The sequence below is a fragment of the Vibrio tapetis subsp. quintayensis genome (assembly GCF_030409945.1).
GTDB lineage: Bacteria > Pseudomonadota > Gammaproteobacteria > Enterobacterales > Vibrionaceae > Vibrio > Vibrio quintayensis.
In genome coordinates this window covers 1-115,343 of the sequence record NZ_JAUFQV010000024.1, presented here as the reverse complement: position 1 = coordinate 115,343, position 115,343 = coordinate 1, and the positions used below count along the sequence as shown (strand labels likewise).

Below are 115,343 nucleotides of genomic sequence, written 5' to 3'. Positions count from 1 at the left end.
CATGACTTTAATGATTCGATTCGTGGGAACAGTGGCGGAAGTATAGAAGAAAGGAAGATACAAAAATAGGCGCAATTGCGCCTATTTTATTTTGCAGTGAGGAGTGGGTCACTCAACCTGACAATTTAGACAAAATGCATACTGACCACGTGGATCGTTGAAGCTGGTCAGTAAGTTACTATCTTGTACTAGTTGCTTCGAGACTGGCTGCAACGCGGCAGGAATTAAGCTTTCAAAGTCCATACCGAGCGATACGCTAACGTTTTTAATCAGCTCTTGGATAATTTGCTCCGTTGAGGATAACGGTTCTTCAATCCAGTAGATGTTGTAGTCTTCCAGCTTTGCGAGTTCAGCGGCAACGTTAATTGCGTCGTCAAAGTCGCCGATTTGGTCAATGAGCCCAAACTCGAGAGCATCTTTACCTGTCCAGACTCGACCTTGAGCAACCTTATCTACCGACTCAAGGGACATAGCACGGCTGTCGCTAACTAATCCGATGAAGCGCTGATAGCCATGTTCAATACCAAGCTGAATGGCTTCTGATGCGCTCGCGGTTAGACCTCGAGTTATTCCGCTATCCGAGAATGGTGATGTACCAACGCCATCATTATGCACGCCATATTTGTTTAAGCCTTTTTCAAACGTCGTAATGACGCTGAAAATGCCGATGGAGCCGGTTAATGTCGTCGGTTGTGCGATGATTTTGTCTGCACTCATGGAGATCCAGTAACCACCAGACGCCGCTAAGCTAGACATCGAGATGACCACGGGTTTACCCGCTTCGCGTAACGCGACAATTTCATTACGGATGACTTCGGACGCAAAGGCACTGCCACCCGGGCTATCGACTCGTAGAACCACCGACTTCACTTTATCGTCAATACGAGCATCACGCATTAAAGAAGCGACAGTGTCTCCACCTACGGTGCCACGTGGTTGGAAGCCGTCCATTATGGCACCACTGGCCACAATCACAGCGATGTCATTAGCGGCATCGTTTGATTTAGCTTGCATGGTGGCCAAGTAGTCGTAGTAGCTAATGTGTTTAAAACTATCGTTGCTGTTGTCACCAAAGACTTCCACTAAGGCCTTACGTACTTGTTGCCGAGTAGCCAGTTCATCCACAAGGTTGAGATCCAAGGCCAGTTGAGCGACGTTACCTTTGACGCTACGTATCTGAGCAAGTAATTCATCTTCTGATGGTGTTAAGGTTTGCATTTCAACATTACGATTTATCGATACGTCATGGACGTATGCATCCCAAAGTTGGGTTAGCCAATTAGATGCGGACTCTTTTGAAGCATCAGACATGCTGTTGCGGGTGAAAGGTTCAATGGCCGATTTATAAGTACCAACACGGAACACATGGGTGTTGATGTCCAGCTTATCGAGCATTTCTTTGTAGTAAAGGGTATAGGCGCCATATCCTTTCAACAAAACACCGCCATCGGGAGACAGGAAGACTTTGTCGGCATAACTGGCCAAATAGTATTGGCTTTGGTTATAGAAGTCGCCAATGGCGTAAATAGGCTTACCAGATGCTTTGAATTCATTGATGGCTTTCGCCATGTAACGCAGCTTAGTGAGGTTCGTTTCTGGCATATCGCGCAGGGCTAAAACAAGGCCAGAAATAGCGTCATCTTCTGCGGCATGGCGAATGGAATCCACCACATCAAATAGCACGTTCTCTTTAGGCAGATCTTTGCCAAATAAAGAGCCCGTAACCGAATCCATCGGATTCATGTAGCTGCGTTGTTCTACAATGGGGCCTGATAAATTCAGAACCAGAGCGGATTCTTCTTTTACTGTCGGTTGAGGTGAGTCTGTTTGAGTGAATGCAAAGTACACTCCGCCAAGAATAACAAGGAAAAACACATTAAAAATAGCCACACGGATAAAGTTAATCACTTTCCATATGCCTTTAAAAATCATGCCGATAAATTTGAATAGCTTCTTCATTTTCTACCAGTTTAGGCCGTATTAAAGATGAAGTAATCCTACGTCATATTTGTGGGGTTGAACATAGAAGATTGATCTATGTTGTAGAAATGTAAACAGGTGTTTGATGTTTTGTGTCGATGTGGATACTCTGGTCAGACCATAACTATAAACGTGAATAAGTGATGTCGCCTATGTATCCGAACCTACTAGAACCGCTTGATCTGGGATTTACTCAACTACGTAACCGTGTCCTGATGGGCTCAATGCATACCGGTCTTGAAGAAGACAAAAAAGGCATGCACCGATTGGCGGCGTTTTATGAGGAGCGGGCTAAAGGTGGCGTTGGCCTTATTGTAACCGGTGGTTTCTCTCCCAATTTACGTGGTCGATTACACCCGTTAAGTGCTGAATTTAGTAAGCCGAAACACGCTAAGGCGCATCAAGTTGTGACTGAGGCAGTGCATAAGCACGGCGGTAAAATAGCGCTACAAATACTGCATGCTGGTCGTTATGCAATGCATCCATTCGCGCAAAGCGCATCAGGGATTAAAGCACCTATCGCCAAGTTCGCACCGAGTGAAATGAGCGAAAAACAAATAAAGAAAACCATTGAAGCCTTTACGAACAGTGCGTCACTAGCACAGCTAGCTGGATATGATGGCGTCGAAGTGATGGGTTCAGAGGGCTACTTACTCAATCAGTTTATTTGTGCAAGAACCAACATGCGATACGATTCCTGGGGCGGAGAATACAAAAATAGAATCCGCTTCCCATTAGAGATTGTGAGATCAATCCGTAAAGCCGTAGGCGAAGAGTTCATGATCATCTTCCGTTTGTCTATGCTGGATTTAGTCGAGCAGGGCAGTACGTTTGAAGAGGTGTTGTTGCTTGCGAAAGAACTCGAAAAAGCAGGTGTTACTCTTATCAATACGGGTATTGGTTGGCATGAAGCTCGAATCCCGACCATTGCGACTCAAGTACCACGCGCTGCATTTTCTTGGGTGACGGAAAAAATTAAACCACATCTGACTGTACCTGTTATTACGTGTAACCGAATTAATACACCAGAAGAAGCAGAAAAAGCATTGGCGTCCGGTCATGCAGATATGGTGTCAATGGCGAGACCTTTCCTAGCGGACCCAGAATTTGTTGTAAAAGCGGAGCGCGAGCAAGCACAAACGATCAATACCTGTATCGGCTGTAATCAAGCCTGCCTGGACAACATTTTTAAAGGCAAGCGTGCCACGTGCTTGGTGAATCCAAGAGCATGTTATGAAACAGAAATTGTCGTACAACCTGCGACGGTTAAAAAGCGTATTGCCGTTATCGGTGCTGGCCCTGCTGGTTTGTCGTGTGCAACTACGGCCGCAGAACGTGGTCATGATGTAGACCTATTTGAGAAAAATGACCGCATTGGTGGTCAATTCAGGTTGGCGATGCAGATCCCGGGTAAAGAGGAATTCAGAGAAACCATCCGTTATTTCGCTAACCGAATTGATGACACTGGTGTGAACTTGAAACTCGAAACGGAAGCGACTTACGATATCTTGGATCAGTACGATGAAATCGTTATGGCATCGGGTGTGGCACCACGTAAAGTGAAGATCGAAGGGATCGACAACCCAGATAAAGTCATTGATTACCAAACGCTGATTAAAGAAAAGTCTCTAGTGGGTGATAAAATTGCCATTGTTGGTGCCGGCGGTATCGGGGTGGATGTCGCTTCTATGCTGACAGAGCCTCACGGCCATGATCTTGATGATTGGTTACATGATTGGGGCATTGATAAAGAGATTGCCCATCCTGGCGGTTTGTATCCATACCCTCATGAGTCATCAGAAAAAACAGTGTGGGTATTGCAACGTCGTAAAGGTCGTGTGGGTAAAGGGCCGGGTAAAACAACTGGCTGGATTCATAAGCGCACGCTAGAAAAGCGAGGCGTCAATCTAATGGGTGGCGTGAGCTACGAAAAAATTGACGATCAAGGTCTGCATATTCAACATAACGGCGAAGCGAAGTTGCTTGAAGCCGATACGGTTGTGATATGTGCAGGTCAAGAATCCGTTCGTCCATTCCATGAAATGTGGGAAGAGATGGGCGATAAACTGCATGTGATTGGCGGGGCAGATAAAGCGGGTGAACTTGATGCGGTTCGAGCTATTCGCCAAGGTGTAAAGCTGGCGATTAGCTTGTAATATCAAATCACAGACACATTCTTGCTTGTGTCCGTCTGATATAAAAGGGTATTGAACTTAAAAAGGTTCAGTACCCTTATTTTTTGCACGTCAATAAATAATGAATGTTATGCTAAAGTTAAGAAAAACAATGGAGTACTTATAATGGATGCGTTAGAACTGCTACTTAATCGTCGTTCGATTGCTCGCCTTGCGGAGCCTGCCCCTGAGGGGAGCGCGTTGGAAAACATCATTCAAGCGGGGCTACGAGCACCGGATCACGGTGGCCTTACCCCTTGGCGTTTCGTGATTGCTCAAGGAGAGGGGCTCACCAAGTTAGGCACACTATTGCACGACGCTGTAGTGACAGATGGTGGCGATGAAATCGCTCAAGGCAAAGCTCAGAATGCGCCGCACCGAGCACCCATGGTTATTACTGTTGTGGCAAAAGTATCGGAACACCCTAAAGTCCCTGCATTTGAACAACATTTGTCAGCGGGCTGTGCAGTGCAAGCGATGCAAATGGCAGCGGTAGCGCAAGGTTTTCAGGGTATTTGGCGTTCAGGGCCGTTAATGTTTCATCCTCATGTTGAACAAGGGTTGGGTTTAACAGACGAAGACAAAATTGTCGGATTCCTGTACTTGGGAACTCCTGGCTGTGAACCGATGGGAGCGCAAAAACGCGATCTTGGTAAATTTGTTGAGTACCTATAGCACTTATAGATATTGTTAGCTGTATATACAGCCAGTTTTTCTTGCATTCCCAGAGCCAGATTGGATAATGTGGCTCTAATTCCTATAAAAGAACATCCTGCATGTCACGCCTGTTTATTGCCGAAAAACCCAGCCTTGGTCGTGCTATCGCTTCAGCGTTACCTAAACCTCATAAAAATGATCAGGGTTTTATCCGCTGTGGTAATGGCGATATCGTTACGTGGTGCATTGGTCACTTGTTAGAGCAAGTAGAGCCAGACGCGTATGATGATAGATACAAAAAATGGAATTTGGGCGATTTACCTATTGTGCCAGATCAATGGCAACTGCGTCCTCGCAAAAGCTCGAGCAAGCAACTTACGGTGATAAGAAAGCTGCTAAAAAGTGCCAGTGACATAGTGCATGCAGGGGATCCTGATAGAGAAGGTCAACTGCTAGTCGATGAGGTCATCGATTATTGCAAAGTGTCTAAAATAAAAAAAAGCGCGATGCAACGCCTGTTGATTAGCGACTTGAACTTACCTGCAGTGAAAAGAGCGTTGACGACGATGCGTTCTAATCGCGATTACATTCCTCTTTCTGTTTCTGCTCTGGCTCGTTCTCGTGCTGATTGGCTTTATGGTATGAATATGACTCGCGCCTATACCTTGCTTGGTCAAAAGGCAGGGTATCAAGGTGTGCTGTCTGTTGGTCGTGTACAAACCCCTATTTTAGGCCTAGTGGTTCGTCGAGATGAAGAGATAGAGAACTTTGTTCCGCGAGATTTCTTCACACTTCATGCTCTTATTCCTTACCAATCGACCAGCGTTGCTTTTGATATTCGTGCTCGATGGAAACCAAGTGAAGCCTGTGCGCCTTGGCAAGATGAAGAAGGACGAATTCTCAATCGAAAGTTGGTCGAGAACGTCGCTAATCGAATTAAAGGGCAACCCGCAACCGTGGTTGAATCTGAGCAAAAGCAAACCAAACAAAATGCGCCGTTGCCTTACTCACTCTCTTCTTTGCAAATTGATGCCGCAAGAAGGTTTGGTATGAGCGCTCAAGATGTGCTGAATACTTGCCAGTCGTTGTATGAAAAGCATAAGTTAATTACTTACCCGCGATCGGACTGCCGATACTTGCCCAGTGAACATTATGCTCAGACGGCATCGGTCACAAGTGCGATTACAAACAATACAAGCGAGTTGGCACAAGCGGTCAACGGGGCTGATCTGTCGATTAAATCTAAAGCTTGGAATGATAAAAAGGTGGACGCACACCACGCCATTATCCCAACCCCCAAAAAGGCGTCGGCCAACGCTTTATCTGGCCATGAAATGAAAATCTATCAGCAGATAGCGCGTCAGTACTTGATGCAGTTCTATCCTGCGGCGGTATATGCCGAAGCTAAGCTGGTGTTCGATATCGCTGGTGGTCAGTTTGTTGCGAAAGGCAAGCAGATGCTATCGCCTGGATGGAAAGCGTTACTCGGTAAAGCTGCAGCCGAAGAAGATGACGGTGTTGATACGGTTCCACCTCTAAACAAGGGAGAGGTATTAACTTGTCGTGAAGGTGAAATTAAAGACAGGAAGACCGAACCCCCGAAACACTTTACTGAGGCGACACTTCTGCAAGCGATGACTGGCATAGCGCGTTTTGTTGAAGATAAGAATTTGAAAAAGATTCTGAAAGATACCGATGGCCTTGGAACAGAAGCGACAAGAGCGGGAATTCTGGATACCTTGTTCAAGCGTCAGCTCTTAATGAGACAAGGTAAAGCGATTCACAGTTCTCCTGCTGGGAGAGGTTTGGTTCATGCACTGCCTAATGATTCAACCTTTCCTGATATGACGGCACATTGGGAACATCAACTACAGGGCATGGCAGAAAAGAACCAGGCCTATCAACCTTTTATGCAAGCGTTGGAAGATAAAATCGGCGGATTAATGACTCAAGTAAAAACAGAGCCTGTGCCTGAATCTTTGCGTCATTTACCCAAGGTAGAACGCCCAGCGTATAAGAAGCGTAGAGCAACAAATGGCGGTAAAGGATCGGCTAAAACTCGGCGCTCAACGAAGAAGTAAGTCAAGAGCGCGCATCCGTGCGCATCTTTTTATCGGTATAGCGTTGTATCGGTATAGCTTTAGAAAAGGACTGGTTACCAAGGCAGTTCGCTGCCGTCATAATTGAAGAAGCGACCACTTTGTTCGGCAGTGAGTTCTGAAATTCGCACAAATAGCGCTTGCGCACTTTCAGTTGTCGAGATCAGTGCATTTTCACCCCCCATTTCCGTTTGCACCCAGCCAGGGTGTAGGGCTGCAACCTTGTATCCGTGTTCGGATAAGTCGTTGTGAAGGCTCTTAACAACAGAGTTTAACGCCGCCTTGGATGAGCGATAGATGTAACCGCCACCAGACGTATTTTCGGTCATGCTGCCCACTTTGGAAGAGATGCACACAATGGTTTTTCCTGAGGCGAGTTCTAGTTTTTCATGCAGTAACTCGACCAGTTTCAACGGTGCAATAGTGTTGATTTCAAGCGCTTTACGCCATTCATTGACGTCGGTATTGCCGAACCCACGACCTTTAGGGCCATAATACCCTGCGTTATTGATCAACACATCGATAGGGCCAATTTCACATACTGATCCGGCAATTTCGTCATAGTCGGTGATATCCATACAGTAAAGTGTCAGGCTTGGATACTGTTCTGTTAATTCGATCAAGTCTTGTGCACCTGATGCCAACCGATACGTCGCTGAGACCTGCCAACCATTTGTTAAATATTGCTGCACGAGAGCGAGTCCTATGCCTCGGTTAGCCCCGGTGATTAATACATGACTCATCGAGCCTCCAGTGAATTTAAATATTGGAGGTCACTTTAACGGATTCTTTTTCTAGCGGAAAGTGGATTGGCAAATCTCCGAGTGGTGTTGGCTTCGCAAGGAAAAATCCTTGAGCCAAATCACAGTCTAGGTTTCGCAATAAATCCATCTGTTCCTGGGTTTCTACGCCCTCGGCGGTAATAATGTAGCCATAGGCATGACACATGGTGATGATGGAGTGCACTAAGGTTTGGCTTGCATGCTGCTGAGTGAGTTCTTGCATAAAAGAGCGGTCGATTTTTACCTCACTTAAAGGTAACTGTCTGAGTAGCGATAAAGAAGAGTAACCTGTACCAAAATCATCTAACGCAATCTGAATGCCAGCTTGATGGAGTTTATCCAAACTAGCCAGTGCATGTTCGAAGTTCTCAATGACACAAGTTTCGGTTATTTCGATGCAAAACTGTGTCATCAGTAAGTCGTGCGCGAGTATGGTTTGTATCACTTCGTCGGCAAAATGTTTCTGGCTCAGTTGATATGGGCTCACATTGATAGAAACTTTGTTGTATTGACTTAATAGTGGGTTACTGACCAAATCTTGGCAGACTTGGGTCAATACCAACTGACCAATTAGGCCAATTAGGCCACTTTCTTCGGCAATTGGGATAAATTCAGCAGGAGAAATCATGCCTTGATGCCGAGACGGCCAACGTATGAGAGCTTCAGCTCCTTTGGCTTTGTTAGACGTGAAGTCGAACTGGGGTTGATACCAGACTTCAAACTCCTGTTTATCTATCGCTTTGATTAGCAGCTGTTCAATTGAAATTCGCATTTTACTTTCACCTTCCATGTCTCTGCTATAGAAGGTGAGCTGCTTCGATTTAAATTGTTTTGCTCGATACATCGCAATATCTGCCTTTTTTATCAAATCATCGAACCGAGTGGCGTCTTGTGGAAACAACGCAATTCCAAGGCTTCCCTGACTTTGTAGATTCAAGCCCTGGTAGGTTAGAGGCGTTTCGATTTGCGTTAGAATGCGCTTTGCAATTTCACGAGCCTGTTGAGGGTGAGCGATGGGGCATACGAAAAGAAATTCATCGCCTCCTAAACGAGCGCAGATATCCCCTTTACGCATGACGCTTTTGACTTTGTTAGCAACGTGGCAGAGTACGGCGTCACCCACATCGTGTCCGAACGTATCGTTAACCAGTTTAAATCGATTCAAATCCATTAACATGACAGCCAAGGATTGAGATGAATTAGACTCGGTATAGTGTTGCAGTTTTTCAGTAATCATACGCCGGTTTGGAACGCCGGTGAGCGAATCATAGTAAGCCATATGGTGTATTTTCTCGGCACTGACTTTTTGTTGAGTAATGTCTGTCATTGAGCCTATTAGACGAATAGGTCGCCCGTTTGAACCATAAATGGCCGAGCCATTAATCTGAAGCCAAAGGTAGTCGCCATTTTTTTTCTTGGCACGGAAACTACCTCTAAAAGGTGCGCCATCGAGTAGGTGATCTGAAATGCCTTTCTCTAGCTTCTCAATATCATCAGCATGGATGCAGTCAAATAATGTATCGCAATTAATAGAGTTTTGAAGGCCATTAGGGTTCAGTTCTAACATGTCGACTAACCGACTATTCCAGTGCAACATATTAGAGTTGATGTCCCAGTCCCAGATCCCATCGTTAGAGGTATTCGATACAACTTGTAATTGACTTAATAGGTCTTGAGAGCGCTGTTGTCTAAGTTGCGTGGTATTGAGCAAGGCGTCTCGCTCTAAAAACAGTGACAACATATCAAGGTAGTTATTAAACATCGCATAGTCGTTAATGCTGCAGCCACTTTGTAGGTCATCAACCACGGCGAGCAATTCCCACTGTTTATCCTCACCACTGGCAATGGGCATCAGCGTACGAATGGAGTGCTCCGGAATTGAAAGGTTGGTCATGTGGGACGGGGGGAAGCTTTCTACATTACCTGAAATAGGTGAATTTAGGGTCTCGCTATGGCTAACGTTTTTTCTCGAAATTTTAGTGATTTGGAACTTAGAGTCTGTACTAGACGCATAACATGCCCATTGCATACTGCTGTTATAAAGGCCTTGTAGGTTAAATAGTGAATCAAATCCTGACTGCGCTTGAGAGTATAACGTCTCGAAGACTTCTGCGGGAGAGCGGTCAGAATTTTGCAGTAAATCTTTACGAATGGAGCTTAGTTGTACGTCCGTGGTTCTTAATGCTTTTGGTGAACCACATGATGAGCGTACGATCAGTTTTTGATCTACCGTATGAGTGCAGTGGTTGTAAGGGGAGCCATTTAGTCGCTCGAGTAGACGCTTGATCGCCAGTTTGGTCAGTAATTCAAGTTGTTGATCGATACTCGTAAGTTGCTGGTTTCCGTGAGCGCCAAGAAATACATTGTCTACCCCAACAACGGCGAGATCCTGAGGTATGCGTTTGCCACTTTGCTTGAGTTTATCGATGAGCCCGATGGCGTTGTAATCGGTCGCGCATATGATGGCCGAGCATGGTGCTTGGCGTTGTTCGTATAAAGCGGCAGCTTCTCTTCCTCCAGATAATGACGCGTCGGTCACGTTGAATAGATTTAAGGTATTTAATGTGTGTTGATGGGCTTCTAACTGGCTTTGATATGCTTTAAATCTCATTCGAATATCATTGATATTCAAGTCACCACAAAATCCAATGCTCTCGTGCTCTTGTGAGACGAGCCATTGATAAAGAAGCTCAATTCCGTGGCTCTGATTACTTGTGATCTGTTCTACTTTAAGCGGTAAGTAACTGGCACCGATAGAGATTACGGGGATATTTTTGTCTATCACCATTTTAATCAGTGCATCTGAAGTACAGTGGAGAACTACGAGTAAAGCGTCGATTTGGGATACAGCTACTGGGAGTTCGAAGTCTCGGGAATGGCCTACTCGTATGACAATCAGATTGAAATGATGTTTGATGGCGAGCTCGCGTAAGGCTGCTGTAATCTCTCCCATGTAGAAACCACTCAGCATAGGCAGAACAACACCGATTGTTCGTTTTTTGGAAGCTTGTGACATTTCAATCCTTGAGTTTTACAAATTTAGAGGTTCGATATTAAGATAATGATTCGCTAGAGTAAGTCGCTTCCATTTTCGTTGTTCTGTTATGTGCATCTCGTTCGGTATGAATGAATTATATCAGCGTGTAAATGGGATCAAATAATGCGTTATACGTTGTGGTGCCTCGGAGTGTTGGTACACTAGGTTATGTTTTTGATTGGGCAAAAATCATGCTATCGATTATTTATCATCCTGTTTACTCCGCTTTACCTTTACCGGATAAGCATCGTTATCCAATCGATAAATATTGCCTGCTATATGAAGCATCAACGAAGTGGTTGGAATCAAATCAGTCATCATATTCAATCATTACACCTAAGCCTTTGACGACAAAAGAACTGCATCGAGTCCATCAAGGTGATTATATTTCTTCTTTAGTATCTGGCTCAATAGCTGTGGCAAAAATGAGACGAATTGGCTTTCCATGGAGTGAAGCATTGGTCGAGCGTTCGCTTATCTCTGCTGGTGGTACCGTTCTCGCGGCCCAAATGGCGCTTAAAAATGGCGTAGCATTACACCTTAGCGGCGGGTATCACCATGCTCATTATGATTATGGCAGCGGCTTTTGTTTGTTTAACGATTTGGTATTAGCTTCTCATTTTGCACTAGAACAAGACGGTGTTGATAAGGTGCTTATCATTGATTCTGATGTACATCAGGGGGATGGCACGGCAACACTTTGCGCAGACAGGGAAGACATCGTTACCTTATCTTTTCACTGCGCTAAAAACTTTCCGGCGAGGAAACCCAGTTCAGACTACGATGTTGCGTTGGAGAGAGAATGTGCCGATGACGTTTTTTTATCGTATTTTGAGTCAGTTGTGACCATGGCGATTGCCCACCACCAACCTGATTTAATTGTTTATGATGCAGGTGTCGATATTCATATTGATGACGAGTTGGGATATATGAACGTGACAACGGCAGGTTTGTATCAGCGAGACTGTTTCATGTTCAACCTAGCCAAGCAGCGTGACATACCGATAGCTGCAGTGGTAGGGGGAGGTTATCGAACGAATCACGCAGATCTCGTGCCTTTGCATATGCAGTTGTTACGAGCGGCAAACCGTGTATTCGAAGAGTGAGTGAAAAGGTGCTGAAACAACAGCACCTTTCTGAATATCAGTCACTTGCCGTTAAAGGCTGGGCTGAAAACTGATTTTTAGTGAGAAATGCTTTTTAATGAGTAAACAATAGAAGACATTTTCCCATGAGTCTCCCAACCACCAAGTTGGTGTTGATCGTACTCATCGCTTTGAAATAGTTTTTTCAGAGCAAGGTTTTTTTCATCGTAGCTCCAACTGGTAAGGGCGATGGTTTCTTTCACATTCATCGCATTGTCATTAGTCGGATCTTTGGCTTCGAAAATGACGATATCTCCATTTTCATATTTCCACTTAGCTTTCGCGACTAGTTGTTCAGTGACGGTATCACCATTCTGACCTGAACCATTCAGTTCATTGATGTGAACCGAACGCTCTCCAAGGTTATTTTCATAGAACACGTAGTTATCTTGGGAACTACGTAAAGAAAATGACTTAGAGGCCAAGGTTCGAACAAAGTTGGTGAGTACCGACTCGACGTTTGTAATTGTAGCACTGTTGATTTTACAGTCAGAGATAGCTTGCTGGTACTGTTCTGGTGTCGTTAATGAAGTCGGAGTATCATTTTGACCGACAGCATCATCTGAAGTGTTACATGCCTTGGTCGCAATGTACTTAACACGCATGGCTAATGGAGCCATTTTATCTTGATATTCAGATGTAAGATCCGAAGTTATCGTATAGTGTTTACCATCAATTAAGTTGTCGTCTCCGGTACCATTTAAATCGTTAAACTTAATGACAGGTTGGCCATTGCTTGTGTCTTCACATAGGGTAGAGATAGCCGTTGAGCGATTTTCGTTAGAGAGATAGAAACTACCATAAATTGTCCCTAGATCTGCACATGTTAGAGCAGAGCTGAAACTAACAGCGGCGATAGGTTGTTCATTTAGGTTGGATCGGCCATTTAGTGTTATGCCTACGTCACCGTTGATGTAGTGATCATTTTTCCAAACAAAGTAACGATACAAGAAATAGCCACTTTCCATATTTAGCGTCAAATTTGCGTGTTTTGTATTACCAAAGAAGTTTGTTAACCAGACACTTGGTCCTCCGGTATTTTGTCCTGCGACTGAGGTTGCTTTGACGAAGTAGCCGTTATAAGTGAAAGCATCTATTGGCTTTAGAATAGTGAAGTCATCTATGACGGTTTTGTTCTCTTCAGTAATTGTGGTTCGTAGAGTATCTCCATTAACTTGATATGTTCCTACTTGCTCCGTCGGCTCAATACAAGCATAGGTGTGCTCGCTTTGTTTTGGCGAGAAATAGACAAGGCCGTTTTTAAATTCGACACCGTTACAAGTAAGTTGAGGGTGCTCAGAAATACTCTGATTATCAATATTATAAAATGTGTGATTCTCTAATGGGTGAGTAACCACAACATCAGATGGCTTGATCGTAAAGAAAATGGTGGTGCTTGCTTGATCTTGGTTGACTCCATCTTTGGCCGAAATAACAATGTTAACTTCACCTTCGACGGTAGGAGTGCCTGCGATAACCAATTGCCCATCTACAATAGACGAAGAAAGCCCAAATCCGTCAAGGTGGGTTTTGATAGTTAAAGAAGAAACATCTTCATCAAGGAATAACCCATCTAAACTGAATGTTTGGCTCGGAAAATCGACGCCTTTTGTGAAGTCTAAATTTTTAAGTGTTTGTTCTAATGCGGCTTGAACCGTTGAATCGATAGTAGGCGCTGCATTTTCTGAAGTTAAGGTAAGAGTGAACTCTACAGGGTTGGATTTTGCGCCGTGATTATCGACCGCTGAAATGTAGAAGCTATAAACACCGGCTTTATCCATTTTCACACCAGAAAGAACACCTTCGTTGCTGATAGCTACGCCATTTTGGTGTCCGCTATTGACGGCAACTTTGTAGGTGAAAGTATCGCCTGTGTCGCTGTCATTAAATCTCAAATCATGATCGGCCACTAAGTTAAAATTGGCAGTACCACTAGATGCTTCTGCTGTCTTTGTAAGTTTTTTTTCACCAGTACTTACTGGTCGGTGGTTAACCGTGATTGGCGCGACACTTCCATCTTCCGCTATGTCACCAATAATTGGGTTGAAACCCTCTAAGTCTTTCGCTGTTGCTTTGTCTTTGACTTCAGTTGCAACTTGCTTAACGATGGCGAGTTTTGCTTCTGGTGTGATATTAGCTTTAGTGTGGTTATCAACCAGTACTTCACCAATGACTTCCAGTTGTTTGCTTTTTAGTGTGTCTTCTGGCGAGTTAGATGGTGCGAGGTAATCTCCAAAAGCATCGGTTTCATCAATCTGAATGCCACTTTCCACGATGGCATCAACAACGGCTTTTTGGGCTAGGGCAAGCGTCAAGGTGTCGTCTTTTGCTAACTTCTCTACCACTAAGCTAGATAGAGGGTTAACAACTTCTGATCCAGCAGGGGCTTTAAGGGTGAAGTTTTCAACTATCAAGCCACGGGTCATGTCAATGGTTGTGCCTGCTGTGGCAGAAACACACACTGCTTTGCCTTTGTGTGCGCCACTGATCTTAAGTTGGCCTTTGTCATCGGTTAAACCGACAGATGTTTCACATATGCCATCCCCGTCCCCATCAATGCTGACGCTAGATTTATGTAAGTATCCGTCCAGTGCGGTTACAGTGAAGCTTGTCGATGGTGCAGGATCTTTTGTATCGGTACTATCCCCTCCGCCGCCACAGCCAGAGACTAATGCCGCAGTAATTGCCGTCGCGAGGATGGTTTTGTTGTTATACAACCAACGTGTGTTCATTCTGTATTTTCCCTAATAACTATATCAATAAAATTGCTTAGTGCGGTGTTTCTTATATTAGATTTTTCGTATGCAATCATAAGCTAACAAACAAAGTGAAGTTATTGATATTTTATATATTAGTGATCGCTATCACTCATTTTATAGATAGCTAGCGCTGGTTATAGCGTGGTTATGATTTGGCTGTTCAACGAGATAAAACGTTGGTTTTTCAATAGTATCGGAAAAGTGGGCTGATTATGGCTTGGAATTCGAAGGTGCTGCTTTGAGTTTTATTCTCAAAATCAAGACGAAGAATCCGCGACTAAATAATTTGCGGCTTCTTCGAATTGGTGGAGCCAGACAAGGAATAGGGGGATTTGCTTCAAATCTTACCGCCCAAACTCGAGACGAAAAAAAACCGCTAAATGATTAGCGGTTTCTTCGAAATGGTGGAGCCAGACAAGGAATAGGGGGATTTGCTTCAAATCTTGCCGCCCAAACTCGAGACGAAAAAAAACCGCTAAATGATTAGCGGTTTCTTCGAATTGGTGGAGAGATAGGGATTTGAACCCTAGAGCCGCTACAAACGACTGCCGGTTTTCAAGACCGGTGCTTTCGACCACTCAGCCATCTCTCCGTTGTTGAAGCGAATAATATAGGGGACTGGAAATCTTGTAAACCCCCAAATGAATCGTTTGCTGGATTTATGCGCAAATTCTAGTAAAAAATAGGGTTTTATTATTTTATGGTGGATTGTTAGTCAGTTAAAGACGAATCGGCCATTAGCTTAGAGCCAGACTGAAGGCTTTACCGTCAACTAATGCAAAACGCCGCAGACTGAGTCTGCGGCGTTTGAAGTATGGCTAAAGCATGTCGAACAGGTTGTTACTGTTCGTTAAAGAATCTTTTCTGTTCAGATAGGCCTTGCATCAGAATAGACAGCTTTGGCTTTGCATCCGAAAGACGCTGATAATTCTGGTTATAGACTTTGTAATTACCAAATTTATCTACCACGGTTGTGGATTTATCGGTAATTAGGGCCACTTCGCGTCGATCTCCCGCAATTATCCAGCTGCGATCTTCTTTATCAAACAAGTTTTTACCGCTACTGAAATCTGTTGGGTTTGAAGACACACCAATCAATTCGTGCAAAATCGTTGCCGAGAAATCGAGGTGGCTTGTTTTATGTTCATAAATGGTCGGCTCCATATGCGGCCAATGAATGATCATCGGCACTTGAAGCTGAAACTTACTGTAGTTGGTATTTGAACCCCAAGAATTTGTTTTGGTGTCATTGAATTCAGTACCATGGTTAGAGGTGAAGACAACCACGGTATTTTCCATGACTCCCGCTTCTTCCAGAGATTTAATGACGATTCCAATTAAGTCGTCAGCGTCTGACGTAGCAGACAAATACGCTTCTTTTAAGGGAACAGAGGCATTGCTGTCTGACAGTTGTTGTTCCATGCTGATGTGCTGAGAATTTGCCAGTGTATTGAGCTCAATGTAACTAAACCAGGGCTCAGAGGACGACTCGGTTAACCAGGTTTTCCAGTCTTCAATAGCATGAGCGTCATTTTGTTCTTCAGTTGGTCGGTCACTATTTTTGGAAGCCTGATTTCTGAAAATAGTCTCGTTATAAATGTCATCATCAAAATTGTCGCCACTGAATAGGGCAAACTGGTAATTTTTTTCTTGGAGTAGCGACAGCATTAACGGGTTATCACCTTGCGCCTTAATACTATCAGCATAGCTGCTTGGTAAACCATAAAACAACCCGAAAACACCGTACATGTCATTACTGGCACTGTAGTGGTTTTGGAAGTATTGGCCATTTTGTGCAAATTGATAAAGGTTCGGGGTGTCTTGCTCCGATACGGTGTCGGCACGCATGTTATCAAGCATGACAACGAGCACGTTGTATTTGTCGCCTCGGCTGTTGTATTGCAACGGTTCAAGTGGGTATTTTACCAGTTTCACATCACCGCTGTATTCATCTAATCGCTGCAGATAATCAGTGCGCTCCAAAAGCCCATGACGTTCCATGAAGCTTTTTGCTGTCATTGGATAAGAAAGAGGGAAGTTCGCTCGTTGGCTTGTTATTGGTCCATAAAAATAGGCATCAGCCCACGCAAACATAACGTGGCTAGCCATGAAACAGACAAAAAATACACCAGCGAGTGGCCTACCAATGTGCTTATGGGCGAGTTTTCTTTGTTTTCGCCATACCCACTCCGATAACGCTAACTGAAGTAGGAATATGACAGGAATAAGGATGAATAGCTGTTGCCACTTAGGTGCGAGGTTACCTTCTTTACTGACCAATAACTCCCAGATTAAGGGGCTAAGGTGCAAGTGCATTTCTTGATAAACTTGAGTATCAAGTAGCAACGCAGTGAGGCCAACCGTCGCAAAACAAACCGCAACGAAGCGGAACAGTTTACGCGAGGGTAAAACAAAGGTGGTTGGGAACAGAACTAAAATGTAGATAGCAAAAATCAGAAAGCTAAAATGACCAACCCAAGAAATGGATAAGTACACTTGCCCTAACGTGGTTTCTGGCCATGGTGACTGAGTGATATAACGTGTGCCTATCAACATCGCAGCAATGATGTTGAAGAAAGCAAACCAGTGTCCCCAGCTTACTAATTTTGAAACACGTTCACTGTATGAATTTCCGCTATCTACCATTTAATTATCGTTCTTAATATTTTTTATTAGTGAGAAGCATGGCTATCGACAGAAGAAGTCAGTGCTTGAGCAAACTTTTCTGCAATGGCTTTACGTTGTGAAGCCGCAACGTTTTGGTTTAATACATTGGTCGCAATATTCCCTGCAATCATCAATGTTAGTTCCGTACCAGCTCCATGCTTGTCTAACACGGCAGCAATTTCTGCCAGAATGGTTTCAACTTGTTCGTCACTGTATTTCGATGTAATAGGCATATAGACTCTAATAATGATAGTAAAAGCGGCTTATGATAACCTACTCTTACTTACAACTGAAACCAGAACATAAAAAAATCCCTATGAGCCTTTATCTTTCTAACGTAATTCTTCATCAATTAGAGAAAAATGACCAAGACGAGCTAGTGGTCAACTTTCGCCAAGCCGCTTTGGAAAACGACGCATCATCAGAAACCCTTGTTGCTGAACTGCACCGCGTATTTAATAGCAAAGCGGGTAAAGGCTTTGGATCTTTTAGTTCCGACAGCGATTTTAAATCATGGTTGCAAGAATTTCGCCAAGGTGAGCGAGATTTTTACGATTTCTCACAAATTAGTGCAAATCGCTTGAAAGATGAGCTTTCTAAATACCCTTTTGCAGATGAAGGTATTTTAGTTCTAGCTGAATATCAGTCGCTTGCAACGGACTTTTTGTTTATTGGTCTACTGCCTTCAAATCAAAGCTTAAAAGTAACTGAAGGCTTGGATATCAGCGCGACGGATTATTTAGACATTACCAAGATGGACATAGCGGCAAGGATTGACCTGTCCACTTATCAAAGTGATCCTGAATCGAACCGTTACTTAACCTTTATTAAAGGTCGTGTTGGACGCAAAGTTTCTGATTTTTTCTTAGACTTCCTTCAAGCAGAAGTGGGTTTGGATTCTAAGCAGCAAAACTTAGTGTTAATGCAGGCTGTTGAAGATTTTTGTAGTGATGAAAAGTTAGAAAAAGAAGATGCCTCTAACTACCGTAAACAAGTCGCGGATTACTGCAACGAGCAAATCAAATCCGGTGATGAAGTTGCGATAAAAGAGTTGTCCGGTGAACTGCCTGCTAGCAGTGATGGCACCAGCTTTTTGGACTACACTCAAGAGCAGGGCTATGATTTAGAAGAAAGTTTTCCCGGTGACAGAACAACCGTAAGAAAGCTGACTAAATTTGTTGGCGCAGGTGGTGGGGTATCCATCAATTTTGATAGTCTACTGCTAGGTGAGCGCATTTTCTATGACCCAGAAACCGATACGCTAACCATTAAAGGCACGCCGCCTAATCTACGTGATCAGCTTACGCGTAGAAGTTCGTAGGATAAGCGATAAAATCGTGAAAAATATAAGGGTAGGCTTAGGTCTACCCATTGTCTGACTTGTAGCAAAGGATGGCTATATCGATGAATAAGCAACATTTGAAGTGGTACCTACTGGTTGGTTTTTTACTCTGGGGGTTGAGTGCTTCTTTGGTGTTGTTCCAGCATCAATCAGCCCGGCTGCAATCGGCTTCTTTGGCTATGTTGGCGGATGAATTTGATCACTTTAAGCGTACGTTGATCGCGTCTCAAAATAGCCGAATGGAACACCTGGCTGAGTTAGAGCGCGGTGTTGTTAGAGTTTCATCTGCTCTTCATCAGGTTAAAGACAATAGCAAGACCGGATTTATTTCCAACGACCTCACTCAGTTGATCTACCTTACCGATCGTTTCAAAAATAAAGCCAGTGACTATATTGGTTTGCAGTTGAATCGCAGAGAGCTTTCTGTCCAAATAGAGCACGAAACTCACCATGAAGCGCTTTCGGTCGCTTTGCCACTTTATCATGAACTGGGTTCTTTTTTATTCAGTGCCTTCTATGCCAATGAGCATTCAGATGATGTCGACTATTTGGTGTTAGAGTCTCTATTGGTTCGTTCACACAGTTTAGCTTCCCCAAACAAACAAAAACTGCAGAGCCTATTGTCCCAAACGTCTACTGTATTATCTGAGCAAGCGCAAATTAAATTGCTTTCTACCAGCTTGCTAGATAGCTCAATTAAGAGTGAAATCAGTCGAATCAATTCAGGATACGTGAAGCAAGAAAATGCGCTGCTTTATTTTTCTATGTTGTCTGGCTTTGCGGCTTTGCTGATCGTTTTAGCGTCAACCTTGGTGGGACGTTCTTCATCTGAAGCGCAAAATAATGATGGCATTACCACTATGCCCAAAGACAACTCCCATTCTTTGAGTAAGTCAGTATTGGTTAGCAATTCAAAGGTTGATGAGGTTTTTGATGGCGAAACGCGTCAGCGTACTGAACACATCACCAATACCAACCAGCAGGCACCAATTAAGTCTCATGTTGAAAGCTCACCAATCACAAATCCTGCCATTGAAGCCGTGAAAACTGAAGATATACCCGTGCCGGGAGCCACAAACCACAAAATTGATATTAGTTATATGCTCGATACCTTTGAGCAAGACACAGAGTCTGTGATTATGGTGTTGGAAGTTTTTCTTGCTGACCACCAAAATGACGGCGAGAAAATCAGCCAGCACTTTGAACAGGATCGAGCCTTGGCCCTACGAACGGCTCATAGCCTTAAAGGAGTGGCGGGAAATTTGGGCGCAGTTGACCTTAAAAACACCGCAATTAGGTTAGAAAAAACATTGGAAGAGTGCAGTGTGCTCCCTGTGGACCTCGTCACGGAGCTGAACAACGATCTGGCATGTGTTGTTGAAGATGTCTTGGATTATCTTGAAACCGCGAAATAGCTGGACTTATTCTTTAAGCTGCGCTTTTGCTGTATACCTTTATAACGGCTGAGATTAGAATGCTCGCGATAATTTTTCAGATAGGTTTCATATAATGCGTTTTGTTAACAAGCATTGGTTCGTGCTTATAGCGGTTCTGATGATCGGTGGTTGTTCTGTGTTTGAGTTAAAGCTTGAATCCGACTCAGTGCCACTAACGAAGCAAGAACTCAATATGAGAATTTTGACTCGTGAATACGCAAAGTCATTCTTTACTCAAGTAGAAGGTGCCGCTGAGCAACTTTCGAGACAAGTAGATCAAAGTGATACCCAATATCAGTCGAACCTATTATTGTGGCAAATTTACGCGCTCGAGGGGATGCAAAACTCGGCTTATCAAGTTTCGCCAATGGCTGGCTTGATTGATTCATGGGTATTCACCTTGCAGATGGATGCGTTCTTTTCAACGGAAGTGGGCCAAAACCTGTTCCCTTCGGGGGAAGCAAAGTCAGCATCGCATGCGTTAGCGCTCCAATTTGACTCATTAGCCAGTAAACTTCTTAGCAAGCAATCGTATCAATCAAGCAGAACATTCAGTCATAACTTTGCAAAGCAGCACCCTTTTACGGATATTTGGTTTCGTCGTTCTCCCGCCTTTAATGATTGGTTAACATCACAAGGTATCGATGAAAGTGAAGCGGTCTCTACGCTGGGTTCTATGCCTGAAGCTCTGGGAGATGTTTCTGACCGACTGAGTCTTGTTTCTGAACAAACACCGAAAATTATGGCGTGGAAAGCTGAGCTGATCGCTAGAAACAGCTCCCTAAGTGGTGAAAAACTGAATCAAACCTTAGACAGCATCACTCAGTCGTCGTATAAATTCCAAGACTTTGTCACCAATAATCCAGAGTATATGAGGTACTTAGCTCAAGAGATGAGTAAGGAGTTGCAACCACTAATTGCTGACATCGATCTGATGACCGACCAGAAACTTGAAAAGCTAACTCAAGAGAGGGAAGCCTTTGGCAGCATGGTATCGAGAGAACGAGTAGAAATAGCGGCGGTGGTGGCTGAGCAAAGATCGATGCTCACCCAAGACATGGATAAATTGTCTAAAGATGTCGTGATTTTGGCAATTCAAGAGCTTACCGAGCTTATAAAAAGTGTACTCATCTATTTTATATTATTCATTTTAGTTATTTTCTTTGCGCCTTTCGCATTGGGGTATTTTGTGGGTAAAAAAACCAAAGAAAGTGCGTTGAAAAAGTAGAAAAATAGCCCTCCGAACGTTTTTTTTACATTTTTCATCTAAAAAGGGTTGTTTTCCATAACAGAAACTTTTATAGATGGGGAAAGCATATTTTAAAGAACACAGGGAGCGTAGAGATGATGAAAGTAGGTTTAGTTGGCTGGCGAGGAATGGTTGGCTCAGTATTAATGCAGAGAATGGTTGAAGAGAAGGATTTTGACCTGATTGAACCTGTATTTTACAGCACATCACAAATCGGTATTCCAGCACCAGCATTAGGTAAAGATGCGGGAATGCTGCAAGACGCATTTGATATCGACAGCCTAAAACAATTGGATGCGGTGATTACTTGTCAGGGTGGCGGATACACTGAAAAAGTATACCCAGCGCTTCGTCAAGCGGGCTGGAAAGGGTACTGGATTGATGCCGCTTCTACGTTACGCATGGCAAATGACTCAATCATTACTCTAGACCCAGTAAACTTGAGCCAAATCCAACAAGGCATTCATTCTGGAATGAATACTTTCGTCGGCGGTAACTGCACTGTAAGCCTGATGTTGATGGCGCTAGGCGGCCTATACGAAAAAGGCCATGTTGAGTGGATGAGCGCAATGACGTATCAAGCTGCTTCTGGTGCGGGTGCTAAAAACATGCGCGAATTGATTTCGCAAATGGGCGTTATCAATGACAGCGTTGGTAGCGAACTGGCTAACCCTGCAAGTTCAATTTTAGACATCGATCGTCAAGTTGCAGAAACACTTCGTTCTTCTTCTTTCCCAACAGACCAATTTGGCGTGCCTCTAGCCGGTTCATTGATCCCTTGGATTGATGTAAAGCGTGAAAACGGACAAAGCAAAGAAGAATGGAAAGCCGAAGTGGAAGCCAACAAAATTTTAGGGCTTCAAGATTCTCCAGTACCAATTGATGGCACGTGTGTGCGTATCGGTGCCATGCGCTGTCATGCTCAAGCACTTACGATTAAACTAAAGCAGAACATCCCGATGGATGAAATCGAAGAAATGATCTCAACGCACAATGACTGGGTTAAAGTGGTTCCTAACGATCGTGACATCACGGCGCAAGAACTGACTCCAGCTAAAGTAACAGGCACCTTGTCTGTCCCGGTTGGTCGTTTACGCAAAATGTCGATGGGTGATGATTTCTTAAATGCGTTTACGGTAGGTGACCAATTATTATGGGGTGCTGCTGAGCCACTTCGCCGTACGTTGAGAATCATACTTGCTGAAAAATAAGCTCTGATTGTCTATTGACACTCAATAGGTAGAAAAACGCTTCTAGCTTCTATATATAGGAACTAGAAGCGTTTTTGTATTTGGCGGGTATTGAATTGCGTTAACCCTTATTTCCCTAACGCTTGTTGGTTTCTATCGGGACAACTCGATCTTCAGGTGTAGCCAATTCGCTTCCGCAGTGTTTGCAATGCAGTGCGTCTGTTTCGTGCCCACTACGAGAGCAGTTAGGACATTTGACTAAACTGCGGTGTGCGTTCATTTCTTGGTTTAATTCGGCGGTGATAATCCCGGTGGGTACAGCGAGAATGGAATAGCCCAATAACATGGTAAAGGCCGCAAGCGCCTTACCCAGCGGAGTATGAGGAACTATGTCGCCATAACCAACCGTCGTAATGGTGACAATTGCCCAATAGATACTTTGCGGAATACTGGTGAATCCGTTTTCTGGCCCTTCTACAACGTAAATCATGGCTCCCAATATAGTGACCAAGATAGCGACGGTACTGAAGAATATGATGATCTTCCTGCGTGACATGATAAGCGAACGCAATAGTAGGTTGGAATCTTGCAGGTATCGCATCAATTTCAATATTCGGAAGATTCGCATGATTCTTAATAGGCGGATCACCGCCATGAAAGAGGCGCCGGGGAAGAAGAGTGCTAGGTAGGTCGGAAGAATAGCCAGCAAGTCGATAATGCCATAAAAGCTCTTTGCGTAGGCACTCGGCTTAGGCGAGCAATAAAGTCGGCATAGATACTCTATCGTAAATAGCATCGTGAACCCGTATTCAGCATATAAGAATAGGTGTGCTATTTCGGAATCGCTCGCGAGGACGGAATCTCCGATCAAGACGCAAAGCGATACTAAAATAGCCGCGATCAGGGCAATGTCGAACCAACGGCCACCTTTAGTATGCGTACCAAAGATGATGACGTACAAATGATGTTTTAACGAATGTTTGGCCATGTGCTGTAAACAGAAATTTGGGCGGATGACTCTATATTAACTGATTACGAGAAAAAAGCAGAATAGCAAGCCAGACAGCAGGGGCTGTCTGGCTGAATAGGATTATTATTGCATGAAGCTAGGGTTACGCGAGACCTGGGAAGAGATTTCGCACACCATTAGCGATAAACTCAATACCGAGTGCTGCTAAAATTAAGCCCATAATACGGGTGATAACGTTGATCCCGGTTTGGCCAAGAAAGCGGACAATCAAAGGCGCGGAACGGAACAACAGCCAACTGCAAAAAGAAAATGCGATAACGGTGATCGCAATGGCGAACGTATCGAACCAAGTTGGGTAACGAGAACCAAATACGATCACGGAGCTGATAGCACCTGGCCCCGCCATTAAAGGCATAGCTAATGGCACAATCCCTATTTGTTCACGGCTTATGTGCGCCGTGCGCTCCTGCTTGTTTTGCTTATCTTCACCAATCTTTCCGCTCATCATAGAAAAAGCAATGCTCATGAGCAGTAAACCGCCAGCGACTCTAAATGAATCCAGTGAGATACTGAACATATCGAGCAACGCTTGACCTGCAATGAGTGAGACAATCAATATCACTGCGACACCAATATTGGCCGTGGTTGCGGTTTTAATTTTTTCTTCAGGTGTCATGTGGCTCGTCAGTGAGACGAAAACCGGCATGATGCCAACGGGGTTAACGGCGGCAACTAGGCCTAAAAAAAACTGTAAGTAGATAGCGAATTCGATAGTTTGCATGATGAGGCGTTCTCAATAAAACACAGGATAAAATAGAGGTGAAATAGCCTCTAATTCAGGTCGGTAAAATCGAGTTCGATTTTAGTCAAGTTTAAGTGAAATACGAGAAAAATCGTGCGGATTTGAGAATAAACTTCGATGTGTTGAACATCCCTTATAGAGAGCGGGTATCACTGCCTATAGTTTTATCAAAAACATTCACAAAAAGCATTTTTATGTAAAATTGTTAACACGCGCACAGTTTCAATAAAAGAGCGTGACATGTGTGGTGATGTATATCACATCCTATATACTGGCCTGTAGCACGCGGACATTGATGTCCACGGTTGTATTTTGGTTAAAAATGAAACTTTTTTACAAGGTAGTAGGTTAAAGTTAAATTAGCTGTTACTAATGGTCTATTTTTTACACTGCTAGAATTAAATGGATTTATTGTTTTAAATTAGTAGATTAGGTTGTTATTGATTGATCTATTAAATAACTAATCGTAATTAATTTGGCATAACTGATCTGAGTCAATTTTTTTACAACATTGAAAGATTATACTCAGTTTTGAAAGCAATTTACTAAGTATGTCAGTTTAAATAATCTTTGTGTTTTCAAGATTTAACGATAAAGCTTGCTGCCTTACTAAATAGTTTTTAAATAATTTTTATTCTTTAGGAGATTCATTATGCCTGTAACAAATTTGGCTGAACTAGATGCTCTAGTCGCTCGCGTAAAAGCAGCACAAGAAGAGTTTGCAACATTCTCACAAGAGAAAGTTGACGCTATCTTCCGAGCAGCTTCTCTAGCAGCTAACCAAGCTCGTATTCCTCTAGCGCAACAAGCGGTAGCAGAATCTGGCATGGGTATTGTTGAAGACAAAGTAATCAAAAACCACTTCGCGTCTGAGTTCATCTACAACAAATACAAAGATGAAAAAACGTGTGGCGTTCTAGAAGAGAACGAAGAGTTCGGCACAATGACTATCGCTGAACCAGTAGGCATCATCTGTGGTATCGTTCCAACGACGAACCCAACGTCTACAGCAATCTTCAAATCTCTAATCTCTCTTAAAACTCGTAACGGCATCATCTTCTCGCCACACCCACGTGCTAAAAACTCTACTAATGATGCAGCTAAGCTAGTACTTGATGCAGCAGTAGAAGCGGGTGCACCAAAAGACATCATTGGTTGGATTGACCAACCATCTGTAGAGCTTTCAAATGCTCTTATGAAGCACGATGGCATCGCTCTTATCCTTGCAACTGGTGGTCCAGGCATGGTTAAAGCGGCTTACTCTTCAGGTAAACCTGCAATCGGTGTTGGTGCTGGTAACGTTCCAGTTGTTATCGATGAAACAGCAGACATCAAACGTGCTGTAGCATCGGTTCTTATGTCTAAAACATTCGATAACGGTGTTGTATGTGCTTCTGAGCAAGCAGTTATCGTTATGGACGAAGTATATGACGAAGTGAAAGAGCGTTTCGCTACTCACAAAGCTCACGTACTAAGCAAAGCAGACGCTGATAAAGTACGTAAAGTACTTCTAATCGACGGCAACCTAAACGCAAAAATCGTTGGTCAACCTGCTACTGCAATCGCTGAAATGGCGGGTGTTAAAGTTCCTGCTGATACTAAGATTCTTGTTGGTGAAGGCATCGGCGAAGTATCTTACGACGACGAGTTCGCTCATGAGAAACTGTCTCCAACTCTTGGTATGTTCCGTGCTTCTTCTTTCGAGAACGCAGTAGCACAAGCTGTAACAATGGTTGAAATCGGTGGTATCGGCCACACATCTGGTCTTTACACTAACCAAGATACAAACGCAGATCGTATTCGTTACTTCGGTGACAAGATGAAGACTGCACGTATCCTTGTAAACATCCCTACTACTCATGGTGGTATCGGTGACCTTTACAACTTTAACGTAGCGCCTTCTCTAACTCTTGGTTGTGGTTCATGGGGTGGTAACTCTATCTCTGAAAACGTAGGTCCTAAGCACCTAATCAACAAGAAAACTGTTGCGAAGCGAGCTGAAAATATGTTGTGGCACAAACTACCTAAGTCTATCTACTTCCGTCGTGGCAGCCTTCCAATCGCAATGAGCGATCTTGAAGGTAAGAAGCGTGCATTCCTAGTAACGGACCGTTTCCTATTCAACAACGGTTACGCTGACGAAATCGTTAAATTGCTTAAAGCTCAAGGTATCGAAGTTCAAACTTTCTTTGATGTTGAAGCGGATCCAACACTTTCTGTAGTTCAGAAAGGTGCTGAAGCAATGAAGAGCTTCCAACCGGACGTTATCCTTGCTCTAGGTGGCGGTTCTCCAATGGATGCGGCTAAGATCATGTGGGTAATGTACGAGCACCCAGAAACTCACTTTGAAGAACTAGCAATGCGCTTTATGGATATCCGTAAACGTATCTACAAGTTCCCTAAAATGGGTGAAAAAGCAGAACTAGTATGTGTTACAACTACTTCTGGTACAGGTTCTGAAGTAACGCCATTTGCTGTTGTAACAGACGACAAAACTGGTGCTAAGTACCCACTAGCAGATTATGAACTAACTCCTAACATGGCTATCGTTGATGCGAACCTTGTTATGAACATGCCTAAGTCTCTAACAGCGTTTGGTGGTTATGATGCAGTAACTCACGCACTAGAAGCTTACGTTTCAGTTCTTGCTAACGAATACTCAGATGGTCAAGCTCTTCAAGCGCTTAAGATGCTTAAAGAATACCTACCATCAAGCTACGCTAATGGCGCTGCTGACCCAATCGCTCGTGAGAAAGTTCACAATGCGGCAACTATCGCTGGTATTGCGTTTGCGAATGCTTTCCTTGGTGTATGTCACTCAATGGCTCACAAAGTGGGTGCAGAGTTCCACGTACCACACGGCCTAGCTAACGCATTGTTGATTTCTAACACGGTTCGTTACAACGCGAATGATAACCCAACGAAGCAAACGGCATTCTCTCAGTACGCAAGCCCACAAGCTCGTCGTCGTTACGCTGAAGTTGCTGACCACCTAGGCCTAAGCCAAGCTGGTGACCGTACTGCTCAGAAGATTGAACGTCTACTAGCATGGTTAGAAGAACTGAAAATTGCTCTTGATATCCCGCTATCAATCCAAGCAGCTGGTGTTCCAGAAGCTGATTTCCTAGCGAAACTTGATCAACTATCAGTTGAAGCATTCGATGACCAATGTACTGGTGCTAACCCACGTTACCCACTAATCAGTGAGTTGAAAGAAGTACTAACAGCTTCTTACTACGGTAAAGCATTTGTTGAAGGCGAAACGTTTGAAGGCACTACAGTAATTAAAAAAACTGAAGAACCAAAAGCGAAAAAAGCTAAGAAATAAGCGAACACTTAATTGAGATAAGTTTTCGCTAGCACGAAACGTATCTAAGTAAGATAGTGAAGGCCTCGCCAAATTTGGTGGGGCCTTTTTTTTGTAAAGCAGAAAGAGCAAGGTTAACAGGGTAACAGGTCAGACTTCGTCCTACAGGTGATAGGAAGATCGTAGATTTCATGAATCAAACGTAAAAATATCTCGTAACCCGTAACCCGTAACCCGTAATCCCTACGCCTCCGCGGCCATTACTCGGCCGTTAAAGTAATCATTAGCCACGATGTACTCTGTGTTTCGAATTAACTCATCTTGTACTCGGGCCCATTTCCCATGTTCGCATCTAGATATTCGCTGATGTGACGGTACAACAGCGCCCACTCGGATATTAAATTGATCTAACTCTTTAGCCCAACTTTGCGTGAGGCCTGTCAGCATGGCAGACATATTGTTCATGCTGTCATCCATGTTTTGAGTTTGGTTAGACGTTAGGTTAACAATGACGCCTTTCGTATTGTGTTGACGCATACGACGTGCGGTTACCTGACCATAACCGTACAAAGATGATACAACTACGGTTAAACTCTCGGCGAAATCTTGATTCGTGTGCGTTTCATCGATGAGACTAGGTAGAGGTTGGCTTGGCCAATGGTTAATCAACACATCAATACCATCCGTGAAGTGATCATCTATATGGTCAAATAATGCTTCAATACTTAAGGGGGTGTTGTCTGGCAAATGATAGTAGTCGACATCATTTACAATTTTTCGGCAGCGTTTGATGGTTTCAAGTAATAGAGCACTATCGGTATCGGCGACGATGACCTCTGCGCCGAGCTTAAGAAAGTGCGTGGCTAAAGTACAGCCTAAAGCCGTTCCTGCAGAAGTTACTAGAATCACTGAGTTACGTATATCCATTGCTTATCTCACTCTAAAATGAGTTTGGAAGTGCTTAGCTAACCCAATGTGTTCCTCATGATCCGCGGACTATTTAGGTGTAACCTTCGAACATTTAGTATGGGATAAATGGAATAATCCGATGTGAAAAGCATCATAGTTTTAGAGCTTGCTTAAGGATAAGTCTGAAAGTTAGGGGTTCTTCACATTGCTGAGAGGTGTGGATTTAACTTGTCGCAATAATAAGAAATTAGGCGCTAATTTGCATTTGGTGAGATAGACGTGCTACAGACATTTGCTTGTAAATGTCTTGAGGGATCGTTGCTTGGGTTTTAGGTTCTGCTAATCGGCGGCGTTCGTGACCAGAAAGATTGTGATAGACCTCTTCTGGAAGATCATGGGTTTGCTCTGGAAGATATGCTAGGGCGTCTGGGTTTAAGCCATGAGACAAACGCGTGCTTACGATACTGCTCGAGTGGAACAGTTCTGCTTGTTTTGCAGAGCGTGAATAAGTGTCTTGGGTAGAGCGAAGAGCTTGTGGCGTTGCCAACTCAAACTGTTCGCGCAGAATGTCGTCTGACGTGACTTTCTGTTCAACTTCTTCAACGGGTGTATTGTCACGAACATCGTTTGAAAACATGGAAACTAATAGAGCAAAATCAGCACGACGACCTTGGTTAACAGCGGTGTTAATGCCCGCGCCAACGTTCAGTTCGTTAATGATTGCTGCTTTGTCTAAAGTATGGATATTCATGATTTCCCTCGCCTGATACAAAGTTAACGGCAAGAAAAAGAAAAACTTTAGGGGAAAGAAGAAAAAACTTTGGCGGAAAGCGAAAAGGCAGGAAGAGGTCTGACTTTTATTGTAGGAAGTGAAAAAAACAAACCCACGCGTTGGCGTGGGTTTGAAAAAGACTAAATCTAATACCCTATAGGGAAGGGATTATTTAGCTAGGTTCGCAGCAACGAATTCCCAGTTAACTAGAGCCCAGAAGCCATTCATGTAATCTGGACGAACGTTACGGTAATCAATGTAGTAAGCATGTTCCCAAAGATCCACAGTTAGAAGAGGTGTTACACCTTCGTCTGTTAGTGGTGTAGCAGCGTTAGACGTGTTAACGATCTCTAGAGAACCGTCAGCGTTCTTAACAAGCCAAGTCCATGAAGAACCGAAGTTGTTGATTGCTGAATCAGTGAATTTTGCTTTAAATTCTTCGAAAGAACCAAATGCAGCGTTGATAGCATCCGCAACAGCGCCCGTTGGTTCGCCGCCTGCTTTTGGAGCTAGGCAGTGCCAGTAGAACGTGTGGTTCCAAATTTGAGCTGCGTTATTGAATACACCACCAGTAGAAGTCTTGATGATCTCTTCCAGTGTTTTGCCTTCAAACTCAGTACCAGGAATTAGACCATTTAGCTTAACAACGTAAGTGTTGTGGTGCTTGCCGTGGTGAAAGTCTAAAGTCTCAGCTGAGATGTGTGGTAGTAGTGCATCTTTTGCGTAAGGAAGTGCTGGTAGTTCGAATGCCATTGCGCGTATCTCCGTTTGGTGGAAAGTGCTGTCTTTCCGTTGCTTCCAATAATTATTTTTGTTCTGACTTTGCTTATTATTCACTGAGCGCTAAACCTGAGTTTTTAAGCTCTGTGATTTGTTACTGGCTAGTTTAGCAAGTTTTTACTTTATTAAAAGAAAAACCATAAAAAAAAGGACTAATTAACCATTGAGTCTTGCTAAGAAAGGCTTAGCCAATTGTGCTAACTAGTCATTTTAGCTAAGAAAACTTGTTCAAGGTGAGAATGAGCGCTCAATTTATCTAAAACCTTAAAGATTATGTGCTTTTTATTTGGCTCTAAACAAGTAAAATGAATGCACTTTAAAGAAGCATCCATTAAGAGGAAGCAATGGAAACTATCGATAAGATCAAACAACAGATTTCAGAAAACACCATTTTGCTATACATGAAAGGTTCACCTAAGCTACCAAGCTGTGGCTTTTCTTCTCAAGCTGCTCAAGCAGTAATGGGTTGTGGTGAAAAATTCGCATACGTTGATATTCTGCAAAACCCAGATATCCGTGCTGAACTTCCTAAGTACGCACAGTGGCCGACATTCCCACAACTTTGGGTTAGTGGCGAGCTAGTTGGCGGCTGCGATATTATTATTGAGATGTTCCAGAAAGGTGAACTTCAACAAGTAATTAAAGAAGCGGCTGCAACAGTTGAAGGTGACGAAGAGTAATCTTCTGAATCAGAAACGCAGAATAAAGAAAAGGCTTGGTGAGAACCAAGCCTTTTTTGTGGGTTGAGGCATAAGGCATAAGGCATAAGGCATAAGGCATAAGGCAAAAATATTGTCTTTTCTACCTTAAGGGCGAAGCCCGTCCTCACGCCTTATGAGCGAAGCGAATACTCAAGCTTGCTCTTACAATACCATCGCCGCAATCCAACCGAACACAATCAGTGGTAGGTTGTAGTGAACAAATGTTGGCACGACTGTATCCCAAATGTGCTCATGTTGGCCGTCGGCATTTAGACCAGACGTAGGACCAAGTGTTGAATCCGAAGCTGGTGAACCTGCGTCACCCAGTGCTGCAGCAGTACCTACAAGAGCGATAGTTGCCATTGGTGAGAAACCAAACGCCAGCGCTAGCGGTACATAAATGGTGGCAATAATAGGAATGGTAGAGAATGAAGAACCAATGCCCATTGTTACCAACAAACCGACGATAAGCATTAATAATGCAGCAAGTGGCTTGTTGTCACCAATACTGGTTGATAACGCTTCTACTAGAGACTCAACGCCACCCGTTTGCTTCATTACTGCTGCAAAACCGGCTGCTGCAATCATGATGAAACCAATCATTGCCATCATGTGGACACCTTTAGTGAACACATCTTGCGTTTCTTTCCACGCAATGACACCACCAAAAGTAAAGACCATGAAGCCTGCTAATGCACCGATAATCATTGAACCTGTTGTTAACTGTACTGAAAGTGCAACAACAATGCCGGCAAGCGCAACCCAAATATGGCGCATATTGATCGCTTTTTCTTGCTGAATTTCAGTATGTTCTGTTTTTTGATATTCGCGTGGTTTGCGGTAGCTAACAAAAATAGCCGTCAACAAGCCGAATAGCATGCCCGCTGCAGGCAGTAGCATCGCAGTTGGAACTTGTGAAGCAACCACTTGCATGCCGTTTGAGTTTAAGTTAGCAAGAAGGATGTTATTAAGGAAAATACCACCAAAGCCTACCGGTAAGATCATGTAGGGCGTAACTAAACCAAAGGTAAGTACGCAGGCAATCAGTCGACGATCCAGCTTCAACTTAGCGAAAACACCAAGCAAAGGTGGGATCAAAATTGGAATAAAGGCAATGTGAACTGGAATAACGTTTTGGGAAGAAACTGTCACCAGAATAAGTGCAACTAACACAACGTATTTTAATACGGCTGAGTTAGCATTACTTTCCTGGCCGTTGATGTGTTTGATTACTCGGTTGGCCAGTAAATCGGTCAAGCCGGATTTAGATATAGCAACAGCAAACGCGCCAAGCATGGCGTAACTTAATGCAATGGTAGCACCGCCACCAAGGCCACTTTCAAATGCGGAAACCGCATCGGTCAAACTCATCCCTGCAACAAGACCGCCGATCATCGCACTAAAAGTAAGTGCAACAACGACATTAACCCGCATAAGCGCAAGAACGAGCATAATACAAACAGAAATTACTACTGGGTTCATATTGTTCTCATTAAATTTTTGAAAAGTTGTGTTTTAATTATTTTTGTTCGGTGTTATCGACCAAAGGCCAACCACCTAACGCTTTCCATTTGTTTACAATGCCGCAAAACAAATCCGCTGTTTTTTGCGTATCATAAAGAGCTGAATGCGCTTCGTTATTGTCAAATTCCATTCCAGCGGTACGACACGCTTTTGCTAATACCGTTTGACCATAAGCAAGCCCACTTAAGGCTGCCGTATCAAAAGTGGCAAAAGGGTGAAAGGGTAGGCGTTTCAATTTGCATCGAGCACTGGCTTCCATTACGAAATTAAGATCAAACGTCGCATTGTGCGCCACCATAATTGCACGGCTGCAATCGGCGTGTTTTTGCTCTTTTCGAACTAACTTGTATATTTCACGCAGTGCTTCTGCTTCTGAAATAGCCCCGCGAAGCGGGCTGAAAGGGTCACGGATCCCGTTAAATTCCAATGCCTCTTTTTCAAGGTTTGCGCCTTCGAACGGCTCGATATGAAAATGAATGGTAGAAGCGGGCATTAAGTTCCCCTCGTCATCCATTTTCAATGTTATTGCGCATATCTCTAAAAGTGCATCGGTTTTTGCATTAAATCCTGCAGTTTCTACATCGATAACAACGGGAAAATACCCTCTAAAACGTTTTTTAAGGGTCAATGCTTCGTTTTCTACAGTCATATTTGCTCTGGTCCGTGTGACAAGGCGGGCATTATTGCAGATTATGACGGCAAGCTAAACCAGCGAGCGCATTAATTAACGAGAAAAGTTTGTGATAGTTGGCTGGGTTTTTGCATTACTACCTGCATTAGTGTCAAAGTCGTTACTTTGACTACTCAGACGACGAACTAACGGCAAACTATTACCGCTAGTTCAAAGAACCAGAGAAGTAATCTTTATGAAAAATTGGTTGGCGTTGAGTGCTGCATCAGTTGCGTTAGCTTCATCCATGGTACATGGGGCTGCACAAACACGTTATGAAGCAACTCCAGGGCAGTCGATGTGGTCGATGGCTGTTAACAGCCCCTTGGAATGCCGCTTAGTACACCCTATTCCCAATTATGGTGTTGCTGAGTTTACTTCTCGTGCCAGTAAAAAAATCAACTTAGACTTTGAGTTGAAAATGCGTCGCCCTATGGGGGACACTCGTAACGTTTCTTTGATTTCGATGCCTCCATCTTGGAGACCGGGTGAGAATGCGGAACAAATTTCCAATATTCAATTTTTTAAGCAATTCAATGGCTATATTGGCGGACAAACCGCATGGGGTATTCTGGCTGAACTAGAAAAAGGCCGATATCCAACCTTTAGTTATGCTGACTGGCAAAGCCGCGATAAACGCGTAGAAGTGGCGTTGTCATCGGTATTGTTTCAACAGCCTTATAATGCGTTTAGTTTGTGTGTGAGCCAGTTGCTACCTTACAGCTTTGAAGATATCTCTTTCACTATTTTGCACTACGACCGCAACAGCGATCAGCTAAATAAACCGTCTCAAAAGCGCTTAGCTAAAATTGCAGAATACGTAAAACATAACAAAGATATTGATTTGGTGTTGGTTGCAACCTACACCGATTCATCTGGTGGCAAGAAGGGCAACCAAAGCTTGTCTGAAAGACGGGCGGTTGTATTGCGAGATTATTTTAAATCCCTTGGCTTGCCTGCCGACCGAATTGAGATTCAAGGCTATGGTGAAAGAAGACCTATCGCAGATAACAGCTCACCACTGGGCAAAGACAAAAATAGAAGGGTAGTCATTTCCCTAGGTCGAAATCAGGTGTAGTCATTGCCATACAGCTCATCAACGAGGCCGCGTATTTATATGCGGCCTCGTTAGTCTCATTTATCACTATTAGTGAGGCTCTTGGTAATAATGCTAACCGACAACGCCAAGATTTTCCTTCCCATATCACTGACAGGTTACTTGTTCTTGTGCATCCGTGTGGTAGCCCCATTTCTGGACAGTTGTGAGTTACGATTTATAGCACATTTTGATTTTTCGGATTGTCTCTAGTATTGCAACCATGCGGCTAGCCTAGATGTAGTTGGGAAAATTATCTTATCCACTACAATTAAAAATTGGGTCTATATGTTTCTTTATTAGCTCTATTCGATCTTTAGCTCGTGGCTTAAATTGAGATGTGATCGCTACTACCATTTTGTTTATTGATGAAACATAGATTATATTACCACCATCACCTATAGCTGCATAAGTACCAGTAACATCATCAATAACCCACCATAAAAACCCATATGCTTTATTCTCTAAAGAACTGTGTTTTGTCACACTATCCTTAATCCATTTTGAAGAAACTATTTTTTTATTGTTCCAAGTTCCTTTATTCAGATATAACTGACCAATTTTAACCATATCACGCGCTGTTAAAGTAAGCCCCCATCCACCTGTATTCAGGCCTTTAGGATCAATAACCCATCCACTGCTCACATTCTTTTTAAGAAAATCCAGATAATCGTCTCTACCTTGTATTTTAATGTTTTGTGACACTGCAATATTCAATGGTTCAAAAAGATTTTTATTGGCAAATTCAAGAACAGGTAGATTTGTCGCATTTTTGACTATCCCAGATAAAATTTGGATACCAACTGTCGTGTATTTAAATTCGCCTATATTTCCTTTTCCACCTAAGAGGTCTAATACTGTCACAGTCCAGTCATCACTCGAATACACTTTTGTGTAGGGCTCTGATTTAAATTTGTACGGTGCGGTCATGGTTAATAAATGCTTAATTGTTAGTTGTTGAATCGTTTTTTCTCCTATTTTTAATTTATAGGCAGGAAAATAATCTAACACTTTATCATCAATGCTTTTTATAGACCCTTGTTCAATTGCAATACCAATGAGCAGAGATAAAATACTTTTGGTAACTGACGCAACATGAACAGTACTATCTTGACTATACCCCTCAGCATAATACTCATACTCAATTTGAACGCCTATAAATATGGCAAGACCAGATATATTTGAGTATTCATGATGAATTAAACCTTCTAGTGCTTTTAATCTTTCATTAATCATATGTCCCACCTGACCTATATTGATAGTGGGTAAATAGTAAAGAGATAATTTTTAATTGTATAAATAAATTTTAAAATTATCCAACTATAGGATTGAAAAATAGTGAAGTTGTGATTTTAGAAAGAGCAAGTTTGATTCAGCCACAGGCATAGAACGATTTATATAGGTTTCTACCGTAAATACCTTGCCATATTTTCCGTCTAGTCTTCTGGCACACTACCAAAAATAATATCCACTGCATTTGCACGATATCGTCTATTGAATATCAAACTTTGTAGGGTAAACTTTCATTTTCTCGCAACGTTTATTTTCAACGACACCGATGAAAGGAATCTAAACTAACCGATCAGTATCGATGAGCTTAAGATTCCTTTGGGTTACTAAAGAGTGCTAAGGCCCTAGAGAAAAACCTAAAACTAATTCAATCTAACTCTGTTCTTTGTTGATTAATGACCAAAGGTATACTTGCTTGAGTACACTGATTCTTTTACGGAACCGTCGTTTTGGCCAAATACAATGAGTTTTAGTCGATCTCATTTTCACTTTCGATTTTATTTCGTCTCCATCCACCAACACAATGCACCTCCAACGCAGTAAGCAAACAGATCTTTCCAATCAAATGTTGCTCCCAAAATCACGGCCAAAAGCGAAGATGATTCGATGTTAAGCAAATTTACTACGTGCAATAACTGCCCAAGTTCGACAATAAATGCTATCAATACCACCAGTGACGCGAGCCATGTGACGGGCATTGATAGGATGCTCGCTAATAAGTAGTAAAGCCAAACGACAACCAATACGTCACCGAACGTTGGGCGAACAAAGTTGTCTCGGACGTAAAGCGCGATAACAATCAGAGCGATGAAACACATGCAGCATTTAAGTCCATGTATCTTAGAAAAACGAAAGTGAATACTAGAATTATCGTCATTCATTTCGCTTTGTTGACGGGCAAAAAAGCTCTGCTTAAGCATTTTCATTCGCAGCCTTTGCTTCGTCTTCCGCTATTCTATTCCGCGTATACCAGTCAACGTTACGCGTGATCACCATAGTGAAGCTCAAAATCGCAAAGCACAGCAGCGAACCCATGACTAACGCGTAACTTTCTGCTTGAAGTAACCCAAACAACAAGCCGTAGAGCGTGAGCATACATCCCCCAAATATTGCGCCATGCTTTAGGTTACTCAGCATACCACTGACGTACACGCTCAATAGACCCGTAGATGCCATGACAGACACGACATATGCCCAGTTGAAGCCTAGGTGCTCACTCATTGAAATCAGCAGCAAATAGAAAAGTGCTAGCGCTAAGCCTATAAAACCATACTGCACTGGGTGAACTGGACGAGCTTGAAATAGCTCCAACAGAAAGAAGCTCGCAAACACGAGTGTAATCACTAACAATGAGTAATTTACCGCTCGATGAGATTTCAAATAGTGATCAACTGGATCAATTAAATCCACCCCCATTTGTCGCTGATCAAGTTCATAGCAGGCGTTGTTTGATGACAGGCAACTCTGAAACAATTGAGTGATATTGGTAGAGAAGTTATTACTCACCCATTGCGCCTTAAACCCATCTTCTGATACGTCCGACGACACTGGTAAGTAGTCACCGATAAAGCTTGGGTGTGGCCAAACAGAAGACAACGCTACAGTAGTTTCGTTGCCAATGGGTGTCACTTGCAGCTGTCCCATCCCTTGGAGCAAGAAGTTAAGATCGAATTCCAAGGGTTGCTGGGCCTTCAGGTCTTCTAGGGTAAGCTCACTATGGAAACCTTGTGGTAGTTGATCTAATCCGGTTCCTGGCATCACTTTGATCCCCGAGCTTGAGAGCGTCATGTCATCGAGACGAAGCAATCCACGGCTGTCTTCAATACCGACCACTAGGCTGATGTTTTCAATATCAAGATCATGCAGTTTAGCTAAGTCAGCAGCATCAAAAGTACCTTTTAGAGCCACTTGCGCTTTGTATAAACGCGCACGGTAAATACCGCGATACTTTTCAAAACTGTCCAGATCAGCGCTCATATCAAAGGTGTTAGGTAAGAGGAATTTGCGGTAATCTTTTGTCTGTACTTTTTCATCTCGATAGCTGGTCTTGGTGTAGTTCACCATAATGAAAGGGCCAATTATGTGCTGTTCACCGCTACTGCTGCGCGCTATGTCACTTCTTACTTCATCTTGGCGATAGGAACGTTCTGAGATCAGCCCTGTGACCATTGAAAGTGGGATTTGCAGTAAGACAAACAAAAACAGCACGAAGGCGAACTTCGTGCCGAGTTGATTATTGAGGATCTTTTTCATGTTTCATTCTCCATTTGCTGATGTAAGTAATCTAAATCAGTAATTTGGAGAACGAATGGAGCTAATGTGGAGTTTCTATGGAGTTGGTAAAGTCAGAGTTATCTTGACGCCGAATTCAGTGTTTTCTACGAGCAGCTCTCCTTTATGCAGCTTAGCAACTTGCTCGACAAAGTTGAGCCCCAATCCGGTGCTCTTAACGCCATTCTCACGAGCGAGAGAATAAAAGCGCTCAGTTAAGCGAGGCATTGCGTAGTCCGGAATGTGAGGGCCTGAGTTGAAAATAGAGAGGGATACATTTCTTTTCGTAACTTCCACTCTCCATTCAATATGGCCTTTGGTGTAAGCGAAATCCAACGCATTATCCATCAAGTTAAAGGCAGCTTGCTTAAGTAAAAATGCGTCGCCAAGCACCATGAGATTTTCATCAATCTTGATATCCGCAGTGACTAATTTACTACTCAAACGCGCATCCGCAGAGCTAATCACTTCGCTCACCATTTGGTGTACTAAAATTTGTTCGACTTGTTCAAGTTCCGGGCGCTTCTCAAGGCGAGCCAGTTCAAGCAACTTATCAATCAGTGACTGCATGCGATCACTTTCTCGTTCGATGTTGCTAGCGAAGTGAGCGACCTTTTCTTCCGGTAATGGCATCTGCAATATTTCGCTTGCGCCTTTGATGGCAGATAGCGGACTTTTTAACTCATGAGTCAGGGTTTGAACGTATTCTTCCACATATTGCTTACCGTCAAGCTGATTGCGCATTTTCTCTAGCGCATCACTGAGCGTGCCATATTCATAAAAAATACGGAATTTCGGCTTGGATACCTTTTCTCCTTCCCCCATTTTGGTCGCGTAGTCTTCCAATTTATTCAATGCCGAGTGAATTCGCCAAGCAAACAATGCCCCAGCGAGTAATACTAAGCCACTCATCCACACCATCCAAAAAAGCACATTACGTTTAGAGAGATCGATAAATGGTTGTACTGAGCGATTGGACTTTGCCACCGTCACGCTACCAATAATTTCGCCGTTATGGTAAATCGGCGCGGCGACATGCATCACGGTTGAGAGTGGGTCATTCGGGTCTTCAATTGTACTTCGCGCACCATATTGACCGCGAAGAGTGAGGTACACATCATTCCATTGTGAGTAGTCTTTGCCGACGTCTTGTTGCCAAGAATCTGCAATGACAACGCCTTGTTTATCTGTAATATAAATTCGATGGTTAATCGCTTTTTTTCCAATCTCCCAAATGCGTGCTTGTGGCTCTCGTTGGCCATAAGCCGTTAATAGCTGGGAAAATCGACTTTCTAATAGCTTGTCATTGGCGACGTCTTCTTCTGCTAATACCGCAAGTAAGTTCGCCATGTCGACTAGTGTTTCTTCGGTGGTTTGACGTACTGTGGGCTTAAGCTCTTGAACAACGGTTTTGCTCACCGTATAAGCGGTCATTCCCACTAAGATAAAGTAGAGGAAAAACAGCCTTAATCCAAGCGGGATTCTTGGCCAGTGAATCATCATTTTCCCTTAACGCTGTAGAAGTAACCAAAGCCACGTTTGGTACAAATTCGGTCAGACATCTGAAATGGCTTCAGCTTATAGCGAATAGCTTTGATGTGAGTATCGATGTTTCGTTCGTACGCCGCTTCTGGTGCCATATCTGCGGCAACCAGTAGCTGCTCTCGGCTCAATACATTGCGAGATACGGAAATGAGCTTATCAAGGATCTTAAACTCAACCGCAGTAAGACCAAGCAGATCACCTCCGGCGCTATAATCAAAGTTTTGTGCGACTAAATCATGGGTTGGATGACGTTGTGTTAAAGCTGGACTTAGTTCTGGTTCTACCACCGTCGCTTTGGCTTTGCTTCGAAGTTTGATGCGAGCCAGCATTTCACGCGGGCTAAATGGCTTAGTCACGTAGTCATCAGCTCCAATTTCCAAGCCAACCACACGGTCAATTTCATCATTTCTGGCGGTTAGAAAGATAATCGGAATATCAGAAAATTCTCGGATGGTTTTACACAGTTCAAAGCCGTTACCATCGGGTAATCCGACATCCAACACGAGTAGGAGTGCCGAGTTTTTCTTCAAAAAGGCTAAGCCTTCTCCTGCCGTTGTAAACCACTCCACGTGGTAGCCATCCATCTCTAAAACGTGAATCAAGTTGTCTGCAATGGCAGATTCATCTTCAATAATGATGACGGTCGATTGTTCGGTCAATGTCTGAACCTCGTTGACGATGTTTATTCTGATGCAGTGGTTGCCCACTACTGTGGCGCAAAGGCTATCGGATTGATACTGAAAAGGCAAAATTCGTGATTAATCTTAGCTGGTGGTTGCAAAAATTAACTCGGAATTCGGAGTAGTGGCTCCCGCATTATATATTCTAACTCAATGATTTAAATGTAATTAATCTTTTCGTCTTTGCTTGCATAACGGAGTTGAAAAGTGGTTAGGATGAGTTTTATTAGGGCCAACCTTGTGCTCTTCATTTTTGGTATGTATGAGCACGCCGAGTGTGGGAGCGAGGAAAGGATAATAGTTCGCTGTTGAGGTTGAATGCGGCGATTTTAAGCCAACGCACTCAATAAGTAGATTCCTGAGAACCATGCGAACTTGCTTCTTGTGGCTACACTATTTCAGGATTGAGTAGCAAAAGGCAGCGGTTAGTACGCTGCCTTTCTGGTGTCTGGTTGCCTTTGAATCGGTAGAACAGTGAACTAGTTTAACCTGAATTTAGCAATAACGTTGCAGCTTGATGCGGTATTGATATTTTGAACCAGCTTAGCTACTTCAGGGTTTGGGTGGCGTTTCATAAACTCTACGAGCGCCTTTTGGCAGCAGCCAAGTGAGTCTACAAATGAATCACACTCTTTATTGTGGCATTGAGGCACTAACGTTAACAGGCGTTCAGAAGCAAGCTGGAGGTATTTTAATTCGTATTCATCATCGCCAGATAAGCGCCAAAAATTGGCTAAGTTATGGCATGAGATGACCTTGATGGTGAGTAGGTCGTCGATGTCTATCTCGTCCGAAAAAGAGAGCTGATCTGAAATGGCCAAAGCTTGCTGGTAATGCAAAATACTGCGCAGTAGGTCATTATTTTGCAATGCAGTATCAGCTTGTATTGTATGCTTCTCCCACTCCGTCATGTTCATTTCTCACTCTCCGTTCGTTATTGAGAGAGTAATTTAATTGATAATCATTATCATGTAAAGCTATGGCTTTATAAATTATGATGTAGCATAAAAAAAAGCGAGCCATCGCTCGCTTTATCACTTATTTCTGAGTTTAGCCTTCTAAGCCTGCACCCGCAGATTTATTTTGGATTAGCTCAATCATGTAACCATCTGGGTCCTTCACAAACGCAATATGAGTTGAGCCGCCTTTCACTGGCCCTGGTTCACGTGTTACGTTGCCGCCAGCGGCTTTGATTGCGTCACAGGTTTGGTAAATGTCATCAAAACCAAGTGCAATGTGGCCGTATCCTGCGCCTAGATCGTATTCTGTTGTGCCCCAGTTATAGGTAAGCTCAATCACAGAACCCTCTGACTCATCACCGTAGCCTAAAAATGCTAATGTATATTCATATTGTGTGTTTTCATTTTTACGCAGTAGCGTCATGCCCAATACATCGGTGTAAAACGTAATGGATTTATCTAAATCGCCCACGCGTAGCATGGTGTGCAGTATTCTTCCCTTTGACATTGTTTTTCTCCTAATCTTCTGGATAAATTTTATCTTTAAATTCGCATAGATCTTCAATCAAGCAACTGCCACAACGCGGTTTTCGAGCGATGCAGGTATAGCGGCCGTGCAAAATGAGCCAGTGGTGCACATCTAATTTAAACTCTTTAGGCACGACTTTGAGCAATTTTTGTTCTACATCGTCAACGGTTTTGCCCATAGCGAGTTTGGTTCGGTTGGATACGCGATAAATGTGAGTATCAACGGCAATGGTCGGCCAGCCAAAGGCGGTATTAAGTACAACATTAGCGGTTTTTCGTCCCACACCAGGAAGTTCAACGAGAGCTTCTAGGCTTTCTGGAACTATCCCTTGATGCTTATCGAGTAAGATGCGACAGGTCTTAATGACGTTCTCAGCTTTCGAGTTAAACAGACCAATGGTTTTGATGTAGCTTTTTACGCCATCGACACCGAGATCAAAAATGGTTTGGGGTGTGTTGGCAACAGGATAAAGTTTATCTGTTGCTTTGTTCACGCTCACGTCAGTGGCTTGAGCGGAAAGTAGAACGGCAATCAGCAGTTCGAAAGGGGAGTTCCAGTTGAGTTCAGTTTGCGGGTTGGGATTGTCTTGACGCAATCTCTCTAATATTTCCCGCCTTTTTGTATTATTCATACCGAGGCTGCTTCCTTGAGTGATTTATGGGGCGTATTTTTGCTCACTCGCCCCTTATTATGTGTTGATTAGTTGCTGACTCTTGCTCGTTCTATTACGGGCTTTTCTTGTTTTGGTTGCCTCGCACTGAGCTGCTTGTCGATGACATTTTTTAGCGCAATGATGAAGCCTACGCCAATAAACGCACCGGGAGGGAGCAGCGCTAGAAGAAAACTATTATCAAGCTGAAATACTTCAATTCGCAATACGGATGCCCAGTCACCGAGTAACAGGTCAGCGCCATCAAACAGAGTGCCGTTACCCAAAACTTCACGTAGTGCGCCAAGTAGCATGAGCACTAATAACATGCCGGTGCCCATCCAAAAGCCATCTAGTACGGCGGGTAATGGTTGGTTTTTAGATGCAAAGGCTTCCGCTCGACCAATGATGATGCAGTTGGTCACGATAAGCGGAATGAAGATACCAAGGGACAAATACAAGCCGTAAGCGTAGGCATTCATGAGTAGTTGAACACAGGTTACTAGAGCGGCAATGATCATGACGAAAATCGGGATGCGTACTTCTTTCGGTACATAGTCTCTGACCAGAGAAACGATCAGGTTAGATCCAACCAGCACTAACAAGGTAGCGATACCAAGCCCCATCGCATTTGTGACGGTTGAAGAAACGGCAAGAAGAGGGCAAAGTCCGAGTAACTGAACTAATGCTGGGTTGTTGTCCCATAAGCCATTCTTCATTAATAACTTATTTTCAGCCATTTGAACCTCCACAGTTGATAGGCAGTTGATCTAGCTCTTCATGAGTTGCTTGGAAGAAGAGAGACGCATTTTTGACCGCTTTTACAACGGCTCGTGGGGTAATGGTAGCTCCGGTAAATTGGTCAAATTCGCCGCCATCTTTTCGTACTGCCCACTGCTTCATCGACCAACCGGATGTGGAAGCCTCTGAATTCGATTTGTCGTTCTGTTGTTCTAAGCGTTTACCCGTAAAGCTCTCGATCCAAGAGGAAACTTTTAGGTCGATCTTATCACCTAACCCCGGCGTTTCGGCATGCTGTAGGATTCGTGTTCCTGTTATTGTGCCAGTTTGGTCCATCCCTACCATCAGCTTGATCTGACCGTTATACCCATCCGGTGCAATAGCCTGAATGGCGATGCCTGTAATGCTGCCATTTTTGGTCGCGATGTAGGCGGGTTGTGGTTTATCTGACCCTAAGTATTGTTTACTGGTAAACAGAGTACAGTGCTCTACCAATTTATTGTCGTGAATCTCTTTTGGTAATACTTCATTAAGCACTTTTAGGAGGTTTTTTTGTTGCTGCTCTAGAATTCGGTCAGCCGTGAGTGTATGAGTAATCGCCACCACACCGGTTGAAAGTAAGGCAAAAATGGCCAGCACACCGCTGTTTTTTTGAATCGCTTTTATCATATCTAATTCCTACTTGTGACCATAAGTGCGCGGACGAGTGTAGTAGTCGATAAGCGGTACACACATGTTGGCAAGCAATACTGCAAAAGCAACGCCGTCTGGGAAGCCACCAAAAGATCGAATGATGAAGACCATACCGCCAATGAATGCACCATATACTAGGCGGCCTTTGATGGTTGTGGCTGCGGATACTGGATCCGTTGCGATGAAAAATGCCCCTAGCATGGTAGCGCCAGATAGCAATTGCACCAGCGGCCCGGCTGTTTCACCTGGGAAAATCAAGGTCGATAATAGGGAACAGATAACCAAAGAGCCTAAAAATGCGACGGGAATATGCCATTGTACAACGCGCATTTTTATCAATAGTAAACCACCAGCGAGGTAAGCTAGGTTAACCCATTCCCATCCTAATCCGGCAATGCCTGAAAATTGAGGCAGAGACTTGAGTTCAGAAATTGTTTGACCAGAGTGTAGCCCTGTTTTAATGGTATCTAATGGTGTTGCGGTGGTGATGCCATCAATACCCGTTCTAAACTGTTGCAACGAAAAGCCATCCGCATTAAACCCACTGAATATAAGGGAGAATGAATCAGCAAAACCCGCTTGATAAGGCGCAATAGAAGCGGGGGCAACCCAACTCGTCATTTGTACCGGGAATGAAATCAACAGAACCACATAAGCCACCATGGCTGGATTGAAGATGTTTTGGCCGATACCACCATACAGATGCTTAGCGACGACAATGGCAAAGAAGATACCGATCACCATCGTCCACCATGGAGAGAGTGGGGGAATGGCGACGGCAAGTAACCAAGCGGTAACAAACGCACTGTTGTCTCGTAGTGCTCCTATCGGATTACGCTTACGTAGCAGCATAACTATGGCTTCCATAGAAACCGCAAGCAGCATGGCAAACACGAGCTGTATTAATGTGCCCCATCCAAAGAAATAACTTTGTGCAACAAGGCCAGGGATGGCTCCGAGTGCAACCCAACGCATTAAGTCAGGAGTACTTTTTTTGTTGTGAGCGTGGGGTGAGCTAGCAATAAAAAAGGCCACTACTCGTTCTCCTTACCATCTTGTATTTGATTTTTGAGTTCAGCTTGCGCTGCTTTCCTTGCTTTAGCGCGGGCAATGGCAGCAGCGACAGCGGCTTTTTTCGGATCTTCTGTCGGTTGTTCCGAGTCTACTTCGGTTACCGAAGTCGGCGTTTCGCTTATCGCAGGCTCGGCTTGCTCAAGTTTCGCTTCTGCTTGTTTTGCTTTGCGTGCTTTAGCGCGAGCAATGGCTGCAGCAACCGCGGCTTTTTTCGGATCTTCTGTCGGCTGTTCCGAGTCTACTTCGGTTACCGAAGTCGGCGTTTCGCTTACCGTAGGCTCGTCTTGTTCAAGTTTCGCTTCTGCTTGTTTTGCTTTGCGTGCTTTAGCGCGAGCAATGGCCGCAGCAACCGCGGCTTTTTTCGGGTCTTCTGCCGGTTGTTCCGAGTCTACTTGGGTTACCGATGTGGGCGCTTCGCTTACTGGCGGCTCGGCTTGTTCAGGTTTCGCTTCTGCTTGTTTTGCTTTACGCGCTTTAGCGCGAGCAATGGCCGCAGCAACCGCGGCTTTTTTCGGGTCTTCTGTCGGTTGTTCCGAGTCTATTTCGGTTACCGATGTCGGCGTTTCACTTACTGCAGGCTCGAGCTGTTCAGGTTTCGCTTCTGCTTGTTTTGCTTTACGTGCTTTAGCGCGAGCAATGGCCGCAGCGACAGCGGCTTTTTTCGGGTCTTTGACAGATTGTTCCGAGTTGTTTTCTGCTTCCGTTTTTGGGTCGTCGCTTACCGCAGGCTCGGCCTGTTCTGGTTTAGCCTCTGCTTGTTGCGCCTTGCGCGCTTTAGCTCGAGCAATGGCTGCGGCGACGGCAGATTTTTTATCATCTTCGGGTGGCTCAGTTTGCGCTTCTGATTGCTGTTCTTTTTCTGCTTTACGCGCTCGGGCTTGTTGCTTTCTTTCTTCCCTAAGCTTCATCATTTCACTGTTATCAGGCAGATTTTCCCCGTTTGATTTAGCCGCAGCTTGTTTGGCTTTAGCTCGCGCAATAGCGGCGGCAACTGCTGGTTTCACTTCCTCGGAAGCCGGTGCAGCTTTGGCTTGTTGTGCTTTAACACGAGCAATGGCAGCGGCGACGGCATCATCTCCGTCTGATTTTTTCATGTCGTTACGTCGCTGCTCTGCCGCTTTCTTGAAGCGATTCTCCCGTTGGGCTTTATCTCGTTCTAGCCTTGCGTTTCTTTCTTCAAAGCGTTGGCGTGCTCGTTCTGCAGCAAGTGATTCTTCTTTACGGGTACGAATTTCTGCTTTGGCTTCGCGATAATACTGCACCAATGGAATTTCACTCGGGCATACATACGCACAAGCGCCACATTCGATACAGTCACTTAAGTTGAGTTCTTCACACTTATCGTATTCTTGGCTTTTTGAATACCATTGTAATTGCTGTGGCAACAAAGACACTGGGCAGGCTTCAGCGCATTGGCTGCAGCGGATGCATTCCATCTCATAGCGATTCGCAGGGATTTCTTTGCGAGTCGGGGCCAGAATACAGTTTGTGGTTTTGGTGACAGGAGCCAAAGAGGTCGGTAGCGTGAACCCCATCATTGGGCCACCCAGGATCAAACGTGGGCTCTTTTTGTCTGCTGAGTAATCGAACTCTTCTAGCAGGTGCTGTACTGGAGTGCCAATACGGGCCCAAACATTACGAGGTTGCTTGAACGCTTTACCTGTCAGTGTAACCAAGCGCTCAATCAGTGGTTCCCCATCAAATACGGCTCGTTTGGTGGCATAGATAGATCCCACATTTTGGACCAATACGCCAATATCTGCGGGAATACTGCCTTTCGGTACTTCCATATTGGTCAGTACTTTTATTAGCTGTTTCTCACCACCGGATGGATATTTAGTGGGAATAACGCGAATAACATAGTCTTTAAAGGTTGCGGCTTTTTGGATTGCAGCAATGGCTTCAGGCTTATTGTCTTCAATCCCAATGATGGTGAGTTTGGGCTTTAGAATGTGCTCAATGACTTCAATGCCCTGAATGATTTCGTCAGCATAGTGCTGCATAAGCGCATCATCGGCAGTAATGTAAGGTTCACATTCAGCTGCGTTGATGATTAATATTTCGGTTTTCGCTACACCAGATTGGATTTTCTTCGCGGTAGGGAAGCCTGCGCCGCCCATACCTGAAATACCGGCTTGCCTGATCATCTCAATCAAGCTTTCTGGTGTTTCAGATTGCAGCGCCGAGATCGTGTTGAGTGCGATCCAGCGATCGTCGCCGTCAGGGCTTAATACAATACTCAGTACTGGCAACCCTGATGGGTGAGCAGAAACTCTTGGTTCGATTGCCGTTATAGTACCGGAAGTCGGTGCATGTATAGGCAGCATAAAGCTGAGCGAACACTCAGTTAGAGGTTGCCCTTTTAGAACGTAATCGCCGACTTTTACACATAAATCACCCGCTTTACCGATATGTTGCTTAATTGGAATCACCAATTCGGTAGGGAGCGATGCATGTTGAAGACGGGTGCTCGCAGACTGTTTTTTGTTTTCTGGCGGGTGTACACCGCCGGGGAAATCCCAAAGGTAACCGGAACGAATTTTTTCAATGAGTGACAACATACCCAATCCTTATTGTTGTTCTTTTTGTGGTTGAGTAGCCGCTACGTTTACGACGGGAATCGCATTGAGCTGCCATTTCCAAGTATCGGTTGTTGGTGCCACTGGAATCATTTCAATACAATCTGTTGGGCAAGGTGCCACGCAGAGATCGCAACCTGTGCATTCATCTTCAATAACCGTGTGCAAGGCTTTTGTGCCGCCGACGATAGCGTCGACAGGGCAGGCTTGAATACATTTGGTACAACCGATGCACATGTCTTCATGAATGAAGGCCACTTTCTTGACGCTTTTTTCTGGATCGTGAGCAGGCTCTGATGCTTCAACACCCATTAAGTCAGCCAGCTTTTCGATGGTAGCTTGTCCGCCTGGTGGGCACTTGTTGATGCTATCGCCGTTTGCTATTGCTTCTGCATAAGGTCGGCAACCTGGGTAGCCACACTGGCCACATTGAGTTTGAGGTAAAATTTCGTCGATTTGTTCGACAATAGGGTTGGCTTCAACTTTAAATTTGATAGAGGCGAAACCAAGAATAGCGCCAAAAATAGCAGCCAACGCAACGACCGCTAATACAGCAATGACAATTCCACTCATTATAGTTTCACCAAACCAGTAAAGCCCATGAAGGCTAGTGACATAAGACCCGCGGTGATCATTGCAATGGAAGCGCCTTTAAATGGCCCCGGTACATTTGCGGCCGCGATACGTTCTCGCATCGACGCAAACAGAATTAGGACTAATGAAAAACCGACAGCTGCACCAAAGCCATAGATAATGGATTGAATGAAATTATGGTTTTCGTTGATGTTTAAAAGGGCAACACCTAACACGGCACAGTTTGTGGTAATCAAAGGTAAGAATATACCTAACAAACGATACAGGGTTGGGCTCGTCTTATGGACGACCATTTCGGTAAACTGAACCACAACCGCAATGACCAAAATAAAGCTCATTGTGCGAAGGTATTCAATGCCGAGTGGCTTAAGTACGTAGCTCTCGACTAAGTAAGCACTTACCGAGGCTAATGTTAAGACGAATGTCGTCGCTAAGCTCATGCCAATAGCGGTTTCTAACTTCTTAGAAACCCCCATAAATGGGCATAAGCCTAAAAATTTTACAAGTACGAAGTTGTTGACTAATACGGTGCCAACAAGCAGCAACAGATACTCTGTCATAGCATCTCAATTATATTCAAAACAGATCCCATTATTATCCTTTGTTGTAAGCGATTTAACAACCTAAGAGCGGAAAGGTTTTTGGGTAAATTAGCGAATTATTCAGCAATTGATGAGATAACTAAGATCTCAAGATTGTAACCATTCTCAGGTTGCGGGTATTGATGTCGGAAATTGATGATTTTATGTCGCTTTGGTGAGTATGTATTTGCGCATTGCCGTGTGGAAAAGTAAATGGGATGGCGATAAGAGACAGGGACGTTGCAAGACCACAGATGCAAAAAAGCCGCAATATAAATTGCGGCCTTTTTTAAATTTGGCTCCCCCTGCAAGACTTGAACTTGCGACATACGGATTAACAGTCCGCCGTTCTACCAACTGAACTAAGGGGGAATTATTTAACGAAGCGAATTTTAGCGATTGGCCTTTTTTCTGTCAATACTCTAACTAAAAAAATGCAAAAAAAAATAATCAAAATGATCTTTACATTCTCATAGCCCTTACCGTATCTAGGCTACTCGCAGTTATCCACCAAAATTGTGGATAAGTGTGTTGATGGTTTTTTGACAACTTATTTTATCCAAAAATAGCTCTTTTCGACAAAAGAAAATTCCTGATTAAACCATTGTTTTTATTTTGATTTTTCCAATTTGATGTTTGGTTGGTGAAAAGCCGGGAAATTGATAATGTGCAAATAAAGGATAAAAACGTCGAAAAATGGGGAAAACCCGTGGATTGTTTTGTTGGTTTTTTTGCGGGTGGTGCATATGAGGGACGAGAACAATAGCAAAGTTAAACTTAATGTACCATTACTTTTTCAAATGACTGTATGTTTTTTGTAGCCAGCCCTTATTGATCTAAGATAGATTAACCAGCGACAATATAGTGCGCAACGTTCGTTAGGGATAAATCATGTCAAAACAATTTGAGTTGGTGTCTAAATACCAACCCGCAGGTGATCAGCCAACCGCAATTGCACAATTGTTGGATGGGCTCGAATCAGGCCTTGCCCATCAGACGTTACTCGGGGTGACGGGGTCAGGAAAAACATTTACCTTAGCGAATGTCATCGCCCAATCTCAGCGCCCGGCTATATTACTGGCACCCAATAAAACCTTAGCCGCTCAGCTGTACGGAGAGATGAAAGCATTCTTTCCAAATAACTCGGTTGAGTATTTCGTTTCCTATTACGATTACTATCAACCAGAGGCTTACGTACCAACGACGGACACCTTCATTGAGAAAGATTCTTCGGTGAATGCTCATATCGAACAAATGCGTTTGTCGGCAACGAAAGCTTTGCTGGAACGTAAAGACTCGATTATTGTTGCTTCTGTTTCTGCAATTTATGGTTTAGGCGATCCAGACTCCTACTTAAAGATGATGTTGCATGTAAGCCGCGGTGACGTGATCAATCAACGAGACGTATTACGTCGCTTGGCTGAACTGCAATATTCACGTAATGATGTCACATTCGAGCGCGGTCAGTTTCGAGTTCGAGGTGAAGTGATTGATATCTTCCCGGCAGAATCCGATCAAAATGCAGTTCGGATTGAATTGTTTGACGAAGAAGTCGAATGCATCAGCCTATTTGATCCGTTAACCGGTGCCATCGTTCAGCGTGATCTCCCACGTTATACCATTTATCCTAAAACCCACTATGTGACGCCACGAGAGCGCATGTTAGAGGCGATAGAGAAAATCAAAGTAGAGCTTGAGAGCAGAAAGAAACACCTACTTGATAACAACAAGTTATTAGAAGAACAGCGAATATCGCAACGAACCCAATTCGATATTGAAATGATGAACGAGCTGGGCTTTTGTTCTGGAGTTGAAAACTACTCTCGCTACCTCAGTGGCCGAGGTGAGGGTGAGGCACCACCGACTTTATTTGATTATTTACCGAAAGATGGCTTGCTGATCATTGATGAATCGCACGTGACGGTTTCTCAAGTTGGCGCCATGTATAAAGGCGACCGTTCACGCAAAGAAACGCTGGTGGAGTTTGGGTTCCGTTTACCATCAGCATTAGATAATCGGCCGCTTAAGTTTGATGAATTCGAGTCTATCGCTCCTCAAACGATTTACGTGTCGGCAACGCCAGGCAATTACGAAATTGAAAAATCTGACGGTGAAATTGCCGAGCAGGTTGTACGCCCTACTGGGTTACTCGACCCTGAGTTAGAGGTGCGTCCCGTTGCTACACAAGTGGATGACTTGTTATCTGAAATACGCAAACGCAGTAAAGTGAATGAGCGAGTGTTAGTGACGACCCTCACGAAGCGTATGGCGGAAGACTTGACCGAGTATTTGGATGAACATGGTGTTCGTGTTCGTTACCTGCACTCTGATATTGATACGGTCGAAAGGGTTGAAATCATTCGTGATTTACGTTTAGGCGAGTTTGATGTCCTGGTGGGGATCAACTTACTTCGTGAAGGCTTAGACATGCCTGAGGTGTCTTTGGTCGCTATTTTAGATGCTGATAAAGAAGGTTTTTTACGCTCGGAACGTTCATTGATTCAGACCATTGGCCGAGCTGCACGTAACTTAAGCGGTAAAGCGATTTTGTATGGCGACAAAATTACAAAGTCGATGAAAAAAGCGATGGATGAAACTAACCGCAGGCGTGAAAAGCAGCAAGCTCATAATCTAGAGCAAGGTATTGTGCCTCAGGCTTTGAAGACGAGCGTGCAAGATATCATGGAAATTGGCGATATTGCCAAAACGAAAAATAGGAAAACCGCGAGTCATGTGCCGTTATCTAAAGTTGCAGAAGCATCGAACAGCTATGAAGTGATGTCGCCACAAGAATTAGAAAAAGCCATGACTAAGCTTGAGAACGAAATGTATGCTCATGCACAAAACTTAGAATTTGAACAAGCAGCAGATAAGCGAGATCAATTAGAAAAACTCCGATCGCAGTTTATTTCTAACAGCTAGTTTTGTGATTTTAATCGGCTAATCAACGGCGTCCATGGTTAACCTACTTACCATGAGTCTTTGATTAGTAACGGGTTCAACGAAAATTAGACAAAAAAATAGCCAGTAGGAATAAATCCTGCTGGCTTCATTTTGTGAAAACTAAGTTCACTAACAACGTCAGTTGGCTAGGTGACTCTTTCGAGTCATATAGATAAATGCAGATACTGTGCCAATAAATATGGCCCGTATTCTGTAAAGAACGTTGCAAAAATGTGGTTTAAAGCTATTATTGATTGCAAAATGCAACTCATATTGCAAATAATTATTAAAGTGCAACGGCTGGGATATGCAAGATAAACACACGAGTCCTAAAACAAAATACTTATTGATGGTAGAAGATACGGCGTCGGTCGCGGCCCTGTATCGCTCTTACCTGACACCGCTTGGCCTTGATATTAGTATCGTAGGAACGGGCAAAGACGCCATTACAAGTTTGGAACATCGAACTCCAGATCTCATTTTGCTCGATCTGCGCTTACCAGATATGACAGGGATGGATGTTCTTTCATCGGTGAAAAAGAAATATCCAGATGTGCCGGTTATATTCATGACGGCCCATGGGTCTATTGATACCGCAGTGGAAGCCATGCGTCGAGGGGCACAAGATTTCCTGATTAAACCATGTGAAGCCGATCGTTTACGTGTCACGGTGAACAACGGTATCCGTAAAGCAGGCAAATTAAAAGCGCTCGCCGATGAACCAGGTAATAATAATTACCAAGGCTTTATTGGTAGTAGCCAAACAATGCAAGCCGTTTATCGTACCATTGACTCCGCTGCACCAAGTAAAGCTTCGGTATTCATTACCGGTGAAAGTGGAACTGGTAAAGAAGTTTGTGCAGAAGCTATTCATGCTGCCAGTAAGCGTGGCGATAAACCGTTCATCGCTATTAACTGTGCCGCGATTCCTAAAGATCTGATTGAAAGTGAATTGTTTGGTCATGTAAAAGGGGCGTTTACTGGAGCTTCAACAGATCGACAAGGTGCAGCCGAACTGGCTGATGGTGGCACACTGTTTTTGGACGAATTGTGTGAAATGGACTTGGAACTGCAAACCAAGCTATTAAGGTTCATTCAAACAGGTACGTTCCAAAAAGTAGGCTCGTCAAAAATGAAGAGCGTTGACGTACGTTTTGTATGCGCAACCAACCGTGACCCTTGGACAGAAGTACAGCAAGGTCGGTTCAGAGAAGATCTGTATTATCGATTGTACGTTATCCCGTTACATCTTCCGCCTTTGCGCGATAGAAATGAAGACGTGGTTGAAATTGCCTATTCGTTGTTAGGCCATATGTCGACAGAAGAGGGCAAAGGTTTTGTGCGCTTTTCTCAACAAGTAGTCGACCGATTTGTTGAATTCGAATGGCCGGGAAATGTAAGGCAATTGCAAAATGTCCTTCGCAATGTCGTGGTACTTAATCACGGCAATGAAATCACGCTTAATATGTTGCCACCACCATTGAACGTGTCTTTTTTAAATGATTTGCAAGGGAAAAATGCAACTGACGATATTTCAGCTAAACTTTCAGTAGAGCAAATTAGACCTTTATGGATGACAGAAAAAGGGGCGATTGAACAAGCTATAGACGCGTGTGATGGGAACATTCCCCGAGCGGCGAGTTACCTAGATGTTAGCCCATCGACGTTATATCGAAAACTCCAGACCTGGAAGGAAGCGCAGGAGTGAGCCAATGACTAAAATTATAAATACAGACAAGATCGATGAGTTGAGCAGAGACATTGGTGAAGAAAATCTACCGATGTTGTTCCACATTTTTATTGGCGAATTGCTTGATTACGCAGAAGCATTATCTGATGGGAAATTTGAGAACGACGCGGCGGAAGACCAGCTAAAATCCATCAGCCATTCGCTTAAGAGCAGTGCAGCGAGTTTTGGTGCAGAAATGTTGTGTGCGTTTGCTACCAACTTAGACGCTCAGTACAAAACCGGAGAGCCGATCAATACTCCTGAGAACCGGGAAACCATGATTGGCCATTTAAGAACAACCCGAGAAGAATACGTGAAGTTAACTCGTCAATAACCCCTTTTCGCTCACGTATATTTTTGTGTAAATCAGATGAAACTAAAGCGCCGCATTGAATGATATTCGATGCGGCGCTTTTTAATTGGTAGAGCTACTTATACCAATAGATCTGCAATGGCCTGTTGAAGCTTATCTCTATCATGACGCCAATCATGATTCGCAGAAGCTAAGTCAACATTGACCACTGTGCAAGCGCCGTCTAATTCGGGGTGTGGAATGTTGGTGAGCAATAAGTCGACTTGCCTACCCTGGCAGGCGCGCTGGCACCACTCCAACTTTTCCTTAAGCGTCATTCTTCCGGCAGGGCCAAATTCAGGCGATAAGTTCTCGACGAAGATCACTTTAGCTGTGGTGTTGGCCGCGATGGCTTTGCCCATTTCAGGTAGTAAAATAGGAGGCATGATACTGGTTAAAAAGCTACCAGGGCCAAGTATGATTGCATCGGCTTGTGCAATAGCTTCTATGCCTTCTCGCGTGGCGGGTACTTCAGGCTCGACGTAAAGGCGTTGTAGGTCTTGTTCCATTTCGTCTACGTTAGTTTCACCACGAACCCAACCGCCCTCAACAGATAACGCGCTTAGATCGGCAGGGTGCTCAGACATAGGAACGATGTTGACATCGACCTTAAGCATGTCTCTGATTAAGTTGATTGCATCCATAGGCCGAACAGACAAGTTATCCAATGCCGTGAGCATCAAGTTACCTAAATTGTGGTTGTTCAGCTCACCGGCACCTTTAAAACGATATTCGAACATCATTGAGCCAATAGAGGGTTCGGTGATGAGTTGGTTAATGCAGTTACGTGTGTCGCCCCATGCAATACCACCCTGACAGTGACGAATACGGCCAGTAGATCCGCCGTTATCAGTAGTAGCAACAATGCCTGTTGCGTTTGAACCAAAATCCTTTAGCGCGGCCAGCATTCGCCCCAAGCCATGACCACCACCAACTGCGACAATTTTCTTGTTTTGATATACGTTCATTTTCATTATTTTTATTGTTGAAGCCTGAGTGTACTTTGCCTGCTAGAAAGTTCGAATACTAGGTTAAACCTCTAAATTCTGCTTAAAAGAGCCGCAAACACCTGCTTTTTTGAAAAATTAGGTGGCGTAACCTACCATTATTGAGTACTTTTACAAAAAAGCACTATCTATACCTCATTATCATTGAGGATTTGTATGGGTAGTTGCCATAACTCCGAGCTCTGATTGCTAAGTCTGAGAAGATACGAAATCAGAGCCAGTGGCATATACCACAAGGGTTTACTTGGAAATGAGTAAGCCTCCCGTGTTTGGAAAGGTGTTCCGTGGCGAAACAATTCGAAGATAGATTCCAACGCAAATTTTATTATTTGCGCTTGTCAGTTACAGACGTCTGTAACTTTAAATGCACATATTGCTTACCTGATGGATACCATCCTTCGGGTCAAAAAAACTCGTCTTTTTTAAGTGTTCCTGAGATCAAGCGTGTGGTTCGAGCATTCGCCGATTGTGGTACCAGTAAGGTACGTATCACCGGTGGTGAACCTAGTCTGCGTAAAGATTTCACTGAGATCATAACATCGGTTGCCGATACCAGTGGCATATCTAAAGTTGCGACGACAACCAACGGCTACCGCATGGCGAAGCATGTTGGTGAGTGGCGAGATGCCGGGTTAACGGATATCAATGTCAGTGTTGATAGCCTAGATCCACGTATGTTTCACCAAATTACCGGTGAGAATAAGTTTACTGATGTGATGCGCGGTATCGATCGCGCATTTGAAGTCGGTTATGAACTTATTAAAGTTAACGTGGTGCTGCTAAAAGATCTCAATAGCCAGGAAATGCCTGGTTTCCTCAATTGGATTAAAGACCGACCAATTCAGCTCCGCTTTATCGAACTCATGCAAACGGGCGAAATGGACTCTTTATTTGCCAAACATCACCAGTCTGGAGTTAGCTTGAGAAATCACCTAATTGCCAACGGGTGGTTGCTCAAAGCGCGCGCAAATAATGACGGGCCTGCACAAGTCTTTATCCATCCAGATTATCGCGGTGAGATAGGGCTGATCATGCCGTATGAAAAAGACTTCTGCCAAAGTTGCAATCGACTCCGTGTGTCTGCCAAGGGCAAACTGCATCTATGTTTGTTTGGTGAGCAAGGGGTTGAGTTGCGAGATTTGCTGCAAGGTGACGAGCAAGAATCGGCACTCATTCAACGCATTACAGAACAGCTGCAAACGAAATCTGTTAGCCACTTCTTACAAGATGGCGTAACGGGAATGACACCGCATTTGGCGTCGATTGGCGGATAAGCCAGCACCTGATCTCATTTATTTAATTTCAAAAGACAAAATTACAAAAAGGTAACGACATGGGTCACGCAGAAAGCAAATTTGAACCTGCTAACATTGCAGTATTAACGGTTTCGGATACTCGTACTGAAGAAAACGATACGTCGGGCGGTTACCTTGCAGAGCAATTGCAAGAAGCAGGGCATAAATTAGCAGACAAAGCGATTGTCATTGATGACATGTACCAAATTCGCGCCATCGTATCAAAGTGGATTGCTGATGAAAGTGTTCAAGCTGTCATGATTACTGGCGGTACAGGCTTTACTTCTCGTGATAGCACGCCTGAAGCGTTAGTTCCTCTATTTGATAAGCAAGTGGAAGGGTTTGGCGAGTTATTCCGTACTGTTTCTTATGAAGAAATCGGCACCTCGACCATTCAATCTCGCGCTATCGCTGGCTTCGCTAATCACACCGTAATTTTTGCTATGCCGGGTTCTACTGGTGCATGTCGCACAGCATGGACCAAAATAATCAAGCAACAGATGGATGCAAGCCATCGCCCTTGTAACTTCATGCCACACCTTTCTGTTTAAGGAGTGAGATGATGACTCAATTTACGCACATTAATGCCTCTGGCGAAGCTAACATGGTTGATGTGTCTGCGAAAGCGGAAACGGTGCGCGAAGCAAGAGCGGAAGCCTTTGTTCACATGGCGCCAGAAACACTAGAACTGATCGTCTCTGGCTCACACCATAAAGGTGATGTATTTGCGACCGCTCGCATTGCTGGTATTCAGGCTGCAAAGAAAACTTGGGATTTGATTCCACTTTGTCACCCGTTGTTACTGACCAAGGTTGAAGTTCAACTGGAAGCCATTTCTGCGGAAAATAAAGTGCGTATCGAGTCTGTCTGTAAGCTTGCGGGTAAAACCGGTGTTGAAATGGAAGCGCTGACGGCAGCCTCCGTTGCCGCGTTGACCATTTACGATATGTGTAAAGCGGTACAAAAAGACATGGTTATTGAACAAGTTCGTTTGCTAGAAAAGACGGGCGGTAAGTCAGGTCACTTTAAGGTTGAATCATGATTAAAGTTCTTTTCTTTGCTCAAACTCGTGAATTAGTTAATACAGACTGTTTGGAAGTTGAAGCTGGTTTTACAACCGCTGAAGCACTTCGAGCACATCTAGCAACTAAGGGTGATAAGTGGGAGCTTGCTTTAGAAGCGGGCAAAACATTGGTTGCGATTAACCAAACTTTATCGCCATTAGACAGCGCAATACAATCTGGCGACGAAGTGGCATTCTTTCCTCCGGTAACAGGGGGGTAAGATGGAGCAAGTAGCGGTTCAATTTAATGATTTCAGTGTTGCTGACGAATACGCGTATTTGTCGGAAGGCACTTCAGCAGGCGCAGTTGTTACTTTTATTGGTAAAGTACGAGACATGAACTTGGGTGACAATGTCATCGGTTTGTCGTTAGAACACTATCCTGGAATGACAGAAAAAGCATTACAAGAGATATGTGTGGAAGCGGAAAATCGTTGGCCAATCGGACGAATGCGAGTCATCCACCGCGTTGGCGATCTTGATATCGGCGATCAAATTGTATTTGTTGGTGTTTCAAGTGCGCACCGACAAGCGGCGTTTGAAGCGTGCGAGTTTGTGATGGACTATCTTAAAACCAAAGCACCATTTTGGAAAAAAGAACGTACCACAGAAAATGAACGTTGGGTTGAATCCCGAGACTCTGATGCAAAAGCGGCGTCTCGTTGGAATAAATAGCTTAACTAGAAAGCTAATATGAAGAAAAGGATGCCAAATCAGCATCCTTTTTTTTGTTTTAGCACTTAGCACTTAGCTTTTAGTACTTCGTACTTCACCTTTAATTAGTCAAGCAGCTCGCCGCTCCCACTTCTTTCCAGACTCCCCATTGGCCAGATTGGCTAGGATCTTGACCTTGAGTCCACCATTGGGCTGTCCATTCTTTACCTGTCCATGAAACTATGTCGCCGGTATTATAAACTGCGGCAGAGTCCCAAAGATTAAGACATAAGTCAGGGTTGGTTGCTACTTTGCTTATCGTGACAGTCGCACTCGCAACACTGCTTTCTTTGCCATCACTTACCGTAACAGAGAATACCAACGGAGTATTCTGCGTATATTCGGCTGCAGTGAAAGACAGAATAGCGCCTTGAATGTTGGCGTTTACACCAGCAGGTACGGCCCAGTTGAAGGTTAATGTGTCGTTGTCTGCATCGCTAGACGCGCTAGCATCAACAGTAATGATATCGCCAGCATTGGCCGTTGCCGGAGCGGAAACTAGCGCGACAGGTGGCGTATTGACTGGGTTAACGTTGGCCGGGTTTATTGTAATTTGTACTAAGTCAGCCGCTACCGCACCTTTGTTATCAGTAACAGTGAGCTTAAAGGTGTACATTTCGACTTGCGTAACTTCTGCTGCTTGAAAAGAAGCAACTGCCGCATTCGCATTGGTCAACACAACGGCTGTTCCTGCCGTTTGCTCCCACAGGTAGGTCGCAATGGTGCCGTCAGAGTCAGTAGAGGCTGAACCATCAAGGGTAACCGTTGCCGGGCCAGTAACTGCTTGGTCTACACCGGCAGCCGATGTAGGCGCTTTGTTGGCTGGTGTACCCGTGGCTAACCCTTCTTGCATGGCATTAAGAATATCGCCATTATCGGCGTCAATTTCCCATGAGAATAGACCCGCTAGGCCAAGGCTACGTACATATGCCCCCTTCGCTTTAACAGAGCGCTCATCATCAAAGGAAATAAGCTTGCCATTGGTGCGGTTCCAAACGTAAGGGGCTTCGGCGGCTGCATCGTAGCCGTATTCATAACCATTAATGCCTTGGTTGTTTGCACCGAGCATATTGGCTTTAATGCCTTTGTAGTCGATTACGCCAGCTTCCCAAATGCCTTCAGCACTAGAACCTGAAAGTTTGCCATTACCAACGCCTGTCATTGGATCGGTAGGGTCGGTTAAGCTAGAAGGCATGACGCCATCCCAACCGCGGCCGTACATGGCAGTACCAACGACGAGTTTATTCGCTGGTACACCTTGCGCGAGCAAAAGGTCAATTGCGTTACGGGTTGTATAAGCAGGCCCTTTAAACGGAACGCCGTCGTCATCAACGCCGCTGCCATCACATTGGCCTGGAGCCATGAAGTTACCGCAATTAAGTGCTGTTTGGTGGCCAGGAACGTTATTCCAACCACCATAGAAGTCGTAAGACATCGCGAAAATATAGTCCATATGCTGGGCTGCTTGCGCAAAGTCGACGTCTTCCAATTTGTCATAGCCTACGCCAATGGCCGAAGTCAGCTCGTAGGTACGGCCTGTTTCCGCACTCAGTTGGTCTAGCATAGCTCTTAGTTCTTGCATTAGAGCAATATAAGCAGGCCCGTCTTTGAGTGGGTCACCTAGGTTAGCATTTTCACCGCCTCCTCCTGGGAATTCCCAATCGATATCGACTCCGTCATAGAACTTCCATGTGGTAAGAAATCGTTTCACTGAGGCAACAAACGTGTCTCGGTTCACTTTATCGGTAAAGCTGAAAAATGGGTCGGAAAGGGTCCAGCCGCCAATCGATGGGATAATTTTTAGATCTGGGTAGGCTTTCTTAAGCCCCATGAGCATCGCGTAGTTACCTTTGATCGTTGAGCCATGTTCATGCCCTGCTTGCGGGAAGCTTTTTTGGAATGCTGCCCAAGGGTCATGAATAACAACTTCAAAATCGTTGACACCCTGACACGCTGTTTTCAGTGCGTTATAGCTATTTCCCCCTACCGATTTGACCGACTCATTTGGGCCACAAATTGGGATGAAACCGTACAAAATGTGGGTTAGGTTATCGGCGGGGATGTTGTCGACGGTGTAGTCACGGCCGTAGATACCCCATTCCACAAAGTAAGTGCCTACAACAGTATTAGCCGGTGTGGTGAAAGACTTGTTGTTAGGATCGACATTCATCACCAAAGGCTTAAGGTGAGCGCCGTCTGTGTCGGCGATGGAAATTTCTTCTGGAGCACTTTGGCTACATCCCGTGGCGTCACATGCTTCGATCACAACTTGATATAAACCTCCCGTTGGGTAGCCAAAAGAAGCGGTAGTTTGGGAGCCCGTTATTGGGCCGGATGCGACGTTGACGTTATCAAAGTAAATATTGTAAGTATCGCCAGTCGTACCACTCCATTGGTTAAATTTTATCGCGATTGGCGCTTGGTCATGGTAAGTCACCATCTGGTTATACCCAGCGGTTGATTCCATGGCTAATTCAATTTTTGAGTACTGTAAGTTATTCGACCCATACAAATCTATTGTGGGGATCGCGGGTGCTGCATTGGCTGCTCCCGAGAGTGATAAGCTAACTCCGATTGCACATATGCTTAAACGATTCATTTGGTTTCTCTCGTTCCTTGAATGGAACTGCACTTTCTAAATTGGGTGCAGTGCTGCCCATGAATAGGCATCGACGACAGTGTTGTAAATGGACTAGGGTAACGCAAAATTGGTGAGCCACTTTTGCACTGAGCTAAAAGAAAGCCACGAAAAAAAGTGTGAAGTTGCAGATAAAAGTACGATCACTCGGTTTTTTATAAAAATTGACATAATTGTGAAGCGGCTGTACGAAAAGTAGTCTATGCAAGTGCGCGCAGTGATAATGCTCACAAAATGTGTTACTTAAACAGGAGTAATGGGGGGTTTAGTTCGACTAAGAGTTTATTAAATGTTACGTTTTTGTTTAGGGTTAGAATAATCTATCGAGTATTAGTTTGTTGTCAGAACAAACGGCACATAAAAAATGGCTTTATGGTCAATGTTGATAGGTTATGACTGCAATTTCAATTATTCCTGGAATAATTCGCTAATAAATACGGATCTTGTCAATATTATCCGACTTTTTAATACATTTTTATGGCAAATTACCCCAATGATTGATAGATTGTTGCCCAATCTTCATAGTGTTTTGAGAAACGTTGTGTGAAATTTATGCTAATTTCATGCGATTTTTTCTAAAAATACCTGCCGTTCAGGTATTTATGAAGACGTCATGGATGCAAATAAATAAAACTTGGAGTTTCTGCATGTATAAAAATAAAATTACTCGTGCGCTATTAGTAGGTACGGGCCTTTCTCTTGCTCTTGTAGGTTGTGGCGATAAGCCAGAAGAACAAGCAGCGCAACCAGCAGCAAAAGTAGAATCTAGCGAATCAAAACTGGCAGCAGTTCAGGAATTGGTTCGTGGTAATGGTACTGAAGTAGCAACCATTGACCCGCACAAATCTCAAGGTGTTCCAGAATCTCACGTTATCCGTGACCTTCTTGAAGGTCTAGTTAACCAAGATGGCGAAGGTAATACTATCCCTGGTGTTGCTGAGAGCTGGGAAACAACAGACAACAAAACATTCACTTTCCACCTACGTAAAGATGCTAAATGGTCTAACGGCGATCCTGTCACTGCGGAAGATTTCGTATACAGCTTCCAACGTGCCGTTGATCCAGCGACTGCTTCTCCATATTCTTGGTACATGGAATACACCAAGATGACGAACGCAAAAGACATCATTGCTGGAAAGAAAGACAAAAATACTCTAGGTGTTAAAGCGATTGATGCAAACACGCTAGAAGTTCAACTTGACGCAGCGGTTCCTTACTTCGTAATGATGATGGGTCACACAACAGTGAAGCCTGTACATAAAGCGACAGTAGAGAAATTTGGCGACCAGTGGACGAAGCCTGAAAACTTCGTTGGTAATGGCGCATACGTAGTAGACAAGTGGGTAGTGAACGAGCGCCTAGTTGTTAAGCGTAATGATCAGTACTGGGATAACGCGAACACGACTCTTAACCAAGTTACGTTCCTTCCAATTGAAAACCAAGTAACGGAAATGAACCGTTTCTTGTCTGGCGAAATCGACTTCACAAACGAACTGCCAACTGAGCACTTCAAGCGTCTGAAGAAAGAAAACCCAGAGTCTCTTTCAATTCAAGGTAACTTGTGTACTTACTACTACATCTTCAACACGAAGAAAAAGCCGTTTGATGATGTTCGCGTACGTAAAGCAATTTCTTACGCAATCGACCGTAACATCGTGTCTGATGCTATCTTAGGTCAAGGCCAAAAACCTGCTTACTTCCTTACTCCTGAAATCACAGCTGGATTCAGCCCAGAAGCACCTGCTTACGGCAAGATGACTCAAGCTGAGCGTGATACAGAAGCAGCTAAACTGCTAACAGAAGCTGGCTTTGGCACTGACAACCCACTGAAATTCTCTCTACTTTACAATACTTCTGAGAACCATAAGAAGATTGCAGTAGCATTGGGTTCAATGTGGAAGAAGACTCTAGGTCTAGAAGTTACTCTAGAAAACCAAGAGTGGAAAACATACCTAGCGTCTAAAGACCAAGGTGATTTCGAAGTAGCACGTGCCGGCTGGTGTGGTGACTACAACGAAGCATCTTCATTCCTGACTCTAATGGTAAGCAATAACACAACTGGCGGTATCCACTACGACAGTGCTGAGTACGATGCAATCATTGATAAAGCATTGAACTCAACGTCTGAAGAAGAGCGTACTAAGCTTTACCTTGAAGCTGAAGCTCTACTTGCTAAAGACATGCCAATTGCACCTATCTACCAATATGTTAAATCTCGTCTAGTTTCTCCTCAAGTTGGCGGTTTCCCTGTTAACAATGCGGAAGACAAGATTTACTCCAAAGATCTATACATCAAAGCTCAGTAAAAACTGACGCTAAAAAAACTATAAGTAACTCAGACACTGCATGTGCTTTATAAGCACATGTAGCGTCTTTCTGATTTTAATTGTCACAGACTGGAAGAGTGAGTTTATGTTTAAATTCATCATGAAACGGATATTTGAAGCCATTCCAACAATGTTGGTGCTTATCACAGTATCGTTCTTTCTAATGCGTTTTGCACCGGGAAACCCTTTCTCGAGCGAACGTCCTTTACCGCCACAAGTATTGGCAAACATTGAGGCGAAATACGGCCTTGATAAACCTGTATTTGAACAATACACCACTTACTTAACCAACATTTTGCAAGGTGACTTCGGTCCGTCTTTCAAATATCTAGATTACACGGTAAATGAACTCATTGCGGTTGCTTTGCCTGTATCGGCTAAAGTGGGTGCTGTCGCGTTTATTTTCACTGTAATTCTGGGTGTATCGGTCGGTACCTTTGCGGCTCTGCGGCAAAACACGTGGGTTGACTATGGCGTTATGGCCACCGCAATGATCGGTGTGGTCATGCCTTCCTTCGTAATTGCACCTACCTTGATGTACATTTTTGCAATTAAGCTTGATTGGCTTCCCGCTGGTGGTTGGTACGGAGGGTCCTGGCAATACATGGTATTACCGGTTCTCGCTATGTCGATGCTGTACGTTGCAACGTTCGCCCGTATTACTCGTGGCTCGATGATCGAAACGTTAAACAGTAACTTCATTCGTACTGCTCGTGCAAAAGGTCTTAGCTACCGTTATATCATTCTGAAACATGCACTTCGCCCTGCATTGTTGCCTGTTGTTTCTTACATGGGGCCTGCTTTCGTAGGTATCATCACAGGTTCGGTAGTTATCGAAACTATTTTTGGCCTGCCGGGTATCGGTAAGCTATTCGTAAATGCGGCATTCAACCGTGATTATTCACTAGTAATGGCAGTCACCATTTTGATTGGTTTCTTGTTCATCGTATTCAACGCAATCGTTGATATATTACTGGCTGTAATTGACCCGAAAATTCGCTACTAGGGACGGACTCTCATGCTGACGAAAAAAGAAAATTTAGATGCGATCGAAAAGTTCTCTGAGAACTTAGAAATTGAAGGTCGTAGTTTATGGCAGGACGCTCGTATCCGTTTTATGCGTAATAAAGCGGCAATGGTGAGCCTGGCAATCTTAGCGGTTTTAACTTTGGCAGTCGTATTTTTGCCAATGATTGCCCCTTACACTTACGATAATACCGACTGGTATGCGATGCACGTAGGTCCGAACGCTGATCACTGGTTTGGTACCGATAGCTTAGGTCGAGACTTATATGTCCGTACTCTTATCGGTGGCCGAATCTCATTGATGGTGGGTGTACTTGGTGCGTTGGTTGCAGTTGTTATTGGTACGCTTTATGGCGCCGCGTCAGGTTTTATTGGTGGCCGTACCGACCGTATCATGATGCGTATCCTAGAAATCCTATACGCCGTACCATTCATGTTCTTGGTTATCGTATTGGTGACATTCTTTGGTCGTAACATCGTGCTTATCTTTGTTGCTATCGGTGCGATTGCATGGCTTGATATGGCGCGTATCGTACGTGGTCAGACTCTGAGCTTACGCAGTAAAGAATTCATCGAAGCGGCACACGTATGTGGTGTGAGCAAGTGGAAAATCATCACTCGCCATATCGTACCAAACGTATTAGGTATTGTTGCGGTTTACTCAACATTACTGATTCCATCTATGATTCTGACCGAGTCATTCCTTTCTTTCCTTGGTCTTGGTGTACAAGAGCCAATGACTAGCTGGGGCGCATTGCTTCAAGAAGGTTCGCAAACAATGGAAGTTGCAATTTGGCAACTGGCATTCCCTGCAGCTTTCATGGTCGTGACCCTGTTCTGCTTTAACTATGTCGGTGATGGTCTTCGTGACGCACTTGATCCAAAAGACAGATAACTAGAATAAGAAGGAAAGCAATATGAGCTTATTAGATGTCAAAGATCTGCGTGTTGAATTTACCACGCAAGACGGAATCGTAACCGCAGTTAACGATTTAAACTTCTCTCTTAATCAAGGCGAAACCTTAGGTATCGTTGGTGAGTCTGGTTCTGGTAAATCACAAACTGTGTTTGCCTTAATGGGTCTGCTTGCCAAGAACGGTATCATCTCAGGTAGCGCAAAGTTTGAAGGCAATGAAATACTGAATCTGCCAGAAAAAGAACTGAATAAAGTTCGAGCAGAACAGATCGCCATGATCTTCCAAGATCCAATGACGTCACTTAACCCATACATGAAAGTAAGTGATCAGCTTATGGAAGTGTTGATGCTGCACAAAGGCATGGGTCGAGCTGAAGCATTTGAAGAATCAGTACGTATGCTCGATGCGGTTAAAATCCCAGAAGCGCGTAAACGTATTACTATGTATCCGCATGAATTTTCTGGCGGTATGCGTCAACGTGTAATGATCGCAATGGCGCTATTATGTCGACCAAAGCTATTGATTGCCGATGAGCCAACAACTGCACTAGATGTAACGGTTCAAGCGCAGATCATGGACCTACTGAACGACCTGAAAAAAGAGTTCAACACCGCCATCATTATGATCACCCACGACCTTGGTGTTGTGGCGGGTTCATGTGACAAAGTGCTTGTGATGTACGCAGGTCGTACAATGGAATATGGCACAGTAAACGAGATTTTCTACGAACCAACGCATCCGTACGCAGAAGGGCTATTAAAAGCGATTCCACGTTTGGATACGGAAGGGGATATTTTGCCTACCATTCCAGGCAACCCACCAAACTTACTTCGCTTACCACCAGGTTGCCCTTATCAAGAGCGCTGCCATCGTGTGACGGATCGTTGTAAGACTGAAGCGCCAATCCTATTGCCATTTGGTGAAGGACGTCAACGCGCTTGTTTTTCTGACTGGGAGACTTGGACAAAATGAGTGAAGCAAAGAAATTAATCCTTGATATAAAAAACCTGAAAGTTCACTTCAACATTGCCTCTAAGTCGGCTTGGCCATGGGCTAAACCAACGGCATTGAAAGCGGTTGATGGCGTTAATGTTCACCTTTACGAAGGCGAAACATTAGGTGTGGTGGGTGAATCTGGCTGTGGTAAATCTACCTTTGCACGAGCAATTGTTGGTTTAGTGGACGCGACAGACGGCGATGTCGTTTGGATGGGTCAAGACTTGACTAAAATGCAGGAAGTGCAGCGCCGTGAAACTCGTAAAGAGATTCAAATGATTTTCCAAGATCCATTGGCATCGCTTAACCCGCGAATGACGATCGGAGACATCATCGCTGAGCCGTTGGAAACCTTCTACCCTGAAGTTTCCAAGCAAGACGTGAAAGATCGTGTGAAAGAGATGATGATGAAGGTAGGCTTACTGCCTAACGTTATCAACCGTTACCCACATGAATTCTCTGGTGGTCAGTGTCAGCGTATCGGTATTGCACGTGCGCTTATTCTTAAGCCTAAGATGATCATTTGTGATGAGCCAGTATCGGCTCTGGATGTGTCTATTCAAGCTCAGGTTGTTAACCTGTTGCAAGAGATACAAAAAGAGATGAATCTAAGCTTAGTTTTCATTGCTCACGATTTGTCAGTGGTGAAACACATTTCAGACCGCGTACTGGTTATGTACTTAGGTAATGCTGTTGAGCTGGGTGAATCTAAGGCCCTGTTTGATAATCCTAAGCACCCATACACTCGTGCACTGATGTCAGCGGTTCCAATTCCTGACCCAGAGCTAGAGCGTAAGAAAAAAATTGAAATGCTTGAAGGTGATTTACCTTCGCCAATGAATCCACCATCAGGTTGTGTGTTCCGTACCCGTTGTCCTCAAGCAACAGAGTTGTGTGCACAACAAAAACCGCAAATCAAAGGCGATGACGTTCACGCCGTTTCTTGTTTGATGGTCGATTAATTCAGCCTGTGACAGGCTCAAGCGCAGTTCCGTAAGGGCTGCGCTTTTTTTGTGTCCTCGTTCTAGAGTTAGGTTACTTACCCCCTAATTTTAAAAAACGTTTAACTTATCTCTATCTCTATCTCTATCTCTATCTCTAATCCCGTTAAACCGTCGCTCGCTTTATTTATCGTGATCAATAAAGTTTAGCTGTTAGTTAGTACTCACAATATGAGAGGTATTGGTACGACTATGGAAATACATGTTGATTTGGGAAATCGTGGAATTTAATGTCTAAAAAACGTGAAGGTCATTAGATATTACTAATTTAGCGTCAAAATAATGCCTAACTACTATGGATATTGTTTGATATGTCAATAGTATGGATGGATAGATTGTATGAGTTGTATAAACAGGTGACGCTCAGATCCTAGCTGAGTTTAGATTTTCACTTCAAAGTGAAAGAATCACATAAGGGTTAAAGAATGGATAACACTAATCAGGTCGTTGATGGACGTAGTCATGGACTCACCTTACCTCTTCAAAAAGGTCCATTTCAAAACAATGGTGCATCACCCTGGTATGCGATTGTGGGAGTCGGTACTCCGAATCAGGCATTAAAGTTTTCTTTTGATACGGGGAGTAACTTCAATTGGGTGACTTCGACTTTATGTGGTCCTGAGACATGTCATCACTTTGGTGGAAGCGAATTTAACTACAAAGCGTCACGCAGTTTTGAATGGGTTAGCCGGACTCCAATGACCGTAGATTTTGGTCCTTGGGGGGAAATGAAGGTTTCCAGTGGCGAAGATATTCTGGCGTTGTCGACACACGACAATATCACTCTTAAATCTGATTTATACCTATCTAGTGAATATGAAGGCAGTCAATTTGACGAATTGAATTGGGACGGTGGTATTGGCCTTCCGAGTTATTCTCATATCCCATTGAAGACGGATACTCCTAAGAGTGCTCTGAGAGGTCATCATCAATGCCACAGTGAAGCAAGTTTTCATTTTATGGAGTCCTTGCTTGCTCAAAACGTTATTTGTGCTGATGCGCCTTATGTCGGTTTTAGTACCGATCCTGACTCCAAACAAGGAGAGGTAACATTTGGTGCTCTGAATCCAGATTATGCGGATAGCAGAGAGTATTTGTTTCTTCCGTGGGATCGCTATGCTGCTAATACTGCGGTTGAGTCTTTGTATTATATCTGGACGACGCCGATGTCGAGCATGAAGATGGGCGATGACGTTTTGTGTGAGGCTAATGACAACGCAAAGCAGTGGTTTTGCTTGGATACAGGATCTTCCCAATTTAAAGGCGATCCAGACACTATGTTTTCGGCGTACCAGCAGGCTGGTCTTTATGGTAAGCCATTATCTATTAACTTCCCAGGTAATGCATGCTCTCTCGCGGGGGAAATCGAAATACCGAAAGATCTATATGATGTGAAGATTGAGCATGGTGAATTAGAAGGCAAAATCGTGCCTCAATTTCAGCCGATGCAAGGGTTGGATGCGTTAACTTTAGTGGGTTCTGTTTTGATGGACAGTTTATACACCGTTTATCAGTACAGGGTAAATGAGGCTCGCGAACTCGAACCCGTAGGTATGTGGTTGTTCAATAAGCCAGACGGTCCGAACATTATTAAAACCCGCCAAACGAAACCACCAGCGATCTACTTAAAAGATTTCTCCAGTGACTTTAAACTTACTGGCCGATGGGAAAATAGCTATGGCTCGCAAATGGACTTATTAACTCAGGCTAGCGGCGAAGTATGGGGATCCTACTCATCGACCACTGGTGCTTCTGGTTGTTATTATGTCTATGGTTGGAGTGCAGCACAGAATCCCACTCAAACTGAAGGGCAGGCAGTAGCATTGGCTATAACATGGCGTGCTCATGACGTGGGTGCAGAGCCGAATGACAGTTGGCGCTGGATGTCCACTTATTGTGGGCAAATGGTGGATGATACACAGCTGTCGGTGATCAATTCATTGGTAGCGACCAACCATTATGGAGGCGCTCAGGTTGGAGATTTTCTCGATAAGTTGGCGTTTAAAAAATGCAGCTCAGTTGAAAAGCAACAAGATGATGAATTGCTATCAAGATTGTTCAATAAAAGTGGCTCAGTAAGCTCTCCATTTAATGGTGATTGGTGGGATGAACAAAATGAGTCAGTTCTTCGTTGTTCCGTCGTTGATGAGCAACAAGGGTTGATCAACATACAATTCGAACAGCATGGCAAGACAACAACATTGAAAGGGTTCGCTGATACTTTAGCTCCTTTGTCTGGTGTTGATATCAAACGTCGCAGTTTGAGTGTTGCAGGTAAGGGGCTTGATGAATGGCCTATCTCGATCAGTGGTTATTTAGATCTAGAGGTAGACGCACTCATCGTGAACTTGTGGACGGCCCATGGCACTAGTGTCGAAGATAGTTACATGCAAGCGAACGCTCAGCAATTATTCTTTACACGAACATATTCTTCAAAAGGTTAATTTTATGAGACAAAACTTTGATCAAGAAGAACATGATAATGTGGTGCATGAGTGCTTTTCTAAGCTCTGGAGGTACTCTGCTGACCTGATGTTTATTATGGCCGTTGAACCTGATGGGGAGTTTACGCTCTATGATAATAACCCAGCATCTAGGGCCGTGATGGGGATGGATGCCGATCAGCCTATCCATCGCTATAACATTCGTGAAACCTGGGATGACGACATTGTCGAAGGGCTTTACGCGACATACCGTCAAGCCATTACCGTTCGCTCCCCAGTCTCTTTTGAACAGTTTGCAGTCAAAGATGACCAGCCTATATTCGTCGATACCTTGTTTGTTCCCATTTTTGACACCGATGACACACCGCTTTTTGTCTGCGGTGTGGCTCGTGATATTTCGAAAATTAAAGAAGCGGAGCAAATGGCGCTAGACGCTAACATAAAGCTGCAGGAATACTCTCAAGCTTTAGAAAGCATTAATAGTGAATTGGACGAAAAGGTAAAAGCACGTACTCAGGAGCTTGAATCGATTACTCATGATCTTGAAACGGCTTTAGAAGCAAAATCCTCGTTTGTTTCACGTATTAGTCACGAGATCAGAACACCTATCAATGCCATGCTAGGCCTCAGTAATTTGCTAAAAAAATCTCAGTTAGATGATGTACAGCAAGACTACGTAAACAAGATCTTGGACTCTGGCAACATACTGATAGGGCTCGTAAACGATATTCTCGATTTCTCAAAAATGGACGCAGACAAGTTAGAACCTGAGTCTGTTGATTTTAATCCAGAAACCATCATGAAGCAGGCGCTAAACCTTAATGGGTTTAAAGCAACCGAGAAACAACTTGAACTGACGTGCTTTATTGACCCTATGATGCCAAGAAAGCTGAAAGGCGATCCGCTTAGAATCCAGCAAATAGCCATTAACTTACTCAGTAATGCGGTGAAATTTACTCATAAAGGCGCGGTGACGCTGAATGTTGAGTTTCGTCCAAGAGGCAAAGGAAAGGGCACACTAGAATTCAGCGTGACGGATACCGGTATTGGTGTTTCTGAAGAGCAACAAGCACACTTGTTTAGCTCCTTTACGCAGGCGGACAGTTCTATTACACGCCGTTATGGAGGCACTGGCCTAGGCTTATCTATTTGCAAAAAACTGTCAGAATTGATGGGTGGCTCAATAAATGTTGATAGCAAAGTTAATCAAGGTAGTCGTTTCAGTGTTCGTATTCCTGTAGAAATTGCCGAACCAGAGAGCTTGATTAACGATGTGGTGGTTGAGAAAAATAGCCGAGTCCTATTAGTCGATCCAAGTGTTTATAGTGCGGCGTCGAATGTGAAAATGCTCTCTTCTGCCGGTTTTGACGTTGAGCATGTGCAATTTTCTGGGCAAGGGTTAGCTCGTGCTCGTGAGGCATTTAGCCTAGGGCAGCCGTTTGATCGCATAGTGATCGACTGGGAGTGTGTTCGCGGTGAGCATGCGGAATCGACGCTTAGAGTGCTTAAGCAGTATCAAAAATCAAACAAATTAATCGTCATGGCTGATGGTCTGAATAGCGTTTCTGATTATGGCTTTGATGGGTTATTTAACTGCATCGAAAAACCCATTACACCGGCGGCTATTTTTCCTCAACTTGGTCATGTTACCTTGTTTCAGCCCTCGTTGGATATCCACCCACCGATGAAAGAGTTGTTAGCTGGTCATCGTGTGTTACTCGTTGACGATAATCCGATAAACTTACAAGTCGCACTCGGTTATCTCGATGACTATGGATTGCGAGTTGATGTTGCTACCAACGGCGAGGAAGCGGTCGAGAAGGTGAGGCTACAGGACTACGATTTGGTGCTAATGGACATTCAAATGCCGAAATTGGATGGCCTATCTGCGACCAGCCAAATCAGAGCAAACCATCGAGCGAAAATGCCTATCATTGCACTGACAGCGCATGTTGCTGAAGCGACCGTCCAAGAATGTTTGGATATTGGTATGTCTGGTCATCTAAGCAAACCGCTGGATGAGTATCAGCTTCAGCAGACGCTACTGACTCACCTAGATATAGACTTTGCTCAGAATACGGCTTCTGATAACAGTAGCGACATTGATAAACAGATCGATGAGTTGAAACAAGCCGATGTATTAGACGTGCAATCGGCACTGGCGAGATTGAATCAACGAGAACCGCTTTATCTTTCGTTAGTTCAGAGCTTCTACTTCAGGTATTGTGATAATCCACTCATGCTTTCGATTCAAGAGCTGGACATCAACGAACTTAAAGATGAATTACACAGCCTTAAGTCTAACGCGGCCTATATTGGAGCGCCGTGGTTGGCTAGATTGGCGAGTGATTTAGAACGAAACGTAGAACAAAACGATTCCGAAAAGCAGGCCGATGCTCTATCTAGCATGCTGAATGCTGTGATCCAGCAATTAGCGCCAATTTATCAAAAGCAAAAACGTGATCTTAATAATACGTCTTCAGACCCACTATTCGAACAAGAACTTGTTACGCTTCTTCATCAGTTAGACAAATCAGACTTCGCCGCTGAAAAGACGCTGCGGACGATTTTGTCTCATCCGGAACAAAGAGGCGCGGTTCGTGAGCAGCTCGAAATTGTTGATCAGTACTTAGAAGAAATTGAGTTTGAAAGTGCTCATATGATCGTCAAGCAAGTGTTAAATCAAGTACGAGGAAAGTTGTGATGGAAGTAGTTCAACGAGTCTTGATTGTTGATGATGAAGTCATCAATTTAAAAATACTGAGCGAATTAGTCAGTGAAGAAGCGAAGGTAACCTTAGCAAAGAGTGGTGAACAAGCACTTAGAAAAGCACAACAATATCAACCGGATTTGATATTGCTAGATGTGAAAATGCCCGGCTTAGATGGCTTTGAAACCCTGAGTGAGTTACGACAAAATCCGTTAACTAGCCATATTCCCGTTATCTTTATCTCCGCATTAGCGGATTATAATCACGAAGAAAAAGGGTTAATACATGGAGCGGCAGACTACATCTTTAAGCCTTTTCATTTTGGGATTGTAAAAGCGCGCGTGCGCACTCACTTACAGTTGGTCGAGCAAACGAACAAGTTGCAGCAATTGGCTCGTCGTGACTACCTTACGTCACTGCCTAATCGCCGACATTACGATGAAGTACTCAAGAGTGAGTGGAAGCGCAGCCAAGAAGGGCGTCAGTTTATTTCATTAGCGGTATTTGATATTGATGACTTCAAGTTATTTAATGATCTTCACGGCCACGATGCTGGTGATGAATTGTTGAAAAAAGTATCAAAGGTACTAAGGGAGTTTTTTACCGCTCCTGGTCATTTAGTTTCTCGCTTTGGAGGTGAAGAATTTGTTGTGTTGATGCCGGGTGCCAATAAAGCAGAAGCGTTAGAACAAATTATTGATTGCTTAACGGCGGTGGTAGAGAGAAGCGAAGTCACCATGAGTGCTGGTGGTGCATCATGCATTCCAGATACACGATCAAGCGATTCAGCGTTGTTTCACCAGGCGGATAAGGCACTATACAGTGCTAAAGCGCAGGGGAAAAACTGTGTCGTTTGGGCTGACTAACGCAAAGTACAGAAGCTGAATTGGCGGCATTTGGCAAACATCATTTGTTAGTCGTTCAAAAATCTTGAAGGTGTTGAACAAACGAGGCTAGAGGAGGTTAATTCTCACGAAATTATACTATAGAAATGGATGAGGCATTTTGCGATGAAATGGCCATTAACTATTTTTAGGTGGAGTTCGATATGGGAAAGTTAGTTGAAGGTGTTTGGCACGACGTTTGGTATGACACAAAAGCAAGCGGTGGAAAATTCGTTCGTGAAGATGCGGGCTTTCGTGGGTGGATAGCACCGGATCTTAACGCTGAGTTTCCAGCAGAATCGGGACGATACCACTTATACGTATCACTGGCTTGTCCTTGGGCTCACCGAACCTTGATTTTCCGAGAGTTAAAAGGCCTGACCGAGCACATTGATGTGTCCATCGTAAGCCCAGACATGCTGAGTGAGGGGTGGCAGTTTGACTCGCCAGAACCTTTATTCGGCTTTACTAGAGCTCATCAACTCTACAGTAAAGCAAAGGCTGACTACACAGGCCGTGTTACTGTTCCTATTCTTTGGGACAAAAAAAACAATACCATTGTGAGCAACGAATCCTCTGAAATCATCAGAATGTTTAATAGTGCCTTTAATTCACTGACGGGCAATACGGACGACTATTATCCAGAAGCCTTACATACTGAAATTGAATACTGGAATGAGTTAATTTACCCGAACATAAACAATGGCGTTTATCGCTGTGGGTTTGCCACAACTCAAGAAGCATACGAAGAAGCCTATGAGCAATTGTTTGCTACATTAGACAGAGTTGACGCTCACTTGGAGCATTCACGTTATTTAGCCGGAGCACAGATTACAGAAGCGGACTGGCGCTTATTTACCACTCTGGTCAGATTTGATGCGGTTTACGTCGGGCATTTCAAGTGTAATAAACAAAGGATCAGCGATTACCGCCACATTCAAGGCTACCTAAAAGAACTGTTTCAAGTTAAAGGCGTAAAGCAAACGACCAATTTTGAGCACATAAAGCGTCATTACTATTTCAGTCATGCAGGGATAAACCCGACGAAAATTGTGCCAAAAGGGCCAATGCTGGATCTAGAAAGTGAGCATGGAAGAGGTAGCAGATAATTAGATTTAGAGTTTTATTTGAACCCAGATTTTTTAGCCTTTAGCCTTATTCCATATACAAAAAAACCAGCTCAATGAGCTGGTTTTTTTGTTTCATGCTAAAGCAAGAATATGGTGGAGGGGGACGGATTCGAACCATCGAAGGCTGAGCCGGCAGATTTACAGTCTGCTCCCTTTGGCCACTCGGGAACCCCTCCAGGGTGTTTTCCTATTCTAAAAATAGGCTTGAATGAGGTTTTCCCAACGCATCAATCAAGGTTTCTTTCGTTTCTCGTTAAAGAGACAAAAGCAATATGGTGGAGGGGGACGGATTCGAACCATCGAAGGCTGAGCCGGCAGATTTACAGTCTGCTCCCTTTGGCCACTCGGGAACCCCTCCAGGGTGTTTTCCTATTCTAAAAATAGGCTTGAAGGACGTTTTCCCAACGCATCAATCAAGGTTTGTTTTATTTCTCGTTAAAGAGACAAAAGCAATATGGTGGAGGGGGACGGATTCGAACCATCGAAGGCTGAGCCGGCAGATTTACAGTCTGCTCCCTTTGGCCACTCGGGAACCCCTCCAGGGTGTTTTCCTATTCTAAAAATAGGCTTGAATGAGGTTTTCCCAACACATCAATCAAGGTTTCTTTCGCCTCTCGTTAAAGACACAAAAGTAAATATGGTGGAGGGGGACGGATTCGAACCATCGAAGGCTGAGCCGGCAGATTTACAGTCTGCTCCCTTTGGCCACTCGGGAACCCCTCCAGGGGCATTTTCCTACTCGTTTACAACAAATAGGCTTAGCGGTTGTTTTCCCAACACGGTTGCTAAGTGCGGAGCGCATAATATCAAACACGGGAAACCTGTAAAGTGATTTCTTAGTTATTTGGTTTGAATGCTGGCTTTTTCGGCAAGAACGATAAAAAACGCACGTTTTGCTCTAAAGTTGACCGGTTTCATTACGCTTAAAGCTATTATTTTCTAACCTTTACATTCCTTTACGCTCAAAGTGAAATCGACTGGTAGAATAGTATCCATTCGTATTTCTTGGTTATTGCAGATGAAAAACAAAATAATAACAACAATTGCTTTAGTTACATGCCTCTCATTAAGCACAAACGCTTATACAAAAGGCCGGCAAGGCGGCGCTAGAGGTGCCCAAAGCATTGCTGTTGTCGCACAAACGGTTGCCGAACACCAAATTTCTCAGTCTCTTTCGCTGATCGGCAAGCTAGAAGCCAGCGAGTCTGTGATTATTTCCCCTGAAGCGGCGGGTAGAATCGAAAAAATATCGGTTAAGTCGAATCAAGATGTTAAACAGAACCAATTACTCGTCATGTTAAATGATGACAAAGCACGAGCAGCGGTATCAGAAGCTAAAGCGTATTTGGATGATCAGAAGCGTATCTTGGTTGAATATCAAAGGCTGCTTAAACGTGGCGCTATCACGCAAACTGAAATTGAAGGACAAAAATCTTCGGTTGATATCGCGCAAGCGCGTTTGGACTCAGCACAAGCGGGTCTCAATGATCTGCATATTAAAGCGCCATTTAGTGGCACGGTAGGCTTTGTTGATTTCAGCCGCGGTAAGTTAGTCAGCGTGGGAGCTGAATTACTGACCTTAGATAACCTAGAACTTATGGAGCTAGACGTTCAAGTACCTGAGCGCTATTTGTCTATGTTATCAAACGGCATGAAAGTGACCGCAAAAAGCCAAGCATGGCAGCAGATTTTTACTGGTGAAATCGTTGGGGTTGATTCGCGAGTAAACAAAGAAACATTGAACTTACGTGTTCGTGTTCACTTTATGAATGAAAACAAAATGCTTAAGCCGGGTATGCTCATGGCCGTAGATATTGCTTTCCCGGCCATTGAAGCGCCGATCATTCCTGTTCAAGCATTAGAATACTCAGGCACTAAACGTTACGTGTACGTGATCGATGCAGATAACAAAGCGAAACGCACCGAAATCACCCTGGGCGCTCGAGTAGAAAACGAAGTCGTGGTGGAAAGTGGGCTAGAAATAGGCCAAACCATCGTCACTCAAGGTATCGTCAATATGCGTGATGGGGCCTCGGTTCGAATTTTGACATCAGATGAGCAAGCGGAAACGCAGGGTAAGCCTGCAAAATCTCTTGATAGTAAGGGGTAACGGGCATGTTTTTATCGGATGTCTCTGTAAAAAGGCCAGTGGTGGCGATTGTACTGAGCTTATTGCTGTGTGTCTTTGGCGCCGTTTCATTTACCAAGCTTGCCGTACGTGAAATGCCGGACATTGAAAGCCCAGTGGTGTCTATCTCTACAAGGTATGACGGTGCTTCCGCTTCTATTATAGAGAGCCAAATTACTTCGGTGTTGGAAGATCAGCTTTCTGGTATTAGTGGCATTGATGAAATCACTTCAACGACACGTAATGGCTCATCACGAATCAAAATCACGTTTGAATTGGGTTACGATCTAAATACCGGTGCCAGTGATGTACGTGACGCCGTGGCAAGGGCGCAAAGACGGTTGCCTGATGAAGCTGATGACCCGATTGTGTATAAAGACAACGGCACGGGTGAGGCGTCGATTTACATTAACTTGAGCTCGTCGGTGATGGACCGAACTCAGTTAACCGACTATACCGATAGAGTACTAAACGATCGCTTTAGTTTGATCTCTGGTGTGAGTTCCGTTCAGGTGTCTGGTGGTTTGTATAAGGTTATGTACGTCAAGCTTAAGCCAGAGCTTATGGCTGGTCGCGGCGTAACAACCACCGACATTACCACGGCGCTAAAAAGTGAAAATGTCGAAAATCCGGGTGGTGAAGTTCGTAACGACGCCATTGTTATGTCAGTGCGCACGGCGCGTCTTTATAACACTGCTGAAGACTTTGATTACTTGGTAGTGAAGCAAGCCAGTGACGGTACTCCGATTTATCTAAAAGACGTAGCTGATGTACATATTGGTGCTCAGAATGAGAATTCGACCTTTAAAAGTGACGGCGTGGTTAACGTCAGTTTGGGTATTGTTCCCCAATCGGATGCCAATCCACTTCAAGTCGCCAAATCGGTGCGAGCAGAAGTCGATAATATTCAAAAATTCCTGCCTGAAGGCACGCGTTTGGCGATAGATTACGACTCGACAGTGTTTATCGACCGCTCTATCAGTGAGGTATACAACACCCTATTTATTACCGGTGGTTTGGTTATCTTGGTGCTGTACATCTTTATTGGTCAGGTTCGAGCCACACTGATTCCTGCCGTCACTGTGCCAGTGTCTTTGATTTCTTCTTTCATTGCGGCCTATTACTTTGGTTTTTCTATCAACCTGATTACCTTGATGGCGCTTATTTTGTCTATCGGCTTGGTTGTGGATGACGCCATTGTGGTGGTTGAAAATATCTTTCATCACATTGAAAAAGGCGAATCTCCCCTTGTCGCGGCTTATAAAGGAACCAGAGAAGTAGGCTTTGCGGTTGTTGCCACTACGCTGGTTTTGGTCATGGTGTTCTTACCTATTTCCTTTATGGAAGGCATGGTGGGTTTGCTGTTTACTGAGTTCTCTGTATTGCTGGCGATGTCCGTTATCTTCTCGTCGTTAATTGCACTGACGCTGACACCTGTACTAGGCAGTAAAATCCTAAAAGCCAATGTGAAGCCAAATCGCTTTAATAAAGCCATCGATCGTCTGTTTGGTCGACTGGAAAGTGGTTATCGTTGGTTGCTAACCAAAGCCATGGTCGTGAGGCTACTCGCTCCATTGGTGATTCTTGGCTGTGTTGGCGGAAGTGTGGTGCTGATGGACAAGGTACCCTCACAACTGGCGCCACAAGAAGACAGGGGCGTATTGTTTGCGTTTGTCCGTGGTGCTGATGCTACCAGTTACAACCGTATGAACGCCAATATTGATATAGTAGAAGAAAGATTATTGCCATTGCTAGGGCAAGGAGTGTTGAAGTCATTCAGTGTTCAATCGCCTGCGTTTGGTGGTAATGCTGGAGATCAAACCGGTTTTGTCATTATGATCTTAGAAGATTGGGAAGACAGAACGGTGACGGCGCAAGAAGCGCTGGGCATGATCCGTAAGGCCTTAGTTGATATTCCCGATGCTCGAGTTTTCCCGATGATGCCAGGCTTTAGAGGCGGGTCGAGTGAACCGGTGCAATTTGTTCTCGGTGGTTCAGATTACCCTGAATTGCAGAAATGGTCTGAGCTACTAAAAACCAAAGCCAATGAAAGCGAGATAATGAATGGTGCAGAAATAAACTATTCAGAAAAAACGCCAGAGTTAGTGGTATCGGTAGATAAGAACAGAGCGGCAGAGCTAGGCATTAAAGTCACAGATATTTCTAACACGTTAGAAGTGATGTTAGGTGGCAAAACAGAAACCACCTTTGTAGAACGTGGTGAAGAATACGACGTGTATTTGCGAGGTGACGAAAACCACTTCAATAATGCGGCGGATCTTAGCCAAATTTACATGCGAACCAATAGCGGCCAACTGGTGACGCTAGATGCTGTAACTCGCATCGAAGAGGTGGCATCGTCGATTCGCTTGTCACACAACAATAAGCAAAAATCCATTACGCTTACGGCAAACTTGAACGATGGATACACCTTAGGCGAAGCGCTGGATGAGCTTGATAGGCTCGCAATTGAAAACCTCCCGAGTGATATCTCGGTTGCCTACAGCGGAGAATCTAAAGAGTTCAAGGAAAATCAAGCCAGTGTGTTGGTGGTATTTGCTCTGGCTCTGCTGGTGGCTTATTTAGTATTAGCCGCTCAGTTTGAAAGCTTTATTAACCCGTTAGTGGTGATGCTGACTGTACCGATGGGCATATTGGGTGGGTTTATTGGCCTGTTTGTCATGGACCAAGGGCTCAATATCTATAGCCAAATAGGGATGATCATGTTGATCGGCATGGTAACCAAAAACGGCATATTGATTGTTGAGTTTGCCAACCAACTCCGTGATAAAGGCGTGGTGTTTGAACAAGCCATTATCGATGCGGCGGCAAGACGTTTGCGCCCGATTCTCATGACCGCTTTTACAACGCTAGCGGGCTCTATTCCATTGATCGTGTCGACTGGAGCGGGCTATGAAAGCCGAATCGCTGTTGGTACGGTGATCTTCTTTGGTATGGGCTTTGCGACTTTGGTGACATTATTTGTCATTCCGGCCATGTATCGCTTAATATGTGTGCGCACACATTCACCGGGCTTTGTTGAAGCTCAACTTAACGAAGCGCTTTCTAAAGAGACGGTTGCTAGATCGACTCACGGTGAATTTGGAATGAACAATAACGGAGAAAGAAATGGCTGATTTTAAATACAAGAACCTAAGCCAAGAGCAACAAGATAAGCTAGATGCAGAAGTGTTTCGTCGTTTGTTGCGCCACCTTGACGACAACAAAGACGTGCAAAATATTGACCTAATGATTGAAGGCGGTTTTTGTCGCAACTGTTTTAGTAAATGGTACAAAGCAGAAGCAGAGAGTCAGGGCCATGATTTAGATATTGATGACGCACGTGAACGTGTTTATGGCATGACATATCAAGAGTGGAAAGACAACCATCAACCAGCGGCAACGCCTGAGCAATTGGCAGCCTTTGAAGCTCGTCAGAACAAATAACACCAGATAGGTTGATTGATAAACTCAGTGCCGCTCTTTAATGAGCGGCACTTTCGTTTGTTAGGTACAAACATTCATCATCAGGTACAAACGTTAAGATTAAGCTGTAAATCATAAGGTAGGCTAGAAAGCCGACGCGTTATTTTGCTTCTTGTACGTTCGATATCATCGATTTCAATGGACTTTTTATTGGTGAGAATACTCACGTCTACTCTAAGCTCACGGCCAATCTTGGTGACACCCGTCACTTGAATGTCTTGAGGCATTTCTTGTTCTACTGCAGAGATATCATTATCGACTTTCTGACACAACGCCTTATCTGGAGACATCATCAGTAGTTCTCGTAGCGCATCTTTAAGCATGTCGAATGGTACTTTGATGAAATAGAAAGACATGCAAACCATCATGGCGGGGTCGGCGTACACGGCATATTCGCGAAGCGGCGAAAGGGAAATAAACCAAGCCGCAACGAACCCTGCGGTTACCACCAAACTGAGCAACGTGTCCATCTTCCACTGCTTTGCTTCGGCTTCTATTAAACCGGAAGAGTATTGTTTGCTTTTATTGGCGATCACCCACCATGCATATCCGCAACCAACCACATTGACAACACCAAACAAGGTGGCAATAGATGCATCGACTTGGCGTCCACCCGCGAATAATGCTTCAACGGCAGAATATAAAGCATATATCACGATACCGAGAATCGATGCCGCTTTAATTATGATAACAATCGGTTCGATGACTGCTCGTCCGAAGGGGAATTGAGAATCGGAGGGTTTTTGAATGTACCATGCGGCGGCCAGTGACAATAAAGTTAACAGTAGACTGATTAATGAGTAGACGCCATCGAAAACGATGACCAATGAACCGACCCATAATCCAAGAACGAGCCCACCCAGCGCAAAGCCAGAAGCTAGAATAGCTGAAAAGGTTAACACTTTGTTTTCGTTCTTGTTTGTCTTAGCACACATAGAATGTCTCATACTGTGAATACAGTTTCATTCTTCGTGTAAGATGGATGCTTTACAAACTAAAACTGGTCAATGAATGATCGTAATTTCAAGTGTAATTGGAATAACGGTTATAATTCAGGAGCTTATTGGTTAAATTTGGCGTCAATATAATTGACGGTCAGTGATGAGTTAGAAGTCGAATAGGTAATCACTCAGCTTATCGACCAACCAAACCATGGCAGAATCCTCGGTCATCCCCGCTGCGGTAAACATGCAATAGTCTTCTTGAGTCAGCCCGTAGGTGTGTTTGATCACCGCGATGTTTTCTTGACGAAGAAGAGGGCGAATTAGAGGCTCAGGTAATACGCCCCAAGCGTCTTCGCTGAGAATAGTATTTAACATGTAATCAAAGCTTGAAAAACCGATATAACGCAGAGAGAACGGTTGCAGTTCTGGATTGTCCTTTTCGTTTAAGTAGGCCAGCGAGGCTTGCATTGCATTTCGTAAATCTTCATCCGAGACTCGTCGCATTTTGGTCAGTGGGTGCCCTGAACGACAGACTGACATTAACCGTATCTTGCCGATAGGGTGGTAGGTGACTCGAGGGTCATCAGTTCGTTCATAATCAACACCGAATGCGAAATCAACTTGATGAGTTTCGACTAAGTTTGCGAGGTCACCACTTGATGCGAGAACGATGTTAAAGGAAGTCGCTGGAAACTTTTTGTTGATTTGATGCGCCAGTTTTTGCCAAAGCTCATCGGGTAAAGAGTCATCACGAGCAATCCAGACTTCGGCATTAAACTCCCCAGAGACTTGTCGGCAAGTTTGAATAATCCGCTTTTGCGTAACCAGTAGACTTTCGCAATCTTTATAGATGGCTTTGCCTGCTTCAGAGAGAGCAAGGTGATTACCTGAACGCACAAATAATGCCGTATCTAACTCTTTCTCTAGTGCTTTAATCGCCATGCTGAGTTTGGTTCTGTTGCAGGCTAATTGTCGAGCCGCTTCTGAGACCGAACCCACGTCGACAACAGTGCAGAAGGCTTCAACTTGAGACAGGTTCATAAAATGCGCGATCCTTAGAGAAATGAGTAAGTTATTGAAGCGACATTTGGAAAATAACAAATATTGCCATTATTTACGACATTTCTCTTTTTACTGAGCATCAAAGTACGTGTTTCAGTTGTAACAGCATAAAGTGGTAAATAAAAAAGCGCCGCTTCATTACGAAGTGACGCTTTTTAATTGGATCATATTACTTACTTACAGAGCGAATCCAACTGGCAGGTTGGGTCGTCCCCGGAAGTGTCACTAAACCATCATCTCGCTTTGGTAAGCCTTTATTGTCGATATCACCTTGTACTGGGCGAATCTGAGTTGGGCTGGTATTGGTTTGATTCACTTCAATAATATCAAGTACGCCATCGCCGTCAGAGTCCCAAGAGTAATCAGATGTACCCAGTTTTCTTTCGGTCGAGAAATCTAAGCCGTCTTTATCCATATCCCGCGTTGGATTAAGTTCACCTTTTACGTTTCGTGGCCCCAATTCATTGCGTGCGTATTGACTGTTACCGCCTCCATTTGCCATTCCCCAAGTGGTAATTGAGCTATCGGCGTGCAGAGCGGTGTAAGTCATGCCATTAACTGACATTGCAGTGATTTTTTTATCTTCTCGGCTACCATCAAACAAAGTGGGATCTTGCTTAAATCTTCTCATTGGGTTGTTGTTAAAGCCCCAGTTTCGAACGATATCAAATGAACCATAACCCCATGGCACCACCGCGCCATTTTCAAGCAAAGCATAAACTGAACTCGTGTTGATATAGACATCTTTCACCGATACCGATCCATTTAGCTGCTCTGATGGAGCAGCCGCGCCATTAGTTTCACCAAACTGTTGTCCCCACTGAAGCAATGAACCATCGGTGAGTTTTGCAACAAAGATTCTAGAGCCTGTACCTGTGTAGACTTGCTCTATCTTTTGGCTGGCAATGGCATCTTTAACATCTTGAGGGAGCCACATTTCGTATCCCCAAGCTTGAGACTTTCCGTTTTCTTTGTATGCAAAAAAACCACTGTCTGAAGCATGAATACTCGCAACGCCTGATTCTAATTCAGTATGATTTTCCGGCATGCTAGAGCCGACATAGATCAATTCACTCAATACCCGAGGCCAGTCTATGTTCCCTTTCCCGTCACCGTAACCATCGAATAACCAATCCGCGTAGATCTTGTTCTTTTTATCTTTGTATAACCAATCTGGGTAATCTTTCTCATTAGGTTGAGATGCCCCCCCTGCTTTTACGTCACCCCATGAAACAACTTTGCCATCTTGGCGTAGGGCGGCAAATGCAGTAGAAGTTGTGGCAATCGAGATAATGGAAACGGTGCCGTCGATGTCTGCTTTCACTCGGGATACGTCTGCTCCTTTAGAAGCATCTCCCCAGGTAACAACAGAGCCGTCACCCTTAATTCCGGCATAAGCGCCTTTGTTGCTGTATATTTTTTGTATCGCTAAGTGTTTTGTGCCTTCAGGGTTGAATGGGTCTTGCCCAGGAGCTTCAAGCTTTAGCTTATCTTGATCAGCTTCGGACTTTTTGCCCCAAAAAACCACCGAGCCATCTTGGCGAAGCGCGGTAAATGTGTTGCCAGTAGAGTGGAGTGAAACAACTGGGTTCTTACCGTCTAACTCTGAGCTAATAGCGCTGATGTCTTTTGCATCACCGTCACCAATAGTAACGACGGAACCGTCACTGCGTAACACCGCCATGGTTTTTAAGGTCGCGGCAATGTCAACAGCAGGGTTCTTAGCGTCGAATTCTGGTAATACAATAGGATCTGCATCTAAATCTCGGTTGCTCCAATACAGTACTGAGCCGTCAGTGCGTATTGCTGCATTATTGAACTGAGTGCTATATACGCGAACGGCTGCAGGACCGTCGAGGTTAAAGACTTTCACTTTACCTTGTTCATTGATGTAATCGGCGCTTGGTCTTCCTACGTACTTGGCTTTCCAGATAACAATCGCGCCGTCATGCCTTATCGCAACCGGATAAAAGTTGTGATTTAACTGTTTGTTGTGATGTACTTTTATGGATGCTACCCCAGGAGTTGGCTGGGCAGAGATAGCACGTTGTACCGTAGCAAGATCCAGTGTGTTGTTGAGTGTGCGAAGCACGAGTGCATTTTTGAAGTGCTGTAGATTATCTGTGGAGGCTTGTTCTTTAGGCAGGCTGAAACCAGCCTCAAGTAACCATTTTTTTAGCTCGGTAGCCGATGCTTCAGTTGTATTAACAGTGTTGTTGAAACGACTTTGGTCGGGCCATATTACGTAACTACGAGCATAAGCGGCTAACTTCTCAGTAGCCGATACCACAGATTGCACCTTGTCGAAGTCAATGCTGGTGGCTGAAACATAAGGTTTAAAGTTGTAGTCTTGGTCGATATTAATATCGGAAAAGCCCAAGTACTTCAAGCTATAAGCCATGACACGAGGTGTCGATTTAGGATCAACCAGCTTATCAATGAAAAGACTAATACGGTTCAACTTGGATTCTACCGTTGGCACGTAAAGCAGATTATCTTTAAACACGAGCACGGTGTTGTAATCGATATCAAATTTCAAATCAGAATTGGGCATTAACAGCTGCAACTTTTCACGTACTTGCGCACGGGTTAAGCTGATTTCTGCTCGGTTGTGTTTAAGCAAATCTACGTGGGCGGAAAAAGCGGTGAGTGTTGCGTCTACATCAAGCCTCTTTCCCTTGGTTCTAAACAGTTCACGGTAATCAGCCCCTTCTAAAATCGCAGGATTTAACTTGAGCAAACTGGCTATTTGAGCCACGAACTTGTCTTGGTTCGTTTTTTCATCAAGTAACGCCGGTGTTTGAGACCACGTAACCAAATTAGAAAGAGTCTTGACGTTACTTTGAGTGGTTACTTTGTCTAATTCGCCGTTCTTATCTAGAGAAATGGCCTTCAAATACGAATAACCTTTTTGGATGTTGGTAAATTGAGCGATATCCAACAAGCGATAGAGTTTTTGACTGTCTGGTTTTTGTGAGTGAGTCAGTTGGGCGATTTTCTTAAGCGCTACCTCGGAGATGTCTTTACCAGACTGGGCAATGACTGGGTTACGGTTTAGGTGCTCGATGACTTGTTGGCGAGATTTGATTTTTAGTGGCACTTTAGAGTCGCTACCTGGAATCGCAGCGTCAACTTGGAGAATTAAATCGGATAACTCGGCTTCGAAAGTTGCGCTATTCCAGTCAAGCCCCTTACCCTCAGGCAGAGTCTCGGCAATAGTGCGAGCTTCAGAAGAAATAGTGATGCCTGCGGTATCGGGGTCGCCATCCGCATCTAACGATTGAAGTAATTGGCTGATTAAAATAGGCGCGGGTAAGTCCATTGGTGTGACATCTTCACTTGCTTTTGCTGAACCTAATTCAATGTTACCAATTGAAAATGTAACCATTTCGCCAGCAATGAAGTTGAATTCACCTTTGGCATTGGTTAAGCCACTCTGGGTGGCCGTTTTGTAACTTACACCACCAACAGCACTGTCTGTAAACCGTCCAACTTGGGTTTGTGAAGGGGAACCTGAATTATCGGTAGCAGCATTGCCACCTCCGCCTCCGCCACAGCCAGAAAGTACCGCGACAATAGCCAGTGAAAGGCTCGTCTTCAATAAGCGCATTGGTTTTCTCCTTTGATTTAAAGCGTCACTATGAACAAAAACAAAATGTTTCATATGACGAATAACCACAATTTTCATAGCAAATCTGCTGGCTTAACTTATTTTACCAGACGTATTAACTATATAAATGTAGTTGACGAATAGATTCGTTTTATAAATAATGCCCGCATCTTAGTGATAACTAATATCATTATCAACTGCAAATGAGAAATATTCGCAATAAAAGGGGTTTTAGAGATGCGTCGAGTTGTAAAATTTTGTAACGAAAATAAAGGTGTGACGTCCATAGAGTACGGCGTTCTTGCTGCTGGTCTTGCTGGTGTTATCGCGCTAGTGCTTGGAGACGACGGCGTGTTTACCGAGGCGCTAACCAATGCTTTTGAAACCGTAGCCGGCACCATTGAAAGCCAAACAGCGGGTGGTTCTGAAGGAAGTTAATGGCTGTCGACACCCCCATCTTTTTCGTACTAGGTCCATTGTTGTGGATTTCGTTCGGCGATCTAAAAAGTAGAACCATTAGCCATTGGGCATGCGCAGTACTTTTGGCTCTTTGGTTAGTCTTTGCAGTGAGCTATTTAGAAAGCGACCAGATACGCACTCACCTTATGATTGGCTTTGCTGCTCTGGTAGGGGGTTTTTTACTCTACGCACTCAATATCTGGGGTGCCGGTGACGGAAAACTGATTGCGTTGTGCTTACTTTGGGTGGGGGAAAAATGGCCAGAAACACTGATAAGCGTTGCCCTTTTGGGGGGGCTATTAGCTGCAATATACCTGCTGTTAGCGCGATTTAGTCAAACTAACCACCCCTTGCCTTATGGTGTGGCGATTGCTTTAGGCACTCTTTATCAACTTAGCGTCTAGAAAGTGAACGGTGGTTAATCCATAGGTCGTGGCTGGTGGTTGGCTACACCGTCACTTTCTGATTAACGGAATAGTAAAAGTTATGAAAATTCGTTTTTTACTTTACATATTACTGGCGGGCATTATCGCCGCTGGTGGCTACGTATATTGGCAGCAGTCATTGAATACGAGCCCAAGTAATACAGTAAAGTCTAGCCAAACAGACCTCAACACAACAGAAGAGTCAGTAACTGCAATATATCAAGGCGCTTATTTTCTTACGGCCAATAGAAGCTTGGCTAAAGGTAGCCTGGTACAAGAATCCGATTTGATCTGGCGACAAAAGCGTGAAGATGAAGAGATAGCGGATCTCGAGCGTTATTACCTAAAAGGTATTGCTAAACCTCAAACCTTGGCAGGATTTGTGGTCAGGCACGCGATTAAGCAAGGCGAATTTGTTAACAAAGCGAGCTTCATTCGACCGGGCGACTTTAACTACTTGTCTGCGGTATTGAAGCCTGGGATGCGCGCCGTAAGTATTCCTATCGATGTTATTTCGGGTAGCTCGGGGCTGATTAAGCCGGGTAACTCTGTCGATGTGATTATTACGACTAACCTAGAGGGTGGTGGTATGTCTGGCCGTGAACTTTCAAGCATCATTGCTAAAACCATACTCAGTAACGTTCGGGTACTTGCCATCAACCAAAATGTCGAAAATTTGGTAGAAACGCAGGCGTTCGATCTCGCTAAAACGGGCACCGCAACGTTGGAAACGACGGCAAAACAGGCTGAATTGCTGACTGTCGCAAGAAAAATGGGAGAGCTTTCCCTGAGCCTACGCAGTGAGTTTGTAGAAATAGAGCCTGAAATAATGCTCGATGAGTCAACGACAACAGCAAGCCAAGTAACCGATCATTTCAAACAACCCATCGCGTCACCAAGCGTTGTGTTAATGCATGGCATTAAGCGTCGTAATTTAAGTGTCGCAGACAGCGGCGTTGAAGTTCTAGCCGATTAAATTTAGGGAAAATAAAATGAAACAACATGTAGTTAGCCAAACATTTCGAATTTGGCTGACAGGATTTGCTTTGTCGTTTTTCGTTGTGATGCCGGTTTTTCAAGCGAATGCAGCTCAGATTTCCTCAGCAAAACAGACGCTTAATTTGTACCTGGGATCCGCCAAAGTTATTACCTTACAGCAAGCGGCCAATACAGTCTTTATTGCTGACCCTAGTATTGCGAGCTTTCAGGCATCCAGCGATAAAACATTGATCGTGTTTGGTCGTAAACCCGGTTCATCTAGCTTGTTTGTGCTGGATGAAAATGGCCACCAGGTGTATTCGGCCAATGTAAGAGTGGGTTACGACCTGTCAGGGTTGCGCCCAACACTTAAACGTGAATTTCCTCTAGCGAACATTGGTGTTCGCGCATATGGAGGTGGTGTGATGCTGTCGGGCAGCGTACCTGATGCCGCAACGGCCGCTCAAGCGCTTGCCATCACGAATGAATTTGTTCAACAAGCCCTTCAAATAGGAAGCGAAGCGTCAACGATGCCGACCAGTGATGGTGGCGAAAGTGCAGCTGTAGGGCGTGGCGCTGGTATTGGCGGGTATAAGCAAGGCTTGGTTTTGAATCGCTTGAAAATCAATGCGCCTACTCAGGTCAATATTCGTATTCGAATTGCAGAAGTTAGCAAGCAAGTGAAAGAGAACTTTGGTTTCCAGTGGAACTATTTAAATAAAAGCTTTTCTTCGGGATACAAGAAAATCGCGATTGCGGATAACCCAATTATTTCTGAAAACCTATTTAAGGGCAGCAAGGTTAATCCATTGCGTCCAATTGAAGACATTGTCGGTATGGTAGACATTCTAGCGGAAGAAAATCTGGTGACAGTATTAGCGGAGCCTAACTTGACGGCGACGACAGGTGAAACTGCCTCATTCTTGGCCGGCGGGGAAGTTCCTCAAGTGATCAGCGGCGGCAAAGATGGAGCGGCAACGATTGAATATCGCCCGTTTGGTGTATTGCTCGCAGTAACGCCAACCATTATGTCGAACAACCGAATAGCGCTAAAAGTAAAAACCGAGATAAGTGACCTGTCTTCAGCTAATAGTGTCGTGACCGATGGCATTGTGCAGCAAGGGTTTGATATTCGCCGTGCCGAGACCAGCGTAGAGCTTGCGTCGGGGCAAAGCTTTGCACTTGCAGGTTTAATAAAACGACGGGTAAACGATGATCTGCAAAATTTACCTTGGGTCAATCAGATCCCAGTATTAGGCCGTTTATTCGAATCAAGCCAGTTTAAAAACAGTGAATCAGAATTGGTGATCATAGCCAGTGCCCATTTGGTAGAACCGACTCGTGTTCCGTTAGCATTACCGACGGACAACTTACATCTTTCAAGCCCATTCGAGCGTTTGATTTTTGGCCGTAGCTTGAAGCCGATAGATGCGTATCAAAAACCACCACAAGCCATCGCAAGCGAAGCATTTAAAGGCTTTGAATTTTAAGGAATGACCATGTTGAAGCGAAACTTAACTCTGATTGCAGTGGCGTGTGGACTGTTAGCTGGCTGCGAGTTTAATCGAACTCAAATGATAAAAATGGAAGACAGGCTATCGACGCCCTATCAAGACCCTCAAATTATCGTTGATATACAAACCCGGCACATTGAGCTGGAAGTAACACAATCAATGAAGCGTGAGATGGGGAGTTTTTTGGCGCAGCTAGATACTCCAGCGTTAATAAAAGCCGCGATCCGTTACCCCAATAATTGGTCAAAAAAACATGTGTCGATGTTGAAGTCACACACCAAATCTAACGTCTCCGATGTAAGTTTGTTTACATTTCAGCCTGCAGAAATTCAGCAAGTGACTGTCGTTGGGCATTATGCGGTGGCAAGGGTGGTTGGCTGTGATGATACGGCGGCATTCCCGGAAACGTTTGATGGTAAAACGGGATATAGCCCAAACCATGCGTGTGCCAGCATACAAAATCAAGTGGCGATGGTTGCTGACCCAAGGGACTTTTTACAAGGAAAAATCTACCAAAATAACAGCAGTGTTCAAGGTGTGAGTGCGGTAGAAGCATTTAATCAAGGGTCGCTAATGCCACTTCAAACGCAACCGATCAGTGTTGGAGATGAATAATGGAAACTAGCTCACCTAACATGATGGTAGCGGGACAAACCCTATCAGTTTCAGCATATTTGAGCTGTGACGCGGATAAGCAGAAGCTGGCAGAGTTACTTAACCAGCGTAATTTCGATAGCCAGTTGCACCAAGGAGACAGCCAAAAAGCGATGGCATATTGCCGTGAACATGCCCATACCGACATAGTACTTGTTGAGCTGTCTGAACAAGAAAATATATTGTCAGTTGCAGAAGAACTGCTTTCTTTATGCTCCGTCTCGACAAAACTTATTGTTATCGCACCGGATCAAGGCATCGACAAATATCGTGCTTTGGTTGCGCTTGGTGTTTTTGATTACCTGCCTACGCCATTAAATCACGACGCGGTTATGAAGGTGTTCAAGCGTATTGAATTGGGCTGCGAGTTAAGCTCGACTCGGCTGAACGGCACGTGTATTTGGGGCTTAAAAGGGGGAGTAGGTGCGACGACAGTAGCGTCCAATATTGCTTGGTTACTGCCTAATAGACACCATCGACATACTTTGGCGATAGATCTTGATGTTCACCAAGGAGATTTAGGCCTTCACTTAAATCAAGATAATCATGGGCAATTGTCGGGCTTACTGGCCTATGCACAAGAGTTGGACCCCTTGTTGTTAGAACGTAGCGTCGTACAAGTAAACGATCGACTTGCTTTGTTAGATGACAATATGCCCTTTGCTCAGCCTTCAATGTTCAAGGTGGCAGAATTAGCTTCCTTAGCTCGTTTAGTGAATCAAGAATATGCTGCTCATGTTTGGGATAGCGCGAAGAGTAGTATTGATAAAATAGACGCAATTCTGGCCCATTGCCAGACCTGCGTATTGGTTTCTGATCTTACTTTATCTGGTGCTCGTGAACTGGCTAAAGCGTTAACTTTTATAGAAAAACATGAGCATTTACGTGCGATTACCGTTGTTAATCAAGTCAGGCCAGAATCTGGCAGGTTGCTGACTTTACAAGAATTTGAACAAGCTATTGGGATTCAAGTAGGTCATGTTCTGGATTATAACGGTAAGAAATTTACTCAGGCTCAAGAAAGCGGTCAAATGTTAAGCCAGCATGGTGGTAAGACAGCTGAACAGCTAAAAGACATAGCGCTGGACTGTTTGGGGCAGGCGAAGCTGAAAAAATCCGGTCTGTTTTCTTTTTGGAATAAAAGGAAACTCGCGTAATGGCTCACGACATTCATCAAACTGAAAAGTTAAGGCAAGAACAAATTGGCGCAGTTCGAGACGCGTTGTTGGAGTCGCTTGATCCAAGTCAAGCATTAGAAATGTCAGTCAAAGAACTTGAGTTTACCGTCTTTCAATCGCTGAACCAGCTAGCATTAGACAGCAAAGTCACCATGAATTTGCGTGAACAACAAAAACTCACTAAAGAGTTGATCGACGACATATTAGGTTTAGGCCCACTAGAAAGTCTGCTAAATGATCCAAATGTGGCGGATATTATGGTTAATGGTTGCGATCAAGTTTATGCCGAAAGGCACGGTAAGCTAGAGTTGACGTCCATTGTTTTCCGTAATCAAGAACACGTACATAACATAGCGCAGAGAATTGCGAGCCTAGTCGGACGACGTATTGATGAAGCGTCGCCTATGGTCGATGCGCGGTTAGAAGACGGTAGCCGAGTGAACGTGATAGCCCCTCCTTTATCGCTAAACGGCACGGTTATATCCATTCGTAAGTTTTCAAAAAACCGATTGTCTCTTGAGGTCATGGCTCAGCAAGAAAACTTGTCGGCGTCTATGGCTCGTTTGCTGGCTAATTACGTAAGCGCCAAAATGAATATTGTCGTTTCGGGAGGAACCGGCGCTGGTAAAACAACCTTGCTCAACGCACTTTCCGAACACATTTCTGAGCATGAACGGCTGATTACCATAGAGGATGCGGCAGAGATCCAGTTAAAACAACCGCATGTTATTAGCCTCGAAACTCGTGCCGCGAGTGTTGAGGGTTCAGGGGCGGTAACTCAAACCGATTTGGTTAAAAATGCGCTTCGAATGAGACCGGACCGGATTTTATTGGGTGAGGTTCGCGGCGAGGAAGTGTTTGATATGCTTCAAGCGATGAACACAGGCCACGATGGATCCTTATCTACGGTACACGCCAATACCCCTGCTGATGCCTTGATTCGTTTAGAGAATATGTTGAGCATGAGCCAAAGTAAGCTCAACCCTGAATTAGTTCGTAAACAGATCGCTTCATCGATTGATGTAGTTGTGCAAATTGAACGTTGCCGGGATGGTAAACGACGCATTACCCACATTGCGGAAATACTGGGCTGTAATGACGGACACATAGAACTCCATACTTTGTTTAGATTTATCTACGATGGCCGCATTGTGGATGACACATTGGAGGGGCACTTTGATTGTTTAGTTGAGCAAAGTTGCAAGCAAGAAAAGCTACAGCATGCCGGTTTGCTTAACGCAACCCAACAACTACTGGCCTCTCAATACTTAGCGAAAAAACGAACGGTTGAGGGCGTAAATCATGATGAATAACGCCGTTTATGTTCTCGCATTTGTTGTGTGTATCGCGGTGATCGTTGCCAAATTGGAGCGTAAACAAAAACGATTGGCAACGCTGAGAAGCCAAGCAAAACGCGTTCTGTCTATTCATTATCAAGGTGATCTCGCGTTCGCTAAATTATCTGCTTCGTCGATGTCTGGGTTTGAGTTGCAACTGCAATCAGTCAAATCCCTTATTACGCTACCCGTTATGGTTGTGGGTATTGCGGCCGGTGCCTTGTGTTACAAAATGTCCGCAAGCTTCATTCTTACCTTTGGTGTCGCCGTTGTCGTTATGGCATTGACGAGCAAGCTCATTATTGCGCATCAAGCGAAGAAAGCCCTGCAGCAGTTAGAAGCTCAGTTACCGGATGCTATCGAGGTGTTTGCCCGAGCCATTGCAGCAGGCGTGCCTTTGAATCGTTCGGTTCTGAGTGTTTCAGAGTCATTTGAGGGGCAGTTAGGGAGCGAGTTTCGTAAAATCTATGATGCGCTGTTATTAGGTGTCTCGTTCCAACAAGCCTTTTCAGATGCCGCCGACCGGGTGGATTCAGAAGCGTTTGGCTATTTTACCGCAGTGTTAAGTTTGAACACTGAAACCGGTGGGCCATTGGTGGACGCACTCAGTAATTTAGGGGCGAGCCTAAGAGAGAAAAGCAAGATTCATCAGAAAGTTCTGGCTCTGACGGCGGAACCAAGAGTCGCTGCGAGGGTAGTAACGGCGATTCCCATTGTTTTGCTCTCGATGCAATTTGTTAAACAGCCAGAACAAATCGACTTCTTGCTTAATGACCCAAGTGGTCAGAGCGTATTGGCCTATGCGGTTGTTAGCATGGCGCTTGGTCTTATTTGGATCAATCGATTGACGAAGGTGTCGTAATAATAGGATGACTACAATGATGCCATTTATTTTAGCCGTAACGCTTATGGTGTTTATAGGCTCAATCGCGCAAACAAAGTACCAAAAGCAGCGTTTTCATCGACGCTTGTTGTTGGTATTACAAACCCCAAGAAGGCAAAACCAAGCGGGCCTGGTACTTAAAGGTGTTGGGCTAACATGCGCTACATGGGTAGAAAAATACCTCTCATCTGAAAGAGACAAACAGCCCTTACAGACTCTATTACTTAAGGCGGGGTATTTTCACCCTAAAGCTTTGGCTTGGTTTTTGTTTGCCAAAATGGGTGCGATGGTTCTTGGCTTATGTATCTCTGCTTTATGGTTTCTCATCAACCCTGAATTACTCAGCGGAAAAAGCGCGCTAATTGCATTAGTTGCTTCTATTGGTGTCGGTATTTTGGTCGAAAAGCGTGTTGCTGCTCTGGCGGACGCAAGGCAGTCTCGAATGAGCCGTTTTTGCCCAGATGTGATGGACATGATGGTCATTTGTGCCGAAGCAGGAACTAGTCTAGACGTTTCATTGCAAAAAGTAGGACAGAAGATCCGGCCTATTTGTCCTGAACTGGCAGACGAATTCCAACAAGTCGTGAACGAGCTCAGAATTTTACCCAGTCGCAGTCAAGCGATTAAAAACCTTGCCAACAGAACTCAGGTAGAAGAGTTGAGAATGTTGGCGATTACCTTGTATCAAGCCATGAATTACGGCACGTCTATCGCGAAAACATTGCGAGTAGTGGCATCTGATACACGGCAGAAACGTTTATTGTCTATGGAAGAACGCGCCTCAAAAGTCCCTGCAAAAATGGGGCTTCCGCTTATATTGCTCGTTTTGTTCCCCACGCTTGTTTTGATTGCTGCCCCTGCGTTGTTAGGGCTCATTGACGCATTATCATAGGAAAGAAATCATGAAACATTGGATTACCGCTTTGCTGTTGATGGTTTTGGTTGGGTGTGCCCAATCGCAAGACAGCCGCTCTCATTCCGCAAGTGCTGATGCGCAGAAACAGGTTGCATTGATGTCTGAGCAAAACAATCAATTGGATTCGGCTCTTAACATCTATCAGCGTTTATACAAGAAAAATCCAGACGCTGAAATTAACTTAGCTTTAGGCCGACTTTACTATAAAAGTAAACAATGGGTGTTGGCTCAAACTCACTTAGAGCAGATAGAAGAAGATCAACCAGAGTGGGCTAAAAGCCGTATTTGGATGGCAAAAACGCAACTTAAGCTATCAAACCCTGAGCTGGCGTTCGCTAACTTACCTACGGACATAAACACAAATGAGTTACGTAACCTTAAAGCCGTGACGTTAGATTATTTGCAAAGACATGAAGAAGCACAAGCTCTGTACATGCAGGTTTTAGCGGCAGATAAGCTTGATGTAAAAGCGCGTCGAAATCTAGTGTACTCGCAAATATTATCAGGAGATTACCGCGAAGCGGAAGTTCAGCTTGTAGCGCTTTATGAGCTAGGAGTCCGGGACAGGCAACGCGATATGCTGGCGGCGATTGTGGCCTTGCTACAACAAGAAGATCCGAAAGCAGTTCGCACTCTTGAAGGGTATTCCAGCCCTTATGAAGTGGAACAATTGCTGGCACAACTTGAGAGCTTAAAGGCGACACAATGAAGCATCAAAGAGGGGCGTATGCCGTTGAATTCATCGTGACATTTTTGGTGTTTTTTTCTGTCGCCATGATCGCCATAGAAGTCAGCCGTTATTTTTTGGTTCGCAGTATGCTTGATTTTAAATTTAGAGAGATGGTTTACGACAGCCGCACCGATGCAAAAAAAAGCGTTGAATACTATGTTGACCGACACTTCACTGATCGATTCTATTTTTCGCGTAAGAATGTAACAGTGACGGCTAAGAACTGCGAGGACTTAGAAGCTTATTCGGATGGTAAATGCAGTTCAGGCAAAGGTTTCCAACAATACATTGTACGTTATGAGATGAAGTATTCGTTTACGCCAATTGTCCCTATCTATCTACCCGACGGCCTTCGTCAGTGGGACTATCGAAGCGTGGTGGTTATGCGTAATGAGCCAGATTTTTCAGGAGGGCAGTGGTGATGATAAACGATAATATCCCTAGCCGTTTTAACTCAAATACGATGTCTAATAGATATAAACAACGCGGCGTGATTATGATCGAGTTGGTTCTGTATGTCTCGATTTTTATGGGGTTGATGATTGCGGCGGTAGACATCCTACGTTATGTGCACTTTCAAGACAGGTTGCACTTAGTCGTCTCGACCATTGGGCCATTGGCCGCTGATATTCCACCAGACAGCAGCAATAATGTGCGCTTTGAACAACAGCTTTGTGGTGTTAGCCAACAGAACTTGAAACATGATGATTGCCCGGAGTCAGAGGTGACGAAAACCTTACTTAAAATTGCTTTGGAAACGATGGGGTTAGAGAGTTCTGAGCGATTTTCAATGCGGCTAGAATTTATCAGTGATTCTAGCAATGCCAGCAGTAAAGAGTTTGCGAAGACCAATATTTTGGGCGGTGGAAGCTGTGAGTTGTATCCTAATGTGCCTGGTGGAATTCGTCTTGTTAAGTATCTGTCCAATTCTAGTTCTACTCGTGAAGTCGAATTAAAAAATCGTGCTCACAGTCAGTTTATTTATGTCGCAGCCTGTTATCAGCCCTCTGGGTTGATGAGCGTCGTAAAGACACTATTAGATGCTCCCCTGTTTGCTGATTCACTGAGTTTACGACGTTACTGGTATAGCGGAGATCGCAATGAAGTGTAAGTACACGCCTTCTTTATCGAAGCAACAAGGCAGTGGTACGGTGCTGATGGTGACGTTTGTTATTTTAATGATGGTCATGTTTTTTGTGTCTATCAGTGCGACTCGCTTTGTCACTATGCAGACGAGGCTTAACCATTCCGTTGATGCGGCGCTGGCATTAGTCGCTCGGGAGGGTGTTGCTGTAACGGAGGCAGAAGGCCAATACTTGGTGCGGACGTTTATTATAAATAATAGCCCTGTTGGTATTCGGGATCAGGCAGTGAAAACAGCCAAGCAAGTGTCGATAAAGTTATCGAATTTAGGTTATGCCGAGCAACTTAGGCTGAATGTGAGTTTGCCAATACAGCCGTTTGTTAAAGGCGTTCCCGTGCTTTCAGCGCAAGTAAGCCGTGAGTTACTCAGACAATATCCACCAACCGAAACGGTGTTAAGTTTGGATTTGAGCTCGTCGATGTCGAGTAAGTTAGGTGGTGGTCAAAAGCCTTCTGAGATTATGCCGGATATCCTAAATGATTTTATCGATAGTTTAACGGGCGAGGTTGCGATATCTAAGGATCATCATATTGGCTTGGTTCCCTATTCTGGTTACGTGAACGTAGGAAAGGCTTTTCAAGATCGACTGATTACGCCACAGTCTCGAAAAATTCCGGATGGAGTGAGGTCAACGGCAAGAATGCACGGATATGATGGTGACTTTTTACATCGATTAGGCGTTGAGGGAAAAAGAAGCGGAGCGTGCGTGGCACGTAAGCCATATAAGCTAAATAATCCTAACGATATATTGCGCGTGCCGAATTCGGCGAGGCAGGGTTTTGAATTGGTGATTAACTACCCTGGTTCTCGATTTAACAACGATTTACGTCAATTTTTGATTGACCTGAACTCAGGGTTCACACCAGACCATATGCTGCCATTTATTCAAAAAGGGCCGAAATCAGAGGGATTTATTGGTTCTAATGGCTCATGCCCATCGATGGCCTTGATGCCAATAACCGATGATACTCTGGCACTTAAAGACAGAGCTAATGATTATTACCCGACACACGTAACTGGGGGGGATGAAGGCGTAATCTGGGCTTGGCGTTTACTGGACCCAAAATGGCGATCTGCAATTTGGCCTAAAGTGAATCAAGCTCTAAAAGAGCCTAAACGTCGTGTCATCATGTTTACCGATGGTGCTAATAATAAAGGTGTGACAAAAAAGCGTTTTGTTACTTTACTTAGCACTATGTGTCGCTCATTGCATAACCAAGGCATCAAGATGGATGCGGTGATTTTTGACCAAGGTGTCAAACGAGATGAGTTGCAAGCCTATCGGCAATGTACAGCACTGACCGGAGGGACTTTTAATTACGTAAATGGAGATGATTTAGGCGCACTAAGGATGTTTTTTGCTCGCTTGGCGATTCGCCAGTATCAGGTGCGTTTCTTATAGGTAATATCACTATTTGAGAACAATAACTCAATGTTGCGTAACTCGTAACGTGTAAATTGGCTTGTAGAAAGGTTTATAAATGAAAAAAGTTTTATTGATGACATTAGGGTGGGTGGCAACTGCGCTTGGGTTTATTGGCATATTTGTGCCTTTGTTACCTACGGTGCCTTTTGTTTTGCTTGCGATGTATTGTTTTGGCATGACTTCACCTCGCTTTATGCATTGGCTGGAAACGAATCGTTGGTTTGGCCCTGTTGTAAGTCGTATTAGATCTGACTTAGGTTTAACGGTGAGAGAGAAAACCAGGATTTTAGTCATTACATGGCTGTCTATTGGATTGACCGTCTTGTTCGTTTTGGACAATGTTCACGTTCAAATGTTACTAGTAACGATTTTATTAATGGAAACCTGGTTCATTTTGAAATGTAAGACTTATTCTGGGCCAACGGTAAGCCAGTAAAAAGTAAAAAGCCAACGAAGGAACTCGCTGGCTTTGGTTTATTTCAGGTCTGATATCTTAATAAAGATTACAATCCATCAATTTTTGATTTTGCATCCGGATGTGAATAGGTACGAGAGAAGATCTCACCTTGGCCAGTGGTGTAATCACTTTCTGTTTCCCATGCAGTGTGATCCCAGAATCCTTTAATCGCAAATTCGATGCCGTTTGAACTTGTGATGGCTAAGTATTGGTTCAAGGTCTGGCTTTGATTATTATCGTCCGAATAAGTAAGAACGAATTTCAATATCCCGCGGTCTGCGTCATGAATACTCCAGGTAAAGCTATGAGTAGATTCAATCACGCCAGTGGTTTCATTGATGTCGTTTAACGTGCCAGAATAATCAGGGTTGAACGTCAGGCGTTCGTCCGTGGTTTGGAAGCTAATTGTCTTATCAAGTAGCTCCTTATCCACAAACGTTGCGGTTCTGACGCTGCTATTTATACAGCCATCAAATGAAGTTTGGAAGGCCGCATAGGTGGTGAAGGCTACTGGACGATCTTTAGCATCATCCCAGTCTGAATCACCGGTATTACAGTTCTGTACATTCCCAAAAGGTTCGGTATCGGTCAGAGTAGAAACCCAAACCTCACTCTCTTCAGGTGCGAAGAATGCTATATCTGAACTGCTGCCTAGGTCTTTAATGACACGGAGGTAATCAACAATAGTGCCATTTTCTTTCCAAACCATGATGTCATCAGAGTTCATTTCCCACGTCATGTCTCTTGGAACACCGTTACGGAAATACAGCATGTTACCGTTAGGGTTAAGTACGTGCGCACGTGTTTCTTTAGATCCACTGATGCGGTAGACCGTGGTTAACTCATCGACATTCATATCCGGCTTATTGGAACACGCTTTCAGTTCAGCGGCGAACTCAGCATATGTCCCACCAGAGTCTTTTTCTGTTACGGTACACGTGACTGGAGCGGCATCAAGATCTTGCTCAGTAACTTTTGTTGACCATAGTTCTTTGTAGCTGCTTGCAGCATTGAGCTTGTTAACGTGATCTTCAAAGGTCAGAAGCGCCCATTGATTGTCTTTGATATCGGTGATTGCCCAATACCAAGTCTCGTTTGCTTCTTCCCAGTCGTTAAACAATTTAACGTAATCACCTGCAATTACCCAACTCCATGTGTAGGTGTTACCGCTGTCTTTATCTTTGGTGACTTTCACGGTGCCATCAGCGTTGAAGCTGTAGTCACGAGTGCCACCGCTACCTCTTACACGGTGGAAGTTTTTGCCTGAGATCATCTCGGATGTAATGGCTTTAGTTGGTCCATCACATGCTGACACGGCGTTATCAAATGATGACAAATCTAATGATAAATCAGATTTGCTTTGATGAGAGCAGACATTTAATGGGATATCGACCACACCCAAAATGGCAGTCTTAGCGGTAGCATTCATGAGTAACGTAGTGTCGTCAGCTCGTGAGGTATTCGCAGCCAAATAATGACCAATGTAAAGGGCATTTTGATACATCGACATGATAGGTGAGTCACCCGAATGGTATTTATCACCCCACGTATCTTGTACCGACTTAGGCACGCTGATGGTGATGACTTCTTCATTTTTAACGGTGGTTTGTGTCCAAGTACCTGTGCCCACACGCGCTGAAGTCAACGGTGTGGTCGTACCTGTGCCATCGCTCGCTGCACTTGCATCATTGCCCCAGTTCATCGTATAGAAATTGGCGACACCACCAGCGACAAGTTCTGCACCAATATCTCGGCCAAGAGACACACCTTTAACACTGGTGGTCACTGGCGTTTCACCTGCAGAAGCAGACGCAATGATTTCAGTTAACGAAGTCGCATTTTGGCCGTCATCTTCTATTGTCCCCGTGCCGCGCCAGAACCATACTTTGTCGTTTTTCAGCTCGTACTTGTCATCGAGTGTGAGCAGAGAAACAATCGCGCCTTTAGAGCCTGATGGGTAGCTACCAGCTTGCTCTGTGATATCTTTAAGTTCCCCCGCATTATCATGAATATTCAAGTTAGCAAGATCTTTTACAGAGCCTTGAACTTGGTAAACAAAGTTACTTTGACCTGATGGATAAAGCTGTACTTGTGTGCCATCGATTTTCAGCTCGTAATTTTCACTAGAAGCAGTCCAACCACTTTCTAGTAATATCAAGTTATTAAAGTCAGTATTCGTTTCAGAAGCTGATTTTACGTCGGTTTCTTCGGTAAGCGTTCCGTCTTTACCTATGCTGTAACGGGCCGTTACGGTTGCAATGTTATTGGCTAAAGTGAACTCTTCTAACTCGCCAGTGACTTTGCCGTCGTCCTCATCTGTGTTCCCTACATACAGTTTGACGCTTTCCTGCATGAAGCTAATAAGGGCCGCTGTTTGTGGCGCGCCAATATCAGGGTCGATAGGATCAAGATCATCTTCATCGTTTACGCCATCACCATCATCATCAGTGTCGGCATTGTTACCAATTTTGTCGCCATCAGTATCAACAGATTCGTCTTTATCAAGAGGGAATGCATCGTCACCGTCTAGGACTTTGTCTCCGTCATCATCGGTATCAGCGTTATTACCAATTTTGTCGCCATCAGTATCGACGGATTCATCTTTATCAAGTGGGAATGCGTCATCGCCGTCGAGGACGTTATCACCATCATCATCGGTATCAGCGTTATTACCGGTTCCGTCTTTGTCGGTATCTACAGATTCGTCTTTATCAAGTGGGAAAGCATCATCAGCGTCTAGGACTTTGTCGCCATCGTCGTCGTCATCGGCGTTGTTACCAATCTTGTCGCCGTCGGTATCGACGGACTCGTCTTTATCTAGAGGGAAAGCATCATCAGCATCTAGAACATCGTCGCCGTCATCGTCGGTATCAGCGTTGTTACCAGTTCCGTCTTTGTCGGTATCTAGCCATTCTTTACCATCTAGTGGGAAAGCATCCGCGCTGTCTAGGTGTGTATCGTTGTCGTCATCGGTATCAGCGTTGTCACCAATGCCGTCGTTGTCTGTGTCTTTCGTTTCGTCCTTGTCATAAGGCATTGCATCGTCTTCGTCTAACGTGCCGTCGCCATCTTTATCGGTATCGGCATTATCACCAATATCATCGCCATCGGTATCTGCCCATTCGGTTGGATCATCATCAAACGCATCATCAGCGTTAGGTACGCCATCTTTGTCGCTGTCGGTATCGACATCACCATTTGTGTTCACAATGATGGTATCAATGACCGGCGTTTCTCCTGCCGGGGTAGCATCTTTCACGGTTTGAATTTGAGTTTTAACTTTGTCATTAATTGTGGATGCTTCAGTGAGTAAATCGGTACTGCCTGTAGAAGTGGTTTGCTTCTCTAAATCAACAGGGTTGGTTGGCAGTGTACCCGAGGTAACCAGTGCTTTTGCGCCGACTGCAGCTTCGTCTTTGTTCTCTGCTACGTAATCACCCAGCACGTCTTCTTCAGGGATACCAAGTTGGCCCGCAATTTTTTTCTCTGCAGCGGTTTGTGCGGCCGCTTTGGTTGCTTCGTCATCACCATCAGAAGTGGTTCTTTTTAATTCCACATGCACCAGCGTTGAAAGGGGAGTTACATGAGTTTGGCCTGCTGGTGCCGACATTACATAATCAGCCGCGACGACTTTATTTGTATCTTCATCGATCGTCTTACCTTTGATGGCACGAACGATGACGGAATATTTTTCAGGGTCAGTCACGTCTGTTACATCGAGAACGGCATTACCTCCAGCTGTAGAGGTAGCCGTAGGCTCCCCTGGGTTATTTTGAAAGTCTCCATTTACATCCAACCAAACCAATGCGCCATTTAAATAACCATCAATGGCTTTTACGCTATAAGTTTTGGTTGCCGCTACTTTGTTATCACTGTCGCCGTCACTGCCCCCACCACACCCGACTAAGCCGAGTGAGGAGGTTAAGCCTAGCGCTATCACCAACTGTTTTTGTTTCATAGTATGTCCCTGTACAGATAGATATCACCGCTAACAAAGAGCAGTGAACATAAGAAAAGCCTCCATTAGATTGTAGTCATGCAAGGTTTCAGTGAAATGAATTTGTTGGATTTATGTTAATACTGTGAGTTTACTCAATAGTCCTTTTTAGGTATAAAAAAACGGCCCGTTAAGAGCCGTTTAATTAAGCTTATGTTTAAATTACATAAATGCTAATAAAGGAGAAATGCATAGAAGTACACCTGTCACAATAATGAGATTGGTCGCCATGCCCTTATATTTATGTAAGTGTGGGACTTTGTGCACTAGGTAGGCCGGAATTAAACAGCCCACCATGCCAAAGATCGGGCTACAAATGGAAGTGAACGATAAGATAGGTGCGTTTAGGGCAATCGCAGACCAAGCCAATAAGATAATGAATACGGTGACTAACTTGTTCACCAATGCCTTATTGATTTGAGACTCCTCATACTTACGCATCAGAACGTTCATTGCTAGGCCTTTACACGCTTCCTGGAACGCAAGGAACACACCAAAGAAAGAGGTCACAACAGCAAAGATATTAATAATGATGCCAGCCACTGTCGCCCAACTACCTGGGAAGTAATGAGCAATAATAGCCAGTGCAGAGATGTTCTTGTTCATTGCTTCTGCAGCTTGCTCTTGGCTAATAGCAAAAGTAAATGAAACAGCAAAGAAGAACACAATGACAAAGAGAATTGAGAACGCAATTTTCATCGCACGAGACGCTTTGTAGCGAGCAACTTCAATTGATTTCTCGTGAGAGCGGTAAGAGATCACCATAGGGCTCAAAGACTGAATAAACAGAATCGATGTCAAGGTGAAGGGTAGAGTGATGATCGCATCTTTTAGCATAGAGCCAAACTGGCCAATTTCAGGGATGTTATTCATGTCCCAGCGGGCAATCAACAGCACACCCATGATGGCAACTAGGGTGAGTACGGTTACTGCCATGAAGCCCGAAAGTTTGAACAGCAGTTTTTCACCCTTTGAACCGATGAAAGCCAAGATGCAAATTAACGCTAACCCGTAAAAGGAATTGTCGTTTAAGTGGCCCTCAGTAATGCCAAACGAATGCAGGTAAGATGCACTGTCATTGGTTACGGCCAGTGAATAGACCAGTACCCAAATAACCAGCATTAGAAAGTAGAGCACACCTAGTGCCACGCCCCAGTTTTTGCCAAGGTAACCGCTGATCACACCAGGGTAGTCGGTGCACTTTTTCGATTCTGCTAATGTGTTGATGAATAGTTTTTGGAAAAGGTACATGGCTGGGTAGCCAATAATAGAAGAAAGCAAAAACACCCAAAGGCCCATAACGCCAACTTGAACGGGTAGGAACACAATACCAGCACCAATAGCCATGCCGATACTCATTACAATCCAACCAAGATCGACGCTGTCGAACTTGATGGCTTTTTTCCATTCGCCTTCAGACATATTCGCTTTTACATGAAGCGGTTGATTCGCAGTGTTACTCGATGGTGTCGCATTTATAACTTCACTCATGATTCGTTTCCATATAGGTGTAGGGTTTTATTTTTATGTTTGTTATCAATCTTGATTTAATATCATGCAATTACTGTTGCAGTGTCGATTGATTTGACTCCGAGCATACTCCTGATTTAGTAGAAAATGTTTTTAATAATTACTAGCAAGTGGTGGCTTTACTAGAATAAAAACCTTACATTTAACATGGTTTGTAGTGTAATTTTTCGGGTGTTGACTTTGATCATTTTTGAGCTAATTTATAGTGCAAGTTTATTTGAACTTGCTCATATAACAGGTTTTTTATTTGGTGGTAGGGTGGATGAAACAAATGTTATCAAGTTCACAAAATTGAAAATAGAACCAGAATTAGCCTGAATCGAAGGAAATTAAGCGAGGTCTGTAGAGAAAATAAATGCAGTGGTTAAAGCACAGAAGAAAATAACCCAGTGCACATTTTATGCAACTTAAATTCAATATGATTTGTTGTTAAATCTAATGCTTGATTGTTAATGGCGAAGCTGATTGGTAGATGTGAAAATGGCCCACCGAAGTGAGCCATTAAGAATTTAAAAAAAAGAGGGTGCTGGAGATGAAACGTACCGTTTGGATGACTTTTCTTTACGAAGCGTTTCTCCTCACAGAGCTAAGTGCCAGATGGACTTATTTACTTACCATGATATCTAGGATCTGAACATCCGTTTGCGTCATTGACCCGTTAGCAAGTGCCGCTAGGTTTTGGATGGAAGATTCCACATCATTGGCAACAATGCCCTCATTACCTGTTACGCGAATGCCGTCAAGTGCCATTAAACAGGCTTTAACTGCAGCGCCCGCAGAAGACGATACTTTCATGGCGCAGCCTGTTTTGGCTCCATCACAGATCATACCCGCAATATCACCGATCATACTACAAATGGCATCACTTATTTGCTGGAATGTGCCACCAAGTAGCCAGGTCATGCCCGACACTGCGCCCATTGACGCTGTGGTTACCCCACATAACGCTGAAAGCTTATTTTGGTGACTTTTTATGTATATCGCCATTAAATGGGAAAGCATCAGCGCACGAATCAGGTGTTCGCGGTCGGATTTAAGAAAATCGGCCACGGCAACCACAGGCATTGTTGCGGCAATGCCTTGGTTGCCTGAGCCAGAGTTGCTCATGGCGGCTTTCATTGCGCCGTCCATACGAGCATCCGAAGCGGCAGAGGTTCGCTTAAGTACTTCTGTCAGTAGCCCACCAGATAACAAACCGCGCTCTTCATTTCGCTTGAACGTCGCGCCAATTTGCAGACCATAATCGTGTGTTAGCCCCTCTTCAGATAAGGCGCTATTTAGGGTATAAGCTTGTTCGATGAACTCTATGTCGGATAATGGTGCGTTGATAGCAAAGTCGAACACGTCTTGTGCATCGGCTTCCTCAAATGGCGAGGCAGTCTTGACTGATTTAGTTGTTGAATTGTTCTCGGCTCTGAATGTGGTCATGCCATTTTCTTCAATACTAATCACGTCAGTATGACTGTCTGCAATGGTGACCGAGACGTTTTCATCGCCACAAAATACCGTTACTTTTGCGTATAAAAGATGACTAACATCCGCAACACCAACGGTGACTCTGTCTTGCTCAAGCATAATCTTTGCGTTGTCGACATCTTTAGCGGTGATATTTTTGAGCACTTCCAGCTTTGCACTTGGATCCCCTGCGAGCGCGCCGATAGCAGCAGCAACAGGGAGTCCAACCATTCCGGTTCCTGGAATACCCACACCCATGCCATTTTTCATTAAATTCGGAGAGACAGAAACGCAGATTGTAATTTTATCTGTGACATCTTTGATGCCGAGTTTCTCGACAGCAATCGAGGTAGCAAGCGCAACCGACACAGGCTCGGTGCAACCAAGTGCTGGAACAACTTCACGTTTAACAACAGAAACGAATGAATCCCAAAGATGCTTTTTCATTTGAATTACCTTTAACATGCTCAATATGAATGCTGAATAGCATTAAAGACCACACCCGCTTGGTTATGGTGTCTTTTTGTTATGGGATAACTATACGATTAGACGGGAAGAAAGTTATTTCAATTATTTCTATTATTTACTCAAAATGGAGTAATTTATTCTACATAAGTTTCACCTGGGTATCACTTTGCTACCTTTGTCACAAAATATGCTCAAATTTTCTATTGTAGATCACGAAAATATTCACCTAATTTGAAGAACAAGAGTAAAACAATTATAAAAGTGCGGAGTCTCCTGCTTGTGTTTACATGAGCCATCAGTAGCAAATTTTTCTAAGTTCTATTCAATATGCATAAAACTAAGCTAGATAAAGTCGATAGCCAGCTGCTAACCATGCTGCAAAAAGATTGCACTCAGCCCTTAAGTGAACTCGCTGAGCAAGTTAACTTAACCACTACGCCTTGTTGGAAGCGGTTAAAGCGACTTGAAGAAGAGGGAGTAATCAAAAAGCGAGTTGCGCTGCTCGATCCTGAAAAACTGGGTTTATCCTTTACAGCGTTCGTTCAGGTAAAAACCAGTGACCACTCTCACGAATGGTATGAACAATTTGTCGAAACCGTTGTTGAACTACCAGAAGTGATGGAGTTCTACCGAATGGCAGGGGAATACGATTACATGATGCGTGTATTAGTCGAGGATATGAAAGCGTTTGATAATTTTTATAAGCAGCTCGTTAACCGAGTTGATGGTATTACTAACGTTACGTCTACCTTTGCTATGGAGTCGTTGAAATCGAGCACTGTTTTACCGCTGTGACTTATGTATTCAATGAAAATATTCTCATTAATGAGAATGAAAAAAGTGGCAAAAAATACCCAATCCATTTCATGTTTTAAGGCGATTAATGGGGGAGAGTAGGTACATCTTCTCCATTATCCCTATCAAAGCTCCGCCAATTCAAGCGCATAAGATTCACCTAATGTACGGGCTTAATATCCATACCTGTAGTGCATAGGGTGTTCACTCTTCTTTGACGACACATCCTTACATTTGGCTTACAAAACCTTACTATTGCCGTGCGTAAAACACGTGTTACATTCTCGCCGCTCACCAAATGTATCAACTTGTAACGGTATATATAAATGTATAAACAGACTTTCTTACGTATTTTTTCGCCAATTATTCTGGCTTCAGCTCTCGCAGGCTGCGGTGGTGGGGATGGTGGATCATCTGCACCATCACCATCACCATCAATCACAACGCCTCCGGTCAAGGCCGCTCAAAGAGCGAGTATTTCGGTTGAAGATGCCGAAATTGAATTTACAGGATACGGGCAACGCTTTTTTCCTTACGTAAAAGGTAGAATTGGTAACTTAAAACTGAGTGTCGATGCGAGACACATTGCTAGTGAACGCAATGATGGTGGTTTATTGATCACGCAGGCTGGGGTGGTTACTGTTACCGTTGAAGATATTAAAGACGGCTTTGAAACCGCGAAAGATTCGTTTACGTTGACCATCAAAAAGGGTGACAACAAAGATCTCTCCATTAGTCGTTTAAATTTGGCAACACTTGGTGACAATGCTGAAAAACGACTCGATATTCAGGGTGCAAAAGGGCAGACCAAGGTCGTTGTCGTAAAAGGCTATGAGAAACTCATTACCGTTGATGCTTTTGGCACAATAAAAGCGAAAGGCCAACCAGGTGAAGCGAAGGTGTTGGTAACCGATGATGGCAATGAGCTTTATGCGGCCAAAGCGGTTGAAGTTCCAGTAACCATTACGGCGGTTAATCCAAATGAGCTTTCATATGCACCCTTGAAAGGAACCTATCGCGACCAAATGACTCTTCAAGCTTATCGGTTAAGCGGAAGCAAGACAGAGTCGGTGGCATTTTCCATGAATGCAGGCAGCACGAAAGACGTGATTGAAGTGAACCAGATAACGGGCTTCATCACAGTATTAAAAGCTGGAAGTGCGAAAGTGGACGTCACGGTAACTTATCCTCAGGGGTTTAGTAAAACCACTGAAACGGTGAGCTTTGACGTTACGATTACGAAAGGGACTAACCCCGCCTTTTTGCAGGCGCACCAAAATTACTTGGATTACGAGCCAGGGTTGGTGTTCGATCCGACACTTTCAGGAAGTAACTTAACGGGAATCGAATATTCGGTACCTGAGGGCCAGAATGTCCTGCTGATCGATCAAGAAAGTAAACTACCTAAGATGATCAACGCTGGTGTGGTGAAGCTTAAGTTGACTATCCCAGAAGGTGATAAGTACCTCACATGGTCGAGAGATATTGATGTCACCATTTCCCCAAGCATTCATCTAGGTCTAACCATACCGACTACTTATCTGACTTATTCTCCAGACTTAGTGCTTAAAGTCGACCCGGCGGACAGGAAAGGTGAATTGAGCGCACATTCTACAAATAATGCGACATGGAATTCGGATTTAGAACAATTCAGAATAACTCGAGCTGGTGATTATGAATTAACCGTGACGGATGATGGCGGACCCAATTATCAACGATTCAGTAAAACGTTTAAGGTACACGTAAAAAAAGCCAAGCCAGCACGCTTACGTGAGTTGCCAAGCTTAAATGAAGTGTACAAAAAAGATCTATTCATCGAGCTAAATGAAAAGCTCCCTAAGCTTGAACGATCCATTGAATTGGTTTCTATTTCGGATGAATCCGTTGCTATTTCGTATAACAGAACTTATCTATCTGTAAAGAAGGCCGGCGAAACGAACATCTCTGTAAGAATGAAAGGAGACGACAATTATCTTCCTTCGGATCCTGCTTCATTCAAGCTATATGTAACGGCGGGCAGCAGCAGGCTAACGATTAAGGGCGATACAAAAAGCGCCGAGGGTGTCTGGAGTAGTACGAAGAATATTAATCCTTTATCAATAGAGGGTGTTACTGGCAAGCTAAGCTACGCATTGGCGGCCGGGCATGAAAAAGACGGCGTGGTATCGTTGGATAAAAATACCGGCACTATGTCTATGCTTAAAGCGGGTAAAACTCGTGTTACGGTAACTGACTCTGGAACTTCGGGCTTTAAAAGCACCAGTATTAGCTATGATGTTATCGTGCATAAAGCCAAGTTAACAATGAGTGCCAGCTATCAATCCAGCGTTTATAAAAAGAACGCCAAGTTATTTCCGACTGAAGAAAGAGATATAACCGTATTGGCATCAGAACCAGTTAAGTTGATGTACACATTACCAGAGCAATATCGCGGAATCGTGAGCTTACTTAATTCACAGACCGGTGAAGTCTCGATTCAAAAAGCAGGGTATTTTGAACTGAATGTTACGGCGGAATCTGGCAACTATGAACCTTTAAACTTCTCAGCAAATGGCACCATTAAGAAAGCGCCACACCCTGAAATTAAAGTAGGAACGAACGTTGCTCACTATAACCCTCGAAAGACCTTTAAGCTCAATATTGAGTCTCAAGCGATCGGGAATCGTCGATTTACTTCTAATCCATATAACAAACTGGCTCATATCTCCAATCCATTGACGGGTGAGTACGTGCTTAGGGATGCAGCACTATCTCGTATTAATGACTATCAGCTATTTACCGTGTACGAAGCCGAAAGTGATAATTACTTGGCGGCATCAAAAGACTTCAGGGTAAAGATAGGCCCCCCTTTGGCAGCAGAAGCGGATTGGTCTAGCGACATTGCCTTTACACCTTCGAATAAGAAAGTCACCTTGGTATCTAAACTGGGTAGTGGGGCAACTAATCTAAAAGAGAGCCGTTTGTGGCTTAAAGGGGTAAAGGTTGTTAAGCCAACTGAAGCGGATATTAAACAGTACGGCCCTGGTGTTCGTTTACTCATTCGAATCTATTTAGAGGGTGATGTACGTAAAGGCGCTTCTGCTGCATTTTTCTATGTCACTCGTAACGATGGCTGTGAAGACGCACCTAAGCCAATAGAGTTTAGTAGTGATGGTTTATGCACCAATGGACCAACAACGAGAACGATGACGATTTATAGCTTGCCGGAAAATGAGGCTATTCCCAAAAAAGGGAACTGGAAGGCTACGGCTCCGATTATTATTGCGCGATACGGCGCTCGTAAGTTCATTCAGACACCTGATGGTGGGTTGTACAGAGATAGCTCTAAGGCCTCGAAGATCTATGAATGGTCGCTCGTGAATATTGATATTAGTAACTAAATCGCGATTTGAAACAAAAAAAACGGCGACCTTATTGGTCGCCGTTATTGTTTTTAACACCGAATTGTCTTTAACACCGAATAAAAACTACTTATTAAAGCGCATCACACCTTCTTGAATGGCCGACGCAACCATGGTGCCATCTTGAGCAAACAGCTCTCCTCGAACTAAGCCGCGGCCACTGCTTGCGGTTGGGCTCTCGATAGAATAAAGCAGCCATTCGTCCATCTTGAACGGACGGTGGAACCACATAGAATGATCAATGGTTGCCACTTGAAACTTAGGCGTTAGCAGGGTAACGCCGTGTGGATGAAGTGCAGTCACTAAGAAACCCCAATCTGACGCATACGCCAACAAATATTGGTGGATGAGCTGATTATCTGGTACCTCACCGTTGGCCTTAATCCACAGATATTGAGTTGGCTCTGCTTTTTCAGGTTTTAGTGGGTTGATGACGGTCACTGGGCGTACTTGAATTGGCTTTTCACCACAGAAAATAGAGCGCAATTGCTCGGGCAAGTAATCTGAAATCTTCGCCGCCAGTTCTGACTCTGATGCAAAGTTCTCAGGCCCCGGTACATTTGGCATGGTGTTCTGATGTTCGTGACCCTCTGCTTCACCGTGGTAAGACGCCGTGAGGTAGAAAATTGGTCGGCCATTTTGAATCGCTTTAACACGGCGAGTGCTCAAGCTACGGCCATCACGAAGATTTTCTACATCATAGATAATTGGCCTTTCAGGGTCTCCTGGGTGAAGAAAGTAGCTGTGGAACGAATGCACCGTTCGGTCGCTTTCAACGGTATAGCGAGCTGCAGAGAGCGCCTGTCCAATGACTTGACCTCCGTAGACTTGTGGAAGCCCTAAGTTTTCACTTTGCCCTCTAAACAGCCCTTTTTCTAGCTGTTCAAGCTGCAACAGTTCCAGCAATTCATTAAGTGGTTTACTCATCGTACCTCCGTCATGTTTATGTCAAATTAATACCTTGGATAGAGACAAAACACAAGGCATGAATATACTCTGGCACATATCTCAAAATAAGTGGCGAAGTAGAATGAAGAATAAATCATGGATGTTATTACCTGCGATACTTGGTTTTGCGCTAGTGGGCTGTCAAACCACGAAAGAAGAGCCAAAAGTAGAACAGCAAGTAGAATACGCGACAGTGATTGGCATGGTGTCTTACCGCGAGCGAATTGCGCTGCCAGAAGATGCGGTGATCACCGTTAAGTTGGAAGATATTTCATTGGCTGATGCACCTTCGGTTGTGATCGCTGAGACCGAATTTGAATCTCAAGGTTTTCAATCTCCATTTGCCTTTCAGATCGACTACGATCCAAGCAAGATCATTAAAAACCATCGTTACACCATTAGCGCACGCATTGAAGTGAATGGTAAGTTACGTTTCATCTCAGATACCATTTACCCAGTCTTAACGGATGAAAATAAAACAGACAACGCGAACCTAAGGCTGGTGGGCGTTAGCAGCAACTAAGTGACAAATTATTAAGGTGTCAGTGGTGACTAGGGTTGCCACTGATATTTTTTTAACGAAACACGCCCAGCTGGCGTCACCTCGATCCCCTCTTTTAAAAGAAAAGCTCGTTGTCTTTCCAAATCATCGCCCTTCAATGAAATTTTTCCTTGGCTATTAATGACTCGATACCATGGAAGTTTTGATCCCTCCGGTAGGTTGCCTAAGGCTTTACCAACGTGGCGCGCATAGCCCGGATACCCGGATAATTGCGCTATTTTTCCGTACGTTGTTACTTTTCCTGATGGAATTTGGTGAATTACTGCAAAGATTTGTACTAGAAACTGATCCATACTGAAAAGGTCTTATTCGTCTAGGGAAGAGAGGAGACGCAATGGTAGTTTCAATTGTACAGTTTGTCATCACCACTTTGTTAGCCATCGTGTGTGCGCGCACATTAAGTGTGAGCGGCGGTGATGTTCCGGTGCTCGCATTGATCATTCCAGCATTATGGATATTGCCACAAAGTGGCGTTGCTGGGTTTTTATTGCTGGGCTCAATGGCGGTCTATGGGTTTACTTTGCCTCACCAGCCCATCGCGTTGTCACTCAGTGTTTGGATTCTATTCCCCCTTTTGATGGTCACGTTTTCTAAACGAAGTAGCATTTACGTTCTTATTACCAGCGCTGCTGTAATTTGCACCATGGAGCTGGGCATCATGGTCACACAGGCCGAGGGAAAAATAGAGGGAAATTGGATGGTTACCTTAGTCCAAATACTATCAGTGATGGTTGCGTGGTTCGCAGCTCGACACTGGAAACCCTCTTCGCAGCATAGCTGGTGGTCGCTTGCGCTTATTTTAGCATTGTGGATAGCGGGTTGGACTCATGCCGCGCTGATTGCCCTGTGTATCGTTGGCATTATCGCCTCTGCGGAAACCTTGCCGAAACTTAGTCAATTCAAATGGAATAAATTACTTTGCTGGACACTGCCTACGGTTGGTTTTGCTGCCATTGTCGCCATGCCCGAAATCGATGTACCTAACCCGGTATTTGTCGTGTGGATCTTCTTCCTTGGTACCGCTTGGGCTACTGATTTTGTATTACGAAGTAACGATGAGGATGAAAACGAAAGGTAAAACTCTAGAACTCGTTCCAAATCAGTACAAAATGAGCCTTTTAGAATAGTGTACAGTTTAAAAAAATAGGCCATAATAAGAGTATAAATTGCACCGATAAGAGTGCGGTATTCTAAAAATATAGAGGTCAGTCAGTGGCTTTAAAACTAGCATTAACTTGCTTGCTGTTGCTTGGGTGGAGTTTGCCTTCCATCGCAGCGAGTAATCAGCCGCGCCCAACTTATGTGGTCGCAGTCGAAGCCGACGATGTGGTGTCTCGGGTTCTTTTTCGCGCTATCGAACAAGAGTTTCCGATTCACATTGTTTATCGAGACTACCCAAGTTTCGACGCCATCCTAGATTCTGTGGAAAAAGGTGACAGTGACTTTGCTGCTAACGTCACCTATACGGTCGATCGCGCAAAGCGGTTCGACTATTCTAAACCGACCAATATTGAATACACCTACCTCTACAGTTACAGCGAAATTGATTTGGGCGAGTTGAGTACGGTTGGCGTGCCTAAAGACACAATATACGCTCAGCTAATAGAAGAGCATTATCCGGACATAAATACCGTAGAGTACCAAGGCCATAACCATGCTATCACTTTATTGGAAAGTGGCGAGGTTGATGGGGTTGTTGATGCCATCAATCAACTGAAGCCGATGCTATTAGCTGGATTAGAGGCTCAATTGCTCAACGATTACCTGTCTATAAAGCCGGTTTCAATCATTCGTCCTACAGGCAAACATGAACGTGTTTTAGAGAAGTTTGTTGATTTTATCCACTCTGAAGGGGTTCAAAAACATCTGAGACGAAGCATTAGCCAGTATCAATTTGAAATCCGAAGAAAAGCTCTGAGAAAGTCTGTTTCTCAAAGTGATTTAAAGCTGTATCGCCCGCTAAGAATTAAGCTTGATGCCTCCTACCCATACGTCCAATACAAAGGGAATGGTGAAGTTGTCGGGATCAGCGCCGATATATTACTTCAGTCGTGCAAAATACTGGGCATCGAATGTGACATCGTGAGTGATGCCGATGAAACCTGGGAAAGCATGAATCAGGATTTAGAAGACAAGAAGATTGATGTACTCGCCCCGATCACGATATCGGAACAACGGAGGAGCTATGTCTACTTTTCAGAGCCATATTATTACCCAGAATCGATGGTGGTTAAGAGGTTAGGTTACAAAGAAGGAGCATATCATCACGTATCTGAGCTGATATCAGAACGGATAGGTGTGGTGAGAGACACCATTTTCGATGAGTTACTGACACGATTATTGCCCCAAAAACCGCTGCATTATTTTGACGATGACGAGCAGCTTATCGATTCGCTCATTGATAACAAAATAGATTACGCCGCCATGGATTCATCAGCACTGAATTCGATACTTAGTTCGTCTGAAATGTTACCCATTATTGAAGCTAAATCCATTGGCAGTTTTTATCGCTCAGATGTGGCTATAGGGTTCGCAAAAAATACGCTTGGCAGTAAATTAGCGCCATTATTTTCTCGTGCGATCACAATGCTGGATACACATGAAATTATTAACAGCTATGACAAGAAGCCGGATTGGCGAACAACGCTAAGCCTGCAGAAAAAGTTCTCTAACCGAGCGCAAGCGTTGTTCATTATTGTGCTCTCTTTCATGGTGGCAGTGGCTTATTTTCTTTATATCCAGTCTCAAACCGACAACCTAACAGGGTTGAAAAACCGTCGAGCGCTGTACGCTAAATATCGAAGAGGCATTAAAGCCGAGCAACGGTTGATTTATTTGGACGTGAATCAGTTTAAAGTGATTAACGATTCATTCGGCCATGAAGCGGGCGATGCAGTATTAAAAAAACTGGCCAGAATTGTCATGAAATATTGGGATGGTAATGGCTACCGAATCGGCGGAGATGAGTTTATATTAGTGGGCGACGGTAACGAGTTTGTTGTGCAGTCTATGGTCAGAAAACTCGAACATTTCTATGTCACACATTCGGGCAACAAGTATTCAATTTCGGTTGCCGTCGGTGTATCTGACATCAGCCAAGATACGCAAAGCCTGACTGAAGTGCTAAAGCAAGCCGATCACGCCATGTACACAACCAAGCAAGAGAGTAAACAATGATTAAAACGAATAATAGTTAAGCAGTTGAACTCAAAACCCCTAATTTCGAGAGTTTTGAGCTTGCAAAGGGGATGGGGATGGCTGATAATCACCTCACTCTTTGGCGAGATGCTCGCAAAGAAATAGAATCTATGGAGGCCCTGGTCCTCCCGCAACAATAGCATGTGAACTCGGTCAGGCCTGGAAGGGAGCAGCCGCAGCGTGTGACTTGTGTGCCGGGATGTGGCTGGGGCTTCCACCCATTCAAAAAGCCGCTTTTATTAGCGGCTTTTTGCTATCTATAGCTTTTCAAATTCCACTTGTTACAGCCTATTTATTATAGTTCTAAATTCTGGAACCTGCCTTTAAAGTATTAAAGACACACAAAACAAAGTTCTTAAAGGAAGACATCAGGCGATTTTCGCAAATAGCCGCTCTTCATTGAACGTGGCGTGGGTCAATGCAATTTGGTGTGTGTCTGATTAAGACATCTGACTAAAACGCCACCGTTTGTCACCTTTAACTACGACGTGTTAAACCGCGAAATAAGTAAGTCAGAGCCGGATACAAACGGCAATAGATCACGGTTTACCACCCGATATGACGGGCTTAAAACCGAGACGACCGATGCCAAAATGCAAAAGAGAGACGTTACGACCAATGTAATGGGCTACATTTTGCGTAAGAATGAGCCTCTTGGCGCTTTCCAAACCTATCGTTACTATCCAGATGGCAAACTTCGCAGCAGCTCGGACTCTAAATCCAATACGACCCATGTACGTTATGACAGCCTCGGTTTCCGAAGTGATCTCAATGATCCCGATATGGGCGTTTGGCATTATCAATACAACGCACTGGGTGAATTAACCTATAAACGTGATGCGAATGGGGCCGAAACCCGGCTCACATATGACTCTCTTGGCCGTAAGCTCACTCAGCAAGAAGGCGGGCAAACATCACGTTGGGTTTATGATGAGAATGGGGCGCAAGGGACGTTATCTCGCTTCTCGGGACATGGGAATACCACCGAGTACGCCTACGATGCGAATGGCTTAACTCAGCAAGTGACGGTGTCCAGTGGGCAAGAACGACTGGCGACCGGGTATGCTTATGATGGTTTTGAGCGCCTGCAACGAGAAATCCGGCCAAACGGGGGCGCAAACAACACAGGGCGACTTGAGGTCGAGTACGTATATAACCCTTACGGCTATCAATCGGCGGTGCGAAGCCCACGAAGTGCGGCCGACGATGACTACTCCAACGATAAATTTATTCATGAAATTCGTCAGCTTCTGCGCTTAGCCTTAGAGAAAGCCAACGGCTACCTTACCCGCGCAGAACGATATCAAACACAGGCGGTCGATTTTAAACAAAAAGCACAACAGTTGCGAAACTCAACCACCAACTGGACGCCGCTTCTGTCGGCTTGCTGGGTAATGAACACAAATTTACCCAGTGGTGTAATACCGAGGGAGATTGTTATCTAAAACCGATGGGGTGGGTGATCATCGGTGTGCCGACGTCTTTTCCTATTGAAGCGGTGGTTAAAGGGCCCATTTACCGCCTCGATTCCAGGTATTCACACAACAGGGGAACCCAGCGCGTTTTTAGCACGTCACTAATTTCAGTGACTAAGGCGGAGTTTTCTGCTCATGCAACCACGCAAGAGCACGACTTTGTGGTGAAAACAGCCAGTAACGGTCAGCGTTCGTTATACAGTGAACACGATGTCTTTGTCGCGCAACCGGATGATAAAACAAAGCAAGCGTTGGTTTATACCGCCGATGATTTGGACCAAGCCGCCAAATTGGCCTCGCAGAAGCAAAAACACTTTGCCGGTTTAGCAGACAAGCTGATCAGTCTTTCGGAACAGGTTGCGCAACTGAGTGGCATTTATTGCCAAGATGCAAAAAATGTCGGCGGAAAACACGTTTCGTTAACCCACCGCTGGGCGGCCTGCGACAACGCGCCTACTCAATTTGGTCAAGCGGATGAGTTGCAATTGATGCTGACCCAAGCGGAGTTAGAAGCGTCTGTTGGCGGCCAGCAATACATTTACTATTGGCAGCGTCGAGATACCGATGCCTATAACCACACCCTTTCAGAAGTGTTAGGCAATGGGTTGGTGAATACGTATGAACACAACGCCAATACGGGGCGTGCGGCGCGGATCCAAACCACAAATTCTGGAAAACAGATCAGTTCTCTTCACTACCGTTATGATCAGCACAATGTAAGCGTCTAATTAACCACACGTTCTAATTCCGCTTTACCTTTGTCATAGTTTTGCC

At 44.2% G+C, this 115,343-nt stretch carries 90 protein-coding genes, 6 tRNA genes, 1 other RNA gene and 1 riboswitch (1 of these 98 running past the window's edge); of the genes, 53 read left to right on the top strand and 44 right to left on the bottom strand.

What is annotated here, in order from left to right:
* Both ansA and sppA read right to left on the bottom strand, forming a co-directional pair.
* Positions 1-3, bottom strand: partial view of an asparaginase gene (gene ansA, locus QWZ04_RS09330; RefSeq protein ID WP_290327252.1) — the 5' end (the start) only. Its footprint begins 1,011 nt before the window's first position; 3 of the gene's 1,014 nt are visible here — the first part of the coding sequence; it begins with the start codon at positions 1-3; its stop codon lies off the left edge, out of view.
* A 105-nt stretch (positions 4-108) separates the two neighbouring features.
* Positions 109-1,959, bottom strand: a complete 1,851-nt coding sequence (sppA, locus tag QWZ04_RS09325; protein ID WP_290327250.1) for a signal peptide peptidase SppA — start codon at positions 1,957-1,959, stop codon at positions 109-111.
* A gap of 164 nt (positions 1,960-2,123) precedes the next feature.
* Here sppA and QWZ04_RS09320 point away from each other — a divergent pair, with 164 nt between their 5' ends.
* The 3 genes from QWZ04_RS09320 to QWZ04_RS09310 all read left to right on the top strand — a co-directional run bounded on the left by QWZ04_RS09320 (position 2,124) and on the right by QWZ04_RS09310 (position 6,892).
* A complete protein-coding gene (locus QWZ04_RS09320) occupies positions 2,124-4,136 on the top strand; it encodes an NADPH-dependent 2,4-dienoyl-CoA reductase (RefSeq protein WP_290327248.1) in 2,013 nt (670 codons plus the stop codon).
* 144 nt (positions 4,137-4,280) lie between these two features.
* Positions 4,281-4,829 (top strand): NAD(P)H nitroreductase, encoded by a 549-nt coding sequence (locus QWZ04_RS09315; protein ID WP_290327246.1) that lies wholly within the window; start codon positions 4,281-4,283, stop codon positions 4,827-4,829.
* Between the two features lie 101 nt (positions 4,830-4,930).
* The gene (locus QWZ04_RS09310; RefSeq protein WP_290327244.1) at positions 4,931-6,892 is read left to right on the top strand and encodes a DNA topoisomerase III; all 1,962 of its coding nucleotides are present in this window, start codon (positions 4,931-4,933) and stop codon (positions 6,890-6,892) included.
* A 74-nt stretch (positions 6,893-6,966) separates the two neighbouring features.
* Here QWZ04_RS09310 and QWZ04_RS09305 read toward each other — a convergent pair whose 3' ends face one another.
* Together QWZ04_RS09305 and QWZ04_RS09300 are read right to left on the bottom strand one after the other, a co-directional pair.
* A complete protein-coding gene (locus QWZ04_RS09305; RefSeq protein ID WP_290327242.1) occupies positions 6,967-7,653 on the bottom strand; it encodes an SDR family oxidoreductase in 687 nt (228 codons plus the stop codon).
* A 16-nt stretch (positions 7,654-7,669) separates the two neighbouring features.
* Positions 7,670-10,708, bottom strand: coding sequence for an EAL domain-containing protein (locus QWZ04_RS09300; RefSeq protein ID WP_290327240.1), 3,039 nt, complete (start codon positions 10,706-10,708; stop codon positions 7,670-7,672).
* A 212-nt stretch (positions 10,709-10,920) separates the two neighbouring features.
* Between QWZ04_RS09300 and QWZ04_RS09295 the strand changes: the two genes are divergently transcribed.
* Entirely contained in the window at positions 10,921-11,835 is a 915-nt protein-coding gene (locus QWZ04_RS09295; RefSeq protein WP_290327399.1) for a histone deacetylase family protein, read from the top strand.
* 77 nt (positions 11,836-11,912) lie between these two features.
* Here QWZ04_RS09295 and QWZ04_RS09290 read toward each other — a convergent pair whose 3' ends face one another.
* The 4 genes from QWZ04_RS09290 to QWZ04_RS09275 form a co-directional block, all read right to left on the bottom strand.
* Positions 11,913-14,606 (bottom strand): hypothetical protein, encoded by a 2,694-nt coding sequence (locus tag QWZ04_RS09290; RefSeq protein WP_290327238.1) that lies wholly within the window; start codon positions 14,604-14,606, stop codon positions 11,913-11,915.
* A 528-nt stretch (positions 14,607-15,134) separates the two neighbouring features.
* A tRNA-Ser gene (locus tag QWZ04_RS09285) sits at positions 15,135-15,225 on the bottom strand.
* A gap of 248 nt (positions 15,226-15,473) precedes the next feature.
* Complete coding sequence (locus QWZ04_RS09280) at positions 15,474-17,279, bottom strand: DUF3413 domain-containing protein (protein ID WP_290327236.1); 1,806 nt, start codon at positions 17,277-17,279, stop codon at positions 15,474-15,476.
* A 26-nt stretch (positions 17,280-17,305) separates the two neighbouring features.
* Positions 17,306-17,533 carry a YejL family protein gene (locus QWZ04_RS09275; RefSeq protein WP_290327234.1) on the bottom strand — a complete coding sequence of 76 codons (228 nt, stop codon included), beginning with the start codon at positions 17,531-17,533 and terminating at the stop codon, positions 17,306-17,308.
* Between the two features lie 83 nt (positions 17,534-17,616).
* Between QWZ04_RS09275 and yejK the strand changes: the two genes are divergently transcribed.
* The 4 genes from yejK (at position 17,617) to asd (ending at position 22,538) form a co-directional block, all read left to right on the top strand.
* Positions 17,617-18,621, top strand: a complete 1,005-nt coding sequence (gene yejK / locus QWZ04_RS09270; protein ID WP_290327397.1) for a nucleoid-associated protein YejK — start codon at positions 17,617-17,619, stop codon at positions 18,619-18,621.
* 83 nt (positions 18,622-18,704) lie between these two features.
* Positions 18,705-20,057, top strand: coding sequence for an Hpt domain-containing protein (locus QWZ04_RS09265; RefSeq protein ID WP_290327232.1), 1,353 nt, complete (start codon positions 18,705-18,707; stop codon positions 20,055-20,057).
* Between the two features lie 94 nt (positions 20,058-20,151).
* Positions 20,152-21,306, top strand: coding sequence for a chemotaxis protein (locus QWZ04_RS09260; protein WP_290327230.1), 1,155 nt, complete (start codon positions 20,152-20,154; stop codon positions 21,304-21,306).
* 119 nt (positions 21,307-21,425) lie between these two features.
* On the top strand, positions 21,426-22,538 hold the full coding sequence (gene asd / locus QWZ04_RS09255; protein WP_290327395.1) for an aspartate-semialdehyde dehydrogenase: 1,113 nt from the start codon (positions 21,426-21,428) through the stop codon (positions 22,536-22,538).
* 115 nt (positions 22,539-22,653) lie between these two features.
* Here asd and QWZ04_RS09250 read toward each other — a convergent pair whose 3' ends face one another.
* Positions 22,654-23,505, bottom strand: a complete 852-nt coding sequence (locus tag QWZ04_RS09250) for an ion transporter (RefSeq protein WP_290327228.1) — start codon at positions 23,503-23,505, stop codon at positions 22,654-22,656.
* 124 nt (positions 23,506-23,629) lie between these two features.
* Entirely contained in the window at positions 23,630-24,268 is a 639-nt protein-coding gene (locus QWZ04_RS09245; protein WP_290327226.1) for a YchE family NAAT transporter, read from the bottom strand.
* A gap of 673 nt (positions 24,269-24,941) precedes the next feature.
* On the opposite strand from QWZ04_RS09245, the gene adhE reads away from it, so the two are divergent.
* Complete coding sequence (gene adhE / locus QWZ04_RS09240) at positions 24,942-27,617, top strand: bifunctional acetaldehyde-CoA/alcohol dehydrogenase (RefSeq protein WP_290327224.1); 2,676 nt, start codon at positions 24,942-24,944, stop codon at positions 27,615-27,617.
* Between the two features lie 222 nt (positions 27,618-27,839).
* Here the strand turns inward: adhE and QWZ04_RS09235 are convergent, their stop codons facing one another.
* The 3 genes from QWZ04_RS09235 to sodB all read right to left on the bottom strand — a co-directional run bounded on the left by QWZ04_RS09235 (position 27,840) and on the right by sodB (position 30,030).
* Positions 27,840-28,523: an SDR family oxidoreductase gene (locus tag QWZ04_RS09235; RefSeq protein ID WP_290327222.1), complete on the bottom strand. Its 684-nt coding sequence runs from the start codon at positions 28,521-28,523 to the stop codon at positions 27,840-27,842.
* Positions 28,524-28,752: 229 nt separating this feature from the next.
* Positions 28,753-29,256 carry a VC2046/SO_2500 family protein gene (locus QWZ04_RS09230; RefSeq protein ID WP_290327220.1) on the bottom strand — a complete coding sequence of 168 codons (504 nt, stop codon included), beginning with the start codon at positions 29,254-29,256 and terminating at the stop codon, positions 28,753-28,755.
* A gap of 189 nt (positions 29,257-29,445) precedes the next feature.
* The gene (gene sodB / locus QWZ04_RS09225) at positions 29,446-30,030 is read right to left on the bottom strand and encodes a superoxide dismutase [Fe] (RefSeq protein WP_102521926.1); all 585 of its coding nucleotides are present in this window, start codon (positions 30,028-30,030) and stop codon (positions 29,446-29,448) included.
* A gap of 371 nt (positions 30,031-30,401) precedes the next feature.
* Here sodB and QWZ04_RS09220 point away from each other — a divergent pair, with 371 nt between their 5' ends.
* On the top strand, positions 30,402-30,737 hold the full coding sequence (locus QWZ04_RS09220; RefSeq protein ID WP_290327217.1) for a Grx4 family monothiol glutaredoxin: 336 nt from the start codon (positions 30,402-30,404) through the stop codon (positions 30,735-30,737).
* A 183-nt stretch (positions 30,738-30,920) separates the two neighbouring features.
* On the opposite strand, the gene QWZ04_RS09215 is transcribed toward QWZ04_RS09220, so the two are convergent.
* Both QWZ04_RS09215 and rnt read right to left on the bottom strand, forming a co-directional pair.
* Positions 30,921-32,240, bottom strand: coding sequence for a Na+/H+ antiporter family protein (locus QWZ04_RS09215; protein ID WP_290327215.1), 1,320 nt, complete (start codon positions 32,238-32,240; stop codon positions 30,921-30,923).
* 37 nt (positions 32,241-32,277) lie between these two features.
* Positions 32,278-32,931: a ribonuclease T gene (gene rnt / locus QWZ04_RS09210; protein ID WP_290327213.1), complete on the bottom strand. Its 654-nt coding sequence runs from the start codon at positions 32,929-32,931 to the stop codon at positions 32,278-32,280.
* A gap of 217 nt (positions 32,932-33,148) precedes the next feature.
* Here rnt and motY point away from each other — a divergent pair, with 217 nt between their 5' ends.
* Positions 33,149-34,030, top strand: a complete 882-nt coding sequence (motY, locus tag QWZ04_RS09205) for a flagellar protein MotY (RefSeq protein ID WP_435433597.1) — start codon at positions 33,149-33,151, stop codon at positions 34,028-34,030.
* 276 nt (positions 34,031-34,306) lie between these two features.
* Here motY and QWZ04_RS09200 read toward each other — a convergent pair whose 3' ends face one another.
* The 15 genes from QWZ04_RS09200 to QWZ04_RS09130 form a co-directional block, all read right to left on the bottom strand.
* Complete coding sequence (locus QWZ04_RS09200; protein WP_290327211.1) at positions 34,307-35,284, bottom strand: serine hydrolase domain-containing protein; 978 nt, start codon at positions 35,282-35,284, stop codon at positions 34,307-34,309.
* A gap of 551 nt (positions 35,285-35,835) precedes the next feature.
* The gene (locus tag QWZ04_RS09195; RefSeq protein WP_290327209.1) at positions 35,836-36,264 is read right to left on the bottom strand and encodes a ribosomal maturation YjgA family protein; all 429 of its coding nucleotides are present in this window, start codon (positions 36,262-36,264) and stop codon (positions 35,836-35,838) included.
* Complete coding sequence (gene creD / locus QWZ04_RS09190) at positions 36,251-37,591, bottom strand: cell envelope integrity protein CreD (RefSeq protein WP_290327207.1); 1,341 nt, start codon at positions 37,589-37,591, stop codon at positions 36,251-36,253. Before creD ends, QWZ04_RS09195 begins: the two co-directional genes overlap by 14 nt.
* Before the next feature lie 75 nt (positions 37,592-37,666).
* Positions 37,667-39,109 (bottom strand): two-component system sensor histidine kinase CreC, encoded by a 1,443-nt coding sequence (creC, locus tag QWZ04_RS09185; protein ID WP_290327391.1) that lies wholly within the window; start codon positions 39,107-39,109, stop codon positions 37,667-37,669.
* Positions 39,109-39,813 carry a response regulator gene (locus QWZ04_RS09180; protein WP_290327205.1) on the bottom strand — a complete coding sequence of 235 codons (705 nt, stop codon included), beginning with the start codon at positions 39,811-39,813 and terminating at the stop codon, positions 39,109-39,111. The genes creC and QWZ04_RS09180 overlap by 1 nt, the downstream gene beginning before the upstream one ends.
* A 500-nt stretch (positions 39,814-40,313) precedes the next feature.
* The gene (locus QWZ04_RS09175) at positions 40,314-40,751 is read right to left on the bottom strand and encodes a DUF2753 domain-containing protein (protein ID WP_290327203.1); all 438 of its coding nucleotides are present in this window, start codon (positions 40,749-40,751) and stop codon (positions 40,314-40,316) included.
* Between the two features lie 133 nt (positions 40,752-40,884).
* Entirely contained in the window at positions 40,885-41,301 is a 417-nt protein-coding gene (gloA, locus tag QWZ04_RS09170) for a lactoylglutathione lyase (RefSeq protein WP_290327202.1), read from the bottom strand.
* 10 nt (positions 41,302-41,311) lie between these two features.
* Positions 41,312-41,953 (bottom strand): endonuclease III, encoded by a 642-nt coding sequence (nth, locus tag QWZ04_RS09165; RefSeq protein ID WP_290327200.1) that lies wholly within the window; start codon positions 41,951-41,953, stop codon positions 41,312-41,314.
* 68 nt (positions 41,954-42,021) lie between these two features.
* Positions 42,022-42,711: an electron transport complex subunit E gene (locus QWZ04_RS09160; RefSeq protein WP_290327198.1), complete on the bottom strand. Its 690-nt coding sequence runs from the start codon at positions 42,709-42,711 to the stop codon at positions 42,022-42,024.
* Complete coding sequence (gene rsxG, locus QWZ04_RS09155; protein ID WP_290327196.1) at positions 42,704-43,381, bottom strand: electron transport complex subunit RsxG; 678 nt, start codon at positions 43,379-43,381, stop codon at positions 42,704-42,706. The genes QWZ04_RS09160 and rsxG overlap by 8 nt, the downstream gene beginning before the upstream one ends.
* A gap of 9 nt (positions 43,382-43,390) precedes the next feature.
* On the bottom strand, positions 43,391-44,440 hold the full coding sequence (rsxD, locus tag QWZ04_RS09150; RefSeq protein WP_290327194.1) for an electron transport complex subunit RsxD: 1,050 nt from the start codon (positions 44,438-44,440) through the stop codon (positions 43,391-43,393).
* The gene (gene rsxC / locus QWZ04_RS09145; RefSeq protein WP_290327192.1) at positions 44,440-47,040 is read right to left on the bottom strand and encodes an electron transport complex subunit RsxC; all 2,601 of its coding nucleotides are present in this window, start codon (positions 47,038-47,040) and stop codon (positions 44,440-44,442) included. The genes rsxD and rsxC overlap by 1 nt, the downstream gene beginning before the upstream one ends.
* Before the next feature lie 9 nt (positions 47,041-47,049).
* Positions 47,050-47,631 carry an electron transport complex subunit RsxB gene (rsxB, locus tag QWZ04_RS09140; protein WP_290327190.1) on the bottom strand — a complete coding sequence of 194 codons (582 nt, stop codon included), beginning with the start codon at positions 47,629-47,631 and terminating at the stop codon, positions 47,050-47,052.
* Entirely contained in the window at positions 47,631-48,212 is a 582-nt protein-coding gene (gene rsxA / locus QWZ04_RS09135; RefSeq protein ID WP_290327188.1) for an electron transport complex subunit RsxA, read from the bottom strand. Before rsxA ends, rsxB begins: the two co-directional genes overlap by 1 nt.
* Positions 48,213-48,529: 317 nt before the next feature.
* A tRNA-Asn gene (locus QWZ04_RS09130) sits at positions 48,530-48,605 on the bottom strand.
* Between the two features lie 519 nt (positions 48,606-49,124).
* Between QWZ04_RS09130 and uvrB the strand changes: the two genes are divergently transcribed.
* From uvrB to QWZ04_RS09115, 3 genes are all read left to right on the top strand, one after another.
* A complete protein-coding gene (gene uvrB / locus QWZ04_RS09125) occupies positions 49,125-51,155 on the top strand; it encodes an excinuclease ABC subunit UvrB (protein WP_290327186.1) in 2,031 nt (676 codons plus the stop codon).
* Positions 51,156-51,483: 328 nt separating this feature from the next.
* Entirely contained in the window at positions 51,484-52,884 is a 1,401-nt protein-coding gene (gene luxO / locus QWZ04_RS09120) for a quorum-sensing sigma-54 dependent transcriptional regulator LuxO (RefSeq protein ID WP_290327184.1), read from the top strand.
* Positions 52,885-52,888: 4 nt separating this feature from the next.
* Entirely contained in the window at positions 52,889-53,239 is a 351-nt protein-coding gene (locus QWZ04_RS09115; protein ID WP_290327183.1) for an Hpt domain-containing protein, read from the top strand.
* A 98-nt stretch (positions 53,240-53,337) separates the two neighbouring features.
* On the opposite strand, the gene yvcK is transcribed toward QWZ04_RS09115, so the two are convergent.
* On the bottom strand, positions 53,338-54,225 hold the full coding sequence (gene yvcK / locus QWZ04_RS09110; protein ID WP_290327181.1) for a uridine diphosphate-N-acetylglucosamine-binding protein YvcK: 888 nt from the start codon (positions 54,223-54,225) through the stop codon (positions 53,338-53,340).
* Positions 54,226-54,425: 200 nt separating this feature from the next.
* Positions 54,426-54,560, top strand: a riboswitch (molybdenum cofactor riboswitch).
* Here yvcK and moaA point away from each other — a divergent pair.
* The 5 genes from moaA (at position 54,549) to moaE (ending at position 57,297) form a co-directional block, all read left to right on the top strand.
* The gene (moaA, locus tag QWZ04_RS09105; RefSeq protein ID WP_290327179.1) at positions 54,549-55,538 is read left to right on the top strand and encodes a GTP 3',8-cyclase MoaA; all 990 of its coding nucleotides are present in this window, start codon (positions 54,549-54,551) and stop codon (positions 55,536-55,538) included. It overlaps the preceding riboswitch by 12 nt.
* Before the next feature lie 59 nt (positions 55,539-55,597).
* Positions 55,598-56,110, top strand: coding sequence for a molybdenum cofactor biosynthesis protein B (gene moaB, locus QWZ04_RS09100; RefSeq protein WP_102521906.1), 513 nt, complete (start codon positions 55,598-55,600; stop codon positions 56,108-56,110).
* Positions 56,111-56,121: 11 nt separating this feature from the next.
* Positions 56,122-56,601: a cyclic pyranopterin monophosphate synthase MoaC gene (gene moaC, locus QWZ04_RS09095; RefSeq protein ID WP_290327389.1), complete on the top strand. Its 480-nt coding sequence runs from the start codon at positions 56,122-56,124 to the stop codon at positions 56,599-56,601.
* Entirely contained in the window at positions 56,598-56,843 is a 246-nt protein-coding gene (moaD, locus tag QWZ04_RS09090; RefSeq protein WP_290327176.1) for a molybdopterin synthase sulfur carrier subunit, read from the top strand. The genes moaC and moaD overlap by 4 nt, the downstream gene beginning before the upstream one ends.
* 1 nt (position 56,844) lies before the next feature.
* Entirely contained in the window at positions 56,845-57,297 is a 453-nt protein-coding gene (moaE, locus tag QWZ04_RS09085; RefSeq protein ID WP_290327173.1) for a molybdopterin synthase catalytic subunit MoaE, read from the top strand.
* A gap of 100 nt (positions 57,298-57,397) precedes the next feature.
* On the opposite strand, the gene QWZ04_RS09080 is transcribed toward moaE, so the two are convergent.
* Complete coding sequence (locus tag QWZ04_RS09080) at positions 57,398-59,935, bottom strand: glycosyl hydrolase family 18 protein (protein WP_290327171.1); 2,538 nt, start codon at positions 59,933-59,935, stop codon at positions 57,398-57,400.
* 686 nt (positions 59,936-60,621) lie between these two features.
* On the opposite strand from QWZ04_RS09080, the gene QWZ04_RS09075 reads away from it, so the two are divergent.
* From QWZ04_RS09075 to QWZ04_RS09035, 9 genes are all read left to right on the top strand, one after another.
* The gene (locus QWZ04_RS09075; RefSeq protein WP_290327169.1) at positions 60,622-62,280 is read left to right on the top strand and encodes an ABC transporter substrate-binding protein; all 1,659 of its coding nucleotides are present in this window, start codon (positions 60,622-60,624) and stop codon (positions 62,278-62,280) included.
* A 106-nt stretch (positions 62,281-62,386) separates the two neighbouring features.
* Positions 62,387-63,307: an oligopeptide ABC transporter permease OppB gene (gene oppB / locus QWZ04_RS09070; RefSeq protein ID WP_290327167.1), complete on the top strand. Its 921-nt coding sequence runs from the start codon at positions 62,387-62,389 to the stop codon at positions 63,305-63,307.
* A 12-nt stretch (positions 63,308-63,319) separates the two neighbouring features.
* Entirely contained in the window at positions 63,320-64,222 is a 903-nt protein-coding gene (oppC, locus tag QWZ04_RS09065; RefSeq protein WP_290327165.1) for an oligopeptide ABC transporter permease OppC, read from the top strand.
* A 22-nt stretch (positions 64,223-64,244) separates the two neighbouring features.
* Positions 64,245-65,216, top strand: coding sequence for an ABC transporter ATP-binding protein (locus tag QWZ04_RS09060; RefSeq protein WP_231897879.1), 972 nt, complete (start codon positions 64,245-64,247; stop codon positions 65,214-65,216).
* Positions 65,213-66,202 carry a murein tripeptide/oligopeptide ABC transporter ATP binding protein OppF gene (gene oppF, locus QWZ04_RS09055; RefSeq protein WP_269459947.1) on the top strand — a complete coding sequence of 330 codons (990 nt, stop codon included), beginning with the start codon at positions 65,213-65,215 and terminating at the stop codon, positions 66,200-66,202. The genes QWZ04_RS09060 and oppF overlap by 4 nt, the downstream gene beginning before the upstream one ends.
* A 464-nt stretch (positions 66,203-66,666) precedes the next feature.
* Positions 66,667-68,685, top strand: a complete 2,019-nt coding sequence (locus QWZ04_RS09050; protein WP_290327157.1) for a pepsin-like aspartic protease — start codon at positions 66,667-66,669, stop codon at positions 68,683-68,685.
* Between the two features lie 4 nt (positions 68,686-68,689).
* Positions 68,690-71,389 carry a response regulator gene (locus tag QWZ04_RS09045; RefSeq protein ID WP_290327155.1) on the top strand — a complete coding sequence of 900 codons (2,700 nt, stop codon included), beginning with the start codon at positions 68,690-68,692 and terminating at the stop codon, positions 71,387-71,389.
* Positions 71,389-72,261, top strand: a complete 873-nt coding sequence (locus QWZ04_RS09040) for a GGDEF domain-containing response regulator (RefSeq protein WP_290327153.1) — start codon at positions 71,389-71,391, stop codon at positions 72,259-72,261. The genes QWZ04_RS09045 and QWZ04_RS09040 overlap by 1 nt, the downstream gene beginning before the upstream one ends.
* 182 nt (positions 72,262-72,443) lie before the next feature.
* Complete coding sequence (locus tag QWZ04_RS09035; RefSeq protein ID WP_290327150.1) at positions 72,444-73,388, top strand: glutathione S-transferase family protein; 945 nt, start codon at positions 72,444-72,446, stop codon at positions 73,386-73,388.
* Between the two features lie 112 nt (positions 73,389-73,500).
* Here QWZ04_RS09035 and QWZ04_RS09030 read toward each other — a convergent pair.
* From QWZ04_RS09030 to QWZ04_RS09015, 4 genes are all read right to left on the bottom strand, one after another.
* Positions 73,501-73,585 (bottom strand) — tRNA-Tyr (locus QWZ04_RS09030).
* 97 nt (positions 73,586-73,682) lie between these two features.
* Positions 73,683-73,767: transfer RNA gene (locus QWZ04_RS09025), tRNA-Tyr, on the bottom strand.
* A 97-nt stretch (positions 73,768-73,864) separates the two neighbouring features.
* Positions 73,865-73,949: transfer RNA gene (locus QWZ04_RS09020), tRNA-Tyr, on the bottom strand.
* A 98-nt stretch (positions 73,950-74,047) separates the two neighbouring features.
* Positions 74,048-74,132, bottom strand: a tRNA-Tyr gene (locus QWZ04_RS09015).
* A 295-nt stretch (positions 74,133-74,427) separates the two neighbouring features.
* On the opposite strand from QWZ04_RS09015, the gene QWZ04_RS09010 reads away from it, so the two are divergent.
* From QWZ04_RS09010 to QWZ04_RS09000, 3 genes are read left to right on the top strand one after another with little or no spacing between them, the layout of a single operon-like run.
* Entirely contained in the window at positions 74,428-75,519 is a 1,092-nt protein-coding gene (locus QWZ04_RS09010) for an efflux RND transporter periplasmic adaptor subunit (RefSeq protein ID WP_290327148.1), read from the top strand.
* A 5-nt stretch (positions 75,520-75,524) separates the two neighbouring features.
* Positions 75,525-78,674, top strand: coding sequence for a vibriobactin export RND transporter permease subunit VexH (gene vexH, locus QWZ04_RS09005; RefSeq protein WP_290327147.1), 3,150 nt, complete (start codon positions 75,525-75,527; stop codon positions 78,672-78,674).
* Positions 78,667-78,984 (top strand): DUF1244 domain-containing protein, encoded by a 318-nt coding sequence (locus QWZ04_RS09000; RefSeq protein ID WP_290327144.1) that lies wholly within the window; start codon positions 78,667-78,669, stop codon positions 78,982-78,984. The genes vexH and QWZ04_RS09000 overlap by 8 nt, the downstream gene beginning before the upstream one ends.
* A gap of 80 nt (positions 78,985-79,064) precedes the next feature.
* Here QWZ04_RS09000 and QWZ04_RS08995 read toward each other — a convergent pair whose 3' ends face one another.
* From QWZ04_RS08995 to QWZ04_RS08985, 3 genes are all read right to left on the bottom strand, one after another.
* The gene (locus QWZ04_RS08995) at positions 79,065-79,958 is read right to left on the bottom strand and encodes a cation diffusion facilitator family transporter (protein WP_290327142.1); all 894 of its coding nucleotides are present in this window, start codon (positions 79,956-79,958) and stop codon (positions 79,065-79,067) included.
* A 171-nt stretch (positions 79,959-80,129) separates the two neighbouring features.
* A complete protein-coding gene (locus QWZ04_RS08990; RefSeq protein WP_290327140.1) occupies positions 80,130-81,008 on the bottom strand; it encodes a LysR family transcriptional regulator in 879 nt (292 codons plus the stop codon).
* Between the two features lie 190 nt (positions 81,009-81,198).
* Positions 81,199-84,639 carry an RCC1 domain-containing protein gene (locus QWZ04_RS08985; RefSeq protein ID WP_290327138.1) on the bottom strand — a complete coding sequence of 1,147 codons (3,441 nt, stop codon included), beginning with the start codon at positions 84,637-84,639 and terminating at the stop codon, positions 81,199-81,201.
* A gap of 237 nt (positions 84,640-84,876) precedes the next feature.
* Here QWZ04_RS08985 and QWZ04_RS08980 point away from each other — a divergent pair, with 237 nt between their 5' ends.
* The 14 genes from QWZ04_RS08980 (at position 84,877) to QWZ04_RS08915 (ending at position 96,719) form a co-directional block, all read left to right on the top strand.
* A complete protein-coding gene (locus tag QWZ04_RS08980; RefSeq protein ID WP_290327136.1) occupies positions 84,877-85,077 on the top strand; it encodes a Flp family type IVb pilin in 201 nt (66 codons plus the stop codon).
* Positions 85,077-85,502, top strand: a complete 426-nt coding sequence (locus tag QWZ04_RS08975) for an A24 family peptidase (protein ID WP_290327135.1) — start codon at positions 85,077-85,079, stop codon at positions 85,500-85,502. The genes QWZ04_RS08980 and QWZ04_RS08975 overlap by 1 nt, the downstream gene beginning before the upstream one ends.
* Before the next feature lie 82 nt (positions 85,503-85,584).
* Positions 85,585-86,499 (top strand): Flp pilus assembly protein CpaB, encoded by a 915-nt coding sequence (gene cpaB, locus QWZ04_RS08970; protein ID WP_290327133.1) that lies wholly within the window; start codon positions 85,585-85,587, stop codon positions 86,497-86,499.
* A 16-nt stretch (positions 86,500-86,515) separates the two neighbouring features.
* Entirely contained in the window at positions 86,516-87,991 is a 1,476-nt protein-coding gene (locus QWZ04_RS08965; protein ID WP_290327131.1) for a type II and III secretion system protein family protein, read from the top strand.
* Between the two features lie 9 nt (positions 87,992-88,000).
* Positions 88,001-88,630, top strand: a complete 630-nt coding sequence (locus QWZ04_RS08960; protein ID WP_290327129.1) for a CpaD family pilus assembly lipoprotein — start codon at positions 88,001-88,003, stop codon at positions 88,628-88,630.
* Positions 88,630-89,826, top strand: coding sequence for a CpaE/TadZ family protein (locus tag QWZ04_RS08955; RefSeq protein ID WP_290327127.1), 1,197 nt, complete (start codon positions 88,630-88,632; stop codon positions 89,824-89,826). Before QWZ04_RS08960 ends, QWZ04_RS08955 begins: the two co-directional genes overlap by 1 nt.
* A complete protein-coding gene (locus QWZ04_RS08950; protein ID WP_290327125.1) occupies positions 89,826-91,160 on the top strand; it encodes a TadA family conjugal transfer-associated ATPase in 1,335 nt (444 codons plus the stop codon). The genes QWZ04_RS08955 and QWZ04_RS08950 overlap by 1 nt, the downstream gene beginning before the upstream one ends.
* A complete protein-coding gene (locus QWZ04_RS08945; RefSeq protein ID WP_290327123.1) occupies positions 91,150-92,046 on the top strand; it encodes a type II secretion system F family protein in 897 nt (298 codons plus the stop codon). Before QWZ04_RS08950 ends, QWZ04_RS08945 begins: the two co-directional genes overlap by 11 nt.
* A 16-nt stretch (positions 92,047-92,062) precedes the next feature.
* Positions 92,063-92,959: a type II secretion system F family protein gene (locus QWZ04_RS08940; RefSeq protein WP_290327121.1), complete on the top strand. Its 897-nt coding sequence runs from the start codon at positions 92,063-92,065 to the stop codon at positions 92,957-92,959.
* Between the two features lie 10 nt (positions 92,960-92,969).
* Entirely contained in the window at positions 92,970-93,692 is a 723-nt protein-coding gene (locus QWZ04_RS08935) for a tetratricopeptide repeat protein (RefSeq protein ID WP_290327119.1), read from the top strand.
* Positions 93,689-94,135, top strand: a complete 447-nt coding sequence (locus QWZ04_RS08930; RefSeq protein WP_290327117.1) for a TadE/TadG family type IV pilus assembly protein — start codon at positions 93,689-93,691, stop codon at positions 94,133-94,135. Before QWZ04_RS08935 ends, QWZ04_RS08930 begins: the two co-directional genes overlap by 4 nt.
* Positions 94,135-94,824: a hypothetical protein gene (locus QWZ04_RS08925; protein ID WP_290327116.1), complete on the top strand. Its 690-nt coding sequence runs from the start codon at positions 94,135-94,137 to the stop codon at positions 94,822-94,824. The genes QWZ04_RS08930 and QWZ04_RS08925 overlap by 1 nt, the downstream gene beginning before the upstream one ends.
* Complete coding sequence (locus tag QWZ04_RS08920) at positions 94,814-96,259, top strand: hypothetical protein (protein ID WP_290327114.1); 1,446 nt, start codon at positions 94,814-94,816, stop codon at positions 96,257-96,259. Before QWZ04_RS08925 ends, QWZ04_RS08920 begins: the two co-directional genes overlap by 11 nt.
* A 79-nt stretch (positions 96,260-96,338) precedes the next feature.
* Positions 96,339-96,719, top strand: coding sequence for a YbaN family protein (locus QWZ04_RS08915; RefSeq protein ID WP_290327113.1), 381 nt, complete (start codon positions 96,339-96,341; stop codon positions 96,717-96,719).
* Positions 96,720-96,786: 67 nt separating this feature from the next.
* On the opposite strand, the gene QWZ04_RS08910 is transcribed toward QWZ04_RS08915, so the two are convergent.
* The 3 genes from QWZ04_RS08910 to QWZ04_RS08900 form a co-directional block, all read right to left on the bottom strand.
* The gene (locus QWZ04_RS08910) at positions 96,787-100,698 is read right to left on the bottom strand and encodes a midas domain-containing protein (RefSeq protein WP_290327111.1); all 3,912 of its coding nucleotides are present in this window, start codon (positions 100,696-100,698) and stop codon (positions 96,787-96,789) included.
* 201 nt (positions 100,699-100,899) lie between these two features.
* A complete protein-coding gene (locus tag QWZ04_RS08905; protein ID WP_435433599.1) occupies positions 100,900-102,159 on the bottom strand; it encodes an SLC5/6 family protein in 1,260 nt (419 codons plus the stop codon).
* A gap of 711 nt (positions 102,160-102,870) precedes the next feature.
* Positions 102,871-104,169: an L-cysteine desulfidase family protein gene (locus QWZ04_RS08900; protein WP_290327107.1), complete on the bottom strand. Its 1,299-nt coding sequence runs from the start codon at positions 104,167-104,169 to the stop codon at positions 102,871-102,873.
* Positions 104,170-104,517: 348 nt separating this feature from the next.
* Between QWZ04_RS08900 and QWZ04_RS08895 the strand changes: the two genes are divergently transcribed.
* Positions 104,518-104,985, top strand: coding sequence for an Lrp/AsnC family transcriptional regulator (locus QWZ04_RS08895; protein WP_290327105.1), 468 nt, complete (start codon positions 104,518-104,520; stop codon positions 104,983-104,985).
* 326 nt (positions 104,986-105,311) lie between these two features.
* Complete coding sequence (locus QWZ04_RS08890) at positions 105,312-108,365, top strand: hypothetical protein (protein ID WP_290327102.1); 3,054 nt, start codon at positions 105,312-105,314, stop codon at positions 108,363-108,365.
* An 87-nt stretch (positions 108,366-108,452) separates the two neighbouring features.
* On the opposite strand, the gene tesB is transcribed toward QWZ04_RS08890, so the two are convergent.
* Positions 108,453-109,313, bottom strand: a complete 861-nt coding sequence (gene tesB, locus QWZ04_RS08885; protein ID WP_290327100.1) for an acyl-CoA thioesterase II — start codon at positions 109,311-109,313, stop codon at positions 108,453-108,455.
* A gap of 103 nt (positions 109,314-109,416) precedes the next feature.
* On the opposite strand from tesB, the gene QWZ04_RS08880 reads away from it, so the two are divergent.
* Positions 109,417-109,857, top strand: coding sequence for a YbaY family lipoprotein (locus tag QWZ04_RS08880; RefSeq protein ID WP_290327098.1), 441 nt, complete (start codon positions 109,417-109,419; stop codon positions 109,855-109,857).
* Between the two features lie 29 nt (positions 109,858-109,886).
* On the opposite strand, the gene QWZ04_RS08875 is transcribed toward QWZ04_RS08880, so the two are convergent.
* On the bottom strand, positions 109,887-110,189 hold the full coding sequence (locus tag QWZ04_RS08875; protein ID WP_290327097.1) for an MGMT family protein: 303 nt from the start codon (positions 110,187-110,189) through the stop codon (positions 109,887-109,889).
* Positions 110,190-110,230: 41 nt separating this feature from the next.
* Here QWZ04_RS08875 and QWZ04_RS08870 point away from each other — a divergent pair, with 41 nt between their 5' ends.
* The 5 genes from QWZ04_RS08870 to QWZ04_RS08850 all read left to right on the top strand — a co-directional run bounded on the left by QWZ04_RS08870 (position 110,231) and on the right by QWZ04_RS08850 (position 115,297).
* Positions 110,231-110,974 (top strand): VP0952 family biofilm-associated protein, encoded by a 744-nt coding sequence (locus tag QWZ04_RS08870; RefSeq protein WP_290327095.1) that lies wholly within the window; start codon positions 110,231-110,233, stop codon positions 110,972-110,974.
* Positions 110,975-111,108: 134 nt separating this feature from the next.
* Positions 111,109-113,073 (top strand): diguanylate cyclase, encoded by a 1,965-nt coding sequence (locus QWZ04_RS08865; RefSeq protein ID WP_290327092.1) that lies wholly within the window; start codon positions 111,109-111,111, stop codon positions 113,071-113,073.
* A gap of 138 nt (positions 113,074-113,211) precedes the next feature.
* Positions 113,212-113,308, top strand: an RNA gene (gene ffs / locus QWZ04_RS08860) — signal recognition particle sRNA small type.
* Positions 113,309-113,687: 379 nt separating this feature from the next.
* The gene (locus QWZ04_RS08855; protein ID WP_290327090.1) at positions 113,688-114,539 is read left to right on the top strand and encodes a hypothetical protein; all 852 of its coding nucleotides are present in this window, start codon (positions 113,688-113,690) and stop codon (positions 114,537-114,539) included.
* A gap of 26 nt (positions 114,540-114,565) precedes the next feature.
* A complete protein-coding gene (locus QWZ04_RS08850; RefSeq protein ID WP_290327088.1) occupies positions 114,566-115,297 on the top strand; it encodes a hypothetical protein in 732 nt (243 codons plus the stop codon).
* Positions 115,298-115,343: the final 46 nt, after the last annotated feature.

Bases quoted from the DNA above. Each gene is read 5' to 3' on its own strand.
- sppA (WP_290327250.1), bottom strand. From the start codon at position 1,959: ATGAAGAAGCTATTCAAATTTATCGGCATGATTTTTAAAGGCATATGG.
- QWZ04_RS09320 (WP_290327248.1), top strand. From the start codon at position 2,124: ATGTCGCCTATGTATCCGAACCTACTAGAACCGCTTGATCTGGGATTT.
- QWZ04_RS09315 (WP_290327246.1), top strand. From the start codon at position 4,281: ATGGATGCGTTAGAACTGCTACTTAATCGTCGTTCGATTGCTCGCCTT.
- QWZ04_RS09310 (WP_290327244.1), top strand. From the start codon at position 4,931: ATGTCACGCCTGTTTATTGCCGAAAAACCCAGCCTTGGTCGTGCTATC.
- QWZ04_RS09305 (WP_290327242.1), bottom strand. From the start codon at position 7,653: ATGAGTCATGTATTAATCACCGGGGCTAACCGAGGCATAGGACTCGCT.
- QWZ04_RS09300 (WP_290327240.1), bottom strand. From the start codon at position 10,708: ATGTCACAAGCTTCCAAAAAACGAACAATCGGTGTTGTTCTGCCTATG.
- QWZ04_RS09295 (WP_290327399.1), top strand. From the start codon at position 10,921: ATGCTATCGATTATTTATCATCCTGTTTACTCCGCTTTACCTTTACCG.
- QWZ04_RS09290 (WP_290327238.1), bottom strand. From the start codon at position 14,606: ATGAACACACGTTGGTTGTATAACAACAAAACCATCCTCGCGACGGCA.
- QWZ04_RS09280 (WP_290327236.1), bottom strand. From the start codon at position 17,279: ATGGTAGATAGCGGAAATTCATACAGTGAACGTGTTTCAAAATTAGTA.
- QWZ04_RS09275 (WP_290327234.1), bottom strand. From the start codon at position 17,533: ATGCCTATTACATCGAAATACAGTGACGAACAAGTTGAAACCATTCTG.
- yejK (WP_290327397.1), top strand. From the start codon at position 17,617: ATGAGCCTTTATCTTTCTAACGTAATTCTTCATCAATTAGAGAAAAAT.
- QWZ04_RS09265 (WP_290327232.1), top strand. From the start codon at position 18,705: ATGAATAAGCAACATTTGAAGTGGTACCTACTGGTTGGTTTTTTACTC.
- QWZ04_RS09260 (WP_290327230.1), top strand. From the start codon at position 20,152: ATGCGTTTTGTTAACAAGCATTGGTTCGTGCTTATAGCGGTTCTGATG.
- asd (WP_290327395.1), top strand. From the start codon at position 21,426: ATGAAAGTAGGTTTAGTTGGCTGGCGAGGAATGGTTGGCTCAGTATTA.
- QWZ04_RS09250 (WP_290327228.1), bottom strand. From the start codon at position 23,505: ATGGCCAAACATTCGTTAAAACATCATTTGTACGTCATCATCTTTGGT.
- QWZ04_RS09245 (WP_290327226.1), bottom strand. From the start codon at position 24,268: ATGCAAACTATCGAATTCGCTATCTACTTACAGTTTTTTTTAGGCCTA.
- adhE (WP_290327224.1), top strand. From the start codon at position 24,942: ATGCCTGTAACAAATTTGGCTGAACTAGATGCTCTAGTCGCTCGCGTA.
- QWZ04_RS09235 (WP_290327222.1), bottom strand. From the start codon at position 28,523: ATGGATATACGTAACTCAGTGATTCTAGTAACTTCTGCAGGAACGGCT.
- QWZ04_RS09230 (WP_290327220.1), bottom strand. From the start codon at position 29,256: ATGAATATCCATACTTTAGACAAAGCAGCAATCATTAACGAACTGAAC.
- sodB (WP_102521926.1), bottom strand. From the start codon at position 30,030: ATGGCATTCGAACTACCAGCACTTCCTTACGCAAAAGATGCACTACTA.
- QWZ04_RS09220 (WP_290327217.1), top strand. From the start codon at position 30,402: ATGGAAACTATCGATAAGATCAAACAACAGATTTCAGAAAACACCATT.
- QWZ04_RS09215 (WP_290327215.1), bottom strand. From the start codon at position 32,240: ATGAACCCAGTAGTAATTTCTGTTTGTATTATGCTCGTTCTTGCGCTT.
- rnt (WP_290327213.1), bottom strand. From the start codon at position 32,931: ATGACTGTAGAAAACGAAGCATTGACCCTTAAAAAACGTTTTAGAGGG.
- motY (WP_435433597.1), top strand. From the start codon at position 33,149: ATGAAAAATTGGTTGGCGTTGAGTGCTGCATCAGTTGCGTTAGCTTCA.
- QWZ04_RS09200 (WP_290327211.1), bottom strand. From the start codon at position 35,284: ATGATTAATGAAAGATTAAAAGCACTAGAAGGTTTAATTCATCATGAA.
- QWZ04_RS09195 (WP_290327209.1), bottom strand. From the start codon at position 36,264: ATGAAAATGCTTAAGCAGAGCTTTTTTGCCCGTCAACAAAGCGAAATG.
- creD (WP_290327207.1), bottom strand. From the start codon at position 37,591: ATGAAAAAGATCCTCAATAATCAACTCGGCACGAAGTTCGCCTTCGTG.
- creC (WP_290327391.1), bottom strand. From the start codon at position 39,109: ATGATTCACTGGCCAAGAATCCCGCTTGGATTAAGGCTGTTTTTCCTC.
- QWZ04_RS09175 (WP_290327203.1), bottom strand. From the start codon at position 40,751: ATGAACATGACGGAGTGGGAGAAGCATACAATACAAGCTGATACTGCA.
- gloA (WP_290327202.1), bottom strand. From the start codon at position 41,301: ATGTCAAAGGGAAGAATACTGCACACCATGCTACGCGTGGGCGATTTA.
- nth (WP_290327200.1), bottom strand. From the start codon at position 41,953: ATGAATAATACAAAAAGGCGGGAAATATTAGAGAGATTGCGTCAAGAC.
- QWZ04_RS09160 (WP_290327198.1), bottom strand. From the start codon at position 42,711: ATGGCTGAAAATAAGTTATTAATGAAGAATGGCTTATGGGACAACAAC.
- rsxG (WP_290327196.1), bottom strand. From the start codon at position 43,381: ATGATAAAAGCGATTCAAAAAAACAGCGGTGTGCTGGCCATTTTTGCC.
- rsxC (WP_290327192.1), bottom strand. From the start codon at position 47,040: ATGTTGTCACTCATTGAAAAAATTCGTTCCGGTTACCTTTGGGATTTC.
- rsxB (WP_290327190.1), bottom strand. From the start codon at position 47,631: ATGAGTGGAATTGTCATTGCTGTATTAGCGGTCGTTGCGTTGGCTGCT.
- rsxA (WP_290327188.1), bottom strand. From the start codon at position 48,212: ATGACAGAGTATCTGTTGCTGCTTGTTGGCACCGTATTAGTCAACAAC.
- uvrB (WP_290327186.1), top strand. From the start codon at position 49,125: ATGTCAAAACAATTTGAGTTGGTGTCTAAATACCAACCCGCAGGTGAT.
- luxO (WP_290327184.1), top strand. From the start codon at position 51,484: ATGCAAGATAAACACACGAGTCCTAAAACAAAATACTTATTGATGGTA.
- QWZ04_RS09115 (WP_290327183.1), top strand. From the start codon at position 52,889: ATGACTAAAATTATAAATACAGACAAGATCGATGAGTTGAGCAGAGAC.
- yvcK (WP_290327181.1), bottom strand. From the start codon at position 54,225: ATGAACGTATATCAAAACAAGAAAATTGTCGCAGTTGGTGGTGGTCAT.
- moaB (WP_102521906.1), top strand. From the start codon at position 55,598: ATGGGTCACGCAGAAAGCAAATTTGAACCTGCTAACATTGCAGTATTA.
- moaC (WP_290327389.1), top strand. From the start codon at position 56,122: ATGACTCAATTTACGCACATTAATGCCTCTGGCGAAGCTAACATGGTT.
- moaD (WP_290327176.1), top strand. From the start codon at position 56,598: ATGATTAAAGTTCTTTTCTTTGCTCAAACTCGTGAATTAGTTAATACA.
- moaE (WP_290327173.1), top strand. From the start codon at position 56,845: ATGGAGCAAGTAGCGGTTCAATTTAATGATTTCAGTGTTGCTGACGAA.
- QWZ04_RS09080 (WP_290327171.1), bottom strand. From the start codon at position 59,935: ATGAATCGTTTAAGCATATGTGCAATCGGAGTTAGCTTATCACTCTCG.
- QWZ04_RS09075 (WP_290327169.1), top strand. From the start codon at position 60,622: ATGTATAAAAATAAAATTACTCGTGCGCTATTAGTAGGTACGGGCCTT.
- oppB (WP_290327167.1), top strand. From the start codon at position 62,387: ATGTTTAAATTCATCATGAAACGGATATTTGAAGCCATTCCAACAATG.
- oppC (WP_290327165.1), top strand. From the start codon at position 63,320: ATGCTGACGAAAAAAGAAAATTTAGATGCGATCGAAAAGTTCTCTGAG.
- QWZ04_RS09060 (WP_231897879.1), top strand. From the start codon at position 64,245: ATGAGCTTATTAGATGTCAAAGATCTGCGTGTTGAATTTACCACGCAA.
- oppF (WP_269459947.1), top strand. From the start codon at position 65,213: ATGAGTGAAGCAAAGAAATTAATCCTTGATATAAAAAACCTGAAAGTT.
- QWZ04_RS09050 (WP_290327157.1), top strand. From the start codon at position 66,667: ATGGATAACACTAATCAGGTCGTTGATGGACGTAGTCATGGACTCACC.
- QWZ04_RS09045 (WP_290327155.1), top strand. From the start codon at position 68,690: ATGAGACAAAACTTTGATCAAGAAGAACATGATAATGTGGTGCATGAG.
- QWZ04_RS09040 (WP_290327153.1), top strand. From the start codon at position 71,389: ATGGAAGTAGTTCAACGAGTCTTGATTGTTGATGATGAAGTCATCAAT.
- QWZ04_RS09035 (WP_290327150.1), top strand. From the start codon at position 72,444: ATGGGAAAGTTAGTTGAAGGTGTTTGGCACGACGTTTGGTATGACACA.
- QWZ04_RS09010 (WP_290327148.1), top strand. From the start codon at position 74,428: ATGAAAAACAAAATAATAACAACAATTGCTTTAGTTACATGCCTCTCA.
- vexH (WP_290327147.1), top strand. From the start codon at position 75,525: ATGTTTTTATCGGATGTCTCTGTAAAAAGGCCAGTGGTGGCGATTGTA.
- QWZ04_RS09000 (WP_290327144.1), top strand. From the start codon at position 78,667: ATGGCTGATTTTAAATACAAGAACCTAAGCCAAGAGCAACAAGATAAG.
- QWZ04_RS08995 (WP_290327142.1), bottom strand. From the start codon at position 79,958: ATGTGTGCTAAGACAAACAAGAACGAAAACAAAGTGTTAACCTTTTCA.
- QWZ04_RS08990 (WP_290327140.1), bottom strand. From the start codon at position 81,008: ATGAACCTGTCTCAAGTTGAAGCCTTCTGCACTGTTGTCGACGTGGGT.
- QWZ04_RS08985 (WP_290327138.1), bottom strand. From the start codon at position 84,639: ATGCGCTTATTGAAGACGAGCCTTTCACTGGCTATTGTCGCGGTACTT.
- QWZ04_RS08980 (WP_290327136.1), top strand. From the start codon at position 84,877: ATGCGTCGAGTTGTAAAATTTTGTAACGAAAATAAAGGTGTGACGTCC.
- QWZ04_RS08975 (WP_290327135.1), top strand. From the start codon at position 85,077: ATGGCTGTCGACACCCCCATCTTTTTCGTACTAGGTCCATTGTTGTGG.
- cpaB (WP_290327133.1), top strand. From the start codon at position 85,585: ATGAAAATTCGTTTTTTACTTTACATATTACTGGCGGGCATTATCGCC.
- QWZ04_RS08965 (WP_290327131.1), top strand. From the start codon at position 86,516: ATGAAACAACATGTAGTTAGCCAAACATTTCGAATTTGGCTGACAGGA.
- QWZ04_RS08960 (WP_290327129.1), top strand. From the start codon at position 88,001: ATGTTGAAGCGAAACTTAACTCTGATTGCAGTGGCGTGTGGACTGTTA.
- QWZ04_RS08955 (WP_290327127.1), top strand. From the start codon at position 88,630: ATGGAAACTAGCTCACCTAACATGATGGTAGCGGGACAAACCCTATCA.
- QWZ04_RS08950 (WP_290327125.1), top strand. From the start codon at position 89,826: ATGGCTCACGACATTCATCAAACTGAAAAGTTAAGGCAAGAACAAATT.
- QWZ04_RS08945 (WP_290327123.1), top strand. From the start codon at position 91,150: ATGATGAATAACGCCGTTTATGTTCTCGCATTTGTTGTGTGTATCGCG.
- QWZ04_RS08940 (WP_290327121.1), top strand. From the start codon at position 92,063: ATGATGCCATTTATTTTAGCCGTAACGCTTATGGTGTTTATAGGCTCA.
- QWZ04_RS08935 (WP_290327119.1), top strand. From the start codon at position 92,970: ATGAAACATTGGATTACCGCTTTGCTGTTGATGGTTTTGGTTGGGTGT.
- QWZ04_RS08930 (WP_290327117.1), top strand. From the start codon at position 93,689: ATGAAGCATCAAAGAGGGGCGTATGCCGTTGAATTCATCGTGACATTT.
- QWZ04_RS08925 (WP_290327116.1), top strand. From the start codon at position 94,135: ATGATAAACGATAATATCCCTAGCCGTTTTAACTCAAATACGATGTCT.
- QWZ04_RS08920 (WP_290327114.1), top strand. From the start codon at position 94,814: ATGAAGTGTAAGTACACGCCTTCTTTATCGAAGCAACAAGGCAGTGGT.
- QWZ04_RS08915 (WP_290327113.1), top strand. From the start codon at position 96,339: ATGAAAAAAGTTTTATTGATGACATTAGGGTGGGTGGCAACTGCGCTT.
- QWZ04_RS08910 (WP_290327111.1), bottom strand. From the start codon at position 100,698: ATGAAACAAAAACAGTTGGTGATAGCGCTAGGCTTAACCTCCTCACTC.
- QWZ04_RS08905 (WP_435433599.1), bottom strand. From the start codon at position 102,159: ATGTCTGAAGGCGAATGGAAAAAAGCCATCAAGTTCGACAGCGTCGAT.
- QWZ04_RS08900 (WP_290327107.1), bottom strand. From the start codon at position 104,169: ATGAAAAAGCATCTTTGGGATTCATTCGTTTCTGTTGTTAAACGTGAA.
- QWZ04_RS08895 (WP_290327105.1), top strand. From the start codon at position 104,518: ATGCATAAAACTAAGCTAGATAAAGTCGATAGCCAGCTGCTAACCATG.
- QWZ04_RS08890 (WP_290327102.1), top strand. From the start codon at position 105,312: ATGTATAAACAGACTTTCTTACGTATTTTTTCGCCAATTATTCTGGCT.
- tesB (WP_290327100.1), bottom strand. From the start codon at position 109,313: ATGAGTAAACCACTTAATGAATTGCTGGAACTGTTGCAGCTTGAACAG.
- QWZ04_RS08880 (WP_290327098.1), top strand. From the start codon at position 109,417: ATGAAGAATAAATCATGGATGTTATTACCTGCGATACTTGGTTTTGCG.
- QWZ04_RS08875 (WP_290327097.1), bottom strand. From the start codon at position 110,189: ATGGATCAGTTTCTAGTACAAATCTTTGCAGTAATTCACCAAATTCCA.
- QWZ04_RS08870 (WP_290327095.1), top strand. From the start codon at position 110,231: ATGGTAGTTTCAATTGTACAGTTTGTCATCACCACTTTGTTAGCCATC.
- QWZ04_RS08855 (WP_290327090.1), top strand. From the start codon at position 113,688: ATGCAAAAGAGAGACGTTACGACCAATGTAATGGGCTACATTTTGCGT.